At 51.9% G+C, this 99,195-nt stretch carries 94 protein-coding genes, 1 other RNA gene and 1 other annotated feature; of the genes, 64 read left to right on the top strand and 31 right to left on the bottom strand.

Annotated features, from left to right (window positions below):
- Positions 1-746: hypothetical protein (locus ACFSB2_RS23845; RefSeq protein ID WP_377945610.1), on the bottom strand; the 746-nt coding region annotated here is incomplete at its 3' end.
- Positions 743-937, bottom strand: a complete 195-nt coding sequence (locus ACFSB2_RS23850) for a hypothetical protein (RefSeq protein WP_377945611.1) — start codon at positions 935-937, stop codon at positions 743-745. The genes ACFSB2_RS23845 and ACFSB2_RS23850, both read right to left, overlap by 4 nt.
- 273 nt (positions 938-1,210) lie before the next feature.
- Between ACFSB2_RS23850 and ACFSB2_RS23855 the strand changes: the two genes are divergently transcribed.
- Together ACFSB2_RS23855 and ACFSB2_RS23860 are read left to right on the top strand one after the other, a co-directional pair.
- Positions 1,211-1,528, top strand: a complete 318-nt coding sequence (locus ACFSB2_RS23855; protein WP_377945612.1) for an ArsR/SmtB family transcription factor — start codon at positions 1,211-1,213, stop codon at positions 1,526-1,528.
- Positions 1,525-1,989, top strand: coding sequence for an SRPBCC family protein (locus ACFSB2_RS23860; RefSeq protein ID WP_377945613.1), 465 nt, complete (start codon positions 1,525-1,527; stop codon positions 1,987-1,989). Before ACFSB2_RS23855 ends, ACFSB2_RS23860 begins: the two co-directional genes overlap by 4 nt.
- An 81-nt stretch (positions 1,990-2,070) precedes the next feature.
- Here the strand turns inward: ACFSB2_RS23860 and ACFSB2_RS23865 are convergent, their stop codons facing one another.
- Complete coding sequence (locus ACFSB2_RS23865; protein WP_377945614.1) at positions 2,071-2,799, bottom strand: MFS transporter; 729 nt, start codon at positions 2,797-2,799, stop codon at positions 2,071-2,073.
- A 193-nt stretch (positions 2,800-2,992) separates the two neighbouring features.
- Here ACFSB2_RS23865 and ACFSB2_RS23870 point away from each other — a divergent pair, with 193 nt between their 5' ends.
- The 4 genes from ACFSB2_RS23870 to addA are packed head-to-tail and all read left to right on the top strand — an operon-like array spanning position 2,993 to position 14,766.
- Entirely contained in the window at positions 2,993-4,252 is a 1,260-nt protein-coding gene (locus tag ACFSB2_RS23870) for a metallophosphoesterase (RefSeq protein ID WP_377945615.1), read from the top strand.
- Between the two features lie 25 nt (positions 4,253-4,277).
- Positions 4,278-7,412, top strand: coding sequence for an AAA family ATPase (locus ACFSB2_RS23875; RefSeq protein ID WP_377945616.1), 3,135 nt, complete (start codon positions 4,278-4,280; stop codon positions 7,410-7,412).
- A 5-nt stretch (positions 7,413-7,417) separates the two neighbouring features.
- Positions 7,418-10,999, top strand: a complete 3,582-nt coding sequence (locus ACFSB2_RS23880; protein ID WP_377946001.1) for a PD-(D/E)XK nuclease family protein — start codon at positions 7,418-7,420, stop codon at positions 10,997-10,999.
- Positions 10,996-14,766, top strand: coding sequence for a helicase-exonuclease AddAB subunit AddA (gene addA, locus ACFSB2_RS23885; RefSeq protein ID WP_377945617.1), 3,771 nt, complete (start codon positions 10,996-10,998; stop codon positions 14,764-14,766). Before ACFSB2_RS23880 ends, addA begins: the two co-directional genes overlap by 4 nt.
- Before the next feature lie 84 nt (positions 14,767-14,850).
- Here the strand turns inward: addA and galU are convergent, their stop codons facing one another.
- Entirely contained in the window at positions 14,851-15,744 is an 894-nt protein-coding gene (gene galU, locus ACFSB2_RS23890) for a UTP--glucose-1-phosphate uridylyltransferase GalU (RefSeq protein WP_377945618.1), read from the bottom strand.
- 201 nt (positions 15,745-15,945) lie between these two features.
- A complete protein-coding gene (locus ACFSB2_RS23895) occupies positions 15,946-16,899 on the bottom strand; it encodes an aldo/keto reductase family protein (protein WP_377945619.1) in 954 nt (317 codons plus the stop codon).
- Between the two features lie 139 nt (positions 16,900-17,038).
- On the opposite strand from ACFSB2_RS23895, the gene ACFSB2_RS23900 reads away from it, so the two are divergent.
- The 3 genes from ACFSB2_RS23900 (at position 17,039) to ACFSB2_RS23910 (ending at position 18,907) form a co-directional block, all read left to right on the top strand.
- Entirely contained in the window at positions 17,039-17,587 is a 549-nt protein-coding gene (locus tag ACFSB2_RS23900) for a peptidylprolyl isomerase (protein WP_377945620.1), read from the top strand.
- Positions 17,588-17,673: 86 nt separating this feature from the next.
- Positions 17,674-17,961, top strand: coding sequence for a hypothetical protein (locus ACFSB2_RS23905; protein ID WP_377945621.1), 288 nt, complete (start codon positions 17,674-17,676; stop codon positions 17,959-17,961).
- Positions 17,962-18,124: 163 nt separating this feature from the next.
- Positions 18,125-18,907, top strand: coding sequence for an SDR family oxidoreductase (locus ACFSB2_RS23910; protein ID WP_377945622.1), 783 nt, complete (start codon positions 18,125-18,127; stop codon positions 18,905-18,907).
- Between the two features lie 32 nt (positions 18,908-18,939).
- Here ACFSB2_RS23910 and ACFSB2_RS23915 read toward each other — a convergent pair whose 3' ends face one another.
- From ACFSB2_RS23915 to ACFSB2_RS23925, 3 genes are read right to left on the bottom strand one after another with little or no spacing between them, the layout of a single operon-like run.
- Positions 18,940-19,071 (bottom strand): hypothetical protein, encoded by a 132-nt coding sequence (locus ACFSB2_RS23915; protein WP_377945623.1) that lies wholly within the window; start codon positions 19,069-19,071, stop codon positions 18,940-18,942.
- A 37-nt stretch (positions 19,072-19,108) separates the two neighbouring features.
- Entirely contained in the window at positions 19,109-20,071 is a 963-nt protein-coding gene (locus ACFSB2_RS23920) for a DUF4097 family beta strand repeat-containing protein (protein WP_377945624.1), read from the bottom strand.
- Between the two features lie 5 nt (positions 20,072-20,076).
- Positions 20,077-20,439 (bottom strand): DUF2089 domain-containing protein, encoded by a 363-nt coding sequence (locus tag ACFSB2_RS23925; protein ID WP_377945625.1) that lies wholly within the window; start codon positions 20,437-20,439, stop codon positions 20,077-20,079.
- A gap of 251 nt (positions 20,440-20,690) precedes the next feature.
- On the opposite strand from ACFSB2_RS23925, the gene ACFSB2_RS23930 reads away from it, so the two are divergent.
- Positions 20,691-21,545 carry a 3-hydroxyacyl-CoA dehydrogenase family protein gene (locus ACFSB2_RS23930; protein ID WP_377945626.1) on the top strand — a complete coding sequence of 285 codons (855 nt, stop codon included), beginning with the start codon at positions 20,691-20,693 and terminating at the stop codon, positions 21,543-21,545.
- Here ACFSB2_RS23930 and ACFSB2_RS23935 read toward each other — a convergent pair.
- Positions 21,533-22,480 (bottom strand): malate dehydrogenase, encoded by a 948-nt coding sequence (locus tag ACFSB2_RS23935; RefSeq protein WP_377945627.1) that lies wholly within the window; start codon positions 22,478-22,480, stop codon positions 21,533-21,535. The genes ACFSB2_RS23930 and ACFSB2_RS23935 overlap by 13 nt on opposite strands.
- 334 nt (positions 22,481-22,814) lie before the next feature.
- The gene (locus tag ACFSB2_RS23940) at positions 22,815-24,200 is read right to left on the bottom strand and encodes a methyltransferase RsmF C-terminal domain-like protein (protein WP_377945628.1); all 1,386 of its coding nucleotides are present in this window, start codon (positions 24,198-24,200) and stop codon (positions 22,815-22,817) included.
- Between the two features lie 198 nt (positions 24,201-24,398).
- Here ACFSB2_RS23940 and queF point away from each other — a divergent pair, with 198 nt between their 5' ends.
- Entirely contained in the window at positions 24,399-24,752 is a 354-nt protein-coding gene (queF, locus tag ACFSB2_RS23945) for a preQ(1) synthase (RefSeq protein ID WP_377945629.1), read from the top strand.
- Between the two features lie 44 nt (positions 24,753-24,796).
- On the opposite strand, the gene panD is transcribed toward queF, so the two are convergent.
- The gene (gene panD / locus ACFSB2_RS23950) at positions 24,797-25,186 is read right to left on the bottom strand and encodes an aspartate 1-decarboxylase (RefSeq protein ID WP_377945630.1); all 390 of its coding nucleotides are present in this window, start codon (positions 25,184-25,186) and stop codon (positions 24,797-24,799) included.
- Positions 25,187-25,273: 87 nt separating this feature from the next.
- Between panD and ACFSB2_RS23955 the strand changes: the two genes are divergently transcribed.
- The 7 genes from ACFSB2_RS23955 to ACFSB2_RS23985 all read left to right on the top strand — a co-directional run bounded on the left by ACFSB2_RS23955 (position 25,274) and on the right by ACFSB2_RS23985 (position 32,802).
- Positions 25,274-26,422, top strand: a complete 1,149-nt coding sequence (locus tag ACFSB2_RS23955) for a YheC/YheD family protein (RefSeq protein ID WP_377945631.1) — start codon at positions 25,274-25,276, stop codon at positions 26,420-26,422.
- 316 nt (positions 26,423-26,738) lie between these two features.
- A complete protein-coding gene (locus ACFSB2_RS23960; protein ID WP_377945632.1) occupies positions 26,739-28,751 on the top strand; it encodes a hypothetical protein in 2,013 nt (670 codons plus the stop codon).
- Positions 28,748-29,677 (top strand): ABC transporter ATP-binding protein, encoded by a 930-nt coding sequence (locus tag ACFSB2_RS23965; RefSeq protein WP_377945633.1) that lies wholly within the window; start codon positions 28,748-28,750, stop codon positions 29,675-29,677. Before ACFSB2_RS23960 ends, ACFSB2_RS23965 begins: the two co-directional genes overlap by 4 nt.
- Positions 29,677-30,516, top strand: coding sequence for an ABC transporter permease (locus ACFSB2_RS23970; protein ID WP_377945634.1), 840 nt, complete (start codon positions 29,677-29,679; stop codon positions 30,514-30,516). Before ACFSB2_RS23965 ends, ACFSB2_RS23970 begins: the two co-directional genes overlap by 1 nt.
- A 131-nt stretch (positions 30,517-30,647) precedes the next feature.
- On the top strand, positions 30,648-31,742 hold the full coding sequence (locus ACFSB2_RS23975; RefSeq protein WP_377945635.1) for a sodium:calcium antiporter: 1,095 nt from the start codon (positions 30,648-30,650) through the stop codon (positions 31,740-31,742).
- A gap of 118 nt (positions 31,743-31,860) precedes the next feature.
- The gene (gene trxA, locus ACFSB2_RS23980) at positions 31,861-32,178 is read left to right on the top strand and encodes a thioredoxin (RefSeq protein ID WP_377945636.1); all 318 of its coding nucleotides are present in this window, start codon (positions 31,861-31,863) and stop codon (positions 32,176-32,178) included.
- Between the two features lie 171 nt (positions 32,179-32,349).
- Positions 32,350-32,802, top strand: coding sequence for a hypothetical protein (locus ACFSB2_RS23985; RefSeq protein WP_377945637.1), 453 nt, complete (start codon positions 32,350-32,352; stop codon positions 32,800-32,802).
- Between the two features lie 108 nt (positions 32,803-32,910).
- Here ACFSB2_RS23985 and ACFSB2_RS23990 read toward each other — a convergent pair whose 3' ends face one another.
- The 3 genes from ACFSB2_RS23990 to ssuE form a co-directional block, all read right to left on the bottom strand.
- Positions 32,911-34,815 (bottom strand): ABC transporter substrate-binding protein, encoded by a 1,905-nt coding sequence (locus ACFSB2_RS23990; RefSeq protein WP_377945638.1) that lies wholly within the window; start codon positions 34,813-34,815, stop codon positions 32,911-32,913.
- A gap of 328 nt (positions 34,816-35,143) precedes the next feature.
- Positions 35,144-36,292: an FMNH2-dependent alkanesulfonate monooxygenase gene (gene ssuD / locus ACFSB2_RS23995; RefSeq protein ID WP_377945639.1), complete on the bottom strand. Its 1,149-nt coding sequence runs from the start codon at positions 36,290-36,292 to the stop codon at positions 35,144-35,146.
- Positions 36,293-36,340: 48 nt separating this feature from the next.
- The gene (ssuE, locus tag ACFSB2_RS24000) at positions 36,341-36,916 is read right to left on the bottom strand and encodes an NADPH-dependent FMN reductase (RefSeq protein ID WP_377945640.1); all 576 of its coding nucleotides are present in this window, start codon (positions 36,914-36,916) and stop codon (positions 36,341-36,343) included.
- A gap of 430 nt (positions 36,917-37,346) precedes the next feature.
- Here ssuE and ACFSB2_RS24005 point away from each other — a divergent pair, with 430 nt between their 5' ends.
- The 4 genes from ACFSB2_RS24005 to ACFSB2_RS24020 all read left to right on the top strand — a co-directional run bounded on the left by ACFSB2_RS24005 (position 37,347) and on the right by ACFSB2_RS24020 (position 40,528).
- A complete protein-coding gene (locus ACFSB2_RS24005) occupies positions 37,347-38,540 on the top strand; it encodes an LLM class flavin-dependent oxidoreductase (RefSeq protein WP_377945641.1) in 1,194 nt (397 codons plus the stop codon).
- A gap of 31 nt (positions 38,541-38,571) precedes the next feature.
- A complete protein-coding gene (locus tag ACFSB2_RS24010; RefSeq protein WP_377945642.1) occupies positions 38,572-39,369 on the top strand; it encodes an ABC transporter ATP-binding protein in 798 nt (265 codons plus the stop codon).
- Positions 39,370-39,405: 36 nt separating this feature from the next.
- Positions 39,406-40,275, top strand: a complete 870-nt coding sequence (locus ACFSB2_RS24015; RefSeq protein WP_377945643.1) for an ABC transporter permease — start codon at positions 39,406-39,408, stop codon at positions 40,273-40,275.
- A gap of 94 nt (positions 40,276-40,369) precedes the next feature.
- Positions 40,370-40,528, top strand: coding sequence for a YezD family protein (locus tag ACFSB2_RS24020; protein WP_377945644.1), 159 nt, complete (start codon positions 40,370-40,372; stop codon positions 40,526-40,528).
- 246 nt (positions 40,529-40,774) lie between these two features.
- Here the strand turns inward: ACFSB2_RS24020 and ACFSB2_RS24025 are convergent, their stop codons facing one another.
- A complete protein-coding gene (locus tag ACFSB2_RS24025; RefSeq protein ID WP_377945645.1) occupies positions 40,775-41,035 on the bottom strand; it encodes a YrhK family protein in 261 nt (86 codons plus the stop codon).
- 298 nt (positions 41,036-41,333) lie between these two features.
- Complete coding sequence (locus tag ACFSB2_RS24030) at positions 41,334-42,641, bottom strand: glutamate-1-semialdehyde 2,1-aminomutase (RefSeq protein WP_377946002.1); 1,308 nt, start codon at positions 42,639-42,641, stop codon at positions 41,334-41,336.
- 173 nt (positions 42,642-42,814) lie between these two features.
- Here ACFSB2_RS24030 and ACFSB2_RS24035 point away from each other — a divergent pair, with 173 nt between their 5' ends.
- The 10 genes from ACFSB2_RS24035 to ACFSB2_RS24080 all read left to right on the top strand — a co-directional run bounded on the left by ACFSB2_RS24035 (position 42,815) and on the right by ACFSB2_RS24080 (position 53,070).
- The gene (locus tag ACFSB2_RS24035; protein ID WP_377945646.1) at positions 42,815-43,000 is read left to right on the top strand and encodes a hypothetical protein; all 186 of its coding nucleotides are present in this window, start codon (positions 42,815-42,817) and stop codon (positions 42,998-43,000) included.
- A gap of 338 nt (positions 43,001-43,338) precedes the next feature.
- A complete protein-coding gene (gene hisS, locus ACFSB2_RS24040) occupies positions 43,339-44,625 on the top strand; it encodes a histidine--tRNA ligase (protein ID WP_377945647.1) in 1,287 nt (428 codons plus the stop codon).
- The gene (gene aspS / locus ACFSB2_RS24045) at positions 44,622-46,433 is read left to right on the top strand and encodes an aspartate--tRNA ligase (RefSeq protein ID WP_377945648.1); all 1,812 of its coding nucleotides are present in this window, start codon (positions 44,622-44,624) and stop codon (positions 46,431-46,433) included. Before hisS ends, aspS begins: the two co-directional genes overlap by 4 nt.
- A gap of 110 nt (positions 46,434-46,543) precedes the next feature.
- A non-coding RNA gene (gene ssrS, locus ACFSB2_RS24050) (6S RNA) lies at positions 46,544-46,728 on the top strand.
- Between the two features lie 264 nt (positions 46,729-46,992).
- Positions 46,993-47,862, top strand: a complete 870-nt coding sequence (locus ACFSB2_RS24055) for a sugar phosphate isomerase/epimerase family protein (protein WP_377945649.1) — start codon at positions 46,993-46,995, stop codon at positions 47,860-47,862.
- Positions 47,863-47,932: 70 nt separating this feature from the next.
- Positions 47,933-48,925, top strand: a complete 993-nt coding sequence (locus ACFSB2_RS24060; protein ID WP_377945650.1) for a Gfo/Idh/MocA family protein — start codon at positions 47,933-47,935, stop codon at positions 48,923-48,925.
- Between the two features lie 301 nt (positions 48,926-49,226).
- A complete protein-coding gene (locus ACFSB2_RS24065) occupies positions 49,227-50,555 on the top strand; it encodes a S1C family serine protease (RefSeq protein WP_377945651.1) in 1,329 nt (442 codons plus the stop codon).
- Positions 50,556-51,009: 454 nt separating this feature from the next.
- Entirely contained in the window at positions 51,010-51,420 is a 411-nt protein-coding gene (gene cymR, locus ACFSB2_RS24070) for a cysteine metabolism transcriptional regulator CymR (protein WP_377945653.1), read from the top strand.
- A 43-nt stretch (positions 51,421-51,463) separates the two neighbouring features.
- A complete protein-coding gene (locus ACFSB2_RS24075; RefSeq protein ID WP_377945654.1) occupies positions 51,464-52,603 on the top strand; it encodes a cysteine desulfurase family protein in 1,140 nt (379 codons plus the stop codon).
- A 272-nt stretch (positions 52,604-52,875) separates the two neighbouring features.
- Positions 52,876-53,070, top strand: a complete 195-nt coding sequence (locus ACFSB2_RS24080) for a hypothetical protein (protein ID WP_377945656.1) — start codon at positions 52,876-52,878, stop codon at positions 53,068-53,070.
- A gap of 106 nt (positions 53,071-53,176) precedes the next feature.
- On the opposite strand, the gene crcB (ACFSB2_RS24085) is transcribed toward ACFSB2_RS24080, so the two are convergent.
- A complete protein-coding gene (gene crcB / locus ACFSB2_RS24085) occupies positions 53,177-53,548 on the bottom strand; it encodes a fluoride efflux transporter CrcB (protein ID WP_377945657.1) in 372 nt (123 codons plus the stop codon).
- A gap of 14 nt (positions 53,549-53,562) precedes the next feature.
- On the bottom strand, positions 53,563-53,952 hold the full coding sequence (gene crcB / locus ACFSB2_RS24090; protein WP_377945658.1) for a fluoride efflux transporter CrcB: 390 nt from the start codon (positions 53,950-53,952) through the stop codon (positions 53,563-53,565).
- Between the two features lie 191 nt (positions 53,953-54,143).
- Here crcB (ACFSB2_RS24090) and ACFSB2_RS24095 point away from each other — a divergent pair, with 191 nt between their 5' ends.
- The 18 genes from ACFSB2_RS24095 to ACFSB2_RS24180 all read left to right on the top strand — a co-directional run bounded on the left by ACFSB2_RS24095 (position 54,144) and on the right by ACFSB2_RS24180 (position 70,794).
- Positions 54,144-55,208 (top strand): AI-2E family transporter, encoded by a 1,065-nt coding sequence (locus ACFSB2_RS24095; protein WP_377945659.1) that lies wholly within the window; start codon positions 54,144-54,146, stop codon positions 55,206-55,208.
- Between the two features lie 46 nt (positions 55,209-55,254).
- Positions 55,255-55,466, top strand: a binding site (T-box leader).
- 56 nt (positions 55,467-55,522) lie between these two features.
- Positions 55,523-58,165: an alanine--tRNA ligase gene (gene alaS, locus ACFSB2_RS24100; RefSeq protein WP_377945660.1), complete on the top strand. Its 2,643-nt coding sequence runs from the start codon at positions 55,523-55,525 to the stop codon at positions 58,163-58,165.
- 60 nt (positions 58,166-58,225) lie between these two features.
- Positions 58,226-58,504: an IreB family regulatory phosphoprotein gene (locus ACFSB2_RS24105; RefSeq protein ID WP_377945661.1), complete on the top strand. Its 279-nt coding sequence runs from the start codon at positions 58,226-58,228 to the stop codon at positions 58,502-58,504.
- A complete protein-coding gene (ruvX, locus tag ACFSB2_RS24110; RefSeq protein ID WP_377945663.1) occupies positions 58,485-58,898 on the top strand; it encodes a Holliday junction resolvase RuvX in 414 nt (137 codons plus the stop codon). The genes ACFSB2_RS24105 and ruvX overlap by 20 nt, the downstream gene beginning before the upstream one ends.
- 84 nt (positions 58,899-58,982) lie before the next feature.
- Positions 58,983-60,035, top strand: a complete 1,053-nt coding sequence (gene mltG / locus ACFSB2_RS24115) for an endolytic transglycosylase MltG (RefSeq protein WP_377945664.1) — start codon at positions 58,983-58,985, stop codon at positions 60,033-60,035.
- A 123-nt stretch (positions 60,036-60,158) separates the two neighbouring features.
- On the top strand, positions 60,159-61,649 hold the full coding sequence (locus tag ACFSB2_RS24120) for a penicillin-binding transpeptidase domain-containing protein (RefSeq protein ID WP_377945665.1): 1,491 nt from the start codon (positions 60,159-60,161) through the stop codon (positions 61,647-61,649).
- Positions 61,650-61,723: 74 nt separating this feature from the next.
- The gene (locus ACFSB2_RS24125) at positions 61,724-62,944 is read left to right on the top strand and encodes a sensor histidine kinase (protein ID WP_377945666.1); all 1,221 of its coding nucleotides are present in this window, start codon (positions 61,724-61,726) and stop codon (positions 62,942-62,944) included.
- Complete coding sequence (locus ACFSB2_RS24130) at positions 62,944-63,615, top strand: response regulator (protein WP_377945667.1); 672 nt, start codon at positions 62,944-62,946, stop codon at positions 63,613-63,615. Before ACFSB2_RS24125 ends, ACFSB2_RS24130 begins: the two co-directional genes overlap by 1 nt.
- A gap of 124 nt (positions 63,616-63,739) precedes the next feature.
- A complete protein-coding gene (locus ACFSB2_RS24135) occupies positions 63,740-64,231 on the top strand; it encodes a CcdC protein domain-containing protein (protein WP_377945668.1) in 492 nt (163 codons plus the stop codon).
- A gap of 131 nt (positions 64,232-64,362) precedes the next feature.
- Positions 64,363-65,067: an RNA polymerase sporulation sigma factor SigK gene (gene sigK, locus ACFSB2_RS24140; RefSeq protein ID WP_377945669.1), complete on the top strand. Its 705-nt coding sequence runs from the start codon at positions 64,363-64,365 to the stop codon at positions 65,065-65,067.
- 283 nt (positions 65,068-65,350) lie between these two features.
- On the top strand, positions 65,351-65,881 hold the full coding sequence (locus ACFSB2_RS24145; RefSeq protein ID WP_377945670.1) for a YqeG family HAD IIIA-type phosphatase: 531 nt from the start codon (positions 65,351-65,353) through the stop codon (positions 65,879-65,881).
- Between the two features lie 4 nt (positions 65,882-65,885).
- Positions 65,886-67,106 (top strand): ribosome biogenesis GTPase YqeH, encoded by a 1,221-nt coding sequence (gene yqeH, locus ACFSB2_RS24150; RefSeq protein WP_377945671.1) that lies wholly within the window; start codon positions 65,886-65,888, stop codon positions 67,104-67,106.
- Positions 67,103-67,951 (top strand): shikimate dehydrogenase, encoded by an 849-nt coding sequence (gene aroE / locus ACFSB2_RS24155; RefSeq protein WP_377945672.1) that lies wholly within the window; start codon positions 67,103-67,105, stop codon positions 67,949-67,951. Before yqeH ends, aroE begins: the two co-directional genes overlap by 4 nt.
- The gene (gene nadD / locus ACFSB2_RS24160) at positions 67,944-68,630 is read left to right on the top strand and encodes a nicotinate (nicotinamide) nucleotide adenylyltransferase (protein WP_377945673.1); all 687 of its coding nucleotides are present in this window, start codon (positions 67,944-67,946) and stop codon (positions 68,628-68,630) included. The genes aroE and nadD overlap by 8 nt, the downstream gene beginning before the upstream one ends.
- Before the next feature lie 15 nt (positions 68,631-68,645).
- On the top strand, positions 68,646-69,200 hold the full coding sequence (yqeK, locus tag ACFSB2_RS24165) for a bis(5'-nucleosyl)-tetraphosphatase (symmetrical) YqeK (RefSeq protein WP_377945674.1): 555 nt from the start codon (positions 68,646-68,648) through the stop codon (positions 69,198-69,200).
- Positions 69,201-69,284: 84 nt separating this feature from the next.
- Positions 69,285-69,647 (top strand): ribosome silencing factor, encoded by a 363-nt coding sequence (gene rsfS, locus ACFSB2_RS24170; protein WP_377945675.1) that lies wholly within the window; start codon positions 69,285-69,287, stop codon positions 69,645-69,647.
- Positions 69,644-70,399 carry a class I SAM-dependent DNA methyltransferase gene (locus ACFSB2_RS24175; RefSeq protein WP_377945676.1) on the top strand — a complete coding sequence of 252 codons (756 nt, stop codon included), beginning with the start codon at positions 69,644-69,646 and terminating at the stop codon, positions 70,397-70,399. The genes rsfS and ACFSB2_RS24175 overlap by 4 nt, the downstream gene beginning before the upstream one ends.
- Entirely contained in the window at positions 70,396-70,794 is a 399-nt protein-coding gene (locus tag ACFSB2_RS24180) for a hypothetical protein (RefSeq protein WP_377945677.1), read from the top strand. The genes ACFSB2_RS24175 and ACFSB2_RS24180 overlap by 4 nt, the downstream gene beginning before the upstream one ends.
- A gap of 97 nt (positions 70,795-70,891) precedes the next feature.
- On the opposite strand, the gene mntR is transcribed toward ACFSB2_RS24180, so the two are convergent.
- The 6 genes from mntR to ACFSB2_RS24210 all read right to left on the bottom strand — a co-directional run bounded on the left by mntR (position 70,892) and on the right by ACFSB2_RS24210 (position 76,847).
- On the bottom strand, positions 70,892-71,314 hold the full coding sequence (gene mntR, locus ACFSB2_RS24185) for a transcriptional regulator MntR (RefSeq protein ID WP_377946003.1): 423 nt from the start codon (positions 71,312-71,314) through the stop codon (positions 70,892-70,894).
- A 117-nt stretch (positions 71,315-71,431) separates the two neighbouring features.
- Positions 71,432-71,905 carry a VOC family protein gene (locus ACFSB2_RS24190; protein ID WP_377945678.1) on the bottom strand — a complete coding sequence of 158 codons (474 nt, stop codon included), beginning with the start codon at positions 71,903-71,905 and terminating at the stop codon, positions 71,432-71,434.
- A gap of 163 nt (positions 71,906-72,068) precedes the next feature.
- The gene (locus ACFSB2_RS24195) at positions 72,069-72,539 is read right to left on the bottom strand and encodes a carboxymuconolactone decarboxylase family protein (protein WP_377945679.1); all 471 of its coding nucleotides are present in this window, start codon (positions 72,537-72,539) and stop codon (positions 72,069-72,071) included.
- 191 nt (positions 72,540-72,730) lie between these two features.
- Positions 72,731-73,777, bottom strand: coding sequence for a phosphotransferase enzyme family protein (locus ACFSB2_RS24200; RefSeq protein ID WP_377945681.1), 1,047 nt, complete (start codon positions 73,775-73,777; stop codon positions 72,731-72,733).
- Between the two features lie 2 nt (positions 73,778-73,779).
- Positions 73,780-74,403, bottom strand: a complete 624-nt coding sequence (locus ACFSB2_RS24205; protein ID WP_377945682.1) for a GNAT family N-acetyltransferase — start codon at positions 74,401-74,403, stop codon at positions 73,780-73,782.
- A gap of 473 nt (positions 74,404-74,876) precedes the next feature.
- On the bottom strand, positions 74,877-76,847 hold the full coding sequence (locus ACFSB2_RS24210; RefSeq protein WP_377945683.1) for a GTP-binding protein: 1,971 nt from the start codon (positions 76,845-76,847) through the stop codon (positions 74,877-74,879).
- A gap of 332 nt (positions 76,848-77,179) precedes the next feature.
- On the opposite strand from ACFSB2_RS24210, the gene ACFSB2_RS24215 reads away from it, so the two are divergent.
- The 5 genes from ACFSB2_RS24215 (at position 77,180) to ACFSB2_RS24235 (ending at position 82,357) form a co-directional block, all read left to right on the top strand.
- Positions 77,180-77,950 carry a ComEA family DNA-binding protein gene (locus tag ACFSB2_RS24215; RefSeq protein ID WP_377945684.1) on the top strand — a complete coding sequence of 257 codons (771 nt, stop codon included), beginning with the start codon at positions 77,180-77,182 and terminating at the stop codon, positions 77,948-77,950.
- The gene (locus ACFSB2_RS24220) at positions 77,947-79,581 is read left to right on the top strand and encodes a ComEC/Rec2 family competence protein (RefSeq protein WP_377945686.1); all 1,635 of its coding nucleotides are present in this window, start codon (positions 77,947-77,949) and stop codon (positions 79,579-79,581) included. Before ACFSB2_RS24215 ends, ACFSB2_RS24220 begins: the two co-directional genes overlap by 4 nt.
- A 124-nt stretch (positions 79,582-79,705) precedes the next feature.
- Complete coding sequence (locus ACFSB2_RS24225; RefSeq protein WP_377945687.1) at positions 79,706-80,887, top strand: NAD(P)/FAD-dependent oxidoreductase; 1,182 nt, start codon at positions 79,706-79,708, stop codon at positions 80,885-80,887.
- A gap of 66 nt (positions 80,888-80,953) precedes the next feature.
- Positions 80,954-81,955: a DNA polymerase III subunit delta gene (gene holA, locus ACFSB2_RS24230; protein WP_377945688.1), complete on the top strand. Its 1,002-nt coding sequence runs from the start codon at positions 80,954-80,956 to the stop codon at positions 81,953-81,955.
- Positions 81,956-82,045: 90 nt separating this feature from the next.
- Positions 82,046-82,357, top strand: coding sequence for a small, acid-soluble spore protein, alpha/beta type (locus ACFSB2_RS24235; protein WP_377945689.1), 312 nt, complete (start codon positions 82,046-82,048; stop codon positions 82,355-82,357).
- A gap of 42 nt (positions 82,358-82,399) precedes the next feature.
- Here ACFSB2_RS24235 and rpsT read toward each other — a convergent pair whose 3' ends face one another.
- Positions 82,400-82,672 carry a 30S ribosomal protein S20 gene (gene rpsT / locus ACFSB2_RS24240; protein WP_377945690.1) on the bottom strand — a complete coding sequence of 91 codons (273 nt, stop codon included), beginning with the start codon at positions 82,670-82,672 and terminating at the stop codon, positions 82,400-82,402.
- 148 nt (positions 82,673-82,820) lie between these two features.
- Here rpsT and gpr point away from each other — a divergent pair, with 148 nt between their 5' ends.
- A complete protein-coding gene (gpr, locus tag ACFSB2_RS24245) occupies positions 82,821-83,828 on the top strand; it encodes a GPR endopeptidase (protein WP_377946004.1) in 1,008 nt (335 codons plus the stop codon).
- A gap of 92 nt (positions 83,829-83,920) precedes the next feature.
- Here gpr and ACFSB2_RS24250 read toward each other — a convergent pair whose 3' ends face one another.
- On the bottom strand, positions 83,921-84,922 hold the full coding sequence (locus ACFSB2_RS24250; protein WP_377945691.1) for a quinone oxidoreductase family protein: 1,002 nt from the start codon (positions 84,920-84,922) through the stop codon (positions 83,921-83,923).
- Positions 84,923-85,112: 190 nt separating this feature from the next.
- Between ACFSB2_RS24250 and ACFSB2_RS24255 the strand changes: the two genes are divergently transcribed.
- The gene (locus ACFSB2_RS24255) at positions 85,113-85,649 is read left to right on the top strand and encodes a MarR family transcriptional regulator (RefSeq protein ID WP_377945692.1); all 537 of its coding nucleotides are present in this window, start codon (positions 85,113-85,115) and stop codon (positions 85,647-85,649) included.
- A 130-nt stretch (positions 85,650-85,779) separates the two neighbouring features.
- Here ACFSB2_RS24255 and ACFSB2_RS24260 read toward each other — a convergent pair whose 3' ends face one another.
- Positions 85,780-86,856, bottom strand: coding sequence for a citrate/2-methylcitrate synthase (locus ACFSB2_RS24260; RefSeq protein ID WP_377945693.1), 1,077 nt, complete (start codon positions 86,854-86,856; stop codon positions 85,780-85,782).
- Positions 86,857-87,065: 209 nt separating this feature from the next.
- On the opposite strand from ACFSB2_RS24260, the gene ACFSB2_RS24265 reads away from it, so the two are divergent.
- A complete protein-coding gene (locus ACFSB2_RS24265; RefSeq protein ID WP_377945694.1) occupies positions 87,066-87,950 on the top strand; it encodes a LysR family transcriptional regulator in 885 nt (294 codons plus the stop codon).
- A 36-nt stretch (positions 87,951-87,986) separates the two neighbouring features.
- Here the strand turns inward: ACFSB2_RS24265 and ACFSB2_RS24270 are convergent, their stop codons facing one another.
- Positions 87,987-88,949: a hypothetical protein gene (locus ACFSB2_RS24270; protein ID WP_377945695.1), complete on the bottom strand. Its 963-nt coding sequence runs from the start codon at positions 88,947-88,949 to the stop codon at positions 87,987-87,989.
- Positions 88,950-89,255: 306 nt separating this feature from the next.
- Here ACFSB2_RS24270 and ACFSB2_RS24275 point away from each other — a divergent pair, with 306 nt between their 5' ends.
- From ACFSB2_RS24275 to dnaN, 4 genes are all read left to right on the top strand, one after another.
- Positions 89,256-89,966: a class I SAM-dependent methyltransferase gene (locus ACFSB2_RS24275; protein WP_377945696.1), complete on the top strand. Its 711-nt coding sequence runs from the start codon at positions 89,256-89,258 to the stop codon at positions 89,964-89,966.
- A 241-nt stretch (positions 89,967-90,207) separates the two neighbouring features.
- A complete protein-coding gene (locus ACFSB2_RS24280; protein WP_377945697.1) occupies positions 90,208-90,660 on the top strand; it encodes a hypothetical protein in 453 nt (150 codons plus the stop codon).
- 635 nt (positions 90,661-91,295) lie between these two features.
- Positions 91,296-91,799 carry a hypothetical protein gene (locus tag ACFSB2_RS24285; RefSeq protein ID WP_377945698.1) on the top strand — a complete coding sequence of 168 codons (504 nt, stop codon included), beginning with the start codon at positions 91,296-91,298 and terminating at the stop codon, positions 91,797-91,799.
- Positions 91,800-92,163: 364 nt separating this feature from the next.
- Positions 92,164-93,303 (top strand): DNA polymerase III subunit beta, encoded by a 1,140-nt coding sequence (gene dnaN / locus ACFSB2_RS24290; RefSeq protein WP_377946006.1) that lies wholly within the window; start codon positions 92,164-92,166, stop codon positions 93,301-93,303.
- A gap of 581 nt (positions 93,304-93,884) precedes the next feature.
- On the opposite strand, the gene ACFSB2_RS24295 is transcribed toward dnaN, so the two are convergent.
- The 3 genes from ACFSB2_RS24295 to ACFSB2_RS24305 are packed head-to-tail and all read right to left on the bottom strand — an operon-like array spanning position 93,885 to position 96,892.
- A complete protein-coding gene (locus tag ACFSB2_RS24295) occupies positions 93,885-94,748 on the bottom strand; it encodes a hypothetical protein (RefSeq protein WP_377945699.1) in 864 nt (287 codons plus the stop codon).
- Positions 94,749-94,790: 42 nt separating this feature from the next.
- Positions 94,791-96,239 carry a sensor histidine kinase gene (locus tag ACFSB2_RS24300; protein ID WP_377945700.1) on the bottom strand — a complete coding sequence of 483 codons (1,449 nt, stop codon included), beginning with the start codon at positions 96,237-96,239 and terminating at the stop codon, positions 94,791-94,793.
- Positions 96,236-96,892, bottom strand: coding sequence for a response regulator transcription factor (locus ACFSB2_RS24305; protein ID WP_377945701.1), 657 nt, complete (start codon positions 96,890-96,892; stop codon positions 96,236-96,238). The genes ACFSB2_RS24300 and ACFSB2_RS24305 overlap by 4 nt, the downstream gene beginning before the upstream one ends.
- A gap of 349 nt (positions 96,893-97,241) precedes the next feature.
- On the opposite strand from ACFSB2_RS24305, the gene ACFSB2_RS24310 reads away from it, so the two are divergent.
- A complete protein-coding gene (locus ACFSB2_RS24310) occupies positions 97,242-98,111 on the top strand; it encodes an NAD-dependent epimerase/dehydratase family protein (protein ID WP_377945702.1) in 870 nt (289 codons plus the stop codon).
- A gap of 15 nt (positions 98,112-98,126) precedes the next feature.
- Positions 98,127-99,107 (top strand): aldo/keto reductase, encoded by a 981-nt coding sequence (locus tag ACFSB2_RS24315; protein ID WP_377945703.1) that lies wholly within the window; start codon positions 98,127-98,129, stop codon positions 99,105-99,107.
- The last annotated feature ends 88 nt before the right edge of the window (positions 99,108-99,195 follow it).

Here is a 99,195-nt window from a genome sequence, read left to right on the forward strand (position 1 = left end):
TCGTCCTGTTGATCAGGTTTGTCGTTTAGTAGTTTGGGGATGCTCTTCAGTGTGAGAAGATCTCCCGCAACACCGAGAACAATGCTGCCGCCTTTGCCGATGGAAACGCTGTAAATGTACAACTGTTGAATGACAAGTAGAAAACCGATGATTGGATTGAATAATTTGTAGATAGGCCCGCCATTCGGCAGGGCTGTAAGTCCTGGCGAAGACGGACTGTAATTGGCTTTTTGCAGCAAGGTCGATGTTACGGAAAAGCCTAATGAATAAGGAAACGGTGCAATGGCGGTTCCTGTGATGCCAAATGTGTTTTGCATCAGTCCCCAGCCGACGCCTAGATTGAGGAGCGTGAGGATAATTCGATCAAGAGGATTGTGCTTTCTTTCCTCAAGCATGCGCTCTAACGCATGGAAGTGGAACCAATCGGATTGAATCGAATACACGATGCCAGCGCCAACGACGGTCGGATTCTTGACATATGCTTGCTTTGTAAAAAGCAAAAAGGCGAGAAGCGCCTCTATTTGCATATAGGCTTTTGCCGGAATGCTTTTTCGGGGCGAGTTGGCGGGATTTCGTAGATAACGAGGACCCCCCGCTGTCAATCTGGTAAACAAGGGACCTCGTACGACGAATGAAAACTGACTTGCTCGAAAAGTGACGACATTGATATCCATGTATCCAAGGACGAAGAGCAGTCCGAGAATTTGTCCGAGTTGGACGCGCGATACCTGTGGAAACCAGCTCATTTTTGTCTCACCGTCTTGGATGTACGTGCTTGAGTCACTTCGTCAAGCGACCGTTTCCACACAGGTGTCAACTTAACGATGGCATACAATGTCAATATGGAAACACCAGTGACAGATACGATACCAAACGCATCCCGGATCTTGTTGGTGGCTCGATTGATCTCGTTTTGATTTGCGTTGTCGATACGCACTGGTGTTCAACTCCTTTACGAGGGCATGAAAAAGAAAAAGAAAAACAACGCGAGTCCTGTAATGAGGAGGATGGCGTCGTGAAACAGATCTGATTTCGTGACTTGTGTAGACTCATTCATAACCCCACTCCGTCCGTAAAGCATCATGGATTATCTTATGTTTCACCTTGGGAAAAGCGTGTGCGGATGACGAGTTCTAGCTGCAGGCGCTTATATTTCTTTTGTCCATTCGAGCATTTGATATGCAACCGGTTGGTTGCGTATAATGGGCACATGGATAACGTGTTCAAAGCCTTGGCGGACGCCAGCCGCAGACAATTGCTTGACGCATTGTACACAAAAAATGGACAGACCCTCACAGAACTGTGCGAACACCTCAACATGACCAGGCAGGCTGTGACAAAGCACCTTGCAATCCTGGAAGCGGCCTGTCTGGTGGTGATAGAGTGGCGGGGGAGAGAAAAGCATCATTACCTGAATCCAGTCCCCATTCACGAGATTTTCGTGCGCTGGATTCACAAGTACGAGCGTGCGCAAATGGAAGCATTGCATGCACTAAAAACCAAACTTGAGGAGGATGAACCAACATGAATCAAAACACCTATCTCTATGTGACATATATTGCAACCACTTCGGAAAAACTCTGGCGCGCACTGACGGAGGGGGAGTTTACGTCTCAATATTTCTTCAGTAGACGCATCAAATCAGATTGGCAAGTTGGCGCGCCTGTGCATTACCATCGACCGAATGGAGACTTGGATGTGTTCGGTGAAGTGCTGGCGGCCAATCCCTACACGCATCTATCGTACACATGGAGTGTTCCTGGTGATGTCACGGAGCGAGAAGAGCCCACGCGCGTCACGTTCGACATTGAATCCATAGATGAGACGACCGTGAAGCTCACTTTGAAACATGAGAACTTACTGCCAGAAGATTGGTTTGAGGAAGGCCAGGGATTCTACGGATACAACAACGGCTGGCCGGCAATTTTGAGCAATTTGAAGACCTATATGGAGACCGGAAAAGCGTTGCCGCCAATTGTTGCTGATTAACAAGACAAAATCGGCGTGTCCTATATCTTTCTTTGCGAAATCTTTGACATGCAGGGCGTGGTGACGTGGCTTCCTGGTGCGCTAGGATAAATGTAATACCCCCAATTGGTTCCTGACTAACCAGAGTATCCACGTTACGACGGAGCGTCTGGCGATTCCCTCACTCCACACTTCTTTGAGCGCCGAAACCATGGATGGGCGCTTGTTGATGTTTTGGTATCTCGGCGTTTCTGGCAGAGCCAAGCGCAATATGATGGTGTACAGCGCTGGAATGGCGCCAATCAAGAATACAATGCGCCAACCTGCAGATGGGATGACGAAGAACGAAATGAGCGCTGCGACCAGGGAGCCGAATGCCCAGAACATCTCCAGAAATACGACGCGTCGCCCGCGCACGGCTTCTGGCGATGACTCCAACACATAGGTGGTTGCGACAGGCAGTTCGCCGCCGAGGCCCAACCCTACGAAGAACCGCAGGACAAAGAAAATGCCGACACCTGTGGCAAGCGCCGATAATCCTGTGGCCACACTGTAAATCAAAAGCGTCCAAAGAAAAATGTTACGGCGTCCGAATTTGTCTGCCAGCGAACCCGCAAATGCCGAGCCGACGGCCATGCCTATCATGCTGACGCTGCCGATCAGTCCAGTGGTGGTTTGCGACAAATGCCATTGTTTGGCCAGTGAAACCAAGACATAAGACAAAAGGCCTACATCAAAAGCGTCAAACAGCAAGCCAAATCCGGACGATGTCAAAATTCGGGCGGCAGAAATCTGACGAGTTGGTACGTGAGAGAGTGTTCTGCTTTGCATCGTCGTGCCGTCTCCTTTCGGAATTGTGATTTAACTCGTTATATGTGTGCATACACCCAATTGTGCATCGTGGTGTGCGACTAGAGAGCTTTTTCACATGTCTCCTAGAACGAATGTTCGTTTGAAACAAGGATTTATGTGACTGGACGTCGAAATCAACGCGAACATGTGTTTTGGTTTCGGAGGGATGACTTTGTCGCGGATTCGCTTCCTACATACGGCTGATCTTCACTTAGGCGCATCTTTTACGCGGTTGTACGAAAAGGTTCCGGACAGTTGGACGGCGATATTACAGCGAGCGGCTGACGAAGTTTTGGCGCGCATTGTGGATGTGGCGTTGGAACAACATGTCGATGTGGTCACCATTGCGGGGGATCTGTTTGATGCGCCGGATCCGCCGGTGTCGGCGCAGTACGAAGCGTTGCGCCAGTTCAAACGCCTTGCGAAGGCAGACGTTATGGTGGTTTTGACGCATGGTAACCATGACGCAAGCATGCGCGCGCCGCTCTTTGCCTGGCCGGAAAATGTGCATGTGTTGGCTGCGCCTGACAACACAACCGATGTTCAGGATATCTGCTTGCAAATTCACAGCTTAAACGTCCAATTCAGTGGCTTTAGTTATGTGTCATCAGAACTGTACGGTGCGCAGGTCGCTCAATTTCATCGCATGCCGACCATCGATGTGGCAGTTGCCCTTTATCACGGTCAGGTGGGGCCAAGTTCCGGCCGTCATGCCGCTTATGCAGCGGCATCGGTGCGTCAATTGGCCGAACAAAGCAGTTTTGACGTCTGGGCGCTTGGTCATTTGCACGGCTATGCGGAATTGCATCCACAGCATCCGTTGATTCTCTATCCCGGCGCACCGCAGGGCAGAGACAGTTCAGAGACTGGCGCACACGGTGTGGCGCTGATCGACGTCGAGGCGACGAAGCCCTGTGTGGCGACTTTTGTCCCGACCGCAGGCGTCGAATGGACGAAAATATCCATCGATGTCAGTGACAGTCAAGGATTAGAGGATGTGTGGCAGTCCATTCGCGCTTATTATCGGGGGATTGTTCCGAGCACACCGCAAGTTATACATCTTCATCTACATGGCTACACCCCGCTTCATGCGCTGTACGCAAACCCAGAGACGGGCACTGTTTTACAAGCGGCCGCCGATGACGAAGGGTGGCCGCTGTGGATTCATCGCTACACGACGGCGTGTCAAGCGGAATTGGATTGGCATGTCTGGGAACAGTCAGATGGCTATGTCGGCGCGCTTTTGCGGTTGCTGGAGCAGATGGATGCAAACGCGGAAGATTTCATCGCTGAGATCCTCACAGAGCTGGACTCTCCAGAAGCAGAGCTGGTCATGCAAACACTGGCGAGCGGGGCGGAGCAAAAGGCAGATGTGATCATGCAGACCAGACAAATTCTGTTAAGTGCGATGAATGCGGAACAGCCGGTTTGAGAGCTGGTAGAATGGAGGAAACAGCATGCGGGTAAAATCTGCGCGGATTGATCAAGTAGGGCCATATCACGGAACCACGCTCGATTTTTCCACCTTCGGGCTCAACGTGCTTTACGGCCCCAATGAAGCGGGAAAGACGAGTCTGTTGGCAGCCTTGCGCGGCGCTCTGTTTGGCCAGGTTCACTTGGCAGAGGGGGGGCCGTCGCTTGACACAGGGGCGCACGTGATATTGCGTTTGGCACAGGAAGATGGTTCTTTGCTGACGCTCGAACGGAGTCTTGCGCGGCGCCGTCCGCCGCGACTGACGTTTGCGGATGGAACACAGGCGACCGGACAAGCTGAACTTGTTCGCGCTTTTCCCGAATTGGCCAGTGTTGAGCAAGTTTTATACGAAACGTTTTTTACCGTGCAATTGGCTGATTTGGTGGATTTTTCAAATGCGCCTTCGACACTTGCCAGCCAACTGTTCGGCTTACAGGCGCCGCTTATCAATCCGTATGCGCTCGAAAACGATTTGGAGAAACGCGCCAAGGAAATTTACAATCCGAGCAAGCGGGCGAGCAAACCTGTGCTGAATGCCCTGCAGCGGAAGCAGGCCGAATTGACTCGGCAATTGCGTGAAAGTCACGATCACGCAAAGTGGTACAGACAAACGGTGAATACCAAGCATGCGTTGACGCTGAAGTTGACGGAACTGACGCAGGAGATGAAACAGGTTGACATCGCTTATCGCTTTGTCTGCAGTTCGCTTCAGTTGTGGGACACGGTCTTGGCGTTTGTGGAGTTGGAACAGGCTTTGGCGGCGTTGGGGGCATGCCCGACAGGCGCATTTTCGCTTTGGTCGGAAGCCGCGGTGTGGCTTGTGGAATTGGAACAGGCAGCTGTGCTGGAAAAGGAGCAAAATGCACAGTTGGCGGCGATGAATGAGCAACTTGAAGCGCTGTCCACACCGGCTTTTTGGATAGACGTGCGCGGTGATCTTGAAACGTGGAATCAGCGGTTGACACGCATGGAATATGTGTTGACCGAATGGCGTGAGATGCAGCAGGCTGTCGATGAGGCGGAACGGGAGCTCATGCGGGTGCGGGGAGAGGTGCCCGGCACTTGGACAAACGAACAAATTTTGTCTTTTGGCGGACGAGACGAGTTGCCGGCTGGGCTCTTTGAGGCTGCGCAGGCGTGGGAGACGCAGGTGCGAGAAGTGCAAGATGCAAAACAACAACTCGATTTTGCCACTGCGTGGGAACAACAGCAAAAGCAGCAGGCAGAAGACTACTGCGCAGCGCAACGGGCAAATCGGCCTTTGGAAACGCCAAAAGACTCGATGCAAGCACTTTATCAGCAGATGAGTACAATCAAAGAACGGCGAGAGGCCGTGCAAAGAGACGCGCAGCGCGTGACAGACTGGTTGGCGGATGTGCCGTCTTTGGCTGGAAACGCAGGCGGGGTAGCGAAGGCGAACATGGGAGTGCCTGGTGCTGCTGTGCTGCTCTTAGGCGCCGGTGCTGCCGTGGAGGCGTTCCAACGGGATTGGCTGCTCGTCAGCGGGTTTTTGACAGCCGCGTTGGCGTTGCTCGCCTGGCTCTTATGGCAGCAGTCTAGGCATGTGCGCAGCAGTGTGCAAAAACAGCACCCCACGCCGCGTCTCTCGACCATCCGCTGGCAGGACTGGTCGGAAGAGGGGGCGAGATCGTTATTGCAACGCCTGCAGCAGCAAGTGCACACTTCGACTGACGAATTGCACAAGGTCGATCACGCCTTGGCCAGCGTATCCTCTTGGCGAGACGCGTTGGCGCAACGGCGCTTACGTGAAACGGAGCTCGAAGCACTGCAGCGCCATTTGCTGTCGTATGAACAGACGTACAAGGCTTCATTGGCTCAACACGGCAGTTCGGGTATGCTGTGGACAACGGCGCAATTGCGGCAAATCTCGGAGGCTTGTCGAATGTATGTGAGGTGGCGGGACAAGCGTGATTTGGCGCGAAGAAAAATGGACGAGGCCCAACAGGCTTGGACGGGATTTAGCGAGGCGTTTGCAGAGTGGCTGCGCAAACAGGCGCAGCCACCGTTTGACCTTGGTTTGATGGATGGCGCCTTAGTCACACCGGATGTATCGGAGGTTGCCGTTGATATACTCGCTCAGTTACACGCACATGTACATCAATGGATGGAGTTGGCGGAAAAGGCTTTGCAGGAGTCGATGCGACGGCAATCGCTTCAGGCAAATCTCGCGCATTTGCAGACAGCCATTGACAATCGCTGTCTCGTTGAAGTGGAATTGCGAGAGAAAATCACGTCCGTGTTTCGGCAGTTGAACGTTTCTGATGAGCAGGCATTTCAACAGGTTTTAGAGCGTGAAGAGAAGCGGTTGGACTTGCACAAATCGCTGGAAACTGTCCGCAACCGCCTGTTATCCGCTTGTGCCAGTGAAAGGTTTGCAGCCCGTGTTGTCGCGCATGTGAAGTCCAATTCACATCGCGTGATACAACTGGAGCAAACATCACTGCAGAACAAACTTGAGCGACTAGAGGCCGAAGTGAAGGAGACACAGGAGGCGTTGTGGCAGGTCAATCACGCCTTGACCACGAGCGAGACGAGCCAAGACGGCGCGTCCTTGCGCTGGCAAATCGCGCAATTGTCGGGGCAAGCGGAAGGATTGAAGCAGTCGTTTGCAGCGTTGACGCTGGCCCGCGCGTTGAGCCGGGCCGCGCGAAGGCTGGTTGAGGCAAGGGAAAACTCGCCTGTGTTCACCAACGCCAGTGAATTGTTGTCGCTTATCACTCACGGCAAGTACAGACGAATCGGCGTTCCGCTCAGCAGTGATGGATTGCAGAATCTGTACGTGATTGATTCATTTTCACAAAGCTGGGCCTTGAATCGTTTATCAAGAGGCACGCGTGAGCAGATTTTTCTGGCCTTGCGCTTGGCTGTGATTCGTCAATATCGAACACAAGGCGTTATTTTGCCTGTTATCTTGGATGATCCACTCGTCAATTTCGATGATGACCGTACAGAGCAGATGCTCGAAGTATTAGCCATGGAAGCTGAACAACAGCCGATTATTTATCTCACTTGCCACAAGCGGTTCTTAAAAGACAGGTTTCAATCTAAGGTGGTTCACAATGTGAGCATCGTGAACGAAAGCGAGGAATTGGTTTGACAGACGTGCGCGTTTGGCTGGGGCCCACTGGGAGCGGAAAGTCATGGAAAGTTGTCGAAGAAATGCGTGTCACAACAGCAGAAAAACCGTTGGGAGCGCCAATCTTTTGGGTGGTGCCGGATGACGTTGCATTTGCCGCTGAACAAATGCTGATGGAGCAAGTTCACTCTGTACTCCGCCCCGAAGTGATTACCATGACCCGCTTGGCGGAACGCGTGCGCAGCAGCGCCGGTGTCAACCAGTTGCAATCCATCAATGCCGTTGGCAAACGACTGTTGTTTGCCTCGGTGTATCAAGAGGTGCGTGATGCGCTTGGACCACTGAAGCGCGTGCAAGCGAACAGCGGCTTTCATGAGATGGTCCTGGCAGTGTTTGATGAAATGACTCGTTTTCAAGTTGATTTAGATGCGCTTCAGGGCGCTTTGGAGGCAGCGGCGGCATCTTTGGAAGCCGACTTGCCGACAATGCGGACAAATGCAGGGCGTTCGCTCATCGGCAAACTGCATGACTTGTGCTTGCTTTACGTCCGCTACAGAGAAGCGCTCGACGAACGCGCTTTTTTTGATCCCGCTCGTTGCTTCCATGATGCGGCGCAAGTGGTCGCATCGATTCCTTGGCTATCGGAGGCTGAGATTTACATAGATGGGTTTATGGCACTGGAACCGCAACAGTTCGCTTTGTGCATCGCGCTTGCTCAACATGTGAAGCGAATGACGTTCGTACTGCCACTGTCTGAACCCCTTGTGTTGCAAGCGCGCGACAACAAAGCCACTTATCTATCCAAACAAGTTGTCATAGAACCGCTTGCGCGTTTGTTGCCTGCAATTTCAGATTCGCTTGCCGCACATGTGCCAACAGCCGCCTACACGTACCTGCAATTGGTGGAGCGGTTAGCGGAAGCAAACTTGCCATTTGAAGTTGAGGTGTTTTCGCAAACACAACGATTTAAGACCAAAGCGCTAGCCGAGATCGAAGCGAATTTGAAACGTGCTGTCGGCGTGGTTCACAGGTCTGTGCCAGCGTCCGATGATGTCGCCAAAAGTGTCCGTTTCTGGCAGGCGTCCGATGAACAAGGTGAAGCTGCAGCCGCGGCGCAGGCGATTTTACAAGCGGTTGCGAACGGTGAGATCCGTTACCGGGATATTGCGGTATTGGTGCCATCCCTTGCTGAGGATGGCCCGCGTTTGCAGGAAGCCTTCACGCAGTGGGGGATCCCGCACGCGATAGATGCATTCCCGCCGCTTGCGGCTCACCCGCTCGGTCAGCTTTGTCTTGCTGCCATGCGCGTTATCATTGACCAATTTTCGGCGGATGCCATCGCGCGGCTGTTACGCACTGAATATTGTCCGCTGTCCGAGCGGGATGCGGATTGGTTGGATATCTATATTCGGAGATATAACGTGTCTGGTGAGTCAAACTGGTTGACAGATACATCCTGGCGCTTTACGGCGGATCAAGCAGATGAAGTTCGGATGGCCTATGCAGTTCGCGAGGATGCGCGCGCGATGGAGTTGCGAGACGAATTGCGCGCAGTGCTGGAACCATTCGCTCAAGCGTTGGCTGGTGCGATTGTCACGCCAGCCAAGTTGGCGCATGCGCTATGGGATTTGCTTACAGGCGTGGGGGCGAAGGAAAAGGTCGCCGCTCTGGTCGTCAGTGAGGACGGTGAGCGCAACCCGCTGTTGGCCAGCCAACACGAGCAAGCGTGGCAGCAGGTGGTCGCCCTTTTGAACGATTTGTCGAGCGTGTATGCAGATGCGTCTTTTTTGCGTGAAGAGCTATTTGAGTTTGTGCGCGACGCGTTTGTCGGTGAACGGCAAACAAGTATTCCGAGCGGTGTGGATCAGGTGTTCATCAGCACATACGCGCACGCGCATATGTGGACCAAACAGCACGTATTTGTGCTGGGGTTGGACGAGCGCGCCTTGCCTGCCAAAATCTCGCCGAGCGGGTTGCTGCAAGACGAGGAGCGTGAAATGTTCCATCACTTGTTCGGGGTGCCATTGGGATGGACGACAACGGAGTTGATGGCTGCAGAACGCGCCGCTGCATACATGTTGTTTACGCGCGCATCACAGCGCTTGACCGTCAGCTTTGCGTCGATGAACGGCGGTGCACAGCGGCAGCCGTCGCCGTACTATCTACACCTGCGCGACATGCTTGGCGCAAACAGCGAAATGGTCGACACGGGGGCCATCATCGGCGTGGAAGACGAGGAAAAAGTCTCTGTCATTCGCGCCTCGACGGCGGTTGAGTGGATGATTCAACAGTTGGCGCAAGACAAATCACCAGCAGTTGTGTCACAGTTGCTTGGCAAACCGCGCATGCGAGCCATCGCACACTGGTTTACCGCGACAGAGGCGCGCCAAGCGGTGTTAAAAAGGGCATTGCAGGGATTCTATCATCACCTGCCGACAGGGTGTATCGACACAGCGCGAGCTGTTGCGTTGTACGGACAGCCGCTGCGCACCAGCGTACACCGTCTCGAGACATATGCGGCGTGTCCATATCGCTACTTCCTTCGCTATGGCTTGAATGTTGAACCATTGCAGTTAAATGGCATGCAGGCGTCCGATGTCGGAAATTTGCTGCATGATACGGTATTTGCACTGGTGGACCAGGAAAGAACGGGAAATGTGCAGTTTGAGACACTGACGCGTGATGAGATGGTCAATTTGGCCAAGCAGGTGTTTGAAACACAGTTGGAGACACCAAAGCATGCATTGTTTCAACAGCGGCCCAGTCGCCTGGCAAAAGCGCTCGATTTGCGGTTGCAGTTAGAGGCGATTGCAGAGGTGCTCTGGTTGCACGCGTGTCACAGCAAATTTCGGCCCAAGCAGTTGGAATGGTCGTTCGGCATTCAAGGGGATGACTTTCATTATTCGCTCTCATTGGAAGATGGCGCAGAAGTTCAACTACGTGGTCGGGTGGATCGCCTGGATACCTATCAGGACGGTGCGACAACGTGGTTTCGCATCATGGATTACAAGAGCGGGGCCAAGCAACGCCTCGATGCCACCCGTATGTTTTATGGCCTGCAACTGCAACTGATTTTGTACACTGCGGTTGTTCAAGCCTACTTGGGCAAAGACGGGGCGCCACAGCCGGCTGGCGCGTTTTATATGCCGTTGTTGGCCAAATTGCCGATTGCACAGACGCCGCTTGCAAAGGATGCAGCCTTGACGACACTGCGACGCGCTTTGCGCGCCGAAGGTTACATGCACCTGGATGGAGACGCCATCGAAGCGATGGATGATACGCTGCAGGCAGGGAAATCAGATCTGTTCGCAGAGGTCTACAAACAGGATCAGACGTTGCGCAAACAGGCCAAAGTTTGGACACAAGCGCAGTGGGAGCAAGTGATCACGCTGACATTGACGCGCATACGCGAAATTGCGTCACGCCTGTTGGCTGGAGAGATCCCAGTTCGACCATATCTGTACTCGCACCAAGACACTGCCTGTAGGACATGTCCGTTTCAAGGTGTTTGCCACTTTGAGTCGACAGATCATCGAGCGGTGTACAGGTGGCTTCAGCCAAAGCGGATGGACGAAATTGTGTCTGAAACAAAGGAGGGATCCTCTTGAAATGGTCTAGTGCGCAATCGCAAGCCATTGTGACGCAAAATCGCAATTTGGTGATCTCGGCTGGGGCGGGATCCGGCAAAACAGCGGTGTTGGTGGAACGTGTGCTGCAGTTGCTGGAGGCAGATGCCACACTTCATATTGAACATTTTCTGGTCATGACGTTTACGGAAGCGGCGGCAGGGGAAATGAGACAGCGCCTCGCCGATGGCTTGCATGCGCGCATGGCAGAAGCCCAAAAACGGCAGGCGTCATCGGAACTCGCCCGCCTGCGCCGTGAGATAGAAGCCTTGTGGCAAGCGCAGATATCCACCATTCACAGCTTTTGTCTGGATATCGTGTCACGCAACGCGCTTTTGCTCAATTTGGCGCCAAATTTTCGCCTGTTGGACGAGAATGAGCGCCGTGTGCAGTTGATCTCCATTGCAGAACGGATTGTGGAGCAATCGCTCGCGGGTGAAGCGAGCCATGCGGTGCGTGAGATGATGGTCCAGTTGCGGTTGACTGATGTCCGTCACTTGGTTCGCGTCTTGCTGCGTCTATATGAGTTGGCTCGCAGCCAGGTTTCGCCTAATGAATGGTTGCATCAAGTCGCAAAAGCGTATCCTGCAAATCCGGATAAACTGGCGGATACGCCGCTGGCGGTTCCGTTCTATGCGTGGATAGACGAGAATCTCGAAATGGCGGATCAATACTTCACACGTGCCGCTGAGATCGCCTTCCACATTGAGGAACTTGAGAAATACAGCGCGTGGCTGCAGGAGGCCTGTGCGCGGTTGCAGCAAGCGAAGACCGCCGTGAACGCGGCGGATATCGATGCGGCAGCGGATGCATTGTATTTCTGGATTTCGGGCAAATCGCCAAGCACTCGTTACAAAGGCAGCGAGGCACAGCAAGTGAAGTCATTGCGCGAAGCAGGCAACAAAATCATCAAAAAAATTGCGGCAGTTGTCGTGCGTGGCGAGTCGGCGCTGCTTGCCGACGTGGTGCAGTTGTCACCACATGTCGACATGCTATGTCAGTTGACAAGTGACTTGTTGACTGAAAGCGAGGCGCATAAACAGGCGCATGGGGTGCTTGATTTTAACGATTTAGAGCATTTGGCATTCGCTGTATTGAAGCACCCGGACGCTGGAGAGGCGACGCGGTTGCAGCATGTCTTTCGCCATGTGTTTGTCGATGAGTACCAGGATACCAGTCCGATTCAGGATGCATTGGTGGACATTGTGACACAAAACCAGGACAATTTATTTGCCGTTGGCGATGTAAAACAAAGCATCTACCGTTTCCGCATGGCCGAACCTGGGCTGTTCTTGCGCCGTTACGGGGCGTATCAGGCTGGGCAAGGCGGATTGGCGATAGATCTGATTGAGAATTATCGCAGTCAGCGCGAGATCGTTTCCTTTATCAATTTTACATTTGCTCAGTTGTTTCGCGAAGAGACGACCGATTTTGCTTATGATGATCACGCACGCATGGTCAGCGCAGCGAGCTATCCCAGAGCCGCTACAGACGATGCTGCTTTGGTAGAGGTTCACCTGATGGAAAGATCTACGCGTGATGATGAGGTGGATGATGAATCATCCGAGACGAACGAACAAGTAGATCTGTCCGCCATTGAGCGTGAGGCCCAAGTCGTGGCTCGACGCGTCAATGAGATGTTGGCGCAGGACAACGTTCAAGTCTGGGACAAGTCGCTCGGGCTCATGCGGCCAATTGTTCCGAAAGATATCGCTGTATTGTTGCGATCCGGCAGAGGCGCGCTCAACACGGTGTTAGATGTCCTGCGCGCACGGGGGATTGATGCGACGGCCAGCACGTCCACAGGATTTTACGACGCCTTGGAAGTCAAATGGCTGTTGGCGGCATTGCGCGTCATCGACAATCCACAGGACGATGTCGCGGTTGTCACATTTTTGCGTTCCCCGCTGTGCGGATGGGATGAGAACATGTTGGCTGCGGTTCGCCTTGTACATCGGGGGTCGTTTTGGGATGCACTGAATAAGCTTCGGCGTCAAGCTGGCGAAGAATTGGAAACGTTGTTACCCTCCGTTTCGAAAGATGCGTTGGCAGCGTTGAAGAGCGCGGCAAATGTGGTATGTGAGCGTGTCGCGCTTTGGCGCGTGAAATCCCGTCGTGTCGGTGTTTGTGAGCTGTTGCAGCAAGTGGTGGTGGACACCGAATGCCTTCAATACTTTGACGGCATGACCAGGGGGCAAGCCCGCCGGGCGAATGTAGCACAACTGCTCAAGGTGGCTCGCGCGTATGATGAGCGAACCGGCTATGCGGGTTTGTTTGGTTTTGTCCAGCAATGTGAACGAGAGGATGCGGCTGATTTAGACCTTGGCGCAGCCACGCCAACCGTAGAGGACGCTGTGCAGGTGATGACCATCCATCGCAGTAAAGGGCTTGAGTTTCCGGTGGTGTTTGTCATAGACCTAGGCAAACAGTTTAGATTGACACAAGAGGACATGTATTTGAACCGCACGTACGGTGTGGGCATCGTGGCTTATGATCAAGCCACGCAACAGCGCTGGCATACCATGTCTTCCATTGCTGTCTCGCACGCAGAACGGCGTGCTACACTCGCGGAAGAGGCGCGTATACTCTATGTCGCGTTGACCCGTGCGAGGGAGCGGCTGATTTTGGTAGGGTCGGCGCAAGATCTGGTTAAAAAATTGGATGTGGCTTTATATGCGCATGACCAGCATAGACAGGCGCTTTTGCCTGGCGCGTTCATGCAGGCAAAATCCTATATGGATTGGCTGTTACCCGTTTTTTTGCGCCACCCCAAGGCACAATCGGTGCATCGCCTGCTGGATGGTTCTGTTTGGGACAGGCATGTGTGGTCCACAGAAGCGGGGGACGTTCATTTTCAGGTGTATGTCGACGATAACGCACAAATGCACAATCCGAATTTGCCAAATGTGGAGCGCGAAGACACATCGGCCGCGGATGAGGCCATTCAGGATTGGTATCAATTGATCGCCGATGCGGCCGCAGTTGCAACAGATGTGTCGTCCATTCACATCATCGAGGATGCAGAAGAGGCGGTGCAATCGCTGTATGGCAAGGTATCGGCAACAGACATGCGGAGGTTGCATGTCGCCTTGATGCAAAACGACAAACAGCGTCCAGCGCGCGGCGCCGCTGCGTCTTTGCTGGAGGATCCGGTTTTTGTCCGGCCAGACACCACGACGCCGCGGGAAGAAGGCGTAGCATTTCATCAATTTATGCAGCGTGTCCCGCTGCCGATTGGCGACACGCCAAGCGATGTGATGGCAGCATTGGCTGACTTGGTGAAACGAGGGGTGTTGGCCGAAGAGACAGCTCGTGTGGTCAACGTGCAGCAAGCGACGAATTTCTTGCAATCGCCATTAGGCAAACGCATGCGGGAAGCTGTGCACATTTATCGCGAGCAGCCATTTTTTCATCGCATTGACGTGCCTGTTCACCAACAGGATGGAACAATGCCGATTGTGGTGCAAGGGGTGATAGATTGCCTGATAGAGGAGGAGCACGAGTGGGTTGTCATTGATTACAAAACGGACAATGTCAATCAGCTTGAGGCGGTCAATCAGGCAAACGAGTACACCGCGCAAGTGGCGACGTATCTTGAAGCGCTGAAGCCTTTGACAAGGACCAAGCCCGTCCGGGCATATCTGTACTTTGTCCGCGCGGATACAGCCATTGAAGTGCCACCGATGCGTCTGCCAGATGTGTTTGTAGCATTGCAACGCAAAATGACCACTCATCAAACGGAGATTTGAATGATGAGCGGCTAGTTTGATGATTTCAGCACCCACATGAAAGCCCTGCATCGCCACAAGCGATGCGGGGCTGATGACTTAACATCACAGCGCAGCGAGTTGACTGCGAATGCGTTCATCTGAAAGCCATCCACGGATTGACTCCGCCAGCTTGGGTTCTTCAAGCGCAAATGAAAGATTGGCCTTGAGCCATCCTTCAAGATTGCCGATGTCGTGTCGGATCCCGGTAAATTGGTACCCATCCACCAAATTTTGCGCCGCCAATTTTTGAATTGCATCTGTCAGTTGAAGTTCGCCCCCATGACCAATGGGTGTCTCTTCAAGTGCATCAAAAATGGAGGACGGCAACACATAGCGTCCAAGCACAGCCAAGTTTGACGGTGCTTCTGCTTCGCTTGGTTTTTCAATCATCCGTTTGACCTGAATGACCTCATCTTGCTTGGCATTGGGCTCATTTGACTCAATGATGCCGTATTTCGAGACATCCGCGCTAGGCACAGGTTGAATGCCCAGTAAAGCGCGTTTCTCATCGCTGTACTGCTGCATCAATTGACGTGTGACAGGTGCGTTCGATTGGATGATGTCATCGCCGAGCAGCACGGCAAACGGCTCTTGTCCAATAAACGATTTGGCGCACAGAATAGCGTGACCTAAGCCGAGCGGCGTTTTCTGACGCGTGTAGTGAATGTCGACGAGATCGGAAATCGCTTTGACTTCTGTCAACATATTTGCCTTGCGGCTTTGTTCGAGATGCAATTCCAATTCAGGCGATCTGTCAAAATGATCTTCAATTGCCTTTTTGGCGCGACCTGTAATGATTAAAATTTCCTCAATGCCTGCGTATACCGCTTCTTCGACGATATATTGAATACAGGGTTTGTTGAGGATTGGCAACATTTCTTTTGGCACAGCTTTCGTGGCTGGCAGCATACGCGTACCGAACCCGGCAGCCGGGATGACCGCCTTGCGCACTTTCATATGATTCACCCCTGGCGTATTTCACTTACAGATTATGTTACTGTTGTTTTCACATATTAGAGATTATACACGCACTTGCCGTATTCTGCATAATCATAAACCAAAATGCCAGCTATGCCAAAGCGCGTGGCATAAAGTCAATTGAGTCGGCAAATTGAAGAAAGGCGCCATGGGTAGGCGCCTTCAAAATCATATCGATGGTTATGCCAGCAGTGTTTCGATTTCAGCGATGATACTGTCGTCCAGTTTCACACCCGACGCCTTTGCGTTCTCCGTGACTTGTTCTGGTTTGCTTGCGCCAATCAGCGCGCTGGAGATGTTTGGCAAGCGGAGAATCCACGCCAATGCCAGTTGCGACAGACTCAGTTCAGCTTTATTGGCGATCTCGCTCAAACGTTCTACTTTATCCAAGGTTTCAGGAGTCAAGGACCTTTCAAGGAAATTTTTCACCTCAGGCGTAGCCGCGCGCGAACCTGCTGGCGCGGGTTGTCCTTTGCGGTATTTTCCGGTCAGGATGCCTTGGGCGAGCGGCGAGAAAACCACTTGACCGATGCCGGCGTCTTCGCAAATTGGAATGACCGCTTTTTCGATATAGCGGTTGAACATGTTGTAAACAGGTTGGCTTGCAGCGAATTTACGCAAGCGCAGTTCCTTTTGCAATTGCACACCAGCCGCAATTCGATCCGCTGGCCACTCGCTCAAACCGCCGTAAAGAATTTTTCCCTGGGCAATTAAATCGTCCATTGCGCGCAGTGTCTCTTCTAAATCTGTATTTTCATCGTAACGATGGAAATAGAAGATGTCGACATAGTCGACGCCAAGTGCTTTGAGGCTCTGCTCAACTTGCGTAAAGATATGTTTCCGGCTTAACCCTCTGTCATTTGGGCCTTGACCAACCGGCCAATATGCTTTTGTCGTAATGATGTAACTGTCACGCGCATAAGGTTGCAGCGCTTCTTGCATGACCGCTTCAGCGGCGTGTGGTGCTGAACCGTATACGTTTGCGCAGTCAAAATGGTTGATACCGAGATCATACGCTTGTTTGACACAGAGAATGGCCTGTTCCTTCTCTGTGACGGTGCCGTATGTAAGCCAACTCCCCAATGCGATTTCCGATACTTTGAGTCCACTCTTGCCAAGTCTGCGATACTCCATATTGGTTCCACCTCCTAGGCCATTGTACTTCTTCGCGCGAAATGTCTGCAAGCGCGTACATGGCGAGGGCAACATGCTTGTGGTAAGCTAGGAGCACTACAGGCCGATAGGGTTCGGCGACAGATAGAGGTGTTGTGATTTGGCAGAGAACAAGCAGTATGAGAAAGCGCCAGAAATGCAACTGCAAGCGGGCGCGCGCTATGAAGCCATCGTACATACGGATCAAGGTGACTTTACAATAGAACTGTTGGCGGATAAGGCGCCGATGACGGTCAACAGTTTCGTTTTTCTCGCCCGTGACGGCTTTTTTGACGATGTGATTTTTCACCGCGTCATCAAGGAATTTATGATTCAAGGCGGTGATCCGACAGGCACGGGTCGCGGCGGACCGGGGTATCGTTTCAGGGATGAATTGCCCCCGGCTCATCCGTATCAACCAGGCATTGTCGCAATGGCGAATGCTGGTCCAAATACGAACGGATCGCAATTCTTTGTCTGTACAGGCGAGCACAGCAAGGGATTGAATCAAGCGCCGAATTACACCGTATTCGGCAAGGTCAGCGCTGGGATGGATACCGTGTTGGCGATTGCTGGGCAACCTGTTGAGCGGAGCGAAATGGGTGAACAGAGCAAGCCGGTCAAGCCGACGGTTATTCAATCGGTGGAAATTATCGAGTACGACGCCTAGTTTCTCACAATCAGTACAACTGTCCACGCGTCCCCTCGCCTTGCGCCGTAATGTAAAGCAAATGCGCAGGGAGGGGGCTTTTACTGATGTCTATTCGATCTTTGGCACACCAGCACATTGGGCGGCCGGTCGTGGTTCGTTCACGTTACGGTGTGCATCGCGGCATTTTGCATCATGTGGACGACAATGGCATGTATTTGCGTCTGGCGAACGGCAATCAACTCACCAGTGCGGCGCAGCAGGCAACGGTCCAGACGCTTGGTGAGGCTGGTGGAGAGCTGGACGCGGAACATGTGTTTTGGCCGTTGTTTTTTATTCCTTGGGCTTTCGCGCTGGCTTTAAGTCCTTGGTATTATGGTCCATATTGGTGGTAAATGTTCATGGTATGTGAAAGGGAACTGGCTGCGTGAGTCAGTTCCCTGTTTTTAAGATATGGCTGGGACAGGCCTGTTCGTCGTGATGCCGGCGGAGCGCGGCACATGCAGCACGGGCAGGCCTAACACCGGGTTTTCTGCCGATGGAGGAGGAAGAGCGAACATGTCACGTGTGGCATTGGTCACCAGCGCAGGTAAAGGGCTCGGGCACGCGATGGTGATGGCACTTGCCCAAAATGGCTGGGATGTGTGTTTTACATATGGCAAGAGTCAAACTTCAGCCCAGGCGCTCGAACGCGACGTTATCGCGCTTGGCAGGCGTGCGCTGTCATTGCAGTGTGATTTGTTTGATCAAGCGGCGGTGTTGGAGACGGTTGCCATCGCAAAGGGCACATTCGCGCACGTCGACGCACTGGTCCATAGCTTTGGGCCATTTGTATTCGAGCGGACAGCGTTGGCGGACTATGATGACGATATGTGGCGGCGCGTGCTCGACGGCAATCTGACGAGCTTTTTCTGGCTGTATCGCGAACTGGTGCAGGAGATGCGCACACGGCGGTTTGGCCGTTTTGTGACGCTAGGTTATGAAGGCGTGGGCAGCGCGCGCGGTTGGCGGTATCGTTCGGCGTACGCGGCTGCAAAGGCCGGGCTTGTCAGCTTGACGAGAACGGTCGCGCGCGAAGAGCGCGATTATGGCGTTACCGCCAATATGGTCTGCCCTGGGGACATTCGCGGCCAGAACAAAATGCGTGCGTTTGCCGATGTGAGGGGTGAAGTGACAGAGTCGGGATTGCGTCCGCCAGTCGGTGAGGATGTCGGACGGACGGTGGCCTGGCTTTGTCATCCAGATAGCCAAGAGATAAACGGCACGGTCATGGAAGTCACAGGGGCGCGTGAAGTGGTGGCAGAGGACGATATGCGCGCAAAAAAACAGGCGGAGAACTGATTCTTTGTTCTGCCGCCTCTTGTCGATCCCGCTTATTCATCTGTCTCGTCATCCCGAACGGAGCGAGGCTGTTTCATTGTTTTGCGAAATGTTCCTGTCAGACGCCAAGTCAAGAGTGCAGCAAACAAAATGGCGAGGACAAAATAGAGTTCAGAAGTGCGCACAGTCCATCCTCCTTGGTCTTATATCGCCAAATTGGAATTACTGCACGGTAATATTCCCATTCCTTGTCTCCAAATATACAGAAGTCACAGGTTCGCTGAACAGCGTGTCATCATTCGGCTTGAACGTACACGCATTTTTGCGATGCTCCTGCTCGTAATATGCGGTATACCCTGCGTGCTTGACATGGACGGTGCCGATGCTCGTTTTCGCCTGGCCGTGCACGGCTGTGAATGTAGGCAAACCGCGCAACTTGATGGCGCCATTTTTTGATTCCGCGTGCAACTGCTGTGTGAAGTCGGCAATGGTGTCATAAAGGTGGATTTCGCCATTTTGGGTCTTTGTCCGCAATGTGCGCGCATGGGCGGCCTGAATGTGAATGGTGCCATTCAAGGTGTCGAGTTCAATGCTGTCCGCGCGGGTGTGATCGATAAAAATGGAGCCGTTCTTTGTTTCGAGTTCCAAGTTTTCAATCTGTTCCGGCATATAGACGTCAATGCGGCCGCCATGGATGCGCGTACCCTCCCATCTATCGAGAAAACGAATGTTGGCATCGTGGTCAGTGTCGGAGATTTGGACGGCTTGCGTGAGAATATCTTTCGCCCGATTTTGCTCGTCTGCGCGCACATCAGCTTGCACATAAATGCGAATGTGCGGCTGTGTCCATTGTTGGACGCGAATGCGGCCATTTTGACTTTCAATGCGCAGCGACTGAACGGTGGGTGCAAACTCATGCTCGTACGAGGCGGCGATATGTTCGCGAAAAGATAGATTGTTCAAGTTGGTTTCCAAACCGCGTCGCAGCTCGGACATGCTTTGCGCCACAACGCTCGACATTTGCGAGCCCAGTGTCTTCAACTCTGCCGTCGCCTTGTCCCAGGCAATTTTGCTGTCTGTTTTCGGCGGCGCGTTGTCTTGTAGCGCTTCAAGGAGGAGTTCTGCTTGTTCGGGCGTTAACTTTCCTTGTGCCACCAGTTCGAGGATCTTACGTCGTTCGTGCATAGGATTCAACCCTTTCTCAATTTATCCAGTGTTTGCTCGAAACTGAGCTCACCGTTTTCAAACTGTTGAATGACGTCGATTCCTTCCATCTCTGCCGCTGTCGTCTGATAGCCGAGCCCTTGAATGACTTCGTCCAGACGGGCGCGCACGGTTGGGTAAGAGATGTTCAGTTCTCGTTCCACCTCGCGGATGTTCCCGCGACAGCGAACAAACACTTCGACAAAGGCCAACTGTTGTGCGGTCAGATGCAGGAGCGGGCTGACAGAAAAGTGTCCTTGCACGCGTGTGTCACAGGTTGTGCAGGTCAACTCTGTGACTTGCATCATGGAATCGCAAGCAGGACAACGTAGTGGGACTTGACGTTCCATTAACTCACCTCTAAATAATATTTAGATTGATATTAACATATCTTATTCAATAATTAAATATATGTACGATCCGTTGCGTGTAAACGGCGGTTGTGAATTTTGTCTTGCCGAATTTTGTTCGTATGCGGCATACGGAGAAGCGCGTGTCAATGTTATATATGTGTGCGGTGAACAGCGGTCAGTAATTTTCAGGATAAGACTCCCGTCCAGACCTGTTTTTGTGACATAATAGTGAACGGGGAGGGATGCCCGTGAAAGTTTCAAATGTCGGCATTGTCGGTGCTGGTTTAATGGGAAGCGGTATAGCGCAAGTGGCGGCTGTAGCAGGCTACAACGTCATCTTGTACGATGCGAACGCTAGGGTGATGGACGACGCCCTGTTTTATATTGGTCAACGCCTGGCCGGATCGGCGCGGAAGGGGTTTATCAGTCAGGACGATAGTGAGGACGTCCTCAAACGGATTCGCGCGTGTGATGATATTCATGCATTGGCGAAAAGCGATTTGGTAATAGAGGCTGTGCCTGAACGGATGGAACTGAAAAAACAGGTGTTTGCCGAGTTGAGCGCCATTTGTCCAGAAGGCGTTGTTTTTGCGAGCAATACCTCTGGTTTGTCGATCACGGAAATTGCCAGCGCGACCAATCGACCAGAGTTGGTGGCTGGCATGCATTTTTTTCATCCCGCGGCCATGATGCAGTTGGTGGAATTGGTGCCTGGCAATCAGACCAGCGAAGAGACGATGGATATCATTCGGGCAGTGTGTCAGCGCATGGGCAAAGAGATCATTGAGGTGAAAGAGTCACCGCTGTTTGTCGTCAATCGCATTTTGGTGCCGATGTTAAACGAAGCGATATTTGTGTTGCAGGAAGGGCTGGCGACTGCTGCGGACATCGACAAAGGGATGCGTCTTGGCGCGAACCATCCGCTTGGTCCCTTGGCCTTGGCCGACATGGTCGGGCTGGATACCCTGCTCGCAACGGCGGAAACGCTGTTTGCGGAAACGGGCGATACAAAGTACCGCCCGCCCCAATTGTTGCGCCAAATGGTTCGGGCCGGAAAATTAGGGCGCAAGACCTGTATTGGCTTTTATATCTATTCAGATTGATGCTGTCGCCAAGTCTCATACGCTTCTGTCATCGCTTGGGCAGAATTGCGCAATCGTGCGATTTCTGTCTCTGTCAGGGGCAATTCCATCACTTGTTCAACGCCGCGAATCGATAGCTTTGTCGGCAGGCCAATGAAGACATCTTTTGCGAGTCCGTAGGCGCCCTGGCTTTGTGTCGAGATGGGGAGCAATTGCGGCGTTTGGGAAGAAAGGGCGTCCACCATGGCAACGACGGCGTGCGCGGGTGTGATGGCGGCGCCGTGCGTTTTGAATTTGGCGAGGATTTCCCCACCGCCAAACCGGGTGTGTGCAACTGCGGTTTGCCAGGCATCCTCGGACAAGAGGTCTGTGGCGGGGACACCGTGCACTGAGCAGAAACGGCGTACAGGCACCATATGATCCCCGTGACCGCCAAGGACCATTGTGCGCACGTGCGTGCGCGAGACACCTGCCAGTTGCGCAATCCAATAGGCCAACCGGGCGCTGTCGAGAATACCGCCTTGCGCCATCACGCGGTGCGCGGGAAATTGGGTCGTATCAAGGACGATACGGGCCAATATGTCCGCCGGGTTGGTGAGCACAATGACAAAGGCGTTGGGTGCGAGAATCTTGATGGCGCGGCTGATTTCTTGCACGACATCTGCGTTGGTTGCCAGCAGATCTTCGCGGTTTAGTCCAGGTTTTCGTCCGATGCCGGCTGTGATGATGATGACGTCCGAATCTTTGGCGAGTTCGTGCTCTTCCCCGGCCAATAAGTTTGTGTCACTGGCATACAGCGTACCAGATTGGGCGATGTCGATGGATTTGCCGATGGCGAGATCCCCAGCAATGTCGATGAGCGCCACAGCGCTGTATTGCCGCATTGTCAGCAACTGGGCAATGGCGCCACCGGTTCCGCCGGCGCCAAAGATGCTGATTTTCCGTGTGTTTGACACCTCTTTTTCAACCTCCTAAAAGCCGTCTTGCTGGCACGTCGATGCGCCAACAGAACTGTGCAAAACAAGCCAATTGAGGAGCGCGAATAGCGCGCCGCGATGGTGTCGACTTGATTTTTCAGGATAGACCGCCATGCGTGATGCATCCCGCACCAGCAGAACCATGAAAATGCCAGTCAATCGGAGCATCGCGGATGGCGCAGCACCAGGGTATCGACTTGATTTTCAGGATAGTATTGCTCTACACAGGAAATGCAGCATCGTCAGAGAATTTCACTCCCCAACTGCCCAGAACTGCGCTTTTGCTTTACGAGCGCCTCTCGTTTTAGGCGTTTTAGATTAGATGACTATTTCGCCATCCCTTGGGATAAAGATTATTGAGTCGACCTGCAACTGCTTTGACCCACCCTAGGACAAATCCCTCGTATGCGACCAGCGCATAACCTCGCTGTTCGCCCGTATAAGACAGTGCGTCACCGCGGATGTAAGCCGCTGCGGCTGACGCGTCCAGTTGAATCACTTGTTTTGCTTGTTCTGGGCGCAAGCGCAAGGCCAACGCCTGTTGTGGGATATAACGATTGTTCTGCTTGGTCGCCAGTGGTGTGCCAGCGCGCAACACCCGTACGCCTCGTAGCGGCAAATGGCCCAACTCGTTGCTGAATAAGACATTTTTATGTTCGATCGGCGATAAGCATGGCGCAGGTATTTCATGGAGTTGCGCAGTGAGCCAGTCTAGCCATGTTTTATCGTTCCTTTCGCGCGTTTGCGTCTCTTTTGCGGCAGGTGTCGCAAGGTGCCCTGGTTTCGTCAAACATGCGACAAAATGTCCTTCACCACGCGCAAGATGCGGCCATAGACGGCGGGTAAAGGCAAGCGACGGGCGACCGTCCGCCCAATCCGGGCAACCGCTTGTCCAACCTGGCCAATCCGGCAAGTCGATGAGGGTCAGACCATGTGCGTCCTCCAACCAAGCCATCATCTGTTCATTCTCTTGTGGATTAAACGTACAAGTGGAATAGATCAAGCGGCCGCCAGGTTTCAATAGCTGGACCGCCTGATCTAAAATTTCGCGTTGACGTCGCGCGCAGATTTCCGGGGCATCAGGTTGCCAGGCGGCAATCGCCTGGGGATCTTTGCGAAACATCCCTTCACCAGAGCAAGGGGCATCCACGAGTACAGCGTCAAACGCGTTCGGCCAAGCGCGCGCCAATGTGTCTGGCGCATTGTGGACGACAGCCGCTGAGACGCCCATGCGCTCGATGTTTTCGGCCAGGATGCGCACCCGCGCAGGGTGGATTTCATTGACGACAAGCGTTCCTTTGCCGGACAATTGATCTGCAAGCGCCGTACTTTTGCCGCCAGGCGCGGCGCAGAGATCGAGCACATATTCGCCCGGTTGCGCGTTGACAGCGGCGGCCACGGCCATCGCTGAAGGTTCTTGCAGATAAAATGCGCCCACTTCGTGGAGAATGGTTTTGCCCAGAGGCGCAGTCAAATCGATATAATAGCCTGTGTTCGTCCATGGGACGGGCTGTTCCAACAATGGGACGATGGAAGGCGGAATATTGGCTTTGATCTGTGTGGCCAGTTGTGTATCTACAGTGTGTTGTTTGAAGCGCACGCCGCGTGTGTGGGGTTCATGCATTGCCGCTTCGAACGCGTCCCAAGCCTCGCCTAAGCGTGGTTTCATCTGTTTGATAAAATCGTCTGGCAGATGCAAAAAAGTCTTCCTTTCTCGAATTGCGTCTCTGGTCATGCCTTATGTTTGAGGATAGCATACCATCAAGCGATCAAGCGACGCAGGCTTGATACAGGGTGAAACTGCACGCTGGCCAAATTTTAAGCGTTGCGCACAGATGACAAGGTCTGTATATTGGTACGAGGTAACGACGATTTTCAGAATGAGGGTGATACAACCATGTTGACGCAGCCAACCAAGGATTTAATCACAGTGCCGAATCCTCATCCAGATAGAGTTTACACAGTGGAAATGGATTGTGCGGAGTTTACAACTTTGTGCCCAATGACAGGCCAACCGGATTTTGCGACCATTTACATCGAATATCAGCCAGCGGAAAAAATCGTTGAGCTCAAGTCCTTAAAAATGTATTTGTGGAGTTTTCGCAATGAAGCGAACTACCATGAGGATTGCATCAATCGGATTTTAAACGACTTTGTCAGCGTCAGCCAACCGCGGTACGCCAAAGTCGTTGGCGACTTCACAATTCGCGGCGGCATTCACACCAAAGTCACCGTGGAACATCGGGCGTAAACAAGCAGGCGGATTGCACCGCCTGCTTGTTTATTTAAAGATAGCTATTCCAGAGGCATCTCTTTGGCAGGCCGATGTTTGACGACTGACGTAATGTGGTTCTCCTCATCTACAAACACCACACTCGCCTCCAACGTTGACCACTCTTTGTCATCCATCCATCCGAGTGACAGGACAATGATGGTGTCGCCTGGCTGAAAATGCCTTGCCGGTGGCCCGTTGAGGCAAACTGCGCCACTGTTTTCACCACCAGGAATGGCATATGTCTGCCAGATGACACCTGTGGCCAAATTTGTGATTTGGACCATCTCATACGGATGGATGTCAGCAGCCCGCATGAGCAGTGGATCCAACGTAATACTTCCCATGTAATTTAAATCGGCTTGTGTTACGGAGAGTCGATGTAGTTTCCCCTTGCATATTTTTCTCAACACAAAGCTTCACTCCTCTAGACATGTACACATGCTCTCTCTCTTGCCTCCAACATATAATGTGCTGGGTTGTGCATGGAGGTGATGGGAATGGCAAATGGACCGGTGAAAATAGGGGTAGCCACGACGGTGGTCCCGAAAAGAAGGACCACTGCAAACGGGAAAGTGATTCGTCCAAGTGTGCATTATGTGCGGTTGGCCACAGCGGCGGCTCGAGAAGGCGCGATATTGTATTTATTTCATCCCCATGCCGTGAATTGGTCACGTGGATATGTTGATGCCTGGCTGCCAAGAGACTCCTCGCGGCCAAGTGGAGACTGGGTGAAACGACGTGTCGAAGTGCCAGATGTCATTTACGAAAATGTGTTTGTCCATTTGGCGATAGCAGGATACACCGCTTCACTCCGGCGTGCGGCACAAAGTCGGAACATCCCGCTTTTTAATCCATTGCTTCCCGGTAAATGGAGGATGGTGGAGATCCTCAAAAGACAAAATTTAGCGGACTACTCACCGCAAACCGAGCGCCTGCAGGATGCAGAGCAAGCCATGGCCCGCATTCGGGCTTGGGGGACCGCTTATATTAAGCCGAGCGGCGGCTATGGCGGCATGGATGTCGCACGAGTTGAACAGATGTCCAATGGGCGTTATCAAATTGCATTGGATCGAAGCAAAACAAAAAACGGGAAAGTGCGCTTGCATCTGAGCGAAGCTGAGTTTCGGCGCTGGATCAACCAAAGATTGAAGCGCGCGCATTTGATTCAACGCGAGTTGCGTTTGATCACGGTGCGTGGACGAAAAGTTGATTTTCGCGTTGTCCTGCATCGGGATTTGCATGGAGATTGGCAATTGATCGGCATTGTGCCAAAGATGGCTGCAGTCGGCGGCGTTGTGACAAATCTCATCGCGGGCGGCGAACTGTTGGATATCGAATATGTGCGCAGGCTGGCCCAAGTCGAGGGAAAGTACATTTCGCTGGAGTTATTGGAGCGCCGAGCAAAGGAGGTCGCGCAGATCATCTCCAGACGTTACCCCTACACTGGGCATGTCGGGTTTGATATGGCAGTTGAAGAGGACATGAGTGTGTCCATGATTGAAATGAATGCAAAACCATCCCGCAAACTTTTGAACAAACAGATGTTGCAGCGGTTGGCCACACATACGGCAGGATTTGCAATTTATCTAGCACGACGGAGAACGAGTCAACACAAGCAGCAGACAAATCAGGTGGTTACACGTTAATTCAATCTTTAAGTGGTAAAGTATGCATGTCTGATTGACATCATACTTTACCCACCGATTTGTCGCGAATCTCGTTTTCTTCTTTTAAGAAATGGTTTGAATGGGCGGCTTGTTGATGTTGGGTTTGCGCGAATCAGCGGAACCAGTACAATAAGGTCATCAAAGCTCAACGTGATGTGACAATACATCAGCAGGCAGGATATACGACCAACATGGCGTTCTGATTGTACCGTGCAAAAAGGAACACTTCGCATGCAGGGAGTGGACGCCAAAGTACATAAATGTGGCACCGAAGGGCCTTTGAAGGGAAGATGGCATGAACGCTTTGTTGCGGCAAAGAGCGCAGTTCAAGCGGCAGATGCGTAAAGGTCTGTTTCGTAGATTGTGGGTGCTCTTGATGGCTGCCGCTTTGATGTGGTTTGTTCCTTGTTTGCAGACAACGTCTTTTGCCGCGACCAAGGACAAGCCGACGACGCAGATGAGCGGTGAAGTTGGGTATGGTGGTTATTATAAAGAGGATGATTGGGTGCCAGTGACATTGACCATTCATCATCTGGGGGCTGCTGTGTCAGCACAGTTGAAAATCCGTGTCAACCAGGTGCTGGTATCTGGGCGGCGCGTCAGTGGCTCGTTGACTTGGTCCGTCAGTCTGCCCAAAAACGGATGGACAAAAAAACAGATTGAGGTTCCAGGCGCCGCGCTCAATGAAGGGGTCACCATCACTTGTAATAGAGCGGGCAAGTCGCTGGCTGTGGCAGATGTCTCGGGAAATGCGGTTAGCCATGTCGCCCTGGTGGCAGTGCTGTCAAATAGCCATCAGGCGACGCAGTTCTTGACCGGATCGAGCACAAGTTCAAATCCTGTGTTGCCGGTATCGGTCGATCCAGCGTGGTTGCCTTCCTCGGTCAATCTCTTGCATGGCTTGGATGCGGTGGTCGCTTCTGTGCCGACGCTCGACGGATTAAATGCGGCGCAACAGACGGCGCTGCAGACGTGGGTGAAATTGGGCGGCATTTTACTGGTGACGGGCACTGGCGATGCGTCCGCGGCTTGGCAGCCTGATTTGCCATTTCGATCCGGTCAACCCAAGCGCGTAGATGCCAGTTCATTGGCCGAGTTTGCCCAAAGCAGCACGCCGTTTCATCAAACGTTGGCGGTGGAAGCAGGCAGCGCAGCACCAACCGCGCGTTTGTGGGCGACCGCCAATCACACACCTCTCTTGGCCAGCGCTCAAGTTGGACGAGGTGTCGTTTGGCAGACGACATTTTCACCGTCGGATCCGAGTTTGCTTGGTTGGACAGGCAATCCGTTGATGTGGACGGCTTTGTTTAAACACAGCGCGCAGACCACGGCAAATGGAATTCCTGGTTTGTTCAACCCAAACGGCGCACTGGATCTCACTTCGGTGGGCGACGCGTTAGCGCCGTTGAAAGTGCCGTCATTGCGCGTGTTTGCTGTGGTCTTTGCGCTATACATCTTCATCATTGGTCCGGTTGTGTTTTTTGTTCTGCGCCGGTTCCACAGAGCGCATTGGGCGTGGATTTTACTGCCTGTCGTGAGTTGTGTGACGACAGTTGGCCTCTATGTGTTTGGTGGCGCAGAACGACCGAATGGCCTGTTGGCGGATGGGGTTGGCGTGCTCGAATTGACGGGAGATGGCAGTGCTGAATCGTATGCTGTACAGGCGTTTATGTCCCCCTATCCGGGTGGACTTGATTTTCAAATGCCAGCGACGACGTTGGCCATCCCCATGTCGGAAAATGAGACCGTGGCCCAAGATGATGCTGTCGTTTCCTATGGAAATCATACAAATGTCCGGTTTCGCGATGTCGGGCGCTGGCACGTGCGTTACATGTATACGGCGGACGCCGGGGTGAAACAAGGTGAATTGAAGACAAATTTGACGAGCGCGTTTGGATTGCTGTTCGGCAGCGTGACCAATCAAACACCGTATTTGCTGAATCAGGTGGCGATTGTCTGGCAGGATCACATGTATCAGATCGGCAACTTGAAATCTGGACAAACGGTCCATTTGGATGCCATTGCAGCCAGCGACAGCACACATTGGATATCCGATTACGGCACTTACAACCGCGAACTGACGCACGGCATTGGGCGCACGCTCGGTGCCTACTTGACACAATTTCAGTCTGAACCAGTGTCAGCCAATGATCGCAACCCGGAAGCGATGCTGATTGCGACGACAGAGGCGCGGACGCCGACACTTGCGCGCCCATTGCACAAACAACACATCACCAGCGATAAAACGCTGGTGCTCGTGCGCCAGTATGCCAATGTCGAGCCAGGGCAGGGGGAAGCTTTTCCATGATTCTGACGCAGAATTTGACCAAGCGGTATGGCAGGATGATCGCGGTCGATGAATTGAATCTATCAGTGCAAAGGCAAACCGTGTTTGGTTTGGTCGGAGAGAATGGCGCAGGGAAGACTTCGGCCTTGTCGATGTTGGCGACCCTTTCGACGCCGACATCGGGTCGCGCTTATATCAATGGGCACGAAATCAGTCGCTATCCGCGGGAGGTTCGGCAATCCATCGGCTACATGCCGGACTCGTTTGGCGTTTACGATGGCCTGACTGTCACGGAATACCTGCGGTTTTTTGCCGACTGTTATGATGTGAACAAGCGAGTTGTTCAAAGACGTACGATGGATTTGTTGGAGCGCGTTCAATTGACAGACAAACGCGACACATATGTCAATGCGTTGTCTCGAGGCATGCAGCAGCGTTTGGAAATTGCGCGGTGTCTCATGCATGATCCAGATGTGCTGATTTTGGACGAACCTGCTTCTGGGTTAGACCCAAAATCTCGGTTGGACATGCGAGGCGTGTTACAAGGGTTGCGCGATATGGGCAAGACCATCTTGATCAGCACCCACATTTTGCATGATTTGGCCGAGGTGGCGGATGAAATCGGCATTTTGCGCAAAGGCGAGATGGTGGCGGTCGCCGCCATTCAGGTGATGCTTGAACATTCGAACGCGTACCGAACGTTGCGCTTGCGCGGCGACGTTGCCGATGAATCGCTGGAAAGATTGCTCGCCCAAGATAAGCAAGTGCTGCAGGTCGATAAAAAAGAGAATGGCTGGGAAGTCCTGTACGCCGGGACTGCGCGTCAACAAGCGATGCTGTTGACCAGCATTGTGCAAGCAGGCATTCATTTGACGGAGTTTGCCGAACGACCTACAGATATTGAACAGCTTTTCTTGCGTTTATCGGCAGTACAGGAGGGGATGTAGTGGCGCGTAATCCGTTGTTGGCCAAAGAGTTCCGCCAACGCATGCGAACCCTGCGGGCACCCGTGATTGTCACAGGATACGTCCTGTGTATGGTGAGTCTGACCTTTTTTCTGCTCTACGAAAACGTTCAAGGGCAGCTATATCTCGTGCAGCCAACCAAAAGTCAGCAAGTATTTGTCGGTTTGAGTTTGTTGCAGATGGTGGTCATCGCGTTTCTGACGCCAGCATTTGCGGCAGGCTCCGTGAGCGGCGAGCGAGAGCGCAAAACGTTGGCGGTCTTGTTGACTACGCCCATTTCTCCATTGGGCATTTTGGTCGGAAAAGTATTGTCCTCCAGCGCGCTGATGGTGTTGCTCGTCGTCGTGACATTGCCCATCTACAGCCTGGTCTTTTTGTACGGCGGGGCGGTTCCGCAGGAAGTGGTCGCCGTTTTGGCCTTTCAGTTGTTCACCATTGTCGTCATCGCGGCTTTATGTGTGCTGTTTTCCACCATTGCATTGCGATCCACATGGAGTACGGTGCTTTCATACGGCTCTGTGTCTTTTATGATGATTGTGTTTGGTGCATTAGGATATGGGTTAAAAACGTTGTATCAGCAAAATCCGATTGATTTGTTCAGCTTGCACTGGTCCAATTTTCTTCTGGCGTTAAATCCGCTTTATGTAGAAGCCGCGCTCGAAGGCGAGGTTCAGGCCGAGTCACACACCTGGCTGATTTTTGTCTGTTTCTATCTGATTGTGATCGCCATGTTGATTCTGCCAAGTCTGTGGCGATTGCGGCCGCAGTGGTTTGCCAAATTGCCGTTTGCCAAGCGGGGAACGGAAAAGCAATATCAGTGACATTCTGGTAGAAGAACGTCAGGCGATTGTAAGATTCAGATGGACAACGGCGAGACGAATCTTCTAGAAATATTCATATTGACTTCTCTCTATGCGTACGGTGTAAGGACGGGCCGTGCGGGAGGGATAGCATGTTACTGGCAGTGAAAATGATTTTTTCTTTGGTCATGATCCTGTTTGGCGCGGAACTGTTTACAAACGCCATCGAATGGTTGGGACGCAAACTAGGGTTAGGTCAAGGCGCCATTGGGAGTGTCTTGGCAGCGGTGGGGACCGCGCTTCCAGAAACAGCTGTACCTGTGACGGCGATAGTATTTGGCGGATCGCACGAAGCTGAACAGGTGGGCATCGGAGGCATTTTGGGTGCGCCGTTTTTGTTGGCTACACTTGGCGCGTTGGTGATGGCCTGTGCGCTGGTGGCTTTCCGAACTCGCCAAACTGGATATGTGTTAAATATCAACCATCGCGCTTATCGACGAGATATCATATGTTTCATCGCTGCGTACGGACTGGCGCTGTTCGCAGGCGTGTTTCCCCTGCCATGGATACATCGTATCGTTCCGTTGTTGCTCGTCATCGTGTATGTGATCTTTCTTGTGTTGACGGTTCGGGATAAATCGGATCACGTGGAGAGCGAAGAACTGAAGCCGCTATATATTCAAAAGAAATCGGATGAACCGACCATCACGCTCGTATTTGTCCAATTGCTGATTGCTTTGGCCTTGATTGTCGGCGGTGCTCACACACTCACAGGCGGGGTCGAACAGATTGCTGTAAAATTGGGCTTGCCGACCTTTATGCTTTCGGCGTTGATCATTCCCCTTGCGACCGAATTGCCGGAGACCTTAAACAGCGTCGTGTGGATCCGGCAAGGAAAGGACGGGCTGGCCAGTGGCAACATCACGGGCGCCATGGTGTTTCAAAGCACACTTGTTCCAGCTTTAGGCATCTGGATGACACCGTGGAATTTGACAACGGACGCGCTGCTCACGGCTGGACTGACACTCGCCGCTGCACTGTTCACATTTTGTCTCTACCGGGTACGTGGTGAAATTCAACCATGGATGTTGCTTATCGCGTCCTCGACCTATTGGGTGCTGCCGATGCAAACCATGGCGTCTCGCTATAGAACCTCGAATGTTTACCTCATTTTTGGTGGCGTGATCGTCTTCATCTTCGTGTTCGCGATGCTGTCCGCCAGGCGTTCGCCGCACATTCGGATATAGTTGTCCGTGTGTACTGCGCCTTCCTGAAGCCGCATTTGGTTCGTTGAATGCGATTTAGGATTTGACTTGGTATTGTGGTACAATACCAGTGGAGTTTTTGCAGAAGGGGAGATGTGACATGGCGACACTGAAAGTGACGGACAGTGATTTTCAATCATTCATTCAGTCCGATAAGCCTGTTCTCGTAGATTTCTGGGCGACTTGGTGCGGTCCTTGCAAAATGATGGCGCCCGTGTTGGAAGAAGTTTCTGAGGAACTTTCTGACAAGTTGGTCGTGGGGAAGATCGATGTGGATGAAAACCCAAATACAGCTGGCCAATTTGGGATTATGAGTATCCCTACATTGCTGTTGTTCAAAAACGGAGAAGTGGTCAAGCAATTGATTGGCTACAAACCGAAGGATGATTTGCTCGCGCAGTTGGCGGATGTCATCTGAAGTAAAATTTGATTTGAGCGCTGCCCCCAAGCTGGAGGCAGCTTTTTTGTGCCTCTATTTAACGATTGCAGGGGAATGTTTGGCGTTCGTTCACATCCACCTGTGTTCAAACGATGTATATTGAAAGGTGGAACAAGCGTCAGGGAATGAATGGTCAGGGGGATTGAATTCGTGCATTATCTGTTCTGGTTTTTTCATATTTTAGGACTGGCTGTCTGGTTCGGGTCCTTGTTGTTTATGGGCATCTGCCTGCCGCTTTTAAAACGAGGTGGTTTGGGCAAAGAGATTCGTCATCTGCTCAATCAAATCCGGCGTGTCATGACACTGGTGGGCAATATTGCCGCAGCGGTGATGCTGGTCAGCGGGGGACTCCTGTTGGGCACGCAGCCTTCTGGACACGGAAGTTCGCTTTGGGTTCAACTGATGACGCAAATTGGCGGCGCGACCATCCTGTTCTCCATCATTGCCCTCACTTGGCAAGGGAGAAATGTGGCCAATCGCTTGGCAAACGAGGGGGCGACAGATACACAGGTGCAGGCGAGCACAAACGTCTACCAAGTGTTTCTGTGGGTGATTGTCGCCGCGATTGTCGTTGTGTTGGGCATTGTCAGCGCAAGAGTCTAGGTATACAAGACGCAGTTCGTCGCTTGGCCATGTTGCCGTCTGTTGCACAACATCGCCAAGCGTCCAAAACTGCGTTTTATAAACTCCGTATTGTCTAATCCCTGACAATCAATTGGGCCAATAATCAAAAACCAACCGAGATGAATTGAACCCAAGGTTCATTTCCGCAACCTTTAATTTGTCCTTGGCATTGGTGGGGACAGGCATATTTCGGCCGTATTTTTGCAGCTCATTTTCCTGCGGCCAATCGCTGCCAAGTTGCTCTAGGTTAAACCATTCCCCCGTGACATTTTGGAAAAAGTTGATACCAAAACAGGCTTGATTGGTCGCATAGGCCATGTTGTCGGTCATGGTCTGACGGGCGGCGGCGCTTTGCGTGATGGGAAAATTATTCAAGTAAGCGTTTACGTCATAGGGCTTCCCGTTTAGCCCCGTCAGGTCAACCTTCGGTTTGCCCGTATCCTGTCCATTCTTCATGACGTCCGAAAACCCAATTTCTTGTTTTGGTGTGCTCCAATACATATAATTCAGAGAATTCCAAGAGCTCGAGAAGCCAAATGTCACATCCACCCAATCTATCGACATATCGTACTTCCCGTTTTGCGCATTGGAAGGTTCGATGCTCGCGTCAGCTGCGATCAAATTCGTCGGTATGCCAAAATCGGTCAATTGCTGCGCTGCGACCTGTCCGCTTAGCACCCCAGGCATCCATGTCGTATTGGCGCCGATGATGAAATGAGGAACTTTGCCACTGGGATCGTGCCACTTTCCATTTGTTTTTTTCCAGCCGAGTTGTTCCAACATCGTCGCTGCTTTTTGCGGGTTATACGTATATTGCGTCATCCGGGCGAGCGTTGGCGCAGAGACCGCTTGGTTCAATGTGCTGGGCACTAAGCCGGTCATATTGTACTTTGGCACAATGCCGTAAATGTTGCCGACGTCACGGATTTTGTTGCGATCAAACACATAAGCCAACGCTTGCCGGAACTTCTCATTGTCAAACGGTTTCTTGCGAATGTTGAAATACATGCCAATGGATGCCACATCCGCCATCTTGAACAACGCGATATCTGGGTTGCTTTTCAATGCGGCGTTCAACACGTCCTGTGGCGGTGTTCCCGGGTAATTGTCGAGCTGCCCAGATTTGAGCATGGCCCACTGCGCAGGAACCTGTTGCACCTGTTTGATCCAAACCTCTTTAAATTTCACATCTTTTCTGTCCCAGTAATATGGATTTTGCGTCATGATCAAATCCGTGGTATTGACCTCTTTCACCACAAATGGTCCAGAACAAATTGGAAGTTTTGGCGTGTCAGAGGTGAACGCTGCGTAATTCTTTGTATACTGTGTCTGCAAATCGGATGACAGATTGACGCCAAACCAGGTATTCGGCGTCCAACCTTTCGATTCTTTCTTGGCTTCCTGCAATATTTGATACGCTTTGTCTGCGAACTTGCCATAGATGTGATAAGGAATCATGCCCTGATTGTCTTGGGCAATCAGAAGCAATCTCATTTTGCCGAAAGGTGCGGGCTTATTCCAGTTGAACACAACTGTGTACGGATCTGGCGTTTGAATGCTGGTTAGGTAATTCGTGACCTGGGTGCGCTGGAGCATGTAATACGCCCATATGTCTTTGCTGGTCAAAGGGGCACCGTCTGACCATTTTGCATTTTTGCGAAGATAGACGATGGTTTGTGTCGGCGTATTTTTATACGATTTTGCCAAGCGGTTCAGAATTGTGTTTGTAGAGCGAATGCTTTGGAATAACCCCTCATACGCAAACTGCTGTGCACTGCCTTGGCCGCCTGCTGCATATGGATTTCCTTGAAACTGTGGCGGCATCGGCCAGGAGCCATTGAAGGTGAAGGCGCTATCTAGGTCATATTTTGGCTGGGCAGGCGGTGAGGATGAGGAAATCTTCGCTAAGTCCACGTTCTGAGGAGAACCGCAAGCCGTGAGTGTAATGGACAATCCCAAAACCGCCGTAGTTAATGCAAACGTTCTTTTCACAGAGTACGTTCACCTCACTCTATACACCACCGAGCATATTGAAGGATGAAAGTGATTGGAATCGGTCGATATCCACCATTATTGAATTTGCACGCGCAACCTCCTTTCGCAATCTCTTGCTCACCATTACCGTAACATGAAACAGAGATAGATCTTTACACATACCAGACACATATTTGTACTTTCAGGACAATCCATTAAATGACTATTGTGGCGTGCGGTGTTCTTTACACAGGATTCCAATTGAACTGTAGCATTTTTAGAAGGGGATCAAACATAGAGGGATGGGGCGTCTGTGTTGCAATCGTACACGACGCCCCCAAGCCATTTAGGCGTTTCCATCGGCGGCAACGCCTTTGCCGTGCGCGGGGGGAATGTGTGTGTTGGCAATCAGTTCTCCCAAAGGCAAGGATGACGTACTGCGTTCTGCCAAAGGCAGATGTTCAAAGACCAATTCTGCAAAACGATACGCCTCTTCCAAATGGGGATAGCCGGACAGGATAAACGTGTCGATCCCAATGTCCGCATAGGCTTTTAGGCGTTCTGCGACGGTTTTTGGATCCCCGACAAGCGCCGTCCCGGCCCCGCCGCGCACCAGTCCGACACCGGCCCATAAATTGGGCGCGATTTCTAGGGATTTTCTGTCGCCGTGGTGCAATTGGCGCATTCTTTGCTGACCAACGGAATCGTAGCGGGAGAATACAGCCTGCGCTGCTTGAATGGATTCGTCATCTACATAGCGAATCAAGTCTTCAGCGGCTTCCCATGCTGCGGCTTCTGTTCTGCGGACTATCACATGAAGCCGGATGCCAAATTGGAGTGTGCGGCCTTGAGTGGCGGCCAATGCCTGTGCACGTTCAATTTTTTCTTTTACTTCGGAAATGGGTTCCGCCCATGTCAAATATACATCGACATGTTTGGCTGCCACATCTTGGGCTGCATTGGATGAACCCCCGAAAAAGAGCGGCGGATAGGGCGTTTGGATGGGCGCGTAGACATTTTTACCACCCTTGACTTGCAGGTGAGTCCCAGTGAAATTGACGATCTCACCAGACAATAACTGCCGCCACACCGTCAAAAACTCGTCGGTCAGTTGGTAACGCGCGTCGTGATCCAAAAACAGACCGTCTCCTGCCAGTTCAACCGGATCTCCACCTGTGACCACATTGATCAGCAGCCGTCCATCGGACAATCTGTCGAATGTCGCCGCCATTCTTGCTGCTAAGGTGGGCGACATTAAACCTGGCCGCACAGCGACGAGGAATTTCAGTTGTTTGGTCGAGGGGATCAATGTGGAGGCAACAACCCATGCGTCTTCGCAGGAGGTGCCAGTGGGCAGCAACGCACCTGTATAGCCGAGTTGATCGGCCGCTTGCGCCACCTGTTGCGCGTAACCTAGATTGAGTGTCCGTGCACCTTGTCGGCTTGCTAAGTAGTGACCGTCACCATGGGTGGGAATAAACCAAAAGATTTTCACGGATATCCACGCCTCCTACATTGAGTGTTATGCAATCATGGGCAGCGTTTAAACGCTTTGCCTAACTGCTTTTTGGGAGAGCGGTTGTGATTGTATATGAAACAATTCTTCGCCAAACGCGATCGCATTTTGCGCCAAGCGTTGTTTGATTTGGCTGTCCAATTGAAATTCGCCGTCATCGGCACGGACGACCTCAGATTCCAACACGTAGACACCCTGCAACACGTTTCTCGAACCGAGCACGGCGCACAGTGGCTTTAACGCGTATTCCAATGCGAGCAAGTGTGCTGGTGTGCCGCCTATCATCAGCGGGAACACGACTTTTCCGGAGAACGCGTCGGTTGGGAGCAAATCGAGATAACTTTTGAGCAGACCTGTGTAAGAAGCCTTGTAGACGGGAGAAGCGACAATCACACCATCCGCCAAAGCAATTGCTTGATGCACGTCCTGGATATGAGGGCTGTTGAATTGCGCGTAGATGAGGTCTTCTGGCGGCAGATCGCGAATGTTGACCCATTCCACGGCGTGGCCTTGTACAACGAGTTGTTGGTGGACGAAGGTTAAAGCGCCTACCAGACGTGATGAAGCGGAAGGGCTTCCAGATAAGATGACAATTTTTTTCATGATGATGTTCTCTCCTTGTCTCGTCACTGAAGCAATCGGGTAACTTAAAGTGACTTTGTACACGACAAAAGGCGAACAAGCCCCATGCTTGTTCGCCTCTCTACGTAGAGTCGGCAACAGATGAAATTCAACTGTTCCGATTTGATTATTGGAGAATTATAATAGGTGAACGTTTTTCTCGTCAATCATTTTTCTGAAAAATGGGTTTTGTGGGCTGCTCATTTTCCGATTCCCAAATTGACTTCAGTGTATTGACAAACCGAATATTTTGATGTTAGCTTTAACCTCATTAATCCGATAAACAACGCCGGAAATGCGCTGTGGTTCTTGAATACGCGTGATGAACCGACCAGTTAGCTGGAGGTCCTCGTACTTGCATCGACAAGTACGGGGACCTTTTGTTTTAGGAGACACAAAAGGAGCTGAGTAGATGAGCACGCAACGCACAACAGACGTTGAGTTTGGGTGGTTTATACCGACGACAGGAGACGGCGAATTGATTGGCGTCCCGCCTGAGAGAAAATCGACGCTGGATTATATGATTCAGGTGGCGCAAGCGGCAGAGCAAGCTGGGTTCACTTTTGCCTTGATACCGACTGGCGGCGCTTGTACGGACGCTTGGGTGGTCGGGTCCGCGATTGTCTCGCACACACAACGGCTAAAGCCACTTGTCGCCATGCGCCCCGGTCTGATTGCGCCAGTCTTGGCGGCCCGTATGGGCGCTTCGCTCGACTTGGTGTCACAAGGGCGAGCTTTGATCAACGTCGTCACGGGCGGATCGCCCATTGATTTGGAAGCGACGGGCGATCCGTTAGCGCGCGATCACGATGCAAGATATGACCGAACCCTCGAATTTCTGAAGATTGTCAAATCGGTTTGGACCAATTCCATCAATGCTGCGACGCCAGAATATCGAGGGAGAAATGAAATTTATAAGGACACGGAGAAAACCCGTTTTGACGGCGACTACTACCACATAGAGAACGGAGCCAGCTATCCTGCGCCGGTGCAGCGGCCGCATCCGCCGCTCTACTTCGGCGGCAGCTCTGCAGCAGGCAAACGGGTCGCGGCTGAGGTGGCAGATGTTTATCTGATGTGGGCCGAACCGTTGGCTTGGATTGAAGGCCAGATTGCTGAAGTCGAGCAATATTTGGTTGAGCTAAAGCGCGAAAAAGGTGTAGAGCGGGCCGTTCGCTACGGATTGCGCGCACAAATTGTCGTTCGCGACACAGAAGCGGAAGCGTGGGCAGCCGCCCATAAAATCATCAGCAAAGTGGACGCGGATGGCTTCGAACGTGCCAAAACGCGCGTGACGCAGACAGATGCGACCAATCAAAAGCGGCAAAATGAGCTGTGGCATCAATCCGAGGATACGGATTTTGTCATTGGCCCAAATCTTTGGGCTGGATTGTCCGCTGTGCGCGGAGGAGGCGCAGTGGCTTTTGTGGGGACACCTGAACAAGTTGCAGACCACATCATCGAATTTGTGGACATCGGGATTTCTTCGTTTGTCCTCTCTGGGTACCCGCATTTGGAGGAGGCGCTCAACACCGGCAAACATGTTTTGCCATTGGTAAAAGAGAAATTGCTGCAGAGACAAAGCGGCGTCTCGGTGGGGAAATGAACATCAGCCATTTATGAGCGGAGGTGTCATCTTGTCAAAGTCGGGTGAATCACTTTTTGTCCAAAAGTTAAATAAGACGTTTCGTTCAGAAGAAAAGCCGCTTCACGTGCTGGATGATATCAATTTGGAGATTGAACAAGGCGAATTCATCACCGTCATTGGTCCGAGTGGGTGCGGCAAAAGCACACTTTTAAAGATCATATCGGGCTTAGATGCGGAGTACGACGGTGTTGTGCGATTAGGTCAGCAGAAAATCGCCAAGCCCGGTGTGGATAAGGGGTTCATTTTTCAGGAACATCGGCTTTTTCCTTGGCTCACGGTGGAAGAGAATATCGCTGCGGATTTATCGTTCAAAAACCGAGAGGTGCGTCAGAAAGTCAACGAGTTGATTGCGCTGGTTCATCTGACTGGGTTTGAGAAAGCTTATCCCCGTCAATTGTCAGGCGGGATGGCGCAGCGTGTCGCCATCGCTAGGGCGTTGTTGCGCGAGCCGAAGATACTCTTGCTTGATGAGCCGTTCGGCGCGCTGGACGCGTTTACGCGCACGCACATGCAGGATGTATTGCTCGACATCTGGCTGCAAAACCAAACGACCATGGTGTTTGTCACACATGATTTGGATGAAGCCATTGTGCTCGCCTCGCGGGTGGTCGTGATGAAAGCGCGGCCTGGCGCAATTCGCACGGTCATACCGGTCGACTTGCCTTATCCGCGGAAGCGAACGAGCGCGCCATTTCAAGAATTGCGGCGGCGCATTTTAAGCGAGTTCGAGACCACTGTGAACACGGATGAAAATGAGGGTGAAGCCGTGACCCAAGCGCCGCGATAAAGGGGCGAACAATTTTTCGGAATAGAGGTGGAAGACATGAAAAACTTGGACATTCAACCAGCCAACACTTTAGAACTGCAACGGTTGGAGGAAGAAGACACGCCTATAAACGGGCGTTTTGCCGAACGGCGTAAGCCCAAACCGTCGAGGGCATGGGCGTCCCTCCGCGGCGCGTACCTGCCGATTGCCGTTGTCGTGGTGTGGCAGTTCGTCTGCAGTATGCAGTGGGTTCCCGCAACCATTCTGCCATCACCTCTGCAAATTTGCGAGTCTATCAAACAACTCGCACAGTCAGGGGAGTTGTTTGGCGATATTGGCATCAGTTTGTTGCGCGCAGCATTGGGTTTTGCGCTTGGAGCAGGCATCGGTTTGATAACCGGGCTGTTGGTCGGCTTGTACCGCCCTTTTGAGCAGATTTTGGATCCTTCTGTTCAGATGTTGCGAACCATTCCGCATTTGGCCATCACGCCTTTATTCATCCTGTGGTTTGGGTTAGGCGAACTTTCCAAAGATCTGTTGATTGCGACTGGCGCATTTTTTCCCATGTACATCAATACATTCATGGGGGTGCGCTCAGTGGACGCCAAACTGTTTGACGTGGCGCGTGTTTTGGAATTCAGCAGGCGGAAACAACTCTTTAAACTGATTTTGCCCGCAGCATTGCCAAATGTGTTGTTGGGTCTTCGTCTGGCCATTGGCATCGCATGGCTCGGTTTGGTTGTCGCGGAGATGATGGGGTCGAGTTCAGGTGTCGGGTACTTAATTCTCAATGCCGAACAATTTTCCCAAACCGCCATTGTCTTCGTCGGATTGATTATTTTTGCGGTGATTGGGAAAGCGTCTGATTCACTGGTTCGCTTTTTGGAGCGCAGACTGCTCCGTTGGCGAGACAGCTACCGTGGATGATTGTAATGATGTTATACCAATGTTGACAAAAACAGTAGGAATAATGAGAATGGAGTTGTGAATTGAAATCAATCCAGTCAGGGGGAATTTTTGGATGAATAAAGTGGGGAAAACAAGTGATGTGTGGGTTCATCGTATCCTGAGTGCGCTGGATAATTTGAAATATGGCACGGTGGAAATCGTGGTTCACGAAGACAGAATTGTCCAGATCAATCGCGTAGAACGAAATCGTTTTGATCATGAAAAAGCGTAAATCCCGATGTTGTCAAAGGCAGCGTGTAGAAGAGCCGAGGTTGTGGATGGGTTATATTGGGCATTCATCACCTGTATTCAGGAGGATGAATGCCTTGCTTGAGCCTAATAGGTTATGGAAATACAGTCCAGTCATCATTCTGCGCTTAGCATAAGGGCTGTCGGGTTGGGTGTGGGAGATGGGGCAGTTATAAAATTTGTAATGAAACATGTGAGATGTGTGCGCGTCGAGATTTGAGTCGAGTTGTCAAAATTTTTTCATATGAAGTTTATGGATGATTTTAATTGAGGGTCCAATCAACATTTGGACACTGCCAATGACAAAGAGCCACGTTCCCCAGTATGTCCAGTGTTTATAAAAAAACATAATGCTACCACTCAAAAACCAAATGCCTAACAACAAGTCGCTTAAAATACGCAGTTTCTCGTAGCGTTCATGAATGACGACTTTCCGCTGCTCGAAATTGACATCGATGATCTCGTTGCCGTTGTGAATTTCTGTTTTCACCGTCTGTCTCCTTCCTTCCTGTTCACACTAGCGTACCTGTTTTCATCAGTCATTTGCAAGGATGGGGAGAAAAGGATGGTTCAGCGCGCAGCGAGCGATGGGCTTGACAGATGATTTCATGGGGAAACGGTTTTGCAATTTGGTGCAGGAGCGAAAAGAGAAACTGCAAGAACCCACATCAGTCGAACTGCTTCTGCGGGTCCTGCACGTTCAATTGCTTCACATTGACGGCTGTTCCGTCAATTGTAAAGATGTTGTCGCTTCATGGACTGCAAGCGAGATCGCAGATTGCCAAAAATCAGGCTTGTTCTATGGTTCCAAGCTCCTGAAAAACACGCTCGACGGCAGCGCATGTGCGCTCGATGTCCTCGTCCGAATGCACGGCGGACACGAACCATGCCTCGTATTTGGACGGGGCGATGAGGATGCCGTTCGCTGCGAGCAGATGAAAGAAGCGGGCAAACATCGCGCTGTCAGTGGCAACGGCTTCCTGGTAGTTCGTCACTTTGTGTTCGCCAAAGTAGACTGTGAACGCACCGCCGATGCGGTTGACAGTAATGGCGACGCCCTGGGTTTTGGCGGACGCCTCAATCGCTTGAACGAGGTGTGCTGCTTTTTTGGCCATGGCGTCATATGTCCCTGGTTGGCGAAGCACTTCCAAGCAAGCGATGCCCGTACGCATGGAGAGTGGATTGCCAGCCATGGTTCCGGCCTGATATGCAGGGCCCAACGGTGCGACCTGTTCCATGATGTCCTGGCGACCGCCGTAAGCGCCGATGGGCAACCCGCCGCCGATGATTTTGCCCAATGCGTACAGGTCCGGGTGAACATCGTATATTTGCGCCGCGCTGCCGTAGTGGAAGCGAAATGCGGTGATGACCTCGTCAAAGATGCAAAGCGCGCCTTTTTCGTGGGCGAGATCGATCACGCCTTTTAGATATGTCTCCTCTGCGGGGGCGACCATGCCAAAGTTGCCGACAATCGGCTCCACGAGCACTGCGGCCACATCGTCGCCGTATTTGGCAAGCGCCTGTTCGAGCGAGGACAAGTCGTTGAACGGCACCGTGATGACTTCTTCGGCGGTTGCGCGTGTGACCCCAGCACTGTCGGGAATCCCCATGGAAGATGGGCCAGAACCGGCTGCCACGAGCATGGCGTCCGAATGGCCGTGATAGCACCCCTCAAACTTGATGACGCGGGTACGTCCCGTGTATGCCCTGGCGACACGCAGGGTCGTCATCACAGCCTCTGTGCCGGAGTTGACAAAGCGCAGGCGTTCCAAATCCGGTATGCCTGCGCGCAGTTGTTCGGCAAATTCGACTTCCCATGTCGTTGGTGTTCCGTAGAGGATACCATCGCCCGCTGCACGTACAATCGCCTTGGTGATGTGTGGGTGCGCGTGACCGAGAATGGAGGGGCCATACGCCGCCAGATAGTCGATGTATGTGTTGCCGTCCACGTCGTAAAATTTTGATCCCTCACCGCGGGCCATCACGATTGGTGTGCCGCCCCCGACTGATTTATAAGCGCGCGATGGGCTGTTGACGCCGCCGAGAATGACCGCTTCCGCCCGATGAAACCAAAGGTGAGATTGTGCGTTGTTCATCGCCATCTTGCAAGCTCCTTTTTACTGCTTGATTTTGCTATATCACAGCGTACCAAAGTGTCATTTTCCGTCAAGTAAATGAAAGGTGTATGTGCGCGTCAGATAAATGGCAACTTAAGTGTGTTAGAGATGATGGCAGTCCCGAGGTACGTACTAGGAAAGAGGGATGGAAGTTGCGCCAATCAACGGGTGTGATGTTGACCAAACAAGCGGCGGCGACTTGTGCGTTGGGGACTCACCGGCAGGAATTGTCCCTGTATCAGACTGACACAATTGGTTCCGGGATGCATCGCGAAAATCTGAATGTGCTGAGACGCACAAATAGAAGCATTGACACAGGCACGCACAGTTCCGTATAATCTCCTTCAAACTACATGATAGAAATTCGTTGACGAAGACGAGTACAAGTGGCAAACAGCGGTCAAGAGAGGTTTTGCCGTGGCTGAGAGCGAACCCTGCTGGCACTTGGAAGGACAGCTTCAAAGAACCGGAACGAGCGCGGGTTCGCGTGAAAATTCGGCGCTGGTGCGCGTTATCACCAACCAAGTGGAACAGTTTTGTTCAAACAGGGTGGCACCGCGGAAGCGCTCTTTCGTCCCTGTCGGTTTAGACCGGCACAGACGAAAGAGCGCTTTTTTGCTTGGCGCGCGGTTCGCCGCTTGTACTGTCTTTGTCAATCAAACTAGGAGGGGATTCAATGGACATTCAACGCCCGCGCGGCACGGCGGATTTGTTGCCAGGCACGGTTGAAGCTTGGCAGCGCTTGGAGTCGATTGTGCGCGAAACGCTTGCAACCGCCAATTATGAAGAGATTCGCACACCTGTGTTTGAACATACAGAGTTGTTTGAACGGGGCGTTGGCGATACGACCGATATCGTCTCCAAGGAGATGTACACGTTCCAGGATAGAGGAAATCGGTCCGTGACATTGCGGCCGGAAGGCACCGCTGGCGTCGTGCGCGCTTTTATCGAAAACAAATTGTACGGCACAGGCGCTGTGAGCAAGTTGTATTACGTTGGTCCGATGTTTCGCTATGAGAAACCGCAAAAAGGGCGCTTTCGCCAGTTTCACCAATATGGCGTCGAAGTGCTCGGGTCAGAAGCGCCTTCGCTCGATGCCGAAGTGATTCAATTGAGCATGACCATTTTGCAGCGGATCGGGCTGCAAAACCTGACGGTGGAGCTCAACAGCGTTGGTTGCTCCGTCTGTCGGCCGCGTCACCGCGAAGACATGGTGGCCAGATTGCTTCCGCGCAAAGAGGAGCTGTGCAGCGATTGTCAAGAACGTCTGGAAAAAAATCCATTGCGGATTTTTGACTGCAAGCACGAGCATTGCCAACGCGTGCTCCGCGAGGTTGGCGCGCCTTATATCGCCGATGTGCTCTGTGAGGATTGCCAAACGCATTTTGCATCTGTGCAAATGTATTTAAAGGCGATGGACGTGCCGTTTGTACTGCAAAAAAACTTGGTCCGAGGGCTTGACTACTACACGCGCACCGCGTGGGAATTGACGTCGCCAGGGTTTACAACCATCGCTGGCGGCGGCCGCTACAACGGACTGGTTGAACAGATTGGCGGTCCGCCGACGCCAGGCATCGGTTTTGGCGGCGGCATCGAACGGGCGTTGTGGGTTCTGGCTGAACAAGGTGGCCGTCTGACAGATGAAGGCGCGTTGGATGTTTTTGTCGCCGTAGCCGATGAAGCGGCTGAACGCACGGCGATGGTCGTGCTCAACACGCTGCGGGGCCGCGGTGTCAAGAGTGATCGCGATTATCAAGGGCGCAGCTTGAAGTCGCAATTCAAGTTGGCGGACCGAACAAAAGCAAAATTGGTCGTCATTTTGGGCGAAGCCGAGATGGCGTCTGGGCAGGCAACGGTGAAACAACTGGAGACAGGTGTGCAAGAGAATGTGCCATTTGCTCAATTGGCTGATTATGTTCAAACGTATTTGCAAGAGATACATGAAGGAGGAAAACAGGCATGACGCAAGCGCAACATTTGGTTCGCACGCATTCGGTGGCGGCGACATTGTCGGTACAAACGGGCGAAGAGGTGATTTTGGCAGGCTGGGTGCAGCGGCGCAGGGATTTTGGCAGTGTCGTCTTTGTCGATTTGCGCGACCGCTCCGGCATTGTCCAACTCGTGTTTGACGCAGGGCGAGGCACGTCGACAGAAAGCATGGTCATCGCCGATAAACTGCGCAATGAATATGTGGTTGCAGTGCGCGGACAGGTGGTCGATCGCGACGAGGACGCCATCAACCCGAAAATCGCCACAGGGAAAATTGAGGTGGTCGTGACCGACGCAGTGATCGAAAATACGGCGAAGAATCCGCCATTTTACATTCAGGATGGCATTGAGGTGGATGAGTCGGTGCGTCTGCGCTACCGTTACCTCGATTTGCGCCGCCCCGAGATGCAGCGGATGATGATGTTGCGTCATCAGATCATCAAGGCTTGCCGCGCTTACTTGGACAATCAAGGTTTCGTCGAGATGGAGACGCCAATTTTGACCAAGAGTACGCCGGAGGGCGCGCGTGACTATTTAGTGCCTAGTCGTGTGCAGCCGGGTGAATTTTACGCGCTGCCGCAATCGCCGCAGATTTTTAAACAGTTGTTGATGTTGGCGGGAATGGAAAAATATTATCAAGTTGCACGCTGTTTCCGCGATGAAGACCTGCGTGCTGACAGACAGCCGGAATTTACGCAGTTGGACATCGAAACCTCCTTCATGACGCAAGAAGCGTTGCAGACGATGATGGAGGAAATGATTCAAAAAGTGTTCCTGGAGGCAGCTGGCATTCATGTGGAAACACCGTTTCAGCGCATGCCCTACGAGCAGGCGATGAATCTGTACGGTTCAGACAAGCCGGATCTTCGCTATGATATGGCGTTTGTCGATATTGCCGATATTGTCGAGCATTCCGAATTCAAGGTGTTCAAGGATGTCATTGCCGCTGGTGGTGTGGTGAAAGCATTGGTTGCGCCAGGCTTGGCCAACTACAGCCGCAAACAAGTCGATGATCTCGTCTCGTTCGTCCGCGCGTATGGACTGCGGGGGTTGGCCAACATCGCGGTGCACGAGGACGGGCCAAAATCGCCGATCAGCAAGTTTTTCACTGAAGAACAGTTCGCGCAAATTGTCAGCGCCTGTCAGGCGAAAGCGGGCGATTTGATTCTCATCGCCGCGGCCGAGCCAAAGGTGGCTTTGCCCGCCTTGGGCGCGCTGCGCGTCAAATTGGCGCAGGAACTGGAATTGGCTGATCCGAACGTGTTTAAGTTTCTTTGGGTGACCGATTTTCCGCTCTTGGGTTACGACGAAGAAGCAGGGCGCTATGTCGCAGAGCACCATCCGTTTACGATGCCTTTGTGGGAAGATGTGGAGCGTTTGCGCACGGCGCCAGGCGAAGTGCGGGCGCAGGCGTACGACATGGTGCTCAACGGCTTTGAAATCGGCGGTGGCTCCATGCGCATCTACCGTCGCGACATTCAGGAAGACATGTTTGCCGCGCTTGGCTTTTCACCGGAAGAAGCGTACGACAAATTCGGCTTCTTGCTGGATGCGTTCGAATACGGCACACCGCCGCACGGTGGCATCGCTTTTGGCATCGATCGCATTATCATGTTGTTGGGGAACGGCAAGTCGCTGCGGGACAGCATTGCGTTTCCGAAGACGGCCAGCGGCACGGATTTGATGATGGACGCGCCGTCGGAAGTCGCCGATGCGCAGTTGCAGTTGTTGCACTTGCAGGTGAAGCAACCGCAAAAGAAAGTTCCATCAAACGTGAAATAACGTAAAATACCCCAGTGTTGCCAGTTTATGCTGTAGCGCGCCCTGCGGTTTTGGATGTGCGCCAGCTTGCGAGCGCGCTCGAATGGTGTTAACATAAAACGCAAGCAGTTGATGCCCTGCGGTGTTCGTAAGGCCCGCAGTGTTTTGTTCCAACACTTTGTTTGATACGGGCGTCTGGGTCACGGTGAAAGTAGCAAAAGCCCGAAGGCCGGGACTTGCGAAATCAGTTGTGCAGGACACCCACCTGCGAGAGCAGGATCAAAACCTTGGGTTGAACGGCAATGGCGGGGCGTCACCGGAAAGCATGCGCGGTACTCATTGATGGGTACCGCGTTTTGTCGTGTGTAGCCGAAGGTGTGGCAGGATCTACAGCGAATGATGTAAGCGATAACGAGACGAAAAACGGCAAACACTTAAAAAACTAGCAACTATGTGACGATTCGTTGCAAAATGAGTAGACTATCTCAGAAAAACACTCATATAATGAAGATAGCGGTTTGTCCAGCAGATAGATCGCCCCATCCAAATTTTGTAGGGATTGAAAGGGGTTTCGCAGAAATTGTCTATTCCTATCGGTACACGTATTCCACCGCGTCTTGGCAGTCAGGGAATTGAGGCAGTTGCGGCATTTGCCCAATCCAGTGGATTGACAGCGCTTGATTTACCATCATTGAGCGATGAAGCTGCAAAGGCTTGCCAAGCACACGGTTTGCGCATTGGCACAGTGGATGCAAACGGTGCAGGACAACTGCTCAGCAAGGACGCTGGCCGTCGGCAAGAGGCAGTTGACCGCATCCAATCACAGATTCGGCAACTGGCGGAGTTGGGCGGCAAAGTGGTCTTCATGTGCCTCGTCCCGGAAGATCACACACAGCCAATCCGCGAGTCCTTGACGTATTTCACCGAGACGTTCCCGGCTATCGCGGAGGAATGCGAGCGCTCTGGTGTGAAAATCGCGTTTGAGGGCTGGCCTGGTCCAGGTCCACACTATCCGACTTTGGGTTGCACCCCGGAAGTCTGGCGGGCGATGTTTGCCGCGGTGCCATCACCCGCTTTGGGACTTTGTTTTGATCCGTCACACTTGGTTCGCATGGGCATTGACTACTTGCGCGTATTTGCCGAGTTTAAGGATCGGATTCACCATTGCCACGGCAAAGACACGCAGTTGTTGGCTCAGTCGCAATATCTGTATGGACACATGTCTGCTCAATTGGACAAAGCGCCAGGCTTTTCAGAGGGATCATGGCGCTATTGCATTCCGGGCGATGGAGAAGTCGACTGGCGTCGCGTCGCTTTTGAGCTTAGCAACATCAATTACGAAGGCTGCGTCTCCATTGAGCTCGAAGATGCTCGTTATTGGGGCACGCTTGAGAAGGAACAAGAAGGCATTGCCAAGGCGTTCGCGCATTTGTCTGAACAGTTGGCGTGAATTGAATTGATCGGTTGTTTTGTCAGCAGTGACGCAAAATGATCTCGTTTTTTAAATGGGAGGAATCATCATGGCGAAGGTTCGATTCTTGATGATGGGCGTCGGCGGCATGGGCCGCGCTCATATCGACAACATCTTGAATGTAGAGGATGCGGAAATTGTCGCGCTGGTAGATCCATCAGAAGCATCGATTGAGGCGGCGCGCGCGAAATCCGACCGCTTGGCAAATGTCCCTGCTTTCGCGGATTACAAGGAAGCTTTGCAAAAGGTCGAGGCGGATGCAGCCGTGATTGTCACACCGCACAGCCAACACTTTGAACAAGGGATGGCTTGCCTGGAAGCGGGCCTGAATGTGTTAATGGAGAAGCCGTTTGTGGCAGGCAGCGAGAACGCGAAAAAGCTGATTGCTTTTGCAGAGGAGAAGAAAAAGCACCTTGCAGTCGGCTATCAACGCCATACGCAGGGACAATATATGTACCTGCGCAATCTGATTCAGAGTGGTGAACTTGGCGATATCTACTTCATCACTGCATATCAGGCACAGGGATGGTTGGAAGGTTGTCGCGGCACTTGGCGGCAAAATCCCGAACTGTCTTGTGGCGGGCAATTGAATGATTCTGGTTCCCATTTGCTGGACGTCATTTTGTGGATGACCGGTTTCCAACCGCAGGAAGTCTCCGCGTACATAGACAATCGCGGGACACAGGTTGACATCGACAGCGCATTGACGGTGCGTTTTGAAGGTGGCACCATCTGTACGTTCAACGTCGTTGGCAGCGCAAACATCGGTTGGTGGGAAGATGTCTCCATCAATGGCAGCAAAGGGACTGCATTGTACAGAAACGGTTCCTTGATGGTTTCCAAAGGTGGCAGACATCAACCGCTGGTCGAGGTGCCAGAGAGCGAGTTGCCTGCATCGAGCACCCCAGACCAAAACTTTGTCGATCTCATCTTGGGTCGCGTACAAGAAGCGGCAGCGCCTTCATCATGTGGATTCCGCGTGGCGCGGCTCACCGAGGCGGCTTGGCAGAGTGCGGAAACCGGGAAAGCCGTGCAATTCTAATTGCTGTCCTTAGGCTTTTGTTAAGAAGGCTTGACACAAATAACCCCCGTTGATTGCGACGGGGGTTATTTGTGTCTATTCAAAATTTGACTACTCATGGTTAACCTTAAACCTGCGCCGACTTTGCCGCTGCCGGATCGTACTTTTGCCTACATCAATCATGCAGTGACAAATGAAGAATGGAAATTGGTTTAAGTACACAAAGAGGTTCATTTCAATCTAATTTTGACCTAAAGGGGGTATCCTACACAATGTAAATAACCCCTAGGCAGCGGGGAAATAAGATAAGGAGGTAAGCAATATGGGCTTTTATAAATCCCATATAGAAAAACAGCAAGCACCTCATAACAATCGCGCGGGCGGTGCATCTGTCAAATTCATAGCAACAGTGGTTCTCTCAGCACTAGTCGGTGCCGGCGCGACCATGGGCGTCTTCGCTTTAACAGGCCGATTCACCCCCAGTTCCACGAACAGTGTTGCGACCGTACCACCAGTGACCACAACAGCAACCAATCTTTCCGGAAATAGCAACGACTGGATCTCGAATGTGGTCAAAACTGTGGAACCGTCTATAGCTGCTGTCGTGAATTACACTGAGCAGACAAGTGGCTACGGTGGCTCGTCCACGTCTGCGGCTTCAGACGTAGGTACCAGCGTTTTGATCCAGAAGACCGGGCAAGTTGGCTACTTCGTCACCAATAACCACGTGGTTGTAGGCTCGACAAAAGTACAGCTCGTCTTGTCATCGGGCAAGAAAGTGCCTGGCAAAGTGGTTGGTACCGATGAATACACGGACCTTGCTGTCATTTCGGTCCAAGACAAATACATCAGCGGCATCCAACCATTGCAATTCGCGAGCTCCAAAAATCTGCAGGCAGGACAGCCTGTGGTAGCCATCGGCACGCCCGAAGGCTTGAATTTTGCGGACTCGGTCACATCTGGCATTATCAGTGGTCCAAAACGCATCATGCCCGTTGAAGATCCGAATAATGACAACGTCATCTACGATTATCAGTCCGTGATACAGACAGACGCTCCAATCAACCCTGGTAATAGCGGCGGACCGTTGCTCAATTCGAGTGGTCAGGTGCTTGGCATCAACTGTAGCAAAATCGTCGCGACTGGTGTCGAAAATATGGGTTTTGCAATTCCTTCGGAAGAAGTCACACAAATTGCGAATGAGATTATCCAAACAGGCCACGCGACGCACACAGCGCTTGGTATCTCAGCGGAGGACGTCGATCAAATGGTACAGCAGTATGGCGGTCCGACCCTGCCAGTCAACTACGGCGTCTATGTCGCTGCTGTCGATTCATCAGCCGCGAAGGCTGCGGGTTTAAAGCGGGGTGATGTCATTGTCGACATCAACGGCCAGAAGATCCAGAATTCAGCGGATATGCGAACAATTCTTTTCGGATCTAAGTCTGGTTCAACCGTTACCCTAAAAGTCTATCGTGGTAGCAAATTGCTGACGCTGAAAGTAAAACTTACTTCACTCCAATCGCCAAACGATACAGGAGCCAATGCGGGCACCAGTTCAGGTTCAAGCTCATCAGGTTCAGGGGACGGGTCGGGCAGCGGTTCTCCATTCGGAGGCAATCCGTTCAGTTTCTTTGGCGGAGGATTTTAAAAAATACAATTATATGTCAGCGGGACCGCTGTTCAGTAGCGGTTCCGTTTTTTGGCCTCGGAAACAAGTGTAGAGTGTATATTCTCTTTAGTGCCGGAGGAAGGTAGCCTTCTACAAGAGAAATGGGTACCACGTAGTGAACTTGTTCAAAATTTGAAGTAACATCAATTCCTCGAATTTGGACCAGTCCTGAATCATACAGCACCGCAGGTTGGCCCCGTAGTAGCCCTACCACAGTTCCTCTGCCCAAGAAGCAGTCCCACATCGGTGGATTGTCAGGATACCCTTTTTGTTACGAGATACAACTGTTTTGCCACAGAGTCATTTGTTCTGTAACTCTACAGCAAAAACATCAATATTAATTACGCATAGACAGCTTTTATTCCGACTTCTTTACTTGGCATTGGGCTGCTGGTATGTTAAAATGTCACAGTATATGGGAGGAGTGATCGGTTTGAAAATCTCCACAAAAGGTCGTTACGGTCTGATGTTGCTCGTGGATTTGGCACAGCAGGAAGGCTCGACGCCAATTTCATTAAAATCGATTGCCGAACGACAGAATCTATCCGAGCATTACTTGGAACAATTGATTGCGCCGTTGCGCAACGCCGGTTTTGTGCGAAGCATTCGCGGTGCGTATGGTGGTTACGTATTGGCGCGCAGTGCGCAGGACATCGTGGTGAAAGACATCATTTACACACTGGAAGGTCCCATCACCATTGTCGACGATGATTTTGAAGATGGACTGGGCGTGCTGTGGGACAGACTGCGCAACGCCATCAGTGATGTGCTCACGGAAATTACGCTAAAAGACCTCGTGGAAATGCGGGGAAACAGTGAAAACAACTACATGTTTTACATTTGATCTGTGTTCCAGAATGTCCAACAGGAAGGGTGTGACGAGTGCAATGATTTATTTGGACAATGCTGCGACTACACCGATGAGTGAGGAAGTTCGCGCTGCGATGGCGCCGTACTTGGATTCGGTGTATGGCAATCCGTCGAGCACACACCAAGCAGGTCGACAAGCGCGACAAGCTGTCGATCACGCTCGCCGCATCATCGCTTCCTGGTTGTGCGCGCCGTCGAGCCAACTTGTCTTTACGAGCGGCGGCACCGAAGCCAATGCCATGGCCTTGGTCGGAACGTATCTGGCGCGGCGAAAAACGCGCCGGCATATCGTCACGACACAAATTGAGCACCATGCAGTGCTGCATACGCTCGATTTTCTCGAATCGTTAGGTGCCCTGGTCACACGTTTGCCGGTTGACAAGTGGGGCTATGTGGATCCAGACGAGGTCGTCCGCGCGCTGCGCCCAGAGACTGGGTTGGTCAGTGTGATGGCCGTGAACAATGAGCTTGGCACGATTGAACCACTTGCGGCCATTGCCGCCCTGGTCAAACAGGCAGACGCCGAAGTGTTGGTGCATTCGGATATGGTGCAAGCACTGCCTGTGACACCACACCCGCTGTCGGATACTTTGGTGGATTTGGCTTCCTTTTCGGCGCACAAGATTCATGGTCCCAAGGGAATTGGGGCGTTGTACGTTCGAGATCGGATCGCTTGGCAACCGATTCAACACGGTGGGCAACAGGAGCATCGGCGGCGCGGCGGCACAGAGAATGTGGCAGGCATTGTCGGTTTTGGCGCGGCGGTTGCCCAACTGGAGCACAATTTCGTGGAGCATCAGATCAAACTACAGCAGTTGCATGAAGGATTGTGGCAAGGGTTGGCGATGGCCATTCCCGACATTGTCCGCCTCAGTCCGCCTGGTGGCGTGCCGACCATTTTAAATGTAGCGTTTCCTGGCGTGCGCAATGACACGCTGCTGATGCGCTTGGATATGGCAGGTATCGCGTTGTCGGCCGGTTCTGCCTGCACTGCTGGCAGCCTCGAACCAAGTCATGTGCTGGAGGCTTGTGGACATGTGCCATGGTTGCAAAATGCAATTCGCTTTAGCTTGAGTGAACAAAATACATTTGCTGAGATGGATGAGACCGTCCATGTGGTTGCCACCATCGTTGATGAACTTGTAAAGCGCGTATAAATCAATGATTGCCTGTTGTTTTGTAAGCGACTTTAATTTTCTATCCATATTCTGCATTGCAAAGTCGCTTGTGGAACGGTAGTATGGTAACAGGGTTCTTGTTTGACATGTATTTCGTAACCGAAAATATTTTCATTTTGAAGCGTTGACACTATTTTCTGTGATTTGGTTTGTATAAATGGAATCTCGGGCATGCTGTAATAGAGATACATATCAAATGAGAACTTGGCGCGTGGTTCATCCGCCGAAGATATTGATGATGCAAGGGAGTAATGAAAATGGGATGTCCAAGCTGCAAGAGTCGGGATACCGGAAAAATCGGAGCAAATCAGTATTACTGCTGGAGTTGCTTTAAGGAGTTCAACGTATCTGGCGAGGAAGTTCGCGTGTACGATGTCGCTGAAGACGGCTCGTTGGTCATCACAGATGCGATGACAGACGAAATGGAATATGGTACTGGCGCGTAAGTTGACGCGTGAAAAGCACGAGTGTTGATTTCATGAAGAGGAATATTTCAGGACTGATCCACGTGCGTCTGCACCTTTTTGGAACGGTCCTTTTTTGTTGCGCCGTTTATTTCGGCAGTCCATACAGCCCAATCGCCGACAGGGCAAAGCCGCCGACACAGGAGAGCACCACGTAAAAGAGCGCCGTCCATTCACGATGCTCGCGAAACATCATCACCGCTTCGTATGAAAAGGTCGAAAATGTGGTATATGCGCCGCATAACCCTACCCCAAGCAACAAGAATGGCGCTGATCCCAGCGTTGGGAAGTATGTATGTAAATCCCGCGTAAACCAGCCTAACAGGAAAGCGCCAGTCAAATTGACAAACAGCGTCGGATAAGGAAAAGCAATGTCTACATGCCGATTCACAAAGCGCGACACCTGATAGCGCAGGACAGCGCCTATCATGCCACCAATGCCGATCAACAGCCAATTCACGCGCGCAAGTCTCCTTACACCCCAGCACGTCTGCTAAAGAAACGCGTCGTGGCAATTTTAAATCCAAGGTAAGTGAACAGTAGAGAGCCGAGCACAGAAAGCAGCACATAGGCCAAAGATAAACCGATTTGCCCATTCTGAAAAAGTTTCCACGCGTCGACGGTGAATGTGGAGAACGTCGTGAAAGCGCCAATCAAACCTGTGCCCAGCGCGAGACGGACATGGGGGTGAATGGGCAACTGTTCGGATGTCACTGTGTTCAGCCAGCTTAGAACCAAGCAACCACACCAATTTGTGAGCAATGTGGCGATGTTTAAGCCATTCCAGGTGCCCAGCCACTCACTGACGCTGAAACGTAAAATCGCACCGAAAAAACCGCCAATGGCAACGGCTACATACGGCATAAACGCGTTCACCTCCATGTGGTGGGTGTTCGGGGACAAGCATGTCATTTTCAGTATAGGGAATCTGCGTTTTGTGCGCAAATATACGGCTTGGACAAATGATGCAATGGACAACTGCATATACTGTGAATGTTTTTGAAATCAGCATGTTTGTCCTCGTTATGCAACCTGGTTCCTGGAGGTGGTGCGCCATGTGGCCGTCGAGCCGTTATCTCCGGGCGACGCTGTCCGTTTTATTGACGCTCGTTTGCGTGTATTTGATCGGTCAATTACGCGGTTTTTTCGACGATATCTGGTCTGTCTTAAGCGCGGTGATCTATCCGTTTATCGCGGCTCTAATTATCAGCTATGTATTGCAACCCGTCGTCGAGTTGCTTGTCCGCCGCAGGTTGCCGAGAAGCGCAGCCATTCTGCTCATTTACTTCACCTTTGTCTTGATCATCGTGATTGCTGTGTTAAACGCCGTCCCCATCGTCACACGGCAAGTGACACAATTGACGCAAAATATGCCGTATTTGATCGCGCAGGTGAACCATTGGATCGAAATGGTCAACAGTCGCAAGCAATATTTGCCTGATGCGGTTCGGCTCGGCGTGGAGCATGCTTTGAATGAATCAGAGCAGAAACTGACTGGTTCTTTCTCCAATGTCTTCACTTTTATCACCAACGCGGTCAATGTGATTTTCATCGCGTGTGTCGTTCCCTTTCTGGTGTTTTACATGTTGAAGGACGCGAAGGCCATTGGCCGCACCGTGATTCAACTGACGCCATCCAGGCGAAGGCATCAGGTTCGGGCGCTGTTGATCAGCGTGGACAGGACGCTTGGCAGCTATATTCGTGGTCAGTTTTTGGTGATGTTGGCCATTGGTATTCTCGCGTTTGTGGGGTACTTGATTGTCGGTATGCCCTATTCGCTGCTGTTGGCGCTTTTTCTGGCCATTGCCGATATTGTGCCATATCTAGGGCCGTTTATCGGTGCGGCGCCAGCCGTTTTACTGGCGTTCTCGGTCAGTCCGGTCATGGTGATCAAAGTGTTGATTGTCAATGTGATTGTGCAACAGTGTGAAGGGAATTTGATCTCGCCGCAGATTATGGGGCGCACGCTGAAACTGCATCCGATGGCCATCGTGGCCGCTTTGTTGATTGGCGGCGAATTGGGCGGATTGCTGGGGTTGATTGTGGCTGTGCCGCTTTTGGCTGTCATCAAAGTGGTGTGGATGAACCTGTACGGGGAGCGGTATCGGAAGAAGACGTAAATCGCCATTTGACAGCGATTGTCGTCCTCGTTACAATCGAAACACAAGAAAAACGATGCGGAAGCCGAGTACATTGATGTCCTTTGCACAGAGAGGGAGCCCAAGGCTGTGAGGTTCTCCAAAGGTTCGATGGAAGCTACTTCTAAGTGCGTGTACAAACCCATGCCGGGATTCGCCCGTTAGCGCGAGGAGAGGGACAGTGCATTTGTCATGCACTGTAACCAGGGTGGTACCGCGAGAAAAGCTCTCGTCCCTGTTGGGATGAGGGCTTTTCTGTGTCTTGAGGCGCATCGTCATTGAGGAGGACATGTGAGATGAAGAAGTTGTCGGGGCAGGCGCTTCGCCGTGCATACAAGCAGTTTTTTGCGGACCGCGGACACAGTATTTTCCCGAGCGCGAGCTTGGTGCCGCACGATGATCCCACTCTGTTGTGGATCAACGCGGGCATGACACCGCTGAAATCGTATTTTGACGGCCGAGAGATTCCGGAGAATCCGCGGATTGTCAGTTCGCAGAAGTGTATTCGCACCAACGATATCGAAAACGTGGGCCATACGGCGCGACATCAAACGTTTTTTGAAATGCTGGGGAATTTCTCTTTCGGCGATTACTTTAAACAAGAGGCCATCACTTGGGCATGGACCTTTTTGACGGATGTTTTGGAGATGGATCCGAGTCGTCTTTCGGTGACGATTTATGAAGATGACGATGAGGCGTTTCAGATTTGGCACGAGCAGGTCGGCTTGCCGGAAAACCGGATTTATCGCGGGAAAGAGGATAATTTCTGGGAAATCGGCCTTGGCCCTTGCGGCCCTGATTCCGAGATTTTCTACGATAGAGGCGAAGTGTTCGGGTGCCATCAGGCAGATTGTCAACCAGGATGCGATTGTGATCGATATCTGGAAATTTGGAATTTGGTTTTCACGCAATTTAACAAGGAGGCAAATGGGGAATATACGCCTTTGCCGAAGAAGAACATCGACACAGGCTGTGGTTTGGAACGCCTGGCGTCGGTTCTGCAAGATGTGCCGAACAATTTTGAGACAGACTTGTTTTTCCCCATCATCCAGGCGACAGGGGATATCGCTGGGCGGGCGTACGGGGACGATCCGGCCGCTGACATCCACTTTAAGATTGTGGCGGATCACCTGCGCACGGTGGCGTTTGCCATCAGTGACGGCGTTTTGCCGGGCAACGAAGGCAGAAGCTATATCATCCGCCGCCTGTTGCGGCGTGCGGTGCGCAGCGGCCGTCGGTTGGGCATTGAAGCGCCGTTCATGTATCGCTTGGTCGCCGTTGTGGACGACATCATGGGGGCGGACTATCCGGAGTTGCACGAAAAGCGGAGTTTGATTGAGCGAGTCGTCAAAACCGAGGAAGAACGTTTCCACGAGACATTGAGCGAAGGGGAAGCACTTCTGTTTGACTGGATGGAAGGGCTGAAGCAACAGGGTAGTCAGGTCATTGGCGGGGCGGACGCTTTCCGCTTGTATGACACGTATGGCTTTCCCATCGATTTGACGATTGAAATTGCGTCGGAATCCGGGTTTACGGTGGATAGAGACGGTTTTGATGCGGAACTCGCGAACCAGCGCGCACGCGCACGCGCGGCGCGGCAGGCAAACGAAGGGATGAGCAGCCAGCGCGGCGTGTTGGAGACGTTCACCGAGGCGTCTACGTTCGTTGGGTATGACCAGTTTACCGTCGACGCGCGCGTCATTGGTCTGGTGCAGGACGGCAAGTGGATTGAGGTGGCCGACACGGGCGCAGAGGTGCAATTGTTGCTCGATGTGACGCCATTTTACGCCGAAAGCGGCGGACAGGTCGCCGACAAAGGCGAAATCGTCGGGGAACTTGGCCGGGCTGAGATCATCGACGTGAAGAAAGCGCCCCATGGTCAGCATCTGCACACCATTCGGGTCGTCAGCGGCAAGATTGTGCAGGATGAAGCAGTTCGGGCGCATGTGGATACCACACTGCGTAGGGACACGGTCAAAAATCACACGGCGACGCATCTTTTGCACAAGGCGTTGCGCGAAGTATTGGGCACACATGTGGCGCAGGCTGGATCTTTAGTTGAGCCCACACGGCTGCGCTTTGACTTTTCGCACTTTGGTCCATTGACGGACGAAGAACTCCGTGCAGTGGAAGCGAAGGTCAATCACGCCATCTGGCAAGATTACACGGTGCGCATTGAAGAGATGGACATCGACGCGGCCAAGGCGATGGGCGCCATGGCGCTGTTTGGCGAAAAGTACGGTCAGCGCGTGCGCGTCGTGCAGGCTGGGGATTACAGTGTCGAACTGTGCGGCGGTTGTCACGTGGCCCGGACAGGGTTGATTGGTCAATTCCTGATTTTGTCGGAGACGGGCATTGGCTCAGGGATCCGGCGGATTGAGGCGGTTACCGGCCAACACGCGTACGACGTAGTGCAGACGAGACAGGAGACCATACGCACCGCTGCGACGCTGCTGAAGACCAATGAGACCAGCGTGATCGACCGGTTGAATCGCACATTGGATGAAGTGCGTCAGTTGGAGCGCGAGTTGGAGTCGGCGAAAGCGCGGCTGAATCACACACGCGTCGATGAACTGAAAAACAGTGAAGAACAACTGGCGGGTGTGCCGGTGACGCGCGCGGCATTGACCGACATCGACATGGACGGCTTGCGGCAATTGGCTGACGAATTGCGCAAAGACAAGCAGACATACATTGTTGTCCTGGGATCAGTGCACAATGATAAAGTGCAATTTGTGGCTGCCGTATCAAAAGATCTCCAATCGCAAGGATTTCACGCTGGCCAAATCGTCAAAGCCGTGGCGCAAGTAGCGGGCGGCGGCGGTGGTGGTCGGCCTGATATGGCGCAGGCGGGGGCGAAAGATCCGAGCCAATTGCAGGCGGCCATCGAAAAAGTTGCGGAGATTGTCGCGAACTGCGCAGGAAAAACGGCTCTTTAAGCAGAAATAACGGATGATGGGACTAACGCGTCGGTAGGCGCACAAGTGAGGTGGCGGACTTTGACCGGCCGCGAGTTTGATCAGACCATGCGGTTTGCAACAAAATCAGAAAACACTGAAGCGCGCCATGCATTTCAAGTGGCATATCGCGCGCTTAAAGAAAAAGGCTACAATCCGATTTATCAGCTTGCTGGTTATCTGATTTCGGGAGATCCGGCGTACATCACCAGTCATTTGGATGCGCGCAATACGATTCGGCGCATCGAACGTGACGACTTGATTGAAGAGTTGGTGCGCGCGTACGCGGATTTACACGGCGATGCGAACGCTGGCGATTGATTTTGGCCAGCGCCGCGTCGGACTGGCATTGAGTGATCCGACTGGCTTTTTGGCGCAGGCGTTACAAGTCATTGAGCGGCAGTCGGATGGCCAAGTCGCTGCGGATATCGCTGTCATTTGTCGTGATCGCGAAGTAGAAGAGATTGTACTTGGTCATCCGCGTCTATTGAGCGGGGAAGTGGGCATGCGCGCGAAGCAGGTCGAGAAGTTTGCGCAACTGCTGAAGCGACATGTCGATTTGCCCATTCGGCTATTTGACGAGCGTCTGACCACAGTCAGTGCAGAGCGTGTCCTCATTGAGGCCGACATGAAGCGCAAAAAGCGCAAGCAGGTTATCGATGCGGTCGCTGCGACGATTCTTCTGCAAACCTATCTGGATGCACAATCGCACTGAAGTCACCTTCGGTGCGATTGCTTTATGTTGTACGTGTGATATCAAGAGGGGGTGCGGTGTCTGAACGGGAAACAAGGGCGTCGGTTGCGGATATTGTGGATGATACTTGGCGCCGTGATACTGTGTATTCTAATTGTGATTTTTGCCGTGGTTGGCTGGTACCGCCACGCGCTGAAGCCGGTCGCTTCGACAAAGCAACCATCGGTGCATTTCACTGTGCAGCGTGGCGAGAGCGTGAGCGAGGTTGCTGCCAATTTGCACGATAAGGGGCTGATTCGCAGCACAGCCGCCTTCTTGTACTACTATCGCGGCCACCATCAGGGGGGTGGCATCCAGGCGGGAAACTATCTGTTTTCGCCGACGATGACGCCAGCGTTGATGATTTCACAGATGGTCTCCGGGAAAGTCATTCCCAATGCCATCACGGTGACCATTCCGGAAGGATTTAATGTGAAAGACATCGCCAATCGCTTGCAAAGCGCGGGTGTCTGCAAAGCGTCGGCGTTTATGGAGGCTGAGCAGCACGGGCAGTTTAAGCAGGGGTTTGTCGCGCAGCTTGCCGGCCGCGCCCATGTGTTATATCGGTTCGAAGGGTTCCTGTTTCCAGATACATATGATTTTCAGCCGCACGAAAAAGCGCAGGACGTCATCAACGAGATGCTCGATGACTTTCAGCGGCGTGTGCTGACCAAATCTAATCTTCAGGCCATGAAGAAGCAGAAGATCACGCTCAACCAGCTCATCACCAAAGCGTCCCTGGTGGAGAATGAAGCGCAGGTCAACAAGGAACGGCCGCTGATTGCCAGCGTCATCAACAATCGCCTAAGCATTCATATGGAATTGCAAATTGATGCGACAGTCGAATATGCGCTGGGCCATCACGTCGATGTGGTGACGGATGCAGATACGAAAATCAAAAGCGTATATAACACATATATGGTCAACGGCTTGCCGCCAGGACCCATCGACAGTCCGGGGCTGAAGAGCATTGATGCGGTGTTGCACCCAGCGCACACCAAGTATCTCTACTATGTGGCAAAAGGCGACGGCAGTGGGGAGCACTATTTTGCCAAGACATATGCCCAGCAGTTGCACGATGAATCCTTGTATGAAGAAAATTTGGCGAAACACAAATGACAGTTTTGGTATTGCCGATTCTTTTAACAGCAATGAATGCGCGTAACCGATGGAGAGTTAGGGCAAAATAAAGCAACTTTGTCATCTGTGTCCGGCAGTTTTGTCCGAAGGAGTCTGGTGTGCGTGCGACCGACTGTGAACAATGTTCGTCGCCATTTCATGCTATATGGATTATGGTTATTTCTTTTGGCCGTCCTCATTGGCCGGCTTTTGCTGTTGATGGTCTGGCAGCCTGTTGTGGGGGGCGGACACATCGGCACTGTGCGCTGGCGGATGGATGAAGAGCACTTTCACGTTCGGATGACGGATGATGGACGGGGACACATTTTGTTTGCCGACGGAGCGATTTGGTCACCGCCGTCGACTTTGCAGGCAGGGCGCGTCCAACAAGCGCCTGCCGCGATTGGGCCGGAACTGGTTGGGACGATTGGCCAACCGGATGTGTGGCCGAGTGGCGCGCGTGTTTTGCCGGAAGCAGGGAGAACGGGGCTGGAATATGCGCTGGACACGCTCTTGATGAGCAAGCGGCCCAACCTCGTTGGCGATTTGCGGGTCGCTGCAAATGGGGGGGCGCTTGATAAAGCTAAATTGCCGGTGACAAAACAGCCGTACACGATTCGGGCAGAACGTGGTTCTGATGTCATCACCACCATTGATGAAACAGATGAGCGCCGGGCGGAGGCAGTCTTACAGCGCGTAAAAGTGGCGCATGGCGCCATTGTTTCCCTCGAGTTGCCCAGTGCCAAAGTGCGTGTGTTGGCGTCAGCCAATCATCGACGCAGCGATGCGCTTGTGGCGGCCACACCGGGGTCCATTTTCAAGATCATGACTGCTGCTGCAGCGCTGGATACACATGCGTATCCAGAGCAGGCGAGGTTTTTTTGCGATGGACAGGTGCATTGGCCGCATGTGCGCATGCACTGCTGGCGAGCGCACGGCAAGATTTCATTTGTGGACGCCATTGCCCAATCGTGCGATGTGACGTTTGCGCAAATTGGCATTCACCTGGGGCGGAGACCACTGGAAGCAGAAGCGAAGCGGTTTGGCTTGTTTACAAGTGGGATCGAAAATTTCAAGGGACATGCGCTGTTGCCTGGCGCGAACAGTGGGGTGCTTTATCGCCAACGCGGGGCGGATGCGGGACTGCTTGCCAATACAGCCATTGGTCAGGAGGATGTTCGCATGTCGCCGCTGCAAGGGGCGCTTATGGCTGCTACCATTGCTGAACATGGCCAGTATCGCAAAGCGTCGCTCATTGATGGGGTGCAAAAGGGGCGGCATCGAGAGACGTATGTTCCACAGTTCCCCAGCGCTGCCTGTGATGCGTTTACCGCCGATGTCATTAGTCAAGGCATGTGGGCGGCTGTACATGCGCCAAAAGGCACAGCGCATGCGCTAAACGCTTTGCCCATCGCCGCCAAAACAGGGACAGCTGAACTGCCAAACGGAAATGTAAACGCTTGGTTAATCGGCTACCAAGTGAATGAAAAAGACGAGCCAGTTCGCGCGTTTGCGCTGTGTGTGGAAAATGAAGCAGGGTGGGCGGCCCATAAGAAGCTGTTCGAGATGGCGCAGGCCTGGTTCGGAAACTTGCCTCACGTAACAGCGCCTTGATGGGATGACTAGCGGCGAGATCGAAAAATGTGGATGTCGCTTTATCTGTATAGAAACAGGGTGCGTGGCTGCAAGTGCTGCGCTATGATGAGCGTATGAACAGATACCTAGAAAAGTGGAACCCGTTTTTGGATATGGACGGCCCATTTTACGTCTGGTTGCGTAAAGTGGTTCTTTGCGGTGTATTTCTGTGGGCGTACTTGTCTTCGGAATACGGAGATACGATGTCGATGTTGTTGGTCGGCAAATACGTGCTGTTGCTCATTCAGGTTGTGCTGTTTCTGCTGCCACGAGCGATTGTCAATCGCTATGTGATGGTCATTGGCACCTTTTTAGCGCTCGTGGTGGTTTGGTGGCTTGTGTTGCACGGAGGCACATTCAGTGTCTTGCTGCGCAGTGGTCGATTGAGTGATACAACCCAAATGCTGTGGCCATTGCTCGTCTGGTTGCCGACCAACTCCAGGCGGATTGATCCAGTGACCGTCATTCTCATCGCTGTGGTTGCGGCGGTGATTGTGCTCACGAGCCACGTCGAGCCGGTTTACATGGTGCTGCAAGGGCTCGCCGTCGTCTGGCTGTGCCTGGGGATTCGCTCTGGTCGCCTGCGGCGTGAAGCGCATCTGCAATTGCAGCAAGCGCATCGGGAATTGGAGCAAGCGACCTTGGAATCGATGCGCCACGCCGCGATGGAAGAGCGTCTGCGCATTGCACGCGACATGCACGATGGTGTCGGTCATCAGTTGACTTCACTCATCGTCCAACTGCAGGCGACCGAGTTTGCCATCGGACAGGACGATAAGCGCGCCGCGCAAATGACCGGCGAGGCGTTGGCGACCGCGCGCGAGTCACTGCAGGCGTTGCGCATGACCGTGCGCCAGTTCGAATCCACGGATGATCGGCTGACCTTGACGGCTTTTCGCGCGCTCGTGCGGTCGGTTGAGGAGAAAAGCCAGGTGACCTGCGCGCTGGCGATGGATGTGGACATGGAGGGGTGGTCGGCGCAGTCGGTCATGGTGCTGTATCGTGTGCTGCAGGAGACGCTGACGAACGTCATCCGCCATGCGACTGCCACGCACGTCGATGTCGAGATCCACACAGTTGAAACAAATGTCGTCTTGACGGTTGGCGATGACGGCCGCATTGACGATATCGCCGCAATTGCCCACGGATTTGGCATGCGGACGATGCGCGCGCGCTGTCAAGCCATCGGCGGCGAATTTACACTTTCGCTCAACGGGGCGCATGGCCTTAAAGTACAGGCGGTCATTCCGCAACGTGTCGAGGAGGATCGTTGATGAATTCCCCAACCGAGACAAAAATTCGCGTCTTTATCGCAGATGACCAGGACATGATTGTGCAGGGGTTGCGCTATATCATTGATGCGCAAACGGACATGATGGTGGCCGCGACCACCAATACAGGGCAAGCGGCGCTGAACGCCTTGCAAACCAGCGAGATCGACGTTGCGCTGTTGGACATTCGCATGCCGGAACGGACAGGCATCGAGGTGAGCGCGGCATTAAAAGCTGACGGATCTCTGTGCCGGGTGGTTTTGTTGACCACGTTCGATCACGCTGACTACGTGGCGGAAGGCATTCGCGCAGGGGCCGTGGGTTTTCTCTTGAAGGATGCGCCGACAGAACAGTTGTTGGAGGGCATCCGCCGCGCCGCGAAAGGGGAAGTGTTCTTTTGGACGGCCAATGCGCAAGACGCGCTTGCCAATCTGCACACAGCGGGCAATGTCAACGAATCGCCCGGCCTGACCTTGATTGAACCGCTGACAGAGCGGGAGCAAGACGTTCTACAGTGCATGGCTTACGGTTGGCGCAATCAGGAGATTGCCGAACATATGCATGTTTCCATCGGCACCATCAAGACACATGTGCATCGGATCATTCAGAAGATGGATGTGGAGGACCGCACACAAGCGGTGATTCGTGCCATCCGGGGCGGACTCGTGGATTAAAGCCTCTATCGCTGGATAGAGACGAATCCCTCCAAAATCGTTCTTGCGACAGATTCGCGCAGCGCACAAACTCGGTATGCTGTTGCTAAATCGAGATTGTTGTTTTGGAGGTCGAGTTTATCAAATGAGTACACATGCGTTAACGACAACCCTGATTGTCCTGGCCATTGTCGTCTTTGTGATTGTCAGACAGTTGCGTCCACGGAAATTATCGCGTTTTTCCTTTATCGGCATGCCGATTATCGCTTTGATTGCGGCGTCGCAAAATCTGCCGCATCCGACCATACCACCGATTGAAGTGTTGGAGTGTGCTGTGACCATCGTGGTCGGCATTGCGTGCGGAGCGGTGCAAGCCTTTTTCACACGGGTGTTTGAACAAGATGGCGAATGGTATGCCCAAGGCGGCTGGCCTTATCTGGCCACATGGGTTGTATTGATTGCCGTTCGCCTGTTGATTTCGTTGATTTTCGGCTTGGTCGCACACGTGTCGATGCACACGACGTGGATCATCTGGGTGGATATCGCAGCGGCTTGGGGCATGCGCGCCTTTGTCCTCTATCTGCGTCATCCGCACTTGGGCGCCGTTATCGCACGTTCAAACAGCCGGCGCTTGTGATAAGCGATTTGGCGTGGCGTGTATCTCGCCACGCCAAATCGCTGGCGTAAAGAATTCACAGGCAGATTCGTTGTCCCCTCCGCATAAAGTAGGCCGTGTAACAGTCAGTGCTGTTGACGGAGGTGACGCGTTTGTCTGGCATTTTGACGCTTTTAGCACTGGTGCTCAAAGACGTTTCCGTATTTGTCTCGTATGTCCGCAATGGGGCGTTTCCCAAACCCCTGGACGCCGCGGAAGAACGTGCCGCACTTGCTCGCCTGGCTGAAGGGGACGAAACTGCGCGCAACTTGCTTATTGAACACAACTTGCGTCTGGTGGCGCACTTGGTCAAAAAATATGAGTCCTCAGGTGAAGATCCGGAAGACCTGATTTCGATTGGCACGATTGGTCTCATCAAGGCGGTTGAAAGTTACAAGCAAGGCAAGGGCACGAAATTGGCCACGTACGCGGCGAGGTGCATTGAAAATGAAATTCTGATGTATCTGCGCAGCACAAAGAAGCATCGGCGGGACGCATTTCTGTCTGACCCGATTGGCACAGACAAGGATGGCAACGAGATGACACTGGCTGACTTATTGGGTTCCGATCCCGATGAAGTGATTGATGTCGTCGATTTTGCCTGGGAAAAACAGAAGATGTATGAAAGTCTGCCAGCGCTTGCAGCGCGCGAGCGCGAAGTGTTGTGCAAGCGATTTGGTCTGCCGCACGGCGAGGAGCGCACACAGCGGGAAATTGCCGCCGAACTCGGCATCTCCCGCTCTTATGTCTCGCGGATAGAACATCGCGCTTTGACCAAACTATACGAAAACATGCGGCATGCGCCAAAAGGGAAATAGTGCTTTCATCGCTGTGATCGGGTGCGAGGCGTCATCGAACAGGTTGTGCGCGATGATGGCCTATGCGCTTTCAATGCGCAGAAGGACACAATCCTGCAGGAAGTGGGATTGTGTCCTTTTGATTTGTCTCGTGATGGTCAATGCCAACGGCTATGCAGTGCTTGTTTCCTGTGCTATGATGGTCTACCGTTATAGGTAAGTTCTACATACACGTATTTTCCCTGCGTCTGTGGTTTCACAACAACATGGTTGGCGCAAGCTGAAAAGGATTGGTGAAGCGACAGTGGGTTTATGGCAGTCCTTAACGCCAAATGAATATGTTGCATCCATTTACGACATCGACTTGGAGCGCCTGTGGCGCGATGGGAAGCGGCTCATCTTGACCGATCTCGACAACACGCTGGTTCCCTGGAATCATCCGCATGTGCCCGAAGCGCTAAAGACGTGGTTGGAAGCGGCGCACGCGCGCGGCTTTCACGTGTGCATCCTGTCCAACAACTCGTCGAGCCGCGTGGATGACTTTGCCAAAATATCCGGCTTGCCAGCGATTGGCGCTGCGCGCAAACCCAAAGCGACAGGGTTCAGGAAAGCGTTAAAGCGATTTTCGATGCAGCCCGAACAAGCGATAATGATCGGAGATCAGCTCTTTACCGACATCCGCGGTGGAAACCGGATGGGGCTGTATACCATCCTGGTTCTGCCGATTGACCCAACCGAGTGGTGGGGAACGCGCATTGTCCGCAATTTCGAGCGCATCGCTTATGCAGGTCTGCGCAAACGCGGTCTTCAACATCCTATCCATCAGCGGAGATGATTCAATGAACGAAATGGTCACACCTGCTTGCGTGGGCTGCGGGTCATTGCTCCAGACCACAGACGAAACATTACCTGGCTATGTGCCGCAAAGCGCACTTTTACAGCCGGAGTCTCTTTGTCGGCGTTGTTTTCGCATTCGCCATTACGGCGAATTTACGCCTGTCAGTGTGACGGAGAGCGACTATCAGGCGCAAGTGGCGCGCATTTTTGACGAGCCTGGTCTCGTGCTTTACGTGGTCGATGTATTTGATTTAAGCGGCAGTTTGGTGCCGAATCTAGCACGTTTTATTCTTGGAAGCGAAGTGGTTGTCGTCGTCAATAAAGCGGATTTGTTGCCGCGCGACGTTCACCTTGAAGAGATGAAGGAATGGATTCACACGCAAGTTCAACTCACAGGGGTGCAGGTCTCTGACGTTCTGTTTTTGAGTGGGCGCACGAAACAGGGGCTTGACGCATTGACAAACCACATTATCAAGGAGACGACGCGGCCAATTTATGTGGTCGGCATGGCGAATACGGGCAAGTCGACATTGCTCAACGCGCTTTATGAGCAATTTGAGGCGGGAAAAGAGCCGTATACGGTGTCGCGCCGTCCGGGAACGACATTGGCCATGTCGCAGTTGCATGTGACAGGACCAGAGGGGCCGCTCACCTTTGTGGATACGCCTGGACTGGTGCATGGCACCCGCGTGATCGACCGACTTTGCGCCGATTGTTTGGCTGAAGCGGTTCCGGAAGACCGCATTCGTCCGCGCATATACCAGTTGAACCCTGGACAGACGCTGTTTCTTGGCGGCATGGCGCGTCTTGATTTCGAAGCGGGCGCGCGTCAGCCTGTACTCTTGTACGTCAGCAATCGCCTGCCCGTGCACCGCAGTAAATTGGAACGTGCTGAGGCCATTTGGACAACGCATCGCGAGGATATTTTAAAAGTGCCTTGCGCTTCATGTCGGGCCGCTTTTGATCAATTGAAACCGCGTCCGGTTCAAACCAAGCGCGCGCGGGAGCGTGTGCCGGAGGGAACCATCGCGATTTCCGGCCGCGGTCGAGATCTGGTGATTCCAGGTCTGGGGTGGATCACGTTGTCTGGCAAACCTTTTCGCGGTCGTCTGTGGCTGCCGACTTGGCTGGAACCAGCGTATCGCCCGCGACTTGTTGGGGAGTTGACGAAGCGGCCGTACCATGAACGCTCGTATGGCTCGTATGAAGGAAGGTTCTCATGAAACTGTTTGGCTTACTTGGCTATCCGGTCGGCCATTCAGCATCGCCCGCGATGATGAATGCCGCCTTTCAAGCGCAAAATGAAGCGGCAGTTTATCTGCCTTTTGCCGTGCCGCCTGAACAAATTGAGGTGGCTTTGAACGGCTTGCAGGCGCTTGGCGCCGTTGGCGTCAATGTCACGATTCCACATAAGCGCAGCGCTTATGCTTGGGTGAAACAGCGCACGGCGGAAGCCGAATTGGTTGGTGCGGTCAACACTGTTCGTTTTACGGCAGATGGGGCCATCGGGCACAATACGGATGTGAGCGGTTGGTGGAAGTCGGTGGCTCCGTATGTTCAAAGCAACCAGCCGCGCGTGGTCATCATCGGCGCGGGCGGCGCGGCGATGGCCATTTTGGCGGCCATCGCCAGCCAGCGGCCATCTGCCCATGTCGTCATGGCGGCTCGCCGGGAAAACGCGGTCGACGATTTGCGACAACTTTTTGCGCATCGGTTGACGATTCATTACGCAACTTGGGAAGCGCGTGCGAGCGAGATCGCACAAGCGGATTTGATCATTCAGACTACACCCATCGGCATGTGGCCAGCAATAGCGCAAAGTCCGGTAGAGGACGCGGGCGTGTTCTCGGCGGGGCAGGTTGTACAAGATATCGTTTACCGCCCGCGTCAGACCCAATTCATGCGTCTTGCCGCAGAACAGGGTGCGACGGTCGTGGACGGTGTATCGATGTTGGTTTACCAAGGCGTCGATGCCTATGAATGGTGGCTTGATAAAAAGGCGCCCGTGGATACGATGTTTGCTGCTGTGAACGACAAATTGGTTGCGGAGCAAACTGAACATGAGTGAGCAAAATCGCATGTGGTATACTGGAGAAATCAGTGGAGATGGTGGACAACGTCCTATCGGTCTGCCAGCGACGGAGGCAAAGCGCGTGCTTTTGTTTGGCGGTACGTTTGATCCGCCGCACGTTGGCCACTTGACGATGGCGCAATTGGCTTTGGAACAGACTGGTGTGGATGAGGTATGGTTTTTGCCAGCCCCGAACCCGCCGCACAAACAAGAGATTGGCGATGATACGTTCGGTTGGCGCGCGGCGATGGTCACTGCCTTGCTCGAAGGGCGTGCAGGGCTTCGGACAATGCCCATTGAGGAATTTCTCCCTCGCCCGTCGTACACCGTGGATACCGTTCATGCTTGTCAGTTGTGGTATCCGGATGTTGAATTTTCGTTTTTGCTTGGCGCCGACAGTTTGGAACAACTGTTGACTTGGCACGGGGTGGACGAGCTGGCAAAGCGTGTGCCGTTTTATGTCGTGGCGCGCAGTGGGACGTCAGCCTTGACGCAAGTGGTCAATACCCTGCGGGAGCGCTTGCCCGAATTGCGTGCGACTGCAATTGAAATGCCCTTGTTGGATGTGTCGTCCACGTGGTTGCGCGAACGACTGGAGGCTGGCGCTGACATTTGTGGCCTCATTTCGCCTGCGGTGCTTGACTTGTGGCATAAGGGTCCGCAAAATGAGGTGTGATTGGGAGGAAAATCCATGCAGACAGAGGATTTGGCACGCGATGTTGGGGCGACGCTCTCCAAGCCGCGTTTCAAACACGTCCAAGGCGTCGTCACGACGGCTGTCAGGCTTGCAGTTCAGTATGGCGAATCTGAAGAGCGAGCTAGGACAGCGGCATGGTTACACGATATCGCTCGTGAATGGCCACGCGACAAATTGTTCGAAGCGGCGGAGAGCATCGAAGTGCCTGCAGGCTTCGCATCCATTCCTGCCCTGTTGCACGGACCGATTGCAGCGCACATTGGGCGAACGGTTTACGGCATAGAGGATGTCGCCATCCTGGATGCAATCACGTATCATACAACAGGTCGTCCGGAGATGACCGTGCTGGATATGGTTTTATTTGTGGCAGATGCGATTGAGCCAGGGAGACAATATCCTGGCGTCGAGGAAGTTCGCGCCGCCGCAGACAGAAGTTTAGCGGATGCCACACGCATTAGTATTGATCATACCATTCGTTATCTCATCAATGCGGGCAAACCGCTGTTTCCTTTGACGGTGCTCGCCCGCAACAGCCTACTGACGCGGTAGGTAGGTTCACCGTTTAGATGGAATCGACAACAACAAACGTGCTTCAGCAGTAATAAGGAACGGCGATATAAAGGAGGACGGTGCATGCAGGCACACGAAGTAGAGCGCATCGCGAAGGCTGCTGCAACAGCGGCCGAAGACAAGAAAGCGACCGACATCATTGTATTAAACGTTCAGTCTTTAACCACCATGAGTGACTTTTTCGTCATCTGTTCAGCCAATTCGCGCCCACAGGTTGAAGCAGTATCACGAGCGGTGCGAGATAAGATGAGTGAATTTGGCGTCACGTGTAGAGGCGTTGAAGGACTGGACGAAGCGCGTTGGGTACTACTCGACTTCGGTGACGTTGTCGTGCACGTGTTTCAACCTGAAGATAGGGAGTTTTACCATATTGAACGGCTTTGGGGCGATGCCGATATCTATACGCTGGGTGAATCGGCAAATTGAATCCGTACGAAGGGTTTGCCCAGATTTATGATCAATTCATGCAAGACGCGCCCTACGAAGAATGGCTTCAATTGCTGTATACACAGGGCGAAGCGCTTCGTCAGTGGGATGTCGCTGATATCGGTTGTGGCACGGGGATGTTGACCGTGCCACTCTCCATGTGCACAAGGACGTGCGTCGGCGTCGACGCTTCGGAAGCGATGCTCAGCGAGGCGCAGATGCGCGGGATGGAGGCCAGAGCGAAGGTCCAGTGGTTGTGCCAGGACATTCGCGATCTTCGTTTGCCTCGTCCTATGGACCTCGTCATCTCGACGTGTGATGTCATCAACTATCTCACTGACCAGACGGCGCTTGAACACGTGCTCCGCGCAGTGTGGCGCGCCTTGAAACCTGGTGGCGCATTTGCCTTTGATATCATCGGCCCCAAGCGCTTTCTCATGCTGCAGGACGGCTATTGGCACCAGATTGAAGAGGATGCTGTGCTCCTGCATCAAACACGCGTGCAGGGGACACAGATTGAGCATGACGTACATGCGTTTTTGCAGGTCGAAGCGGATGGTCAGGATGATTTGTACATGCGCATAGAGGAGAGCCACCAACAGGCCTACTACGACGCCGATACACTTGTGCGCTGTTTGAAGGACTGTGGCTTTGTCGTCGAACAATTACTTGCCGATTTTGCCGCAGATGGGTCGTTAGATGAAGCGAATCGCATCATCGTCTGGGCAAAGAGGGAGGAAGTCAGCGCATGAACGCTGCTCTGGCGGAAATACAACCATTACTATTTGAATTTTTAGCAATGGACACACCCCAGCGACAGCACAGGAGATTCGCAAAATGCAGGTGCGCATCACCGATTTATGGGATGATTTTTTGCGATCACGCCGCAGATGTCAATCCGCAGCGTTGGCTCACTTTTCACTTGATTCAACAATGCGTGGAAGCACAGTTTATCTTGCGCGCGTGGTGGGCGGTCAAGGCAAAATACCAACTGGCAGAGTTACAGACGAAGGACCCAAACATGCACCGGTTGGTGGCGCGGTGCCTGCAAATGCCCGTGACGCTTCATGATGACCTGCGCAATTTGTGTACACATGTGTTGGAACCAATAGGTGGTTGGATGAAATCAGAATGGCAGATTGAGTGACTCCATTGAATTTTTCAGTGGCGTGATTTGCATAAATTTGAGGGCGTCATCTGTTTATTTTGCCATGGCCGACAAAGGCTCCCGCCGCTTTGTTCCATTATTCCTCTTTCGGTGCCTGTGTAGCTTGCTGTGCTTGAAACGCCAAAAAGGATTCAAGTGCGGCAGGGTGGCTATTAAAAAAAACAACAAGCGCTTGCAGCGATTCCAGTGTCCGCGGGCTGACGTGATGCTCAATGCCTTCTACATCTTTTTGGATGGTCGCTTCCTGAACGCCCAACATACGTAAAAACTCAGCGAGTTTTAGATGGCGTTCCTTCATGATGCGTCCCATTCGCTGACCTTTCCCCGTCAGGACGATGCCGCGGTATTTCTCATAACTCACATATTCGCTCTCATCTAACTTCTGCAGCATTTTGGTGACTGAACTCGGTTGAACGGCGAGTGAATTTGCGATATCCGATACGCGCGCATACCCTTTGTCCTGTATTAACTCGTAAATTTTTTCTAAATAATCTTCCATACTGGGTGTAAGCACGCGCATACCTCCGTTTTCTTCAACATCCATCTTACACTACGCGGGGAAGGTCTGCAAAACAGCTTTTAGGGGTGGGGGGCGGAGCTAAGTGTGGACGGATCATTATGGGCGTCCATGCAAGGATTCCCATTGACTCCATGGGATCATTCCGAGTTCAGGACATGGCTCATCTTCTAAAAATGCAATGACCTCCAGCGCGTGCCCATCGGGATCGGAAAAGTATGCGCTTACTGAAGGCATCCACGAATGCACGACGAATTCACTCGTATTTTCAAAGAAGCTTTCAAAACGAATATCTTTTTCTTTAAGTGTTTGGATGGTGTGAAAAAAATCCTTTAGTGAAACTGAAAATGCGAAATGGGAATGGGCTATTCTAGACACGTCTGGTTCGCCGACATGTTGTTCTTTTAAATTTTCTTCGCTAAATTGCCATAATCCCAACATTTGTTTACGCGATTTACCAACCCAATAAAAGTGAACGTTGTCACCTTTAAAGGTCGGGGTGAGTCCAAGCACATTCTCGTAAAAAGTTCCAGAAATATCTAGTTCGGAAACAACAATGTGGGCTTCATACAATCCTTGGAATATCTTGAACACCGCCTTTATTCGTGTAACATGTCAAAAGGATTCGATTTGGTCTCTCATCTCTAGTGTATGTTTTAACCGTGATTTGTATGGAAAACGCCTGTAGGGGGAATTTAATTTTATCCCCCCTACTAAACGTTCAACATTGCGTCTGTTACTGGACTTTGGGTCGCTTTGAAGACGCATAGTGTCCGGGGATCGCATTCATGGCAATGGATATCCTGTTCCAATAGTTGATCATGCCAATCGCCAGTACAAGGTCTGTGTATTGCTTCTCATCAAAATGTTGACGGATTCGTTGATAGAGATCATCGGGTACACGCTTCTCAGAAACCAACGTCAAGTGTTCTGCTAACTCAAGCGCGACGCGTTCCTGTTCTGTGAAAAATGGTGCCTCATGCCACGCATTTAGACTATATATCCGCTGTTCCGTTTCGCCCAAAGCACGAGCGTCTTTTGTATGCATGTCTAAACAGAAGGCACAGCCGTTAATTTGTGATGCCCGAATTTTAACGAGTTCCCTGAGCTTTTCGTCAAGCTCGGTTGTGTCAAAATACTTCTCCAATTCCATCAGGAGCTTCGTTGCTTGCGGAACTACTTTAAAGTATTGAATTCGTTGTTCCATGTGTCCATCCCTCCAGTGTTTGTGTTTCCTTCATTCTTTAAGACAAAAAGACGCATCAATTTGTGACATGTGCGATTTGGCTACAGCATTCAATGGGGGCGTATCGCTTTTGTATTTTCGTACATCGTCGCCGTAACTATAAATGACACCGTGTCCAGTAGTGGAGTTCGAGGCAATAAGATGAGATGATTCTAAAAATCATCCAACAATGATACCAATGCTTGTCCACGGCGCTGATAACGTTCGAGATGTGTTTCAAGTTGTTCTGGCGCATTACTTTCTAGGATTTTTAATGTTTTATCCACGAAGTTCCAATTCATGCATCCAGAAAGCCATAGTAAGCTGCGAAGGCGTGTATAATCCGATTTGTTCAACAGTGCGTCAGCGTGATATCCACGAAGCACTTCGCGTGCCAGCAACGGGGACATATCATGTGACTCGATTCCGCTGGTGCGTGAGTACCACTTGATAAGCCAGGCGAGTGTTTCGACTCTTTCTCCATAAGCAATATGCTCGAAATCTACGATCCCGCTGATATTTTCTGTTTCATCCCATAGCACATTTAGAGAGTTCAAATCTGACGTGATAACGATACAATCGTTCCTAAAAGGAATGTTGGCATTGAGGATATGCTGTTGCGCGTTGGTCAGATATTGTTCCAACTGCTTCCTCCCTGTCTGAGGTACCTGGTTCGACTGAAGAACTCTTTCAATGACAAGGACTCGTTTGCGATAGCCTTTTGTATGAGCCAAGGTAGGGAATGACAGTCGATGAGGATAGGTGTGAGAAAGGTCATGTATCTTCCGTGCCATTTCACCCAGCCTATACGCGGCGTTCGGTGTCGTATGTGTGATGTGTTCTCCGCTTATCCAATGAAATAAAACGCATCTATAGATATCGCCACACCAATCAAATCGTGCAAAGGGCGAACCATCCGATGTCCTTTGCAGACACATGAATGGAATGCTATGTCGTACTAAAAAATCACAGTATTCCATTTGATCGGCCAAGACTCCGTCGGTTAGCGCCACAAATTCGTCGTTCCCTTCTTGCTGATACCTTTTTGTCCCGATAAAACGTGCGGAGAAGGCGCTTTGACCAATTCTGATCTTTAGATGAATGTCTCCATGCCAGTTATACGATTTTACATGATTCTCAATGCCTAATGAATGAAGGTCCAGCCTATAACGACTTAATCCCATTCGAACGAATGGTAATATCTCATCGTTGAAGCTCAACTTTATTCCTCCCTACAGATGAACGCGTGGTTATAAGACACGCATACATCCCTTTTCCATTGACTCAACCGATTTCTAACTCGGTACTCATCTTCTGTCATCCCAAATAGCAGTTGATCACGATACTTACCGTTCATAAAGACAACATCTCGGACAGTGCCTTCTTGTACGCAACCCAACTTTTTCATTAATCGAATTGAAGCTTCATTCATATCCAAGCAAAAGCCATTAAACTTGTGAAGCCTGCCTTCATTAAATGCATAGTCTAAGAGCAATTTCATCGCGGCTTCACCATAACCTTTACCGCGCTGTTCTCTCACATTGACCATGCCGATGGAGAACGTGCCATGCCGCTCATTGATGTAATTAAAGTGAATATGTCCCACGTATTCTCCATTGAGCGTTTCGATGGAGAAAGCTGGTGCAGCAATGTTGGGCTTGGCTGATTCGGCGTTTTCGTCTACTTGCGGTTTTGCAGGCGGCAAGGGAACTTCCTCGTGAACAAGTGCCATGCCAACACTGTCGAGCTCAACCAAGTCACTGTATTCAGCATCCTTAGGCAGCCAGAGCCGCAATCTCACTTTGTCATTCTGCCAGTAGTAATTGGCGTATATATTGTCGGGCATTTATCATGACTCCTCGTGGCATAGGGCACATGGAGAAGAGGTAACGGAGATGAAAATTCCATCAGAAATAAGAAAAGATGTATCGTGATGGGCACTTTATCACTCCAAACCATGTCATCCCGCGTATGGTTAAAGTTAGGCGCACAAACGCGTTTTCAGCGTGAATGTGCTACCTTGTTAACAAACAACCATTACAGGCTCTTCAACATGACGGAATAATGAGTCCCCTTTCGAACATCTCCGTGTTCTATTGTGAATTATCAAAAGAATTTTGTAAATGATATTTGGTCTCTCTTTTCGATATTCACAAGGGGTTCGATCACGCCGGTATGTTCGTTCTGTACTTTGCGATTGTGAAAAAATCGGCTCTCTTCCAAACGCAAGAGAAGCCGATTTTTCTACACCACACACTTTCTCCATCACACCAACTTGCCGATATTACCCCACTGACTGAAGCAGTACCCGGCTAAACGCTAGACTCGCCGCACAACATGCAGCAAGTATTCTTTGCGATTGAGCGGATTGTGATCCGACCGCGGACGAGTCGGAATGGCCCCGCGAATGGGTTCGTAGTGATCGAACGTGCACTCCAGCAAGCCTTCCCCGCGAGTCAGCGCCAACAATTGCCCTTGGAGCTCGTGTATCCGCGTCGCCGGCATCTCGCCATCCAGCGCATACGCGGAACCCAATCTTGTCGGCGTTTGCGGCACGGCGCGCAACCGTGCCAGGATGGGCCAAATCCGTCCAAATGTGTCTGCTGGCATTTCGAGGTGAAACCGGTGTATCGGTTCGCAGACCATGGTATCTGCCTGTTTCAGCGCGCTCATCAACACCAGCGGCGTCAAAAGGCGGAAGTCTCTCGCTGTGCTCGCCGGAGATATATAGCCCGACAATGTCAAAGTGACGAGACAATCGGTCACCTGCCAGCCGTAGAGGCCTTGCGCGAGGGTTCTCCTCACCGTGTTTGCCATTGCTTTACGGAAATCTTCCACCGTGTTGTACAAAAAGAGCGGAATGGACTCGACTTTGATGTCGACCTGAAAGTCCACCCCCGTGTTGATGGGCGCTGGATCGATCCGCAGCCCGACTGTGGCGAGAAATGGGTTGGATTCCTTGCCGATGATCTCGACCGCTGCGCCGCTGCCCACAGGCCGTTCAATGTGGATGGTCGTCGTTTCGCGAAACTCGACGTCGATGTGGAAGTCGTTTTTCAAGGTTTCCTGGATGACCTCTTTTTGCACTTCACCATAGAGCGAGATGGATATCTCTTGCCGTGTATCGTCCTGTCGCAGGTTGATAAGCGGGTCCTGCTCAGCGAGTTGGGCGAGGGCCATGTGCAACCTGCCTTTGTCCGTAGAACGGCGAGGCACAATGACCGTTTCCAGCGTCGGCGGGGCAAAATGGCGGCGCTCTAAGCTTTTTTGCCAACTGCCGATGGCATCGCCGATCTGGACATCGCCAATTCCCCATATCTTCCCTATCTGACCTGCAGTGATGGCTGCCTGCGGTTTAGACAAGCCATTGGTGAAACCATGTATGTCGGTGATCTTGCCTTCCTTCCCCTGGCCGAATGGCAACCGCTCTCGCACGCGAATGGTCCCCGTGAACATCCGAACATAGGCGATTTTCTCACCGGTCGGACTGCGTTCAATTTTGAAAACGGTGCCCGAAACAGCGCCATCGCCGTCATCAGCGGCCGGAGGCAGCAAAGCCGCGATGCCTTTGAGCAGTGGATCGATCCCGGCGCCTGTCATCGCTGATCCGAAAAAAACGGGATGGATAAGTGCACGCTTGGTTTGCATCGCAAGCGCGTCGCGGAGTTGACCGAATGAAACAGACGTCTCATCGGCGACATAAGCGGCAAACAGCGCCTCGTCGTGGTCCGCAAGCAAATCGACAAGGCGAAGCGCAAAATCCGCATCGGTTGCGGTGTATGGTCTGTAAAACGCTTCGCGAGTCCCCAATCCGCGAACTGAACCCATTGCGATGATGTTGGGGGTCAACTTCGCCGAAATGTCCTGCAATAAGCGTTCATATTGCGCGCCGTTGCGGTCGATTTTGTTGACAAAAAGCAGTGTGGGAATGCGCAGTCGCTGCAGCGCCCGCATCAATACGCGCGTTTGCGCCTGTACGCCTTCCACGGCGGAAATCACCAACACGACGCCGTCAAGCACGTTCAACACCCGTTGCACCTCGTCGATGAAATCAGGGTGGCCGGGCGTATCAATGAGATTGACGATGCGATCATCGATGACGAAGGATGCGACCGCGGACTTGATGGTAATGCCGCGTTGACGTTCCAACGCCAAGGAATCCGTTTGGGTGTTGCCCCTATCCACGCTGCCGACTTTATCAATCACGCCGGTCGTATAGAGCAGTCGCTCAGTCAGGCTCGTCTTTCCAGCGTCTACGTGCGCCAGAATCCCCAAATTGATGACTTTCATGTATACAATTCCTCATTTCCGTATTCATATTAAGCTCCTCTCTTTCGTGTCTTCCTTGCCGCATTGCGATCACGCTCCTGTCAAGTTTGTTGTACTCATTATAGCGAATTTTTTGAGATCATTCGTGCCTGGTCATGCACTTCAATGGAGAAACGGGTTATTTGTTGATGGCGGCGCAAAATATGTCCTTGTTCGGAGTGTCACTCGATTATTTGAGGCGATGATCACACAGGTTAGCAAAATTGCATGTGATTGAGTGTCCTGAAAACAGGCGATGTTGCGCGTTCTGGCGAACTTTCCTGCAAACGACATTTCTGTGGGGAGGCGGAAAGATGGATAAACAACAGAAACTGTCCTTGGTTCCAGATGCAGCGATGGTGGTGGCCGAAATAGAAGCTGTATCACAGCAAAAAAAATCGCGTCGCAACATGGTCACAGCGCTGCTTCATACCCGGTTGGGAAAAGTGTTGGGACTGGCTTGTTTGACAGCGCTGTTCCTCGGCTGTGGAACATGGTTGTCCGGGCATGCGATGAAGTCAGCGGGCAGCGCGCATGGTCAAAGCGCGCCGAAGCCTTCTTCGTCTGGACAATCCGCTTTTGCGGCAGACGAAGAGGATAATTCAATCAAAGTGGATGTGCATGGCGATGTTGTGCATCCTGGTGTGGTGACGCTCAAGGAGAATGCGCGTGTAGGTGATGCCGTTCGCGCTGCGGGGGGATTTGTACATAAGGCTGACGCCGAAAATGTGAATATGGCGGCGATGGTTTGGGATGGCGAGGAAGTGGACGTGGGTTCGGCGGCCGGGAATGCGCAGTCCGAGAACGGATCGAACGCTGCGGATACAGGCGCTATGGTCAGTGATGGCGACGCGCCTACTGGTGGCGGGCAGCGCATCAATCTGAACAGTGCTGATGCAGAAACGTTGGAGACTTTGCCAGATGTCGGCCCAACGCGCGCGGCTGAGATTCTAGCCTACCGCAAAGCGCATGGCCCGTTTCAAACGGTTGCCGATTTGACGAATGTAAAAGGCATTGGGGACAAGACCTTGGCGAAGTGGACGGGCATTTTGTTTGTGCCGCAGGCAAATGCGGATAAGCCATGAAACGGGCCAGTGTTGTCTGCGCGTATGCGTGGCTGTGCGTCATTGTGATTGTGGTGACAACACACGCTGCTTTTGCGCGATCAGTTGCTTTAACGTGTGTCGCTTCCAGTGTCGCGCTGTTTGCAATTGGCTGCTTCATCGCTCGTTGGCGACGTCCACGTCCGGCACGACGGTCTGCTCACTTGCTGCTTTCTCTTTGTGTGACAAGCCTAGCCGTGCTCTATGGTCTGGTCTACGCGCGATATTGTCCAAATCAACCACCGATTCGGCTAGGGGTGACTACTGAAATGGAGGGGGTGGTCACCCATGTCACACAGACGACAACAGCAAGTGAAGTGCAATTGACCGTCACAGCTGTTGGCACACCGCCGCAGAAAAGTTCCATCTCCGCATTCTGGACGACGTATGGCCAAGTGTCGCTGCAACCGGGGAGCCGCGTCCAAATCGACGGGATGTTCGTCGCTTTAAGCGCGGGAGACACCGGGTTACAGCAGTGGTTGGCGCCTGAATGGGGGCTGCGTGGACAGTTGCTGTCCTCTACGCCGCCAAAAGCCGACGCTGCCAGCTTGTACATGGCCAATGCGATGGAGGCGACGGCGCCTGGCGGTCGCCTTGCAGATGCGGATCTGGCGCTGTCGATGGTGATAGGACGGGCAGTGCAACTGTCCGACAGTGTGAAAAATATGTTTTTGGCAGCGGGCGTGACACATCTCTTGGCAGCCAGCGGCGCGAATGTCGTATTGTTTTGTCGCGCATTGAGCTTGTTGTGGGCCGCGACTGTACGTTTGGCAGGCATTCGCTCTTGGCATCTTGAGCATGTGTACCTGTTGTGTGGTGTATGGGTGTTTGTCGGGTTATGCGATGGCGCCACACCACTTGTCCGGGCGGCCATCATGATGACTTATGTCTTGTTGGGCCGCATGTTTCATCGACGCACCACTTCGTTTACCTGCCTGAGCGTTTCCTGTTTTGTATTTGCGCTGTGGCAACCGTATGCGCTGACGAGCATCAGCGGCATATTGTCCATCATGGCGACATTTGCTGTCGGTGATGCGGCACGCCTGTGCCGCCCGGCGCGAGGCGAGACACATCAAGAGACAACAACCGTACAATTGAACAGCAGATGGTCTGTATGCAAGAAGTACGCGCTGCAATGGGGAATGAAACTTTGGCAGCATTTTTTTGAGTTGTTTTTGACAAGTGTCATCGTGGATGTGTATATGATCCCGCTCGTCTGGTGGTGGTTTCAGCAATGGACGCCTTACGGAGTCATCGCGACGGTGGTTGCCGAACCATTGTTGGTGATTCTATTGCCTTTGACGCTCGGCTGGGGGGTGCTGGCGATGGCGACGGTGATGCTGTCCATTCCTTGGTTCACTTCCTTCACAACCATGCTGGCAGATACAGATGTCTATCTTGTCCACAAATTGACGCAAATCCTTGCTCCGATTGCTGCAGCGCCAGATAGTCTCACAACACTACCTACGTTGCCGCTGGGGTTTCTACTGTTGTATTACGCCGGTGTGGTAGGTGGACAGCGGTGGAAAAAGATTAAGATTGCATTCTTTCACATGCACAAATTTTTTTATTCGAGAAATGTTGCGACATCGGCTCGTGTAAAATCAGGTTGAATGTGCTATGATTTAAAACTGGAAAGCGTTTAGCTGCTGTTCTACATATTCTTGCTGATCACAGCGGCTAGCTGTACGTATGGAATCATAAAAATATGGTATGCAGAACTGGAGAGGACGAGCAATGAGCAAAATTGTGATTGTCGGCGCCGGTTACGCAGGCGTGATGGCCGCAGCCCATCTCGATAGGGCTGGTATTCCTTTCACAGTGGTAAACAACCACGATTACCACTACTTCACGACACTGTTGCACGAAGCAGCAGGCGGTCGTGGACCTGCAGAGAACTATCAAGTGCCAATCAAAGAAGTTTTACGCAAAGACACATCTGAACTCGTGATTGACGAAATCACAGGGGTGGATCGTGAAAAGAAAGTCGTCAAAGGCAAAGCTGGCGAGTATGCGTATGATTACCTGATTTACAGCCTTGGTTGGATTTCGGAATACTTTGGGATTAAAGGCCTGAAGGAAAACAGCATGAGCATCACCAACCTGGACAGCGCCGTACAAATTCGCCAACACATTGAAAATGAATTTAAAGCTTACACTCAAGATCATGACCCACGTCACTTGCGCATTGCACTTGGCGGCGCTGGTTTGACAGGTATTGAGTTGATGGGTGAACTCGTCGACTACATTCCTACACTCTGTGCTTCTTTGGGCATTTCGTACAATGATGTCGACATGCAGTGCATTGAGGCAATGCCAACCATTCTGCCAATGGTCGCAGAGCATCTTCGTCCTTACGTGTTCGAGACACTGACGAAAAAAGGCGCAAGATTGCGCACAGGCACGAAAATCATGGAAGTTACGCCTGGTGTCGTCCATTTGGATGGCGGCGAAAAAGTGGAGGCCGGTACCATCGTCTGGACGGGTGGCGTTCGCGCAAATCCGTTGTTGGCCGATTCTGGCTTCACCGTCGACCGTCGCGGCAAGGCTAAGGTGAACAGCTTCTTGCAATCAACGGACGATGACCACATTTTTATCGCTGGTGACAGCGCTTGGGCAGAAGATGAGAATGGCAAGCCATACCCACCGACAGCTCAGGTTGCTGAACAGATGGGCGCTTGTGTAGCGCACAACTTGGCAGCATTGCTGGCTGGCAAACCGATGAAGAACTTCAAGGCGAGCCTCAAGGGTACGCTTTGCTCACTCGGTGCTGAAGTTGGTGTAGGCGATGCCTTCGGTATTCCTATCAAAGGTGCTACTGCTGGCTTGATGAAGGAAGGCAGCAAAATCAAATATCTGTGGGAACTCGGCGGCGTTCGTCTCGCCGGAGACCGCGGGAAAAATGTAATGCAACTTTAATTCTTTGCTCAAATCAAGACGTCTCTTTCGACCAGAAGCGGTATACTGGTCGGGGAGGCGTCTTTTTTGGATTTCACATCAGCGAGTCAACAAATCACAGGTGGGCAGATTGCGCCTGTTTATCTTTTGCACGGACAGGAAACTTCATTTATGGCGCAACTGATTGCGCAGTTGGTGACCGCGACGCAAGCAGAGACTGCGGTGCGGTATGATTTTGAGGAAGATGGTGTCGAGCAAGCGCTGCTTGAATTGCAAAGTGTTTCATTTTTTCTGCAACAGCCGCTTGTGGTCATCAACAATTGCACAGTGTTTCTGAGTCAGGGAAAGAACAGCGCGCAGGGCGAAGCTTTGGAATCTTACCTTCAGAATCCGGTTTCGAACCGCGTTTTGGTACTGACTGTACAAGCGGATAAATTGGACGAGCGCAAAAAAATCACAAAGGCGGCAAAGCGACACCTTGTCGTATCGTGCCAGACGCCAAAGGAAGCTGCAGCCCTCAAAATGCTGCAAGCATATGCAACCGAACAAGCGATTCAGATTCAGGGAAATGCGCTTGCAGAGTTGTGGCGGCGAACAGGGACGGTGACTTTGGCGCGCAATGAACTACATAAAGTGGGCTTGTACGCAGGCGGTAAAGCCGTGACAGAGGCAGATGTGCGCATGCTTGTGACACAAACCTTGGAGGAGACTGTATTTGATTGGGTCGATCACGTCATTAAAGGGCAACTTGTCACAGCAACCGAGCACTTGGTGGATATAGAACGACAAGGGTATGATCCGCTTGCGCTGCTTGCCATGCTCGCGCGGCAATTGCGGCTGATGTGGTATGCCAAGGCCTTACAGCAAAAAGGAATGCGGCTTGATGATATCGCCAAAGAAGTCAAAGCCCATCCGTTTGCGCTGCGGGTCGCCGACAGGCAGTCGAAGAAGATCCCTTTGGCCGCGCTAGAGCGGACCATTACGCAAGCGGCGGACATCGAGTTGGACGTCAAGCGCGGACGTCGAGATCCCCAGCATGCCATCGAATTGTTCATGTTACAGTGTGCAAAAAATGTTGCGGGTGTGTGAGCGGCATTTTGCAAAACGTTGGAATCCATCCGCTTGAGGAGTACCAGGCCATCAGCACGGGTACAGTAAGACAACAGGAGGTGCTTCTGTATGTCGGAATCAGAAAAAGAGACAGTGCCTGGCAAAGCGGTGCATACCATTGGCCCAAATGGTCAGTTGCGGCTGGTGGAGTACAAGGAGCCGGAAACGGAAGTAACATCGGCAAAGGAAGCCGCGGACAAGATTCATGTCAGATACAACGAACACGGCGACAATGGGGATATGACAACGCGCGATGCCGGGCGGATCGGCGGCCAAATTGGTGGGCCGATGGTGCGGAAAATGGTTTATTTGGCCAAGCAGGAACTGGCGAAGCAACATGTGGACGATTTGATTGAAGGGCAACAAAATAAACGACCCTGACAGCCGAGTGGCTGCGAAGGGTCGTTTTAGGTATGCATCTTCTTACGCGTTGCTTGCCAAAGCGTTGTACTTCTTTGTCAAACGCGACTTTTTGCGTGCAGCAGTGTTCTTATGCAGAATTCCTTTGGTGACCGCTTTATCCAATGCGCGAGTTGCTGTTTGAAGCGCGTCGCGAGCCTGTTCAACGTCTTGTTGAGTCAGTGATGCTTCGTACTTCTTGAGGGTTGTACGAAGAGCGGATTTCATCGACGTATTCCGCAGTGTTTGGCGCTGTGCAATACGTACACGTTTTTCTGCTGATTTGATGTTCGGCATGAATGGTTCACCTCCAGTTGCACAAACCGGCATCCATTACAGACGAAAGAGATTTTACCACATCGGGCGCTTCGCCGCAACAAAAGTGAGTTAGAACGGGAGGTAAAATCGCGTGAATCGAATCAAAGTACATGGGCATACCCGCTGGATGAAGTTGCATGAGCGCCATCAGTCGCTTTCTCACTACAGTCCACGCACAGATCTGGCGATGGAAGTACATGAATTGGCCCGCGAGCAAGGGCGCAGTATCAATGGCGTGGATGAATCTCATGAAGAATTTGACGGCTTTGCGGTCACACGTGTAAAAGTGCGGACGAAAGTCGCTGAACGGCGCTTGGGGAAGCGCAAAGGGAATTACATTACGCTCGAAATACCAGGTTTGCGTCGGCGGGATCCAGATTTGCAGGAACGAGTGACCGAAGCGTTCGCCGACGAATTCAATCGGCTCATCAAATTGCCTGAAGACGCGTCCATTCTCGTCATTGGATTGGGGAATGAACATGTGACCGCAGACGCATTGGGGCCGATGGTGGTGACGAAATTGTTTGTCACCAGGCATTTGTTTCAATACATGCCAGACGTGCTCGGGGATGGCAAGGGCTATCGCTCCATTGCAGCCGTATCGCCAGGCGTGTTGGGGCTGACCGGCATTGAAACCAGCGAGATCGTCCGCGGGATTGTGGACAAGGTCAAACCGGACGCGGTCATTGCCATTGACGCATTGGCGTCGAGATCGCTCACGCGGGTCAATGCGACCATTCAGCTTTCCGACAGCGGCATTCAACCAGGCGCTGGCGTCGGCAACCATCGCGCGGCGCTGGACGTGGAATCGCTTGGTGTACCGGTCATTGCCATTGGCGTGCCGACGGTGGTAGAAGCTGCGACCATCGCCAACGACGCGATTGAATTGGTCTTGCATCAGTTGCGGGAGCAAGTGCCAGGCAATGGGGCTTCGGCCTTGTTTGATCAGCTATCGTCAGCCGAAAAATGGCATCTGATTCGCGAGGTGTTGGATCCGATGGAAAACAACTTGGTGGTCACGCCGAAAGAAGTGGACGATTTCATGGACGATGTGGCCTACGTGGTCGCCAAAGGGCTGAATGTGGCATTGCATCCGGTGATGACGATGGATGACGCCGATATGGTCACGCATTGACGATGAAAAGGCAAAAGGAGCCCCTTTGGCTCCTTTTTGCTGTCTAAAATGATGGCGAGTGTCAGACCGTGAAATTTCGCTGGAGTTGCAATCTACGGCAGCAACAGAATTCTCCCACTCGATCTCCGCTGTTCAACAGCTTTGTGCGCTTTGGCTGCATCTGCCAATGCGTATGTGTGATCGATTCGGATAGACAGCTTTCCTTCCTTGAGCCAGGTTGCAAATTGTTGTAGGTAAGTCGGATATTCATGGGTGTAGGGTAAACCATTCGTCCGTGTGATAAACAGGGAACCTTTTTCTTGGAGTCGCATCAAATCGAACGGCGGCACATAGCCGCTGGATTGGCCGTAGATGACGAGGTAGCCGCCAGGCGTCAAGCTGTCGAGATTGGCTTCAAATGTGTCTTTGCCCACGCCGTCATAAACCACATGGACCCCTTTCCCCTCGGTGATGCGCTGTACTTCTTTGGCGATATCCGCTTGTTGGGAGAGAATCACTTCATCAGCGCCCATCGCTTTGACCATGTCGGCTTTCTCTGCGCTGGAGGTCACGCCAATCACTCGACCGCCACGCAGTTTGGCTATCTGACAAATCAAATGTCCCAGCCCGCCTGCTGCCGCTTGAACCAGACACCAGTCGCCTTGTTTAACCGGGTACGTGTGATGTGTGAACGCGTAAGCGAGAAAACCTTGATTCAGGCCTGCCGCCGCTTCTTCAAGGGAGATGCCGTCTGGCACAGGGATGAGATGTGCAGCTGGGACGACCGCATGAGTCGCATATGAACTGCCAAAGAAGGCGACTCGGCTTCCGGTATGCACACGGGGATTTGCCGTATCAGGGCCGAACGATTCGACAGTGCCAATGCCTTGGCTGCCGATGATGGTGGGCAAAGTCATTTTCAGACCAGCCTTTTGCTGATAGAACGCTTGCTTGACGAGATCGCCGCGGCGATGCTGAATATCGAGAAAATTGACGGATGCCGCTTCCACGCGCACCAGTGCTTGGCCAGAGCCAGGCGTCGGGATAGACAATGTCTCCAACTGCATGACTTCAGGGGTTCCATATGCGTGAATACGGACGGCTTGCATGTGCATTGAGATCGCCTCATTTTGGATTGTTTCTTGGAAACAATCATAAGGTGCGATTGTGTTTCTGTCAATATTGTTTCTTGGAAACATTGTGGGCGGCATCTCCTTCGTTGTCGCGGATTGTTTGCTATACTTGTAAAAAAGGTGGCGAATGTCGGCGACACGCGGCAATATCAAATCATCAGGTGATGACGCTATGACAGATGGGAAAAATACGACGGACAATGACGAAAATACACAGGATACGATCCCGCTTGCTGCAGAGATCATCAGCCTGTTCACGGAGATCGGGAAACGGTACCAACAGGAAGATGATGACGAAAAAGCCTGGCTGATCAAACATTGCGCCAATCCACTATTAGCGCAGATATTAGAGGATACGACCGTGCTGATGTTGCATGTGCTCGATGCCATCGGGCGACTGGAACCGGTCAATGGGATTACCATTTCCAAACAGTTTGGCTTTCCAAAAGGCAGCGTCTCGAAAGTTACACGGCGGTTGGTCGCCCAAAAATTGATTCGGACTGAGACATTGCCGAACAATAAAAAAGAGATTCTCTTCCGTATGACGCCGCTTGGCGAAGAATTGTTTCAACTCCACCAGGCTTTACATGAGGAGATTGAAAAAGGGGTTTTCGGCTTTTTGCAAAGATATAGCTCGGATGAATTGCACTTTCTGATTCGGGTGCTGAAGGATGGGTTAAGCACTTCGTGGGTCAATCTGAAGGATTAGAGTGAAAGCGTGCTTTCACTTTTTAGTTGGAGTTGCATCGGGCAGTCTTGCTGCTCAAGGTTTGATACAAAGTGACATTTGTCAGCCAAAAGCCCCGTTGCCAAAGTGGCGGCGGGGCTTTTGGCTTCACTTAAGGCGCGTATATGGCCTGTGGTCGAATCAATGTGTCACAGGCGTACTGCTCCAGAATATGCGCGGTCCAGCCGACGATGCGACTGCTGGCAAAGGTGGCTGTGTACAGTGCGCGGGGGATGTCAAGTGTGCGCAGGACGCAGGCTGCCCAGTATTCGACATTGGCGTACAAGCGTCGCCCTGGTTTCAAAGCGGCGAGCAAGGCCTGTGCTTTTGCTTCGACGGTGAGTGCTAATGCCAGACTCGCTTCTCCGGCCAAGGCGTCGATGGCAATTTGTTTGAGCACATGCGCGCGCGGATCCACGGTCCGGTAGACGCGGTGGCCAAACCCCATGATGCGCGCTCCTTTGGCAAGCTGGTCGTGCAGCCACGTCTCTGCGCGCGCTGGTGTTTGAATCGCATCAAACATGTCCATGACCTTGCTGGGCGCCCCACCGTGCAGCGGTCCAGTCATCGTCATCAGGGAAGCAGCTAGGGCGCGGGGCATGCTGGCGCGCGTCGAGGCTGCGACACGTCCGGCAAACGTCGAGGCGTTCAAACTGTGCTCCATCGTCAGAATCAAGTAGGCTTCGAGCGCCGCCACGGCCTCTGGCAAGGGTTCTTTGCCGCCGTGCAGCATGTACAGGAAATTGGCGGCCTGACCCAAGTCTACTCTGGGCGCCACGCGAACGCGGCCCTGTTGATTGGCGTGATGGCGCAACAAAAGTACCGGAAAAGCGGCCGCCATCCGGATGGCAGTTTCCACCGTGTTGGCGGCATCGTCACTCGACGCCGCGAGCAAGCCAATGGTCGCCGCATCCATCGGGTGCAAAGCGTGTGGCAAGTGATCCATCATGTCCATCACGTCCGCATTCAACTGGCGACCAGCCTGGAACGCCGCCAAGGTCGCTTGACGTTCTGATTCTGTTGGCAAATTCCCTGTCCATAACAAGTGCGCCACATCTTCATAGGACGTGTTCCCCACCAAATTGGCAATTGCCGTGCCGCGATAGGATAGAAGCCCGTGTTCGCCGTCAATGTCCGAAATCGCGGTTTTTGCTGCAACAACATCCTGTAATCCGTTGACCCAGGCCATTTTTCCTCATCCTTTCGAAAACAAGCCAATCTTCTGCAATGCGATAGCTGGCAACAGGGAAAATGTCGACCGATTGCAGCCCTGCAGATGGCACCCAAGTTTCCATCTATGTGTTCAGGATTAGTGTAATCAAGGTCATCGAAAATGTATAATGATTAAATGTAATCAAATCAATTACATAACGTGATGATTCATAAGGGGGTGTCACGGTGGAAATCGCATGGTTGCGGACATTTCTCGTCGCTGCCGAGGAAGGCAATTATCATCGCGCAGCTGAGCGACTACACATCGCTCAGCCCACTGTTTCATTGCACATTCGCAAGTTAGAGGAAGCCTGGGGGGTAAAATTGTTTGATCGCGTCGGTCGCCATATCGAGTTGAGCAAGGCGGGCAAACGCGCGCGCCAACACGCAAAGCGCGTATACGAGGCGTATGTCGCCGGACAGGAAGATCTGGCGCGCTGGCAGCAATCCTATACGGAAACGTTGACGGTGGCCGCATCGCCGATTGTCGCGATGACCTATTTGGCGCGCTGGATGGACATCATGCAACAAGCGTATCCACATTTGCAGATTGCGCTGTTGGTGGCTGATTCGGCAGAAGTTTGCAGCCTGGTGGAGACGGGCGAGGCGGATATCGGGTTCTCGCGGGAGGAGCCCATTTCGCGCCGTTTGCGCAGTGAAGTGCTGTACGAGGACCCAATTCGCCTAGTCGCGCCAGCGGGCATGTTCGATCACGATGGACCAGCCCAACACATCGATGAGGTCATTTTGCGCTATCCCATCATCACGCACAATCATCCTGTATTCTGGGATGATTTCGTCGTGCAACTGCGCATGCTGTATCCAACCTTGCGGACGATGCGGGTCAGCCGCGCCCATGTCAGCCTGCATTTTGTCGAGCAAGGACTGGCGGCGTCATTTCTGCCTGCTTCGATGATACGGCAATCGCTGATATTGGGGCGGATCGTCGAAGTGGATGTGCCATCGCTTTCGTTGCCTGTGGGACATACGTATGTGGTGACCAGGGAGCGCCAAGGAACAACGGCCACGTTTGTGGCCTGTGTGGAGCAGTATATGACGGGGCGCCGGTGATAGGGGCGCCCCAACCGGTACGCTGCTACACGAAATTCACGAACACCGCCGATATATGGCGATATGGCCGTCTGTTTTCAGATATTCGTTGTACCAAATGTCCTCAATGCGCAATACCTGCCATGGATCTTCAATGCCTTGCCCGTGTTTTTGGAATACAAGTCCGTCATCCACGACAAATGCTGCATGTCCTGCTTCACCTTCGCCAGTGCACCAAACCAACACGTCTGCTGGCTGCATTGATTGCAAATCAGCCGTGGTCTGGCATTCGGTGTATTTTGTGTAGCCTTGTGCGCTGAGCAGGCGGAAAAACGGCGCTTGATGCAGCCAGTGGCGAATTAGGGTCTGGCTTTGTTCGAGATCTTGGCCGATACCAGCGACAACTGCAGCGATGGCGGCTGCGAAGCAGTTTGGGCCACTTTCACCGGCAAATGTGCTCGCGTAAACATCAAGCAGCGCGTAGGGGACACTTGCATGTTTGCGGGAAAAGTTCCGGATGCCACGTGGATCATCTTTGTTCCACTCCTTGAGCCACTTTAACACCCACTGTTGGCGTGTTTCCTCGCTGAACAACTGCCAGTCGTCCGTCGTAAGCAGATAGTAGCGTTGGTTTTCCACGGTGACGATATGGCGCACAGGCGGCGCAAACGCTTCAATCCAACGCTCATCATAGACATGGCCGCGCTTTAACGCTACCTGTTGCCTAAACAGCTGCAGTCTTTGTTCGTCGCTGATTCTGTCCAGTTGGCGCTGTTGCAATAGAACCACGTATGCATCCTCTGGTATCTTCCAAGTCATATAGAGCGTCCTATACATAAGGCCAAAGCCCGGGAAGCTCGCATGCAGTTCCTCCCGGTTGTATACGGGTATGCCCAGCTTGAGAAATGTCTCCATCAGCTCAGCGTCGCGAAAGTAATACACATCGTTTTCGGGAACGAAATGTGCTGTGCATTTGGTCAACTCAAGGTCGGAAATTGTACAGTCCAAAACTTGGTGCATATGGATTCCTCGTTTTCGAAAATGGATGTGAATATAGGTAAGCGCTATCTTGTGTCTCATTCATTATACACAATCATCCAGTTTCTCTCATATAGAATGAGATTGTCGCATAACCGCACTCACTTACCCACGGTTTATATGGTAAATTTTTATTTGAGATGAGTTGAGCTGAGATGAGTCATCGCTATCGCGTCCCACCAAACCGTACCGAGCGCATCACGTGAACTGCCAGCCAAATCGGGCAGTGCGGATGGTTGTGGGTTGAAAGTACGGATGATTCAGACGAGCAGAGGAGAGATGAGTGTAATGACCGAAGAACCGAAAGCTGTGTATGAGCAAATTGGCGTGGCCATGACGTGCAGATCCTTTCAGGAATATGTCGACATGTTCCAATTGACGTCGGCAATGCTGGCGCACGGCCCGATTTTGGATGTGGCTGCTGGTGCGGCTTCTTTTTGCGCGGAAGCACAGCAAAAAGGGCTGCAGACAACCGCAGTGGATCCATTGTATACGCTTTTGCCGGAGACCATCCAGGCACATGGAGAGCGGGAGACGAAAGCAGCGACAGAGAAGTTGGTCAAATTGGCGGATGTGTACGATTGGGACTATTACGGCAGTCCAGCGGCCCATGAAGAAAATCGCCTGCGCTCTTTGGAATTTTTCGTGGCAGATTACCAAAAAGATCAGCAGCATCAACGCTATGTTCGCGGAGAACTGCCGAGTCTTCCTTTTGCGGACAACGCGTTTTCCTTGGTTTTGTGCAGCCACTTTTTGTTCCTGTATCACGATCAATTTGATTTGCCATTTCACTTGAACGCCGTTCGGGAACTGATTCGTGTCTGCAAACCAGGTGGCCAAATCCGGATTTATCCGTTGGCGACGTTTGCGCGGGAGCGCTATCCGGAACTGAACCAACTGCTAGACACACTCAAAACAGAAGGTGTTGACGTCGAGCTAATGCCGACGAGCTTTCGTTTCTTGAGGGGCGCGACACATGTGCTTCGCATCACTAAATGATAGAAAAGCAGTTGTTTGCGGAAGATATAGTTGTGAACTGAAAAATATAAATGTGAACCAGAAAATAAAATTGTAAACTGGATTCAGTCGTCTTGGTCTTGTGGCCAAGGCGATTCGCTTTTCTTTTGGCGCATAAAGATACGACATTCCTGTAAAATGGGTATTGAACAAACGTGCAGCATAGTACAAGAACGAATCCGTCGGAAGCAGCAACGATATACACAACATTGGAGATGGCATATTGCGATTTTTAAACCGGGACCAAATCAAAGAATCATTGCCGTCGGCTACAGCACGTGATGAACGCATTCCAATCCGTGGACCATTAAAGTTAATTAAAGTGGCTGTATGGATATCGGGTGTATTGGGTGCTCTAGGTCTTGTCAGTGAAATCCTAAGGTGGATTGTAGGAGCATCTGCGACCACGCAACCACTGCTTGTAAGCGTCTGGTCGGTTTTAAGAGCAGTGTTGAATATTACGTTGTTAATCCTATTCATGAAGAGAAAACGAGCATTCCGACCACTGGCGATTGTCTACCTTGCAGCCGCTTTCCTTTACAGCATATATTTCGCGTTCTCTATTCACAGTCCAGTGCTATCGTTTTACGCCGACTTTGTCTACGCATTTTTGTACATCATAAGTGCAGTTTATCTTGCTCGGTCGCAGCTGGCAAAGGATACATTTGTTCGGTAATTGCGTTTACGGGCAAGCTAGCGAAGCGTAAAGTGTATGATTACACATGGGGAAATCTTCTCATTGTTCAGTTAACAGACAGAGATACGCAATTAGGACATGGGTGTTCTGACTGGATTTCATCATGAAAATGACATTTACTATCACAACTTAACAGGCGTACACCTGGACTACAGAGGGCGTGGACTTGCGCTCGCAGTCAATATCAAGGCCATCGACTATGTCACAAAACGCGGTGGCACACGTGTACGCACCGATAACGATTCCACCAACGCACGAATGTTGGCGGTGAATCAACGAATAGGATTTAAGTCAAGGCCCGGAGTCTTTCGTCTAGTGAAGGCACTATAAGAAAGCACATTGGTACGAACAGTAAGGATTCAAGCGTGGACCAACAGGTCGAGATGGGACTGAGGGAGGGAGCACCGTGATCAAAGTCATGTTAGTGGATAAGCCAGGGGCAATGGTGTACGAATAGCATCTTGAGCATACTGGAGCAAGAACGACAGAAGATGTCAGAAATCACGTTTCATAAATATTCAATATCGGTTGAATGATCGATATGGGCAAGTTTGCGATATAAGATAGGCTGCCAATATGAGGAGTTACTTTGGTAAAATAGATAAACAATGGAGGTGACTAACAAGCTGCGGAAATCATTATTTTACATTATAGGTAGTTTGCTGATTTGTTCTTTTGCTGTGAATTTAGTGCAATTACGACGCACACAGTCTAACGATAATAATACCTTAGATGCGGTTATGGTTAATTTCGCTGCGCCTATTGATACCGCCACGGAAGGCTTTAAGTTGAAAACTCCTCTAGAAACACGTATGGGTAAAATTTCGCTTGTTTCTCAATCCGTAGGTGCGTTGCGTTCAGGTATCACAACACTAGATGGAATGGGTATCCCTCACCAATATTCATATGACATACTTATGACGAATCAGTCGGCAATTGGTGCATTGGAGGGTGGTTACCCACCAATGGTCAAAAAGGAACTGGTTCAATGGCTGAACACTGAAGGCACTCTCTTGCGTAAGTACGAACTGCAGCGAAAGCTACCCAACGTGACCCTTCTGCGGCAAACATTCAAAGCCATTTACAATGCAATACCGTTGTCCAAAAGTAGTCTCTAGGAGATTTGTTGATTCGCTTGTGGCACATAAGGGGGCATAAATTCAAGAACTGTGTTGTCTGGTATGTGCATAAACATGCGTCCGTTTCCCATAGTTCTTGTTGGGATCGGGCAGATTAGCTGAATAGTGATTCATCTCGCTTTTAAGATATATCGTCGATAAATGAATCACCGCTTGCTAAGATTTGTGTGATAAATTGAGATGACAGAAACTCGAGAAAATTGCACGATTTAAGGGGCGACTACATGAAATTTGAAACCAGCAGACAGGCGTTTTTAGAACTATTACTCAGTGTCTCGTCGGCAGTAGCTTCTAGAACAACCATTCATGCCCTGACAGCGGTGCTAATCGAGGCTCGCGATGAATCGTAACAGCATACGATTTAGAAGTTGGTATCGTGAACCGCCTTCGATCAGCAGATGATGTGAACATTGATGTGGCTCAAGAGGGCAGCGCGTTGCTTCCTGCTAAAAAGCTAATAGATATCATACGTAAGTTAGTTAGCTCGGCAATAGACATTGAAGTTGCACCTGACAACACTGGAACCATCCGTTCAGGTGAGTTCGAATGTACCCTCTTTGGAATAGAGACGGATCTATTTCCACAATTACCGATGGTGTCGGGTATCCCTGACGTGAGAATCCCCGCGAACCTATTGAGTGATTGCATCAGAAGCACGGCATTTGCTGCATCTAAATCAGAGTCGCGCCCAATTCTGACCGGTGTTCACGTGCATCTTGACCGTGACGAAGCATCGTTTTCTGCAACGGATTCTCTACGCCTTGCAACGAAAAACATCAGGTTAGAAACCGGATTGACCTCGTTGGTTAACGTAATCGTTCCTGCGAAGTCCCTCATTGAGCTAGAGCGGATTTTGCCTGATTTGAAAGATGAAGTATCCTTAACCGTCACTTCAAGCCATTGTTTGTTCACAGCTGGCTCCTTAAGGTTCTACACAAGAATTATTGAAGGTACGTTTGTCGAAATTGATCGCCTTATTCCGAAGAAGATCCACATCACACAAATCGTGGTGAACACACGTCAAATCGTTTCTGCTATTGATCGAGCGATGGTCATCGCGCCGCGAAACCACGAGATACAATTCGAGATAAGCAAAGAAAAGGCATACATTAAAACGAAGTCACCCGAGTATGGAAATCTAACGGATGTTATACCAACAAAATCAATTGACGGAGACCTCATGGTCATCGCGTTGTATGCTAAAAATGCTCTTGAGGCATTGCAGACCTTTAAATCGGAAGAGGCAATTGTAAGATTTACTGGGGCTAATCAGCCGATTGTATTCCTTCCCAACGATGACCCGACGCTTTGCCAGGTGATGAATCTCCAATGGTATTCAGATAAGTGCGCTACTGAACTGGAAAGTAGGCTTCCATGTCGTTTCCAAAGATTAATGAGTCTAAGTTCGTTGATAGTTCATAATGGACGCCACCGGATCCGTTCGCACACTTGTGGAATACTTCGGTGGGGAGCACGCTCGTGATGGCCGCATGATCGGCATCGCGCCAGCTGATCACGGAAAATAAAGTTGTATCCCGAAAAGTAAAGTCGTGTATTAGAAAATAGAGCTGTATACTGACCCCAAGTACTATCAGGCAATACCTCGGCTGCATTGCTGGCCATTGCTTTACCTGAAGCGCGAATAATTATGCATCAACGGCAACGTAGGTCTCTTGCGGTAACGGGCAGGAATATGCAATATCGACTCTATCGGAGTAACTGAAAATTGGCTCAAGACAGAGTCATATAAGGCGTAATGAGGTCGAAACGCTTTCCGTGAAATCAGACAAGGGGGCTGGTAAGGGTGTCTTGGTTTAAAGAATGTCTGAGTGAGGTTGAACTGGTTTGAACATATAGTTCCTCGACAGTTGTCAAGCAATTGGCAGTTGGTGTCATGTCATCATCAGCCTCCCCATGTGCGTGCTACACCTGCACAGGATTCCTGGAATGAGCCTATCGTGTAAAAGCGCCCTCTAAGCAGAACTGCTCCAAGGATTCCAATTCCCTTGTCTACCTAGAGGGCTGCGGCTCATTAAATTGACTTGTCAATAAGCCTGCTTTTACTTAAGAATTGTAACCGTCCCAAAGCCCGTCGTAACCACTCGGGAAATAATGGTACCAAAAAGCCGATTTGTTGGTTTCATTCAAGGCAACACCGAAAGCAGACCCGTTGGACAAATTGCTGACAAAGTAGACGGCTCCAGCTTTATGCCCGACGATCTTGGTGCTGGTGATGGATACATTCTTCGGCAAGAGCTTTGATATATCGTGTGCGGCGGTGGGTATTAGCCACGGATAGGTCAAGTTGGTAATCGATGTCTCTCCGCCCCCGGCACTGAGTTCCAAATCGATGAATTCGCCAGTCACGGAATTTATGGTGCATGAGTAGCCGTCTATTGGTTTGTCTTCATTTGGCGGATAGAATGTAACAACCCATTGGGCGGAATTAGGAGTCGGAAGCGCCATAAACTCGGTCTTTGCAGTATAGCCTTTCAAGTCCAAACCATACGCTTGTTCAACATAAGGCGCAGCATAGGCAGCCGCTTGCTGTGCTGACATGTCTTTTGCGCCAGGCGTGTTGCTCGCAGTCCATTCACTGTACTGTTGCTGTAATTGTTGCTGAGTGGCCGTGATGCCCTTCGCGCTATCCTCAAGTTTAAATTTGGCCAGAAGCATAGCTGAAGGCTGGCTCGGTAGGTGTTTGGACTCGTCAACGACCGTGTATCCCCCTGAACTCTGGGGCAGATTGGACATCTGAGGGCTGGGCAAAGTCTGAACCTGTTTTGTGGCGATATGCGCAGTCGTTGCTGCATAGGCGGTGGCATTCTGACCGAGCGCGATCGCCATCGTAGATCCGCTCCCGACAATGACCGCGGCGGCTGCGCCAAACACCCAGGCCTTACCGACTGCTTTTTTGAACTTGGACATGTTTCCTACACCTCGCTGTTGTGTGATTGAACTACGAGCAAATCATATATCCGCGGAGGTTATGAAGTTATCAGGAGGTTGTAAAGGAGTTGTAAAAACGATCTGTACCGTGGTTTCCTTCCCAAGTTGCGAGTGGATTCTCAACTGCGCATGATGTAAATTCGCAATCTCACGGCATAGTGACAATCCCAAGCCAACACCGCCGGAGCTGCGCGATCGCGCCTTATCCACGCGATAGAATGGCTCAAAGATGAGAGAAAGCTGCTCTTTATCCATTCCGCAGCCAAAATCCCGAACTTCCAGTATCGGTGCGGAATCGAAGTAAGCGGATAGTGTAATCATTGAATTGGGCCTTGATGCCTTTGCTGCATTATCAATTAGGTTGATGAGCAGGGATTGCAGGAGAATGGAGTCCCCTGTTAGCCGATTTTCCAATGCGCAACGAGCTTCTAACTTGATGTGCTTTTCCCTTAGTTTTGGCGCTGTCAAAGACTCAACTTGACTGAGTAGTTCCGAAGGCTGGATTTCTTGGAGATCCAGTTTGCTGTTTCTGATTAAAGCCAAGTCAAGAATTTTATGAACCAGGTCTTGCATTCTGTCAGTCGCACTGAAGATGTATCCCGCCGCTTTGGCGCGATTCTGTTCATTTGTATGTGCACTTAGGAGGTATTCCGCGTGTCCACGAATAGCGGTCAACGGCGTCCGCAGTTCATGGGCCAGGTTGTCAATGAGGCCCTGCTTCTCCTGAACGTTTCTATCCAACTCGTCAATCTTTTCCTGAATGCTCACCGCCATCAGATTGAAGTTTTCGGCTAGGTCATGAAATTCGTCTTTGCCAGATATCCTGATTCGCTCACCATAAACCCCACCGGCGATCTTGCGGGTTGCTTTTTGCATAAGTCGTATCGGATGCGTAAGTTTCCGCAGGATCAACAGCAGTGTAAGTGCCAAAAGTGTTTCAATGACGGCACTCACGAAAATCAGATAGCGAGTGAGTCTGGCATGGCTGTTATACAAATCGGAGAGGTTGCTGACATAAGCTAAAGTGTAATTTCCATTTAGTCCGCTTATTGGGCCAACAATGCACAGATAGTGAGTTCCACTTCTCGCGAATATTCTCATTGTGTATCCGGACTTTGGCAATTTGGTAGCATTCAAGCTGGCTTTCACCGCCGCAGGGACATTGGAAAAAAGCAACTTGCTTGATTGTGTAAGCTCCAGGTACACGTTTTGTTTTGTATAGTAGGCCGCAAATGTGCTCATCAGGCTGTCTACAGAAGAAACTGTCGGAATACCCTGTTGGCGATAGTTTAGGCTGCTCATAGACTCGAACATGCCATTCGAGATAAATTGATATTCCCCAATAGCCCGCTCTCTTTCCTGTTGCGCGTTTAGAGAAAAGCTGTATTTAGAAGTCAGGTATAAACAAATGTTGATGGACACGACGAACAAAACTAAGATTGCCAAGAAGGATTTTTGCCAAAATTTCAATCGTCCACCTCCAGGCGATATCCTAATTTATATACCGTTTTGATCCTGTTGTTCCAACGCAGCTTCTGGCGAAGCTTCTGGATGTGTACATCCACGGTCCTTGTCTCTCCTAAATAGTCGTAATCCCACGCTATTTTGAGTAACTTTTCACGAGAGAGGGCGACGTTTTTGTTTTGAATCAGGACTTCCAACAATTCATATTCTCGAAGGGTAAGCTCAATCTCGCACCCTTCAACGGTGACGGTTCTGCTTTCTAAGTTGACAACCGTACCGTCAACGGAAAAAATACCGGGCGATCGGTGCGTACGTCGAAGAACGGCTTGAATACGGGCAAGTAATTCTACTGTTTCGAAGGGCTTTACGATATAATCGTCAGCACCCAGATTAAGCCCCTTGACCCTATCTGACAGGTTACCCCTTGCCGTGAGAAAGATGACCGGGGATTCTTCGGGAACGAATTGCATGAGGGAATACCCATCTATTTCAGGCAGCATGATATCCATGATGACAAGATCGTACGTATTTTGCTGTAAGAGATCGAGCGCTTCGTTGCCGTCATACGCTTGATTGCTAGTATGGCCAACTAATGAAAGATTCATCGCAATCAGGTCATTTATCGATTTTTCATCCTCAACTACAAGAATGTAGGCCACTAAATCACCCCCATCTCAATTTACTATAAAGCGCGGACGAGCATTGTAAGAGAGTTGTAAAAATCAGTCGGCTATCAATTTGCGAACGTGGGTAACAGCGTTCTTCTGTTCGTGAAGACTTATGAGACTCCGTAAAATTTAGTGAGGAATTTGAGCATACAACTTTATTTTCTGTGATCAGCAGTCTCTAGAAAACCTGAGGCTGCTTACTTTGCTTACAAATCATTAGCAAGTATAGATAATGTAATAATATCACAAGCATTTCACTTCTTTAAAAAACAAATCAGTCGTCTTACACTGATAACGAGGCACAAAATATGCCCACTGGGCGAGCGAAGGAGGGTGGCGAATGGCGAAAGTGGTCATCACCGGTGGAAGCGGGCTACTTGGCCCATGGGTGCTGCGCGAATTTGTCGATCACGGCTATGAAGTCGTCAACGTCGACACAAAGCACCCGGCGAAACCGATTTGCCGCACCATCATCGCTGATCTAAATCACCTTCGCGAGGTGTACGGGGTGTTGGAGGGGGCCGATGCAGTCGTTCATTTGGCGGCCATTCCTGCAGCGTATCTGCGCCCGAACGAGGTGACGTTTGCGAACAACGTCTTGTCTACATACCACATCCTTGAGGCGGCAACGGCACTAGGGATTCGCAAGGCGGTCATCACTTCCAGCGAATCTTCCTATGGCATTGTGTTTGCGGTACAGCCGATAGCGCCACAGTACGTGCCTATCGATGAAGCGCATCCGCAGTTGCCGCAGGACAGCTATGGACTCTCGAAGATTGTCAATGAAGAGACAGCCGAGATGTTTCATCGCAAGACGGGGATACAAGTGGTGTCAATGCGCCTTGGCAATGTGATTGCGCCTTCTATGTATCAAAACTTCCCGAATTTTGTGCACGATGCAAAAGCGCGAGAACGCATTCTCTGGAGCTACATCGACACGCGGGATGCGGCGGCGGCTTACCGCCTTGCTGTGGAACGGGAAGGGCTGGGTTGCGTCGCGCTCAACATTGCGGCGGATGACACGAGCATGGATATCAAGAGCCGCGATTTGATGGTGGCCAGTTATCCACATGTCACGGACTATCGTGCGCCGCTTGATGGCTATGAGACGCTGTTTTCCAATGAGAAAGCCAAGCGATTGTTGGGGTGGCAACCCGTTCACCGTTGGCGAGATTACGTTGATTTAGAGAAAGCACATCCATCTTCTTAAGGAGGCGTAAATAGAATGAAACATACCAATTTAGGACGCTCTGGGTTGAAAGTCAGCCGCCTGTGCTTGGGCACGATGAATTTCGGTCCCGAAACCGAGGAGAAAGAATCCTATCGCATCATGGATGCGGCGTTGGATGCAGGCATCAACTTCTTTGACACCGCCAATGTGTATGGCGGTCGGGATCGTCGTGGTTGGACAGAGGAAATCATCGGTCGTTGGTTTGCTCAAGGTGGCGGACGGCGCGAAAAGGTCGTATTGGCGACGAAGGTATATGGCGAAGGCATGGATGCAAATGACGGGCCGAACGGTGTGGCGGGCTTGTCCGGCTTTAAGATTCGGCGTCATGCGGAAGCGTCATTGAAGCGTTTGCAGACAGACCATATCGAACTCTATCAAATGCACCACGTCGACTTGAGCGTCAGTTGGGACGAGTTGTGGGAAGCGTTTGAAGGTTTGGTTCAACAAGGTAAAGTCTATTATGTCGGCGCTAGCAATTTCGCGGGTTGGCATTTGTTGAATGCACAGGCAAAGGCGCAAGCGCGCAATTTCTTCGGCCTGATTTCCGAACAACACAAGTACAACTTGCTCTGCCGCTTGCCGGAGTTGGAAGTTCTTCCGGCTGCGCAACATCTGGGGATTGGCATCATTCCTTGGAGCCCGTTGGCAGGTGGGCTGCTCAGCGGCAATGCGCTACAGGCGGCTGCAGATACGCGGACAGGTCGGCAAAAAGGGGAAATTGAAAAGCGGCGCGGCCAGTTGGAGGCATTTGAAAAGCTTTGTAAAGAGCTTGGCGAATCTGGCGGTGTTGTCGCCTTGGCTTGGCTGTTGGCCAACCCGGCTGTCACGGCGCCCATCATCGGGCCGCGCACGATGGATCAGTTGGACAGCGCGCTGCGGGCTGTCGAGCTGGAACTGACAGACGACGTATTGGCGCAACTCGACGAAATCTTTCCTGGACCAGGGGGCCCGGCGCCAAAGGCGTACGCTTGGTAAGGTAGAGCGGGATGGTCTGCGAGACGGTTTTGTAAAACAGGCATGAAAATCAACAGGGTTGCCACCCAGCAGTGTTCACTGCTGGGTA

It is taken from the genome of Alicyclobacillus fodiniaquatilis (assembly GCF_042678105.1).
Lineage (GTDB): Bacteria > Bacillota > Bacilli > Alicyclobacillales > Alicyclobacillaceae > Alicyclobacillus > Alicyclobacillus fodiniaquatilis.

Coding starts and splice junctions, on each gene's coding strand:
- aspS (WP_377945648.1), top strand. CDS start 44,622: ATGACGCAAGCGCAACATTTGGTTCGCACGCATTCGGTGGCGGCGACA.
- ACFSB2_RS24075 (WP_377945654.1), top strand. CDS start 51,464: ATGATTTATTTGGACAATGCTGCGACTACACCGATGAGTGAGGAAGTT.
- ACFSB2_RS23860 (WP_377945613.1), top strand. CDS start 1,525: ATGAATCAAAACACCTATCTCTATGTGACATATATTGCAACCACTTCG.
- aroE (WP_377945672.1), top strand. CDS start 67,103: ATGAAACTGTTTGGCTTACTTGGCTATCCGGTCGGCCATTCAGCATCG.
- crcB (WP_377945658.1), bottom strand. CDS start 53,952: ATGCCGTATGTAGCCGTTGCCATTGGCGGTTTTTTCGGTGCGATTTTA.
- ACFSB2_RS24235 (WP_377945689.1), top strand. CDS start 82,046: ATGTCGGAATCAGAAAAAGAGACAGTGCCTGGCAAAGCGGTGCATACC.
- ACFSB2_RS23955 (WP_377945631.1), top strand. CDS start 25,274: ATGGCAAATGGACCGGTGAAAATAGGGGTAGCCACGACGGTGGTCCCG.
- ACFSB2_RS23875 (WP_377945616.1), top strand. CDS start 4,278: ATGCGGGTAAAATCTGCGCGGATTGATCAAGTAGGGCCATATCACGGA.
- rsfS (WP_377945675.1), top strand. CDS start 69,285: ATGCAGGCACACGAAGTAGAGCGCATCGCGAAGGCTGCTGCAACAGCG.
- rpsT (WP_377945690.1), bottom strand. CDS start 82,672: ATGCCGAACATCAAATCAGCAGAAAAACGTGTACGTATTGCACAGCGC.
- ACFSB2_RS24060 (WP_377945650.1), top strand. CDS start 47,933: ATGGCGAAGGTTCGATTCTTGATGATGGGCGTCGGCGGCATGGGCCGC.
- ACFSB2_RS23855 (WP_377945612.1), top strand. CDS start 1,211: ATGGATAACGTGTTCAAAGCCTTGGCGGACGCCAGCCGCAGACAATTG.
- yqeH (WP_377945671.1), top strand. CDS start 65,886: ATGAACGAAATGGTCACACCTGCTTGCGTGGGCTGCGGGTCATTGCTC.
- ACFSB2_RS23920 (WP_377945624.1), bottom strand. CDS start 20,071: ATGCACGAACGACGTAAGATCCTCGAACTGGTGGCACAAGGAAAGTTA.
- ACFSB2_RS24205 (WP_377945682.1), bottom strand. CDS start 74,403: ATGCCCGACAATATATACGCCAATTACTACTGGCAGAATGACAAAGTG.
- ACFSB2_RS24255 (WP_377945692.1), top strand. CDS start 85,113: ATGACAGATGGGAAAAATACGACGGACAATGACGAAAATACACAGGAT.
- ACFSB2_RS24180 (WP_377945677.1), top strand. CDS start 70,396: ATGAACGCTGCTCTGGCGGAAATACAACCATTACTATTTGAATTTTTA.
- ACFSB2_RS24250 (WP_377945691.1), bottom strand. CDS start 84,922: ATGCACATGCAAGCCGTCCGTATTCACGCATATGGAACCCCTGAAGTC.
- alaS (WP_377945660.1), top strand. CDS start 55,523: ATGAAGAAGTTGTCGGGGCAGGCGCTTCGCCGTGCATACAAGCAGTTT.
- ACFSB2_RS23925 (WP_377945625.1), bottom strand. CDS start 20,439: ATGGAACGTCAAGTCCCACTACGTTGTCCTGCTTGCGATTCCATGATG.
- mntR (WP_377946003.1), bottom strand. CDS start 71,314: ATGGAAGATTATTTAGAAAAAATTTACGAGTTAATACAGGACAAAGGG.
- ACFSB2_RS24270 (WP_377945695.1), bottom strand. CDS start 88,949: ATGCACCAAGTTTTGGACTGTACAATTTCCGACCTTGAGTTGACCAAA.
- hisS (WP_377945647.1), top strand. CDS start 43,339: ATGGACATTCAACGCCCGCGCGGCACGGCGGATTTGTTGCCAGGCACG.
- ACFSB2_RS23865 (WP_377945614.1), bottom strand. CDS start 2,799: ATGCAAAGCAGAACACTCTCTCACGTACCAACTCGTCAGATTTCTGCC.
- ACFSB2_RS24195 (WP_377945679.1), bottom strand. CDS start 72,539: ATGGAACAACGAATTCAATACTTTAAAGTAGTTCCGCAAGCAACGAAG.
- ACFSB2_RS24220 (WP_377945686.1), top strand. CDS start 77,947: ATGAAACGGGCCAGTGTTGTCTGCGCGTATGCGTGGCTGTGCGTCATT.
- ACFSB2_RS24030 (WP_377946002.1), bottom strand. CDS start 42,641: ATGAACAACGCACAATCTCACCTTTGGTTTCATCGGGCGGAAGCGGTC.
- ACFSB2_RS23960 (WP_377945632.1), top strand. CDS start 26,739: ATGAACGCTTTGTTGCGGCAAAGAGCGCAGTTCAAGCGGCAGATGCGT.
- ssuE (WP_377945640.1), bottom strand. CDS start 36,916: ATGAAAAAAATTGTCATCTTATCTGGAAGCCCTTCCGCTTCATCACGT.
- ACFSB2_RS23895 (WP_377945619.1), bottom strand. CDS start 16,899: ATGGAGTATCGCAGACTTGGCAAGAGTGGACTCAAAGTATCGGAAATC.
- ACFSB2_RS23905 (WP_377945621.1), top strand. CDS start 17,674: ATGTCTATTCGATCTTTGGCACACCAGCACATTGGGCGGCCGGTCGTG.
- ACFSB2_RS24275 (WP_377945696.1), top strand. CDS start 89,256: ATGACCGAAGAACCGAAAGCTGTGTATGAGCAAATTGGCGTGGCCATG.
- yqeK (WP_377945674.1), top strand. CDS start 68,646: ATGCAGACAGAGGATTTGGCACGCGATGTTGGGGCGACGCTCTCCAAG.
- ACFSB2_RS24005 (WP_377945641.1), top strand. CDS start 37,347: ATGAGCACGCAACGCACAACAGACGTTGAGTTTGGGTGGTTTATACCG.
- ACFSB2_RS24315 (WP_377945703.1), top strand. CDS start 98,127: ATGAAACATACCAATTTAGGACGCTCTGGGTTGAAAGTCAGCCGCCTG.
- ACFSB2_RS24015 (WP_377945643.1), top strand. CDS start 39,406: ATGAAAAACTTGGACATTCAACCAGCCAACACTTTAGAACTGCAACGG.
- ruvX (WP_377945663.1), top strand. CDS start 58,485: ATGCGAACGCTGGCGATTGATTTTGGCCAGCGCCGCGTCGGACTGGCA.
- ACFSB2_RS24260 (WP_377945693.1), bottom strand. CDS start 86,856: ATGGCCTGGGTCAACGGATTACAGGATGTTGTTGCAGCAAAAACCGCG.
- ACFSB2_RS24095 (WP_377945659.1), top strand. CDS start 54,144: ATGTGGCCGTCGAGCCGTTATCTCCGGGCGACGCTGTCCGTTTTATTG.
- ACFSB2_RS24080 (WP_377945656.1), top strand. CDS start 52,876: ATGAAAATGGGATGTCCAAGCTGCAAGAGTCGGGATACCGGAAAAATC.
- nadD (WP_377945673.1), top strand. CDS start 67,944: ATGAGTGAGCAAAATCGCATGTGGTATACTGGAGAAATCAGTGGAGAT.
- ACFSB2_RS24065 (WP_377945651.1), top strand. CDS start 49,227: ATGGGCTTTTATAAATCCCATATAGAAAAACAGCAAGCACCTCATAAC.
- ACFSB2_RS24130 (WP_377945667.1), top strand. CDS start 62,944: ATGAATTCCCCAACCGAGACAAAAATTCGCGTCTTTATCGCAGATGAC.
- ACFSB2_RS24020 (WP_377945644.1), top strand. CDS start 40,370: ATGAATAAAGTGGGGAAAACAAGTGATGTGTGGGTTCATCGTATCCTG.
- ACFSB2_RS23965 (WP_377945633.1), top strand. CDS start 28,748: ATGATTCTGACGCAGAATTTGACCAAGCGGTATGGCAGGATGATCGCG.
- ACFSB2_RS23910 (WP_377945622.1), top strand. CDS start 18,125: ATGTCACGTGTGGCATTGGTCACCAGCGCAGGTAAAGGGCTCGGGCAC.
- queF (WP_377945629.1), top strand. CDS start 24,399: ATGTTGACGCAGCCAACCAAGGATTTAATCACAGTGCCGAATCCTCAT.
- trxA (WP_377945636.1), top strand. CDS start 31,861: ATGGCGACACTGAAAGTGACGGACAGTGATTTTCAATCATTCATTCAG.
- ACFSB2_RS24215 (WP_377945684.1), top strand. CDS start 77,180: ATGGATAAACAACAGAAACTGTCCTTGGTTCCAGATGCAGCGATGGTG.
- ACFSB2_RS24210 (WP_377945683.1), bottom strand. CDS start 76,847: ATGAAAGTCATCAATTTGGGGATTCTGGCGCACGTAGACGCTGGAAAG.
- ACFSB2_RS24310 (WP_377945702.1), top strand. CDS start 97,242: ATGGCGAAAGTGGTCATCACCGGTGGAAGCGGGCTACTTGGCCCATGG.
- ACFSB2_RS24295 (WP_377945699.1), bottom strand. CDS start 94,748: ATGTCCAAGTTCAAAAAAGCAGTCGGTAAGGCCTGGGTGTTTGGCGCA.
- galU (WP_377945618.1), bottom strand. CDS start 15,744: ATGAAAGTGCGCAAGGCGGTCATCCCGGCTGCCGGGTTCGGTACGCGT.
- ACFSB2_RS23975 (WP_377945635.1), top strand. CDS start 30,648: ATGTTACTGGCAGTGAAAATGATTTTTTCTTTGGTCATGATCCTGTTT.
- ACFSB2_RS24225 (WP_377945687.1), top strand. CDS start 79,706: ATGAGCAAAATTGTGATTGTCGGCGCCGGTTACGCAGGCGTGATGGCC.
- gpr (WP_377946004.1), top strand. CDS start 82,821: ATGAAGTTGCATGAGCGCCATCAGTCGCTTTCTCACTACAGTCCACGC.
- ACFSB2_RS24135 (WP_377945668.1), top strand. CDS start 63,740: ATGAGTACACATGCGTTAACGACAACCCTGATTGTCCTGGCCATTGTC.